Origin of the sequence: Neorhizobium sp. R1-B, from assembly GCF_004368875.1 — a bacterium.
Lineage (GTDB): Bacteria > Pseudomonadota > Alphaproteobacteria > Rhizobiales > Rhizobiaceae > Neorhizobium > Neorhizobium huautlense.
Genome location: NZ_SOEM01000005.1, coordinates 227,671 through 316,130, shown reverse-complemented (window position 1 = coordinate 316,130; position 88,460 = coordinate 227,671). Strand labels below are relative to the sequence as shown.

At 59.8% G+C, this 88,460-nt stretch carries 82 protein-coding genes and 3 pseudogenes (1 of these 85 running past the window's edge); 50 read left to right on the top strand and 35 right to left on the bottom strand.

The genetic code is table 11. The features are described from left to right. Positions 1-228 precede the first annotated feature (228 nt). Positions 229-426, top strand: a pseudogene (locus tag EDE05_RS10520) (transposase domain-containing protein); the annotation flags it as partial. A gap of 23 nt (positions 427-449) precedes the next feature. Here EDE05_RS10520 and EDE05_RS27405 read toward each other — a convergent pair. Then, complete coding sequence (locus EDE05_RS27405) at positions 450-572, bottom strand: hypothetical protein (protein ID WP_281033648.1); 123 nt, start codon at positions 570-572, stop codon at positions 450-452. A 200-nt stretch (positions 573-772) separates the two neighbouring features. Here EDE05_RS27405 and EDE05_RS10515 point away from each other — a divergent pair, with 200 nt between their 5' ends. Then, positions 773-1,405 carry a LysE family translocator gene (locus EDE05_RS10515; protein ID WP_105375162.1) on the top strand — a complete coding sequence of 211 codons (633 nt, stop codon included), beginning with the start codon at positions 773-775 and terminating at the stop codon, positions 1,403-1,405. 45 nt (positions 1,406-1,450) lie between these two features. Here the strand turns inward: EDE05_RS10515 and EDE05_RS10510 are convergent. Beyond that, a pseudogene (locus tag EDE05_RS10510) lies at positions 1,451-1,582 on the bottom strand (transposase domain-containing protein); the annotation flags it as partial. Positions 1,583-2,013: 431 nt separating this feature from the next. Further along, positions 2,014-3,042: pseudogene (locus tag EDE05_RS10505) on the bottom strand (IS110 family transposase). Between the two features lie 409 nt (positions 3,043-3,451). Here EDE05_RS10505 and EDE05_RS10500 point away from each other — a divergent pair. After that, positions 3,452-3,703, top strand: coding sequence for a transcriptional regulator (locus EDE05_RS10500; protein ID WP_105371303.1), 252 nt, complete (start codon positions 3,452-3,454; stop codon positions 3,701-3,703). Between the two features lie 2 nt (positions 3,704-3,705). Then, on the top strand, positions 3,706-4,065 hold the full coding sequence (locus EDE05_RS10495) for a type II toxin-antitoxin system RelE/ParE family toxin (RefSeq protein ID WP_105371302.1): 360 nt from the start codon (positions 3,706-3,708) through the stop codon (positions 4,063-4,065). Between the two features lie 34 nt (positions 4,066-4,099). On the opposite strand, the gene EDE05_RS10490 is transcribed toward EDE05_RS10495, so the two are convergent. Beyond that, a complete protein-coding gene (locus EDE05_RS10490) occupies positions 4,100-4,333 on the bottom strand; it encodes a hypothetical protein (RefSeq protein ID WP_245422792.1) in 234 nt (77 codons plus the stop codon). Positions 4,334-5,192: 859 nt separating this feature from the next. Between EDE05_RS10490 and EDE05_RS10485 the strand changes: the two genes are divergently transcribed. Next, positions 5,193-6,104, top strand: coding sequence for an ATP-dependent DNA ligase (locus EDE05_RS10485; RefSeq protein ID WP_245519883.1), 912 nt, complete (start codon positions 5,193-5,195; stop codon positions 6,102-6,104). 167 nt (positions 6,105-6,271) lie between these two features. Here the strand turns inward: EDE05_RS10485 and EDE05_RS10480 are convergent, their stop codons facing one another. After that, complete coding sequence (locus EDE05_RS10480) at positions 6,272-6,517, bottom strand: hypothetical protein (RefSeq protein WP_112803550.1); 246 nt, start codon at positions 6,515-6,517, stop codon at positions 6,272-6,274. A gap of 104 nt (positions 6,518-6,621) precedes the next feature. Between EDE05_RS10480 and EDE05_RS10475 the strand changes: the two genes are divergently transcribed. Both EDE05_RS10475 and EDE05_RS10470 read left to right on the top strand, forming a co-directional pair. Next, the gene (locus EDE05_RS10475) at positions 6,622-6,993 is read left to right on the top strand and encodes a hypothetical protein (RefSeq protein ID WP_105371299.1); all 372 of its coding nucleotides are present in this window, start codon (positions 6,622-6,624) and stop codon (positions 6,991-6,993) included. A gap of 602 nt (positions 6,994-7,595) precedes the next feature. Continuing rightward, positions 7,596-8,126 (top strand): DUF4142 domain-containing protein, encoded by a 531-nt coding sequence (locus EDE05_RS10470; RefSeq protein WP_105371297.1) that lies wholly within the window; start codon positions 7,596-7,598, stop codon positions 8,124-8,126. A 473-nt stretch (positions 8,127-8,599) separates the two neighbouring features. On the opposite strand, the gene EDE05_RS10465 is transcribed toward EDE05_RS10470, so the two are convergent. From EDE05_RS10465 to EDE05_RS10450, 4 genes are read right to left on the bottom strand one after another with little or no spacing between them, the layout of a single operon-like run. Further along, positions 8,600-10,819: a molybdopterin cofactor-binding domain-containing protein gene (locus EDE05_RS10465; RefSeq protein WP_112803552.1), complete on the bottom strand. Its 2,220-nt coding sequence runs from the start codon at positions 10,817-10,819 to the stop codon at positions 8,600-8,602. Between the two features lie 3 nt (positions 10,820-10,822). Then, on the bottom strand, positions 10,823-11,275 hold the full coding sequence (locus EDE05_RS10460; RefSeq protein WP_134100831.1) for a (2Fe-2S)-binding protein: 453 nt from the start codon (positions 11,273-11,275) through the stop codon (positions 10,823-10,825). 17 nt (positions 11,276-11,292) lie between these two features. Continuing rightward, on the bottom strand, positions 11,293-11,724 hold the full coding sequence (locus EDE05_RS10455; RefSeq protein ID WP_245519882.1) for a c-type cytochrome: 432 nt from the start codon (positions 11,722-11,724) through the stop codon (positions 11,293-11,295). 50 nt (positions 11,725-11,774) lie between these two features. Further along, on the bottom strand, positions 11,775-12,752 hold the full coding sequence (locus tag EDE05_RS10450; RefSeq protein WP_112803556.1) for an AraC family transcriptional regulator: 978 nt from the start codon (positions 12,750-12,752) through the stop codon (positions 11,775-11,777). A gap of 112 nt (positions 12,753-12,864) precedes the next feature. Between EDE05_RS10450 and EDE05_RS10445 the strand changes: the two genes are divergently transcribed. Next, positions 12,865-13,770 (top strand): SDR family oxidoreductase, encoded by a 906-nt coding sequence (locus tag EDE05_RS10445; protein WP_134100827.1) that lies wholly within the window; start codon positions 12,865-12,867, stop codon positions 13,768-13,770. Positions 13,771-14,365: 595 nt separating this feature from the next. Here EDE05_RS10445 and EDE05_RS10440 read toward each other — a convergent pair. Then, positions 14,366-15,325 (bottom strand): LysR family transcriptional regulator, encoded by a 960-nt coding sequence (locus EDE05_RS10440; protein WP_162712278.1) that lies wholly within the window; start codon positions 15,323-15,325, stop codon positions 14,366-14,368. A 136-nt stretch (positions 15,326-15,461) separates the two neighbouring features. Between EDE05_RS10440 and EDE05_RS10435 the strand changes: the two genes are divergently transcribed. Continuing rightward, a complete protein-coding gene (locus EDE05_RS10435) occupies positions 15,462-16,424 on the top strand; it encodes an MBL fold metallo-hydrolase (protein ID WP_112797984.1) in 963 nt (320 codons plus the stop codon). A gap of 25 nt (positions 16,425-16,449) precedes the next feature. Continuing rightward, positions 16,450-17,034: an intradiol ring-cleavage dioxygenase gene (locus EDE05_RS10430; protein ID WP_112797546.1), complete on the top strand. Its 585-nt coding sequence runs from the start codon at positions 16,450-16,452 to the stop codon at positions 17,032-17,034. A 156-nt stretch (positions 17,035-17,190) separates the two neighbouring features. On the opposite strand, the gene EDE05_RS27400 is transcribed toward EDE05_RS10430, so the two are convergent. After that, positions 17,191-17,316 carry a hypothetical protein gene (locus EDE05_RS27400; protein ID WP_281033723.1) on the bottom strand — a complete coding sequence of 42 codons (126 nt, stop codon included), beginning with the start codon at positions 17,314-17,316 and terminating at the stop codon, positions 17,191-17,193. A 437-nt stretch (positions 17,317-17,753) separates the two neighbouring features. On the opposite strand from EDE05_RS27400, the gene EDE05_RS10425 reads away from it, so the two are divergent. The 6 genes from EDE05_RS10425 (at position 17,754) to EDE05_RS10400 (ending at position 24,502) form a co-directional block, all read left to right on the top strand. Then, entirely contained in the window at positions 17,754-19,469 is a 1,716-nt protein-coding gene (locus EDE05_RS10425) for an EAL domain-containing protein (RefSeq protein WP_112797548.1), read from the top strand. 65 nt (positions 19,470-19,534) lie between these two features. Then, positions 19,535-20,053 (top strand): ubiquinone biosynthesis methyltransferase UbiE, encoded by a 519-nt coding sequence (locus tag EDE05_RS10420; protein WP_112797550.1) that lies wholly within the window; start codon positions 19,535-19,537, stop codon positions 20,051-20,053. Then, on the top strand, positions 20,050-21,228 hold the full coding sequence (locus EDE05_RS10415) for a class I SAM-dependent methyltransferase (protein ID WP_112797553.1): 1,179 nt from the start codon (positions 20,050-20,052) through the stop codon (positions 21,226-21,228). The genes EDE05_RS10420 and EDE05_RS10415 overlap by 4 nt, the downstream gene beginning before the upstream one ends. Then, positions 21,225-23,585 (top strand): SpoIIE family protein phosphatase, encoded by a 2,361-nt coding sequence (locus tag EDE05_RS10410; protein WP_112797555.1) that lies wholly within the window; start codon positions 21,225-21,227, stop codon positions 23,583-23,585. The genes EDE05_RS10415 and EDE05_RS10410 overlap by 4 nt, the downstream gene beginning before the upstream one ends. Before the next feature lie 4 nt (positions 23,586-23,589). Beyond that, positions 23,590-24,150: an ATP-binding protein gene (locus EDE05_RS10405; RefSeq protein WP_112797557.1), complete on the top strand. Its 561-nt coding sequence runs from the start codon at positions 23,590-23,592 to the stop codon at positions 24,148-24,150. A gap of 13 nt (positions 24,151-24,163) precedes the next feature. Beyond that, positions 24,164-24,502 carry a hypothetical protein gene (locus EDE05_RS10400; RefSeq protein ID WP_112797559.1) on the top strand — a complete coding sequence of 113 codons (339 nt, stop codon included), beginning with the start codon at positions 24,164-24,166 and terminating at the stop codon, positions 24,500-24,502. A 37-nt stretch (positions 24,503-24,539) separates the two neighbouring features. On the opposite strand, the gene EDE05_RS10395 is transcribed toward EDE05_RS10400, so the two are convergent. Continuing rightward, the gene (locus tag EDE05_RS10395; protein ID WP_112797562.1) at positions 24,540-25,688 is read right to left on the bottom strand and encodes an AraC family transcriptional regulator; all 1,149 of its coding nucleotides are present in this window, start codon (positions 25,686-25,688) and stop codon (positions 24,540-24,542) included. Positions 25,689-26,069: 381 nt separating this feature from the next. Between EDE05_RS10395 and EDE05_RS10390 the strand changes: the two genes are divergently transcribed. The 5 genes from EDE05_RS10390 to EDE05_RS10370 are packed head-to-tail and all read left to right on the top strand — an operon-like array spanning position 26,070 to position 31,459. Then, positions 26,070-27,074 carry a UDP-glucuronic acid decarboxylase family protein gene (locus tag EDE05_RS10390; RefSeq protein ID WP_245519887.1) on the top strand — a complete coding sequence of 335 codons (1,005 nt, stop codon included), beginning with the start codon at positions 26,070-26,072 and terminating at the stop codon, positions 27,072-27,074. Continuing rightward, the gene (gene galE / locus EDE05_RS10385) at positions 27,074-28,060 is read left to right on the top strand and encodes a UDP-glucose 4-epimerase GalE (RefSeq protein ID WP_112797566.1); all 987 of its coding nucleotides are present in this window, start codon (positions 27,074-27,076) and stop codon (positions 28,058-28,060) included. The genes EDE05_RS10390 and galE overlap by 1 nt, the downstream gene beginning before the upstream one ends. Then, entirely contained in the window at positions 28,057-29,964 is a 1,908-nt protein-coding gene (locus EDE05_RS10380; RefSeq protein ID WP_162712280.1) for a glycosyltransferase family 2 protein, read from the top strand. Before galE ends, EDE05_RS10380 begins: the two co-directional genes overlap by 4 nt. Beyond that, on the top strand, positions 29,957-30,934 hold the full coding sequence (locus tag EDE05_RS10375; protein WP_112797569.1) for a glycoside hydrolase family 26 protein: 978 nt from the start codon (positions 29,957-29,959) through the stop codon (positions 30,932-30,934). Before EDE05_RS10380 ends, EDE05_RS10375 begins: the two co-directional genes overlap by 8 nt. A 15-nt stretch (positions 30,935-30,949) precedes the next feature. Continuing rightward, entirely contained in the window at positions 30,950-31,459 is a 510-nt protein-coding gene (locus tag EDE05_RS10370) for a DUF995 domain-containing protein (RefSeq protein WP_112797571.1), read from the top strand. An 82-nt stretch (positions 31,460-31,541) separates the two neighbouring features. On the opposite strand, the gene EDE05_RS10365 is transcribed toward EDE05_RS10370, so the two are convergent. After that, positions 31,542-31,775, bottom strand: a complete 234-nt coding sequence (locus EDE05_RS10365; RefSeq protein ID WP_245519886.1) for a hypothetical protein — start codon at positions 31,773-31,775, stop codon at positions 31,542-31,544. Positions 31,776-32,100: 325 nt separating this feature from the next. Here EDE05_RS10365 and EDE05_RS26790 point away from each other — a divergent pair, with 325 nt between their 5' ends. The 5 genes from EDE05_RS26790 (at position 32,101) to EDE05_RS10345 (ending at position 37,056) form a co-directional block, all read left to right on the top strand. Then, complete coding sequence (locus EDE05_RS26790) at positions 32,101-32,241, top strand: hypothetical protein (protein WP_162712282.1); 141 nt, start codon at positions 32,101-32,103, stop codon at positions 32,239-32,241. 102 nt (positions 32,242-32,343) lie between these two features. Next, on the top strand, positions 32,344-33,864 hold the full coding sequence (locus EDE05_RS10360) for an ABC transporter substrate-binding protein (RefSeq protein ID WP_112797988.1): 1,521 nt from the start codon (positions 32,344-32,346) through the stop codon (positions 33,862-33,864). A gap of 11 nt (positions 33,865-33,875) precedes the next feature. Continuing rightward, positions 33,876-34,814: an ABC transporter permease gene (locus EDE05_RS10355; protein WP_112797575.1), complete on the top strand. Its 939-nt coding sequence runs from the start codon at positions 33,876-33,878 to the stop codon at positions 34,812-34,814. Beyond that, on the top strand, positions 34,811-35,635 hold the full coding sequence (locus EDE05_RS10350) for an ABC transporter permease (protein ID WP_112797577.1): 825 nt from the start codon (positions 34,811-34,813) through the stop codon (positions 35,633-35,635). Before EDE05_RS10355 ends, EDE05_RS10350 begins: the two co-directional genes overlap by 4 nt. Then, a complete protein-coding gene (locus EDE05_RS10345) occupies positions 35,632-37,056 on the top strand; it encodes an ATP-binding cassette domain-containing protein (RefSeq protein WP_134100824.1) in 1,425 nt (474 codons plus the stop codon). Before EDE05_RS10350 ends, EDE05_RS10345 begins: the two co-directional genes overlap by 4 nt. Before the next feature lie 86 nt (positions 37,057-37,142). On the opposite strand, the gene EDE05_RS10340 is transcribed toward EDE05_RS10345, so the two are convergent. From EDE05_RS10340 to EDE05_RS10330, 3 genes are all read right to left on the bottom strand, one after another. Beyond that, positions 37,143-37,697 carry a DUF3299 domain-containing protein gene (locus EDE05_RS10340; RefSeq protein ID WP_132410154.1) on the bottom strand — a complete coding sequence of 185 codons (555 nt, stop codon included), beginning with the start codon at positions 37,695-37,697 and terminating at the stop codon, positions 37,143-37,145. Between the two features lie 142 nt (positions 37,698-37,839). Beyond that, the gene (locus EDE05_RS10335) at positions 37,840-38,775 is read right to left on the bottom strand and encodes an asparaginase (protein ID WP_245519881.1); all 936 of its coding nucleotides are present in this window, start codon (positions 38,773-38,775) and stop codon (positions 37,840-37,842) included. Between the two features lie 34 nt (positions 38,776-38,809). Then, entirely contained in the window at positions 38,810-40,279 is a 1,470-nt protein-coding gene (locus EDE05_RS10330) for an amino acid permease (RefSeq protein WP_112797583.1), read from the bottom strand. A 211-nt stretch (positions 40,280-40,490) separates the two neighbouring features. On the opposite strand from EDE05_RS10330, the gene EDE05_RS10325 reads away from it, so the two are divergent. Beyond that, positions 40,491-41,900: an aspartate ammonia-lyase gene (locus EDE05_RS10325; RefSeq protein WP_112797992.1), complete on the top strand. Its 1,410-nt coding sequence runs from the start codon at positions 40,491-40,493 to the stop codon at positions 41,898-41,900. A 52-nt stretch (positions 41,901-41,952) separates the two neighbouring features. On the opposite strand, the gene EDE05_RS10320 is transcribed toward EDE05_RS10325, so the two are convergent. Continuing rightward, entirely contained in the window at positions 41,953-42,672 is a 720-nt protein-coding gene (locus tag EDE05_RS10320; protein ID WP_112797585.1) for a FadR/GntR family transcriptional regulator, read from the bottom strand. A 164-nt stretch (positions 42,673-42,836) separates the two neighbouring features. On the opposite strand from EDE05_RS10320, the gene EDE05_RS10315 reads away from it, so the two are divergent. From EDE05_RS10315 to ugpC, 6 genes are all read left to right on the top strand, one after another. Beyond that, positions 42,837-43,559: a FadR/GntR family transcriptional regulator gene (locus EDE05_RS10315; protein WP_132410162.1), complete on the top strand. Its 723-nt coding sequence runs from the start codon at positions 42,837-42,839 to the stop codon at positions 43,557-43,559. Next, positions 43,556-44,722: a PLP-dependent transferase gene (locus EDE05_RS10310; RefSeq protein ID WP_134100821.1), complete on the top strand. Its 1,167-nt coding sequence runs from the start codon at positions 43,556-43,558 to the stop codon at positions 44,720-44,722. Before EDE05_RS10315 ends, EDE05_RS10310 begins: the two co-directional genes overlap by 4 nt. A gap of 32 nt (positions 44,723-44,754) precedes the next feature. After that, positions 44,755-46,014, top strand: coding sequence for a sugar ABC transporter substrate-binding protein (locus tag EDE05_RS10305; protein ID WP_105371265.1), 1,260 nt, complete (start codon positions 44,755-44,757; stop codon positions 46,012-46,014). A 196-nt stretch (positions 46,015-46,210) separates the two neighbouring features. Further along, entirely contained in the window at positions 46,211-47,146 is a 936-nt protein-coding gene (locus tag EDE05_RS10300; RefSeq protein WP_132410166.1) for a sugar ABC transporter permease, read from the top strand. Positions 47,147-47,150: 4 nt separating this feature from the next. Continuing rightward, positions 47,151-47,981, top strand: a complete 831-nt coding sequence (locus EDE05_RS10295; RefSeq protein WP_105371263.1) for a carbohydrate ABC transporter permease — start codon at positions 47,151-47,153, stop codon at positions 47,979-47,981. Between the two features lie 4 nt (positions 47,982-47,985). Beyond that, complete coding sequence (gene ugpC, locus EDE05_RS10290; RefSeq protein ID WP_134100818.1) at positions 47,986-49,044, top strand: sn-glycerol-3-phosphate ABC transporter ATP-binding protein UgpC; 1,059 nt, start codon at positions 47,986-47,988, stop codon at positions 49,042-49,044. An 85-nt stretch (positions 49,045-49,129) separates the two neighbouring features. Here ugpC and EDE05_RS10285 read toward each other — a convergent pair whose 3' ends face one another. The 3 genes from EDE05_RS10285 to EDE05_RS10275 all read right to left on the bottom strand — a co-directional run bounded on the left by EDE05_RS10285 (position 49,130) and on the right by EDE05_RS10275 (position 51,806). After that, positions 49,130-50,194: a Gfo/Idh/MocA family oxidoreductase gene (locus EDE05_RS10285; protein WP_134100815.1), complete on the bottom strand. Its 1,065-nt coding sequence runs from the start codon at positions 50,192-50,194 to the stop codon at positions 49,130-49,132. Next, positions 50,187-51,179: a zinc-binding dehydrogenase gene (locus tag EDE05_RS10280; protein WP_208325204.1), complete on the bottom strand. Its 993-nt coding sequence runs from the start codon at positions 51,177-51,179 to the stop codon at positions 50,187-50,189. The genes EDE05_RS10285 and EDE05_RS10280 overlap by 8 nt, the downstream gene beginning before the upstream one ends. 117 nt (positions 51,180-51,296) lie before the next feature. Next, a complete protein-coding gene (locus tag EDE05_RS10275; RefSeq protein WP_132410423.1) occupies positions 51,297-51,806 on the bottom strand; it encodes a DUF1003 domain-containing protein in 510 nt (169 codons plus the stop codon). A 235-nt stretch (positions 51,807-52,041) separates the two neighbouring features. Here EDE05_RS10275 and EDE05_RS10270 point away from each other — a divergent pair, with 235 nt between their 5' ends. From EDE05_RS10270 to EDE05_RS10235, 8 genes are read left to right on the top strand one after another with little or no spacing between them, the layout of a single operon-like run. Further along, positions 52,042-53,148, top strand: a complete 1,107-nt coding sequence (locus EDE05_RS10270) for an NAD-dependent epimerase/dehydratase family protein (protein ID WP_132410174.1) — start codon at positions 52,042-52,044, stop codon at positions 53,146-53,148. Then, the gene (locus tag EDE05_RS10265) at positions 53,145-55,187 is read left to right on the top strand and encodes an NAD-dependent epimerase/dehydratase family protein (protein ID WP_134100812.1); all 2,043 of its coding nucleotides are present in this window, start codon (positions 53,145-53,147) and stop codon (positions 55,185-55,187) included. The genes EDE05_RS10270 and EDE05_RS10265 overlap by 4 nt, the downstream gene beginning before the upstream one ends. Further along, positions 55,184-56,302: a glycosyltransferase family 4 protein gene (locus EDE05_RS10260; protein WP_245519880.1), complete on the top strand. Its 1,119-nt coding sequence runs from the start codon at positions 55,184-55,186 to the stop codon at positions 56,300-56,302. The genes EDE05_RS10265 and EDE05_RS10260 overlap by 4 nt, the downstream gene beginning before the upstream one ends. A gap of 2 nt (positions 56,303-56,304) precedes the next feature. After that, positions 56,305-57,435, top strand: a complete 1,131-nt coding sequence (locus EDE05_RS10255; protein WP_134100809.1) for a glycosyltransferase — start codon at positions 56,305-56,307, stop codon at positions 57,433-57,435. After that, positions 57,432-58,523, top strand: coding sequence for a glycosyltransferase (locus EDE05_RS10250; RefSeq protein ID WP_112797608.1), 1,092 nt, complete (start codon positions 57,432-57,434; stop codon positions 58,521-58,523). The genes EDE05_RS10255 and EDE05_RS10250 overlap by 4 nt, the downstream gene beginning before the upstream one ends. After that, a complete protein-coding gene (locus EDE05_RS10245; protein WP_112797610.1) occupies positions 58,520-59,635 on the top strand; it encodes a glycosyltransferase in 1,116 nt (371 codons plus the stop codon). The genes EDE05_RS10250 and EDE05_RS10245 overlap by 4 nt, the downstream gene beginning before the upstream one ends. A gap of 10 nt (positions 59,636-59,645) precedes the next feature. Further along, on the top strand, positions 59,646-60,683 hold the full coding sequence (locus tag EDE05_RS10240; protein ID WP_105371254.1) for a UDP-glucuronic acid decarboxylase family protein: 1,038 nt from the start codon (positions 59,646-59,648) through the stop codon (positions 60,681-60,683). Between the two features lie 2 nt (positions 60,684-60,685). Then, positions 60,686-61,441, top strand: a complete 756-nt coding sequence (locus tag EDE05_RS10235) for a TIGR04290 family methyltransferase (protein ID WP_166675439.1) — start codon at positions 60,686-60,688, stop codon at positions 61,439-61,441. 92 nt (positions 61,442-61,533) lie between these two features. Here EDE05_RS10235 and EDE05_RS10230 read toward each other — a convergent pair whose 3' ends face one another. From EDE05_RS10230 to EDE05_RS10210, 5 genes are all read right to left on the bottom strand, one after another. Next, the gene (locus EDE05_RS10230) at positions 61,534-62,565 is read right to left on the bottom strand and encodes an ABC transporter permease (protein WP_112797614.1); all 1,032 of its coding nucleotides are present in this window, start codon (positions 62,563-62,565) and stop codon (positions 61,534-61,536) included. Between the two features lie 11 nt (positions 62,566-62,576). Continuing rightward, positions 62,577-64,091, bottom strand: coding sequence for a sugar ABC transporter ATP-binding protein (locus tag EDE05_RS10225; protein WP_245519879.1), 1,515 nt, complete (start codon positions 64,089-64,091; stop codon positions 62,577-62,579). A 129-nt stretch (positions 64,092-64,220) separates the two neighbouring features. Continuing rightward, positions 64,221-65,168 (bottom strand): sugar-binding protein, encoded by a 948-nt coding sequence (locus EDE05_RS10220; RefSeq protein WP_112797615.1) that lies wholly within the window; start codon positions 65,166-65,168, stop codon positions 64,221-64,223. Positions 65,169-65,342: 174 nt separating this feature from the next. Then, positions 65,343-66,317 (bottom strand): NAD(P)-dependent oxidoreductase, encoded by a 975-nt coding sequence (locus EDE05_RS10215; protein WP_134100806.1) that lies wholly within the window; start codon positions 66,315-66,317, stop codon positions 65,343-65,345. Positions 66,318-66,435: 118 nt separating this feature from the next. Next, a complete protein-coding gene (locus tag EDE05_RS10210; protein WP_245505112.1) occupies positions 66,436-67,419 on the bottom strand; it encodes a sugar-binding protein in 984 nt (327 codons plus the stop codon). 339 nt (positions 67,420-67,758) lie between these two features. On the opposite strand from EDE05_RS10210, the gene EDE05_RS10205 reads away from it, so the two are divergent. Further along, the gene (locus EDE05_RS10205) at positions 67,759-68,499 is read left to right on the top strand and encodes an ATP-binding cassette domain-containing protein (protein WP_132410192.1); all 741 of its coding nucleotides are present in this window, start codon (positions 67,759-67,761) and stop codon (positions 68,497-68,499) included. 23 nt (positions 68,500-68,522) lie between these two features. Beyond that, positions 68,523-69,527, top strand: coding sequence for an ABC transporter permease (locus EDE05_RS10200; protein WP_134100803.1), 1,005 nt, complete (start codon positions 68,523-68,525; stop codon positions 69,525-69,527). 39 nt (positions 69,528-69,566) lie between these two features. Here the strand turns inward: EDE05_RS10200 and EDE05_RS10195 are convergent, their stop codons facing one another. The 3 genes from EDE05_RS10195 to EDE05_RS10185 all read right to left on the bottom strand — a co-directional run bounded on the left by EDE05_RS10195 (position 69,567) and on the right by EDE05_RS10185 (position 73,069). Beyond that, entirely contained in the window at positions 69,567-70,598 is a 1,032-nt protein-coding gene (locus EDE05_RS10195) for a LacI family DNA-binding transcriptional regulator (protein ID WP_105371246.1), read from the bottom strand. Positions 70,599-70,843: 245 nt separating this feature from the next. Next, on the bottom strand, positions 70,844-72,046 hold the full coding sequence (locus tag EDE05_RS10190; protein WP_112797627.1) for a mandelate racemase/muconate lactonizing enzyme family protein: 1,203 nt from the start codon (positions 72,044-72,046) through the stop codon (positions 70,844-70,846). Positions 72,047-72,178: 132 nt separating this feature from the next. Further along, the gene (locus tag EDE05_RS10185; protein ID WP_112797631.1) at positions 72,179-73,069 is read right to left on the bottom strand and encodes a LysR family transcriptional regulator; all 891 of its coding nucleotides are present in this window, start codon (positions 73,067-73,069) and stop codon (positions 72,179-72,181) included. 216 nt (positions 73,070-73,285) lie between these two features. Here EDE05_RS10185 and EDE05_RS10180 point away from each other — a divergent pair, with 216 nt between their 5' ends. The 7 genes from EDE05_RS10180 to EDE05_RS10150 all read left to right on the top strand — a co-directional run bounded on the left by EDE05_RS10180 (position 73,286) and on the right by EDE05_RS10150 (position 82,062). Further along, positions 73,286-74,260, top strand: coding sequence for an ABC transporter permease (locus EDE05_RS10180; protein ID WP_134100800.1), 975 nt, complete (start codon positions 73,286-73,288; stop codon positions 74,258-74,260). After that, on the top strand, positions 74,257-75,156 hold the full coding sequence (locus EDE05_RS10175; protein WP_134100795.1) for an ABC transporter permease: 900 nt from the start codon (positions 74,257-74,259) through the stop codon (positions 75,154-75,156). Before EDE05_RS10180 ends, EDE05_RS10175 begins: the two co-directional genes overlap by 4 nt. Before the next feature lie 7 nt (positions 75,157-75,163). Continuing rightward, positions 75,164-76,147 (top strand): ABC transporter ATP-binding protein, encoded by a 984-nt coding sequence (locus EDE05_RS10170; protein WP_208325203.1) that lies wholly within the window; start codon positions 75,164-75,166, stop codon positions 76,145-76,147. Continuing rightward, on the top strand, positions 76,144-77,199 hold the full coding sequence (locus EDE05_RS10165) for an oligopeptide/dipeptide ABC transporter ATP-binding protein (protein ID WP_134100792.1): 1,056 nt from the start codon (positions 76,144-76,146) through the stop codon (positions 77,197-77,199). The genes EDE05_RS10170 and EDE05_RS10165 overlap by 4 nt, the downstream gene beginning before the upstream one ends. 29 nt (positions 77,200-77,228) lie before the next feature. Beyond that, entirely contained in the window at positions 77,229-78,794 is a 1,566-nt protein-coding gene (locus EDE05_RS10160; protein ID WP_245519878.1) for an ABC transporter substrate-binding protein, read from the top strand. Positions 78,795-78,995: 201 nt separating this feature from the next. Next, positions 78,996-80,891, top strand: coding sequence for a CocE/NonD family hydrolase (locus tag EDE05_RS10155; RefSeq protein ID WP_245519877.1), 1,896 nt, complete (start codon positions 78,996-78,998; stop codon positions 80,889-80,891). Between the two features lie 7 nt (positions 80,892-80,898). Then, positions 80,899-82,062, top strand: a complete 1,164-nt coding sequence (locus EDE05_RS10150) for a CapA family protein (protein WP_134100789.1) — start codon at positions 80,899-80,901, stop codon at positions 82,060-82,062. On the opposite strand, the gene EDE05_RS10145 is transcribed toward EDE05_RS10150, so the two are convergent. The 7 genes from EDE05_RS10145 to EDE05_RS10115 all read right to left on the bottom strand — a co-directional run. Beyond that, positions 82,052-82,828, bottom strand: coding sequence for a FadR/GntR family transcriptional regulator (locus EDE05_RS10145; protein WP_162712284.1), 777 nt, complete (start codon positions 82,826-82,828; stop codon positions 82,052-82,054). The two genes, EDE05_RS10150 and EDE05_RS10145, sit on opposite strands and share 11 nt — an antisense overlap. Before the next feature lie 9 nt (positions 82,829-82,837). Then, positions 82,838-83,908 carry a four-carbon acid sugar kinase family protein gene (locus EDE05_RS10140; protein WP_134100785.1) on the bottom strand — a complete coding sequence of 357 codons (1,071 nt, stop codon included), beginning with the start codon at positions 83,906-83,908 and terminating at the stop codon, positions 82,838-82,840. After that, positions 83,908-84,897 carry an oligopeptide/dipeptide ABC transporter ATP-binding protein gene (locus EDE05_RS10135; protein ID WP_112797646.1) on the bottom strand — a complete coding sequence of 330 codons (990 nt, stop codon included), beginning with the start codon at positions 84,895-84,897 and terminating at the stop codon, positions 83,908-83,910. Before EDE05_RS10135 ends, EDE05_RS10140 begins: the two co-directional genes overlap by 1 nt. Continuing rightward, entirely contained in the window at positions 84,897-85,904 is a 1,008-nt protein-coding gene (locus EDE05_RS10130) for an ABC transporter ATP-binding protein (RefSeq protein ID WP_134100782.1), read from the bottom strand. Before EDE05_RS10130 ends, EDE05_RS10135 begins: the two co-directional genes overlap by 1 nt. Then, positions 85,901-86,860 (bottom strand): ABC transporter permease, encoded by a 960-nt coding sequence (locus tag EDE05_RS10125; RefSeq protein ID WP_134100778.1) that lies wholly within the window; start codon positions 86,858-86,860, stop codon positions 85,901-85,903. Before EDE05_RS10125 ends, EDE05_RS10130 begins: the two co-directional genes overlap by 4 nt. Before the next feature lie 2 nt (positions 86,861-86,862). Next, positions 86,863-87,819 (bottom strand): ABC transporter permease, encoded by a 957-nt coding sequence (locus EDE05_RS10120; protein WP_105371235.1) that lies wholly within the window; start codon positions 87,817-87,819, stop codon positions 86,863-86,865. A gap of 199 nt (positions 87,820-88,018) precedes the next feature. Further along, on the bottom strand, positions 88,019-88,460 hold the 3' end of the coding sequence (locus tag EDE05_RS10115) for an ABC transporter substrate-binding protein (RefSeq protein ID WP_134100774.1). Its footprint extends 1,208 nt past the window's final position; the window shows 442 of its 1,650 coding nt (coding positions 1,209-1,650); its start codon lies off the right edge, out of view; the stop codon is at positions 88,019-88,021.

The following is an 88,460-nucleotide window of genomic DNA, read 5'->3' as shown; positions in this document are numbered from 1 at the left end:
TACCGGCAAAGCTTCTGTCTGCCTCTTTTGCGTTGTAGGACTGAAGGGCCTTCATCGGTTGGGCACCAGCCCTGCGGCTACATTGGCAGCAGGACAAGACCTTCAGAAACCGACCTGTTGCTCGTTCTTCCACGCGACAAATGGAAACCTTTTGGCCGATATACGGATGCCAACGATAAAGAACCTCAACTTCATCGTCGACATGGGCAGAATGAACGGGGCATGGGCATTACGAGAAAGAACTCACTCTTCGCCGGCAGCGACGGCGGGGGACGGACCTGGGCAACCATCGTGACGCTGCTGCAGACAGCGAAGATGAACAATATCGATCCGCTTGCCTGGCTCACTCAGACCCTCGAGCGCATTGCCAACGGCTGGCCGAGCAGCGAAATCGACGCGTTCATGCCGTGGAACTACGCCCGCTGAATGGCCTCAGCTTGCCGCTTACATCATCCGAGCCACCCTTTGAGGTTCTCGGCCGTGAATACCGGATCGGGGCCGGACACACTGACGCGGCCGGTTTCGGATGGTGCCGGCGCCGGATCATCGCCGCCGATCGGCAGATCGATCACGCCCCGCGCGATCCTTCAGCGCCGAAAGAGCATCCTTGTAGTCGCGGACGACGTAGTCTGTAAGCGGTGTCCCGTCCCCATCTTGAACGTCTGCATTGGGGAGGCTGGTGTCGCGTTACATGCCGCCGTCCATCCAGTTATTGCGCTGGCGGTAAAAGCCTCTAGTGTTCGACCGTCACGCCGCAAAGGGATACCCTTCCATGCCTACAATTGACGTCTTGATCGCATTTGCGGTCACCACAGCGCTGTTCGCCTTCATACCAGGACCTGCGATGCTATACGCGGCAGCACGTACTATGGCAGGCGGTCGACGTGCTGGCTTGATGGCAGTTTTGGGCATCAACATCGGGGCCTATGTGCATGTCATTGCCGCCGCTGCAGGATTGTCCGCGTTGTTCAACGCAGTCCCAGTGGCTTACACGATAGTCAAGCTGGTCGGCGCACTCTATCTTGTCTGGCTGGGTATCTCGCTCTTCCGCAGCAGAGAAACTGGCCCCGAACCTTCGACTGTCGCCATGCCGAAGTCGGCAAGAAAGGCTTTTTTCGAGAGCGTGGCAGTCGAGGTGTTAAATCCGAAGACCGCCATTTTCTTTCTGGCGTTTCTCCCCCAGTTCGTTGACGCCAATGCGAGCCTGCCGCTGTGGGCACAGCTCGCAATCTTGGGGGCAATCGTGAACACCATATTCACGTTCGCTGACGTTGTTTGCGTGTTCCTCGCTGGGCTGATCATAGAGAAGGTTAAGCAGTCGAGCCGTACACAGAAGCTGGTCCAGCGACTGGGTGGTACCATCCTTGTTGGCCTTGGTTTGCATGTCGCGTTGCAAAGAACCTGACGACCGTTCGCAGCATCCCATAGCTCGAAAGATTCCTGCGAGCACTTATTTGTGCAACGGGAAATTCCAAGGCAAGAGCTCATCGATCCGGCTCTGCTTGTGGCCATTTATGATAGCGGTGAGCGTCGTGGTCAAATAGGCCAGCGGATCGACAGCATTGAGTTTGCAAGTCTCGATGTGTTCCGGCGTGCAAACTTGACCCCCTTGGCGGGGTAATTGGAGTGAACCCCTCGGGCTGGACCTCGGGACTTCATGAGCCTTCTCCGATCGAGGCCCGTAGAGTGTATCAGTTTGTCCGTGTCCCGTGGTCCAGCCCGAGGGGTTCACTCCATAACCGGCTCATGTATGGATGCCCCCGTTCATGCAAGTTTTTCTTTGAGCGGTTTGAACGTGTGATTGGATGCGGTCATGTATCAGGCCTTTGATGCAGTCTGGAATTTACTGCTGGCCGGTATGGAGCTAAGCGGGGCTGGCGCAAATCAGTTCTACGAGCTCGTGGCTCACTGAGCCGGGTGCATTTCCAGCCCCTCTTTCCAATCTTTTGTCCTTACCATTCGCTGATCTCCTCACACGCCGACGATCCGATCTCGCTATATCGCTAGCTTTGCTTACGCGGTTGCGAGACCGGAATCTTTGTAATTCTCCTTCTTCGTCATCATCGCCCAGACGGATCGCGCCATCTTGTTGGCTAACGCAATAGCGACGAGCATACGTGGCTTGCGCGTCAACATACGTCCCAGCCATGAGCTCTCGGAGGGGGGCTTTCGGCATGCCCATCGGATCACCGTCATTGCGCCGATAATCAAAAGCCGTCGGATATCGCGCTGTCCCATCTTCGACGTCCGGCCAAGCACCTGCTTTCCACCGCTCGAATGTTGTTTAGGTACAAGCCCGAGGCATGCTGCAAAATCGCGCCCCTTCTGAAACGTCGTCATAGTTGGAGCAAAGGCCTCGACCGCTATGGCCGTGATCGGTCCTACGCCGGGCATTGACATCAGCCGAGCGGTATTATCCGATTGCTGAGCTTCAGATTTGAGTACCTTCTCCAAGTTGGAGATACGGGCAGTTAGAAGATCAATCTGCTCCAAATAAATCCGGGCAGGTTCCACAACCAGGAGCTCAAGGCCGCTATCATCGTCTTCTACGATCCCCCTCAACGCGGCCAAGCTTGCAAGCCCCTGCGGTGCGACGACCCCATGTTCTGCCAAGTGAGCACGAAGGGCGTTAATCAACTGCGTCCGCTGACGCACAAATAGATCGCGCGTCCGAAAGATCATGGAAGAAGCTTGCTGCTTCTCCGTCTTCGGCACGACAAACCTCATCGAGGGGCGGATGGCGGCCTCTACGATGGCCTCAGCATCTGCCGCGTCATTCTCTGCCGTTTGACGAAAGGCTTCACATAAGCGCGTGGTAACAATCGAACTTCATGGCCAAGCTTCCCGATCTCACGAGCCCAGTAATGCGCAGTCGCACATGCTTCCATCGCAACGACACACCTCGGCAATTCCGAGAAGAAAGCCAAGACAGGAACGCGAGATAGCTTCCTACGAAATACCAAACCGCCATCGGCGCTGGCAGCATGGAGCTGGAAATACCCGCTTTGCAAGGTCAAGGCCTACAATGCTAACTTCCTTCATGGATGCTCTCTCCTCTGAGTGACGTTGTTGCAAACATCACTTTGGCACATCGCGATGCCATCGGAGGGGGCATCCACTCCATCAGTTCTGCGTGGAAACCAACACCAGGGGTTTCCCCTGGCGCACCTGCCGGTTTTCTCCGGACGCCGTGCGGCCGGCCAGAAAACCGCGCAGCGCATCGCCCATAGCTCTTGCGTACGCGTTGGGTGATGCGTAGGTGCGCTGTACGCGTTGATACACGCTTGCGTTGATCGATCAAAGGGTCGTGTGGCGGAAGCTTGGGTTGGCTGTGAGCTATAGAACGGGATGCTGTAACGCACGGCTCTGGGGTCGCGGCCTTACTGTGTGATGAATATTGACAATATTTATCACGCTTCCCATAATTGAAGAGAGACGAAAGGATAGGCCCATGCCGTCAGGCAGCATTCACGTTAAGGTCAGCGGCGCGCTGCAAAACCACATCCAGCAACAGATCGGCGACGATGGCCTCTATGAGAATGCCAGCGAATACATCCGCGCGTTGATCCGCCGCGATTTACAGACCCGTGATGAGGCGTGGGAGGCGCTCCAGCGGGAACTCGCACCCGCCATGCGCGCCGATGACAGCGAATTCATCGCCGTTACCGCCGACGATGTAATCCGCCGCAACAAGCGCCGCTGAGCATGGCCGGATATCGCTTTTATCCGCGTGCCGACGCCGCGCAGGACAGGATCTGGCGCGACACTTTGGCCGAATGGGGCGAGGCGCAGGCCGATACCTATATCCGGGGCCTGCATGCTCACTTGCAGCGCCTGTGCGACAACCGTCTTATCTGGCGACGGCTCCCGCAAAGGCTGGCGGTTCCCGCCGATGTGAAGCTCATGGCGTATTTCAGCCGCTACGAGCATCACTACGTCTTCTTCCGTGAACTTGGGAACGGCGACCTTGGTGTCATGAGCATCCTGCATGAAAGGATGGACATGGCGGTACGCCTAAAGGAAGACTTGGCGGCCCTGCATGCCAAGGGTAAAGATCAAGAATAACCGTCAAACCCATTCACTCCACAAGTGAGCGGGCTTACTTGGCCACCTTCTTCACTCGCCGCACGTTGATGGCCTTGGCACCCAGTGTGTTCTTGAGATGCACGGCGTAGTGCTTCTCGATCATTTCGACGCTCGTCCGGCAGTTCTTGGCGATCTGGTAGATATCCGCGCCTTCCAGCAGGCGCAGGCAGCTATAGGTGTGGCGAAGGCTGTAGGCCGAACGACGGTTGCCCTGGCGGTCGAATTTCAGCTCGCAATCAGCCAGCACCCGGTTGAACTGCTCCTTGTGATCCTGCGGGAAGACGAAAAGACCAAATCCTTGGTGCCGTGTCCGGCATCCGCGACGACGTGCGACACCTCGCCGCCCGCATCGACACCATGCACGAGTCCCAAACAAAGCAACGACCTTCTAGACGGGCGGCGGACTAACCACAAGTTGCCGCAAGACCGGCAAAGCAATCTATGTCGTCACCAATGAAGTTGATAGAATCCGCCTGAGCGTCGCCTGTGTACTTTGAGCGCGGCGGCCGTACCTCACTGCAACAGGGTCGGCGCATCCATAGACCAACTGTTCCTCACGGCTAGAGCCATTAACGGATCGTCATCGATCGGCGTTCGGGGTGCTACGCCGGCAAACCAGAAAGGTATCGACGACACTGTCGCCGGCGTCTGCGGTTCACTCGTCTGGACGCAGGCCTAATGCCTGGCTCACGATCAGAAGACTGTGGGACTGAGACAATCCACCTCAGGTACCCAGCACGCCCGGCGACGCCGGTCTACCACTACCGTTCATCAGTGAAAGTAACCCTCCCTTTCAAGCCAATCTTCGACGATCCATTCAATGACAGTCTCTGGCTTCGCCGGAGGATTTTGGTCGAGACAGAAATCTTCTATGGCGTCTCTGGCTCTTGGCGACAGCGAGATGTTGACCGTGCTTGCTAAAAGGGGCGCAGCCGCGTCGGGAGCTTCCTCCATGGGAAGCAAGCCCGCATCCATGCGTCCCGGTCCATGGCCGATCGGGATGCTCCACACATACCTAGCAAGTGTCTCTACAGCGGCGGCAGATCATGGAGTGGAGGATACCGTGCAATTGACCCTAATTGAAACCACCAAGGACTTTCATGCCGATGACTATGATCCTTGACGGGGAGGCTGTCGTGCTCGACGAGCAGGGGCGGTCTGACTTCGGCCTGTTGCAGAACTCACTTGGCGCCAGTGGAAAGCAAGGCGGCAAGCTTCCTTCGCGAAACTCGCTCCTCGATGCCTTCGATCTGCTTTACCTCGATGGACACGATCTACGGAACACGGAATACCGGGTGCGCCGGCATCTCCTGGAAGATGTCATTCCGCGAGAGGAGGGCGCGATCCGACTTTCGGAAGAGTTCGAAGAGGATCCGGATGCCCTGCTGGAGCACGCCTGCCGGCTTGGGCTGGAAGGCATCATCGCCAAGCATCTAGACAGGCCATATCGTTCCGGTGGCACTGGCGATTGGCTGAAGATCAAATGCGTTCAGAGCGACAGCTTTGTGATCATCGGCTATGAGCCATCGACGGCTTTACCTGGTGCTATCGCCACTCTTCTCCTCGCGGCTCGGCACCGAGATGGCTACAGATACGTCGGCAGCGTCGGGACCGGCTTCAAGCATGTTCAGGCGAGAGCACTGAAGAAGCAACTCGACAAGGTCAAGACGCGCGTGCCGGTCGACCGCGTCCCGGGCAAGAACCTCGTCATGACCGGGCCTTCATATGTCGCGGAGATCGAATACCGAGCGTGGACGAATGATGGGAAGCTGCGGCATCCTTCGTTCAAGGGGCTGCGCGATCCCGACGATGCGGACAAACTTTACCGACTGCCGGACTTCGCCCCACAGGTTCTAGCATTTTCGCTGCGGCTGCTGTTCTTGCTGATTGGATGTAGCTGGGCGCTCACCCGAAACCGTATTCGCCATCTTCTGGCAATTCTGTCCGGCTTTGCCGACCGAGTTAGTTGTCGCATTCTTCGGCCGTTCGATCGCTTGCGAGCCCACTGGCCCACCTGAATTGGTTCCAGGCGTGTTCGTGGTGTCTGGCGTAAAAGTTCCGCCTTGCTGGGCTACAGCGGGAAGAGCAAGCCCAAGGCTCAACATCAAAGCAGTGATTATTCGGCTGGTCATTTTCCTCTCCTTTTTGCTCATCCAACCAAACGCATCGAGGAAGGTTCCCGCCGCTAATCCAGGCCACGCTTCAGCGCCTTCAGCGCCTTCAGCATTGCAGCGAGCTCTGCATTCGCCCCATGGGCCAGCATTAGGTTATCGGCGACCTCGATAACCGCGCCGAGTACCTCGGTCTCGTTCCAGCCGGCCTTGATCGCAGCATCGACGAGCTCCTGAAGTGACAGCTCGATTGCCATCTGGCACAGAATCGGGCGGTTGTCGTCGCGAAGCGGAACCGTGGGAGGAGGGATGTCGAACATCACCTCGAAATAGAGTCGGTGAGACGGGAGGCAAGGACTGAGGGGCCACTTCCACTTAAGGATGAATCATGATTATCTCTGCCCGGGCATATTAGGGGGTAATCTTGAGAAATATTGTTGTACCGCTGGCGCTCGCGCTGGCTCTTTCGGCGTGTGCCAAACGGCCGGATGCGATCGTTCCCACTGACATTCCGATGGCGGCATACACGAACTATTCCTGCGAGCAACTCGCTCAGGAACTAATCAAGGAGCAGGCGACGCTATCAGCGGTTTCCAAGCAACAACACGATGCTGCCACTGGTGATGCGTTCGGCGTCTTCCTCATCGGCGTTCCGATGTCGTCCACCTTTGGCGGCGACAAGGAAGGTCAGGTATCGGTATCTAAGGGCAAGGTCCAGGCGATCCAGTCGGCCATGATGTCGAAGGGCTGCAATGCGCCCGCGCCGGCAAAGACGACTGGAAAATCCAAGCCTTGAATTGAAGGGCGTCGCGAGGGTGCTCGTAGGGCACAAGCTTAAACCTTAAGGGGGACGGGTTCGCCCTCGCGACAGCCTATCAAACTGCCAAGCGACCGGTTCGTTTCTTTGGGGGGCAGCCGCCCGAACAAATCGGAGGGGGCAAGCTCCTTCCGATACTACGCTTTCTGGGCTGGTGTCGGCTCAGGGTACTCAAACCAGAACTCATACACAGGCTTTGTGGAGGAGGTAGCCGCGCGTGATCTTGCAATTCGCGCGCCCGGTGTCATCCAAGTGCTTCCGCGCCGCGGCTTCAAGCTTTTGTTCCGGCGTCATCTGCCCTGCCATACCCATTGTGAAGCCCTGGGCCGTCCCCATGCCCAGGACGGTACCCATGCTGGGTGTCACCTTCAGGGACTTGTCGGACGGATGATCATAGACGAGTGCGGCCCTTTATTCGATGTCACCACAGGCCAGCGCGATCACCACCGTCGCCCACACCAGACGCGCGCTGGCCGTTCATTACCCGACAACCCGCATGCCCATCGGCTCATACGGCACTTGAAAAAGCTTGGAACTTATCGGTCGTCCGAGTGTTCATCCGCCGCAATAGGAGTACCATAATGAAAAAGATCATCATCGCCACAGCCTTCGTTCTTGCAGCGTCAACCGCCGCCTTTGCGCAGTCGACCGCGGAAAAGACCGGTGCAAATTCGCTTATCGGCAGGGCGCCGTCGACAGAGGATTTCGTCATGCAGGTATCCGCGAGCGACATGTTCGAAATCGAGTCTAGCAAGCTTGCGGTGCAGAAAGGTGACGAGGCGACGAAGGCCTTTGCGCAGCAAATGATTACTGATCACGAGAAGACGAGCGCTGAGCTGAAGGCGCTGCTTTCCGGCGGGAAGGTAAAGGGAACTCCCGTCACAGCTCTGACTGAGGACCACAAGGAAGAGGTTGACGGCCTCGCCAAACTATCCGGCGCTGAGTTCAAGGAAGAGTATTTCGACGACCAAGTGGACGCCCACGAAGATGCTGTGGATCTGTTCAAGCGTTACGCTGAAGGTGGTGACAATGCCGAGCTGAAGGCGTGGGCCGCGAAAACCCTTCCGGCGCTCGAGCACCACTATAAGATGGCGCAGGACCTGGACAAGTAAACGTTGGCGCCCTTGTAGCTGCCAAAGGCGAGTCTACATTCTAGACACGCTTTGCCAACGGTGACCACGGATGTACTGGCACTGGTGAGGTCGAGCGACGTGAGAAGGTCGGGGCGAAGAAATCGCGCCCACCTTTTGCCTTTCCAGAAGGATTTTGCGCTGCGCGCTACCGTCGCCCGCACCAGCGCGCTGGTCGTCGCCTCCGTGTTATGGGCGAGGATATAGACTTCCTTCCTCGTGGAGAGATGCTACACGGTATACTTTTAGTTCCTGCTGACTGGCTTTCCGTTTGAGCTGCTGCAAATGGCCAGGCCAGTAAAATACGCATTTTTCAAATAGCGGGCCGTCGGTTCGATTCCTTTCGTAAGCAAGCATTGAGACTGTCAAGCCCGAGCCATCGCTGTCATCTGCTTTGCCCTGTTTCTGGTCATGCCAAAGCGCCGATGGGACTGCGTCTGTTGGAGACGTCCAGTTCAGCTTTTGAGCGCCGCCTTCACCCGATCGGGCAGGAATGGGTAGTGCCGCAGCCGGACGCCGCCTGTCAGTCGGGCGACGGCATTGGCGATCGCGGGGCCGGTGGGCGGCAGTCCCGCCTGGCCGATGCCACCGAAGGGGCTTCCGGGCGTCTGCACGACGGCGACCTCGATTTCCGGCGCCTCTGACATGCGGATGACCCGGTAGGTGTCGAAATTCGCTTCCTGCACCTCGCCGTCGACGACGTTGATCTGCTCGAACAGCGCGTGGCCTGTCCCGCCGGTGATGCCGGCGATCATCATGGCCTCGATATGGAGCGGCTGGATCGCGACGCCGGGATCGATGGCGCACCAGACCTTATGCACCCGGATTTCGCCGGTCTCGCGATTGAGCGAGACCTCGGCGACCTGGGCGCAATGGGAGCCGAAGGCATCGGAGTAGGCAATGCCAAGCCCACGGCCGTCGCGCGCTCGATCCCATTCCGCCATCCGGGCAACGGTCTCGACAACCTTTTGCGCCCGCGGCTGATCCCTCAGAAGCTCCAGCCGCAACGCGACAGGATCCATGCCTCTGGCAGCTGCGATCTCGTCGACAACACATTCGATCGCGAACCTCGTATAGCCGACACCCACTGCGAACCAAAATCCAATGGCGAGACCGTTGTCCTGACGCAGGTACTCTATCTGATGGGCCGGAACGGAATAGTTGAACTTCGCACCCTCGGTCACGACGTCGTCGTGACCGCCCGCTTCCGCGAAAACCGGAGGCAAGGTTCGTGCAAAGATCGAGTCCGCCACGATGCGGTGACGCCAGCCGACGATGTTCCCTTCCGCATCCAGCCCCACCTTGACGTGCTGGGTTTCGAGCGGCCGGAATTTGTCGTGGCGGATATCGTCCTCGCGACTCCAGATGACCTTGACAGGCCGCCCCTCCACCGCCTTGGCGAGCGACACTGCATCGATGATGAAGTCGGCTTCCGCCTTGCGTCCGAAGCCGCCGCCGAGCAGGGTCGTGTTGACCTTTACCTTGTCGGGCGTCGTGCCGATGACCGCCGCCGCGAAACCCTGCGTGCCCGTCGGCCCCTGGGTCGGCGCCCAGATCTCGATGCTGTCGCCGGTCACGAGCGCGGTGGCGTTCATCGGCTCCATGGTGGCATGGGCGACGTGGTCGCTCATATAGTCGACTTCTATCACCGTCGCGGCGCCGGCGATCGCGGCCTCGGCGTCACCATCAGTATGCGCGGCGACACCTTGTTGCCCGAGGTCGCGGCCGACGGCGCGGTATTCGTCGAGCAGCCGCTGGCTCGTGTAGTTGCGAACCCGCGATGTCGTGCTCCAGGTCACGTTGAGCAGGTCTTTCGCACGTCTCGTCGCTTCAACCGTCTCGCCGATGATGCCGACACCGTAGGACAATGGGACGATATGGGTGACGCCCGGCACGTTCCGTGCTGCGGCGTCATCGATGGTTTCCGGCCGCTCGTCCTGAACCGGTGCCCGCAGAACCGCCCCGTAAAGCATGTCCGGAAGCTGGACGTCGATGCCATACACGGCGGCACCATTGACCTTGGAGGGCACGTCGACACGCTGGATCGACCGGCTTCCGACATAGCGCCACTTGTCGCGGGGCTTGAGGTCAGCCTCCGTCGCCTGCGGCAGCGGATCCGGAAGCACGGCCCTGGCAGCGATCTCGCCATAGTCGAGCCCCCGATCCGAGGATGGGTGCACCACTCTATGGGGTTCGGTCGTGAGTTCTCCCGCCGGCACGTTCAGCAGGCTAGCGGCGCCAGCCATGAGGATCAGGCGGGTCTGGGCGCCGGCCAGGCGAAGCAGCCCGTTATAGCCGCGCGTCGACTCGCTGCCGCCCGTGAGCTGGATTCCGTAGAAGCCGGGATTGCCGTAGGTTTCCGCATCGGAAGGAGCCTGCACGACCCGCACACGGTTCCAATCGGCATCCAGTTCCTCGGCGACGAGCAGCGGCAGCGTGGTCATGATCCCCTGGCCCATTTCGACGGCAGGCGCGATGATGCTGACGGTGCCGTTCGCTGCAATCGTGATCCAGGCATTGGGGCGGAAATCACCCGCGGCGGCGGTAGCCGGGGTGGCGCCGTAAGTGAGGTCGGGCAGACTTCCAAACGCGACGGCAATGCCCAGGCTGCCGGTCGTGACGAGGAAGCTGCGCCGCGACAGCGCGCGGCTTTGAGGCCGTTGAGTCAGAGTCATGGTTCAGCCCTCACTTGCTGCGCGCTGGATCGCGCTGATGATGCGAACATAGGTCCCGCAGCGGCAGATATTCCCATCCATGTGGTCGATGATCTGTTCGCGGGTCGGATTGGGCGTGGTCGCGAGAAGGGCGGCGGCCTGCATGATCTGTCCGGACTGGCAGTAACCGCATTGCGGCACCTGCTCGGCGATCCAGGCCTTCTGCAAGGGATGGCTGGAATCCCCTGACAGGCCCTCGATCGTGGTTACTTCCCTGCCGGCGACATCCTGCAGGAAGGTCTGGCAGGGGCGGGTAGGCTCGCCGTCGACATGGACGGTGCAGGCCCCGCATTGTGCGATCCCGCAGCCGAATTTGGTGCCGGTGAGCTTCAGATGTTCGCGGATCACCCAAAGAAGCGGTGTATCGGGTTCGGCGACGACATCGATTGCGCGCCCGTTCATGGTGAACGCTGTCATGGGTGCTTCTCCTGATCTTAATTGGCCGGCTGGCCTTCGAGGTATTGGATGATTGCCGCTCGCTGGCCTGCATTGGGGATGGCAACCGTCATCCGTGTGCCGCGGACCATGCGGCCCGGCGCAGTGAGAAAGGCCTCGAGGGATTGGCTGTCCCAGGTGATGCCGGAGGAACGCATCGCGTCCGAGTAGGTAGCGCCTTCGACGGTTCCGGCGGCCCGGCCGATCAAGCCCGACAGGTGCGGACCCGCCTTGTTCTGACCGGCCTCCATACTGTGGCAGGTCGCACAGCGCTGCTGAAACAGGCGAGCTCCGTCGATATCCTGAGCGGCAGCTGGAAGGTGACAGAGCAAGCTCAATATTGCGAGAAGGATCGCCGGCAGCGCCCGTCGCCCTCCTTCATCCTGGGCATCCTGTAGTCCTGGCATTCCATGGAATGGGGTAGACATCATTCATTGCCTCCATTGCTGTAGGCACGATAAAACAGTCTTCCCGATACGATCTATTCGGCTGCGTCTCGAATATCGTCGCGATCGTCCGGATCGGTTTTGAACTGCCGGGGTGAGAGCAGCTTGTGCCGGCGGTGGAGATACTCTCTGGGGGTGCATCCCATGACGCGCTTGAAGGCGCTGGTGAAGGCGCTTTCGGATTCATAACCAAGGCTGGGCGCGATCGCGGATACGGGCTCACCGGTGCTTTCCAGCCGCTCGCCTGCAAGCAGCATTCTCCAGCGGGTAAGGTAGTCCATCGGCGTCTCGCCGGCCGTTTCCCGGAACCGCTGCGCGAAGACGGACCTGGACATTCCGGCCTGCCCGGCAAGATCCCGCAAGGTCCAGCGTCGTGCCGGATCGGAATGGATGGCCGAAAGTGCCTTGCTCAGGCGGGCGTCCTTCAGTGCAGCGAACCAGCCGGCTTCATGGCCTCCCTCATGCAGGTACAAGCGCAGCGCCTGTACCAGCATCATATGGGCCAGATGCTGGGCGATCAGCGCGCCGCCTGGCCTACCCTCGCGAAGTTCTTCGCGCATCCTTGCCACCGACCAGCGCAGCGCCACCTGATCCACCTCTTTTCGGATGTGAACGATGGGCGGCATCATCTTGAGAAGTGCCCCAGCGTGGCGTCCGGCAACCGTGAACCGGCTGCCGACAAGAAGCAGGTCGCCGCCGCCGTTGACGGTCACCGTACCGCCGGGTTCCGCGGGAGGGAAAGCTGTCTTGGAATCAAGCGGCTGCAATGCCAGATCGCTTGCCAGTCGGAAGGGCCGGCCGCTCGCCAGCACAAAACAATCTCCCGCCTCGAGCCTGATCGGCTCCTCGATGCCTTCCACAGCAAGCCAACATGCACCAGCCTCGACGGCGTAGCATTTGATGATGTCATCGCGCAGCGCAAAGTGAAGAGACCAGTCGCCTGCGGCGCTGAACCCGGATGAGATGTAGCTGCGGGTTTTGAGCAGCGACAGAACTTCAGAAAGGGGATCCAAGGCGAAATCCGGACGATTGCGACGATAGTGCAGACTTTAAAGCGTGGATCGTGCGCAAGCAAGCCTCTAGCCTTGAAGGAAGTTCCATGGGCGACAAGGGGAGATCAAGACAATGCGGATTTTGGTGACAGGAGCTTCAGGCTTTGTTGGTTCGGCGGTGGTGACGGATTTGATCGCTGCCGGACACAAGGTCATTGGACTGGTCCGGTCGGCGGGCGCAGCCGGAATACTGGCCACGCTTGGAGCAGATGTCTTCGCCGCAGATTTGCGTGATCAGGAAAATCTGCGCGCAGCGATAGCGCGGGTGGATGCAGTGGTGCACACCGCGTTCAACCACGATTTCTCGCAATTCAGGGAAAGCTGCGAGGCGGATCGGTCCATCATCGAATTCTTCGGCACAGAACTCGCCGGTTCGCGAAGGCCGCTTGTCGTCACGTCTGCGATAGGCGTGCTGCCCGGAAATGGGCTTGTCACCGAGGCGACCGATCCGGTGCCGCCTTCGTCCGAAGGCGCCAATCCCCGTGCCGCTTCCGAGGTTGCGGCCGATGCAGTTGCCAATATGGGGGTTCCGGTGTCGGTCGTTCGCCTTCCGCCCACCGTTCACGGCGATGGAGATCATGCATTCATCCCCATACTCATCGGGACCGCTCGCAAAAACGGGCTTGTCGCCTATGTCGGCAATGGTGAGAACCGGTGGCCGGCCGTTCATCGTCTCGATGCGGCGCGGCTCTACCGGCTGGCAGTCGAGAAGGCAGCTCCTTATGCCCGATATCACGCGGTTGCCGAGGAAGGCGTCCCCTTCCGGCAGATTGCCACGTCGATCGGCGCCGGATTGGACCTCCCGGTCCAATCGATCGAGCCCGAAACAGCGGCTTCTCATTATGGCTGGTTCAGCCATTTTGCTGCGATGGATATTCAAGCATCCAGCGTCCAGACGCGTGCAAGCCTTGCGTGGGCTCCGAACGGTGAAAGCCTTTTGGAGGATCTGGCCGGGCCTGCCTATTTCGGCGCAGGCTAGTTTCGCCAACCCAGCAGTCGCGATCCGCTCGCAAGCAACAAGCCGGTTACGCGGGAAAATAAACCCATGGTTGGATGGCAATCCGGACGTCTTCTATTCGGGAAGAAGAAATTCGGATTTGAAGGAAGATAAAGGAATCTGAACGCGGGCCTACGGCTTGTCGCGGGCGGATGCAATGACGAGGTTCCGGGGTTCGAGCTGTGGCGTGACGAGATATTCGCCTATGTCGCATATGAGGGATCTCGCCCCGTCGCCTGTGCAGGCGCGTGCGAGGTGGATGGTCACCTGGCCAGCGGCGTGGTTTCGGAGAGGCTGTCACGCGCGAGGCACTTTACGAGGCGATCCAATCTACCGGCATTGAACGCGTATGCCTCCAGACTACCGCTGCCGGAAAACCGGTGTATGAGAGGATAAGTCTCCGCCAGAACTTGTTACTTCAGCTGTTGCCGGGGGCGGCTAGACAAGGTCCAAAACGCGCAGGCTGGCCTTGTCGGCAACATCTGGGCGTGACGAAGTTTTAGATGCCGCGGAGACGAAACCCGCGGCATCTACGGAGATGTCGGCTGGTTTCCGGCCGTCGCGGCAATATTCCCGGCTACCAATGTTGATGACGGATGTATTCGAGGAACGCTCGCATGGCTGCGCTCGCATGCCGCCGGCTCGGATAATACAGGTACCAACTTGGCAGTTTTTTCTTCCAGCCGCCGAGCAGTTCGATAGTTCTTCCTTGCTCGATATCGTCACGGACATAATCATCGAACAGGTGAGCAATTCCCGAGCCCGCGAGTGCGGCCTGCCGCTCCTGATGCGCCGAACTCAGTGTCAACCTACCATTCGGAGTGATCTCTACCTCTTCGCCGTCCTTTTCAAATTTCCACGTCGCCATGGTTCCGCCGGGGAAACGGCGACGGATGCAGTCGTGCTGCAGGAGATCGTGCGGTGAAGCGGGTCGGCCGCGCCTGCGGAGATAATCAGGCGAGGCCACGATCGCATATTGCAAGGCGGGGCCTAGCGGCATGGCGATCATGTCCTGGGCGAGTTGGTTCCCGAAGCGCACACCTGCGTCGAAACCCTGCTGCACAATATCGATGATCGCGGCATCACTGACGATCTCGATATTGACGTCGGGATACATCTCCATGAACTCAAAGGCCAAGGGGCACAGAACGTGATCGGCGGCCGGACCCGGTGCATTGATGCGCACGGTGCCGGATGGGCGTTCGCGGAGCTGATTAAGGTCGTCGATCGCTGTCCTGATGTCGTGAAGAGCGGGCCCTAGCCGCCTAAGGAGCTGCTCGCCTGCTTCAGTCGGCGCGACGCTGCGTGTCGTTCGGTTCAGCAGCCGGATGCCCAGTGCTTCCTCGAGCCCGCCGATCGATTGACTGATCGCGGACGACGAAACGCCCCTGCCGAGCGCAGCAGCTCTAAAGCCGCCACAGCGGACGACATCCTCAAAGATCTCCAAGTTATCCAGGCGCAGCGGTCGCATTGCAAAGTCCTGCTTATTAAGCTGATCAGTTTTGATTAGCTTATCCTCACGCCTGATCTGTGTCATCCGTAGAGTACATGTCGCGAGGCGGCGCTAATCGCACCTCTGCCGCCGATGCTGAAATCAAAAACAACACCTGCAAGCAGGTATGTTGAACGGGATAAAAATCATGGCTGAAATCACACTGAATCGCAGGAAGATCATGCTGACGGCTGCGTCAGCCGTGGCGGGACTGGCCTTGCCGGCCGGCGTGACCTTTGCGCAGGCTTCTCAAGCGGGGTCGCTCCCAAGCCAGGGCGGCAATGTCGGCCATTACCGCTTTCGGGTCGGCGACATCTCAGCGACCGTGTTGAGTGACGGGCTTATCGGCGGCCCTCCGCGTGTTTACGCCAGCGATGCGCCGGAGGCAGAACTGCAGGATGTTCTGACGCGCGCCTTCCTGCCGACCGACCGCATGACGCTCAATCTCAATACGCTGCTGATCGAGACGAATGGCAGGCGCATCCTCCTTGAGGCGGGAGCCGGTCAGACCATGGGTCCGCAAGGCGGCCGCATTTTCCAGAATCTGGCCGCCATTGGTCTGCGGCCCGAGGACATCGACGTTGTGGTGGTTTCACACACGCACCCGGACCATGTCGGCAACCTTCGGACCGCGGACGGCGGCAAGGCATTTCCGCGTGCGACCGTCTTTGCGCCTCGGGCCGATTGGGATTTCTTCGTTCGTAACGATCCGGACCTTTCCTACATGCCGGTCCCCGAAGAGTTCCGCCGTAATTTCGCAGCCGCCATCACACGGAGCGTCGAGGCAGTGGCGGACGGAATCGTGTTGTACGAAGCCGGCGCGGATATCGTCCCGGGTCTGACGACGCTTCCGGCATTTGGCCACACGCCCGGCATGGCAAACTTCCTTGTTCAGTCCGGGAACGATCAGCTGCTGCTGACCGCCGATCTCGCCTATCACCCGGTCGTCAACGTCGACCGACCGTGGATGCCGGGACCGGATCGCGACAAGGAGACGGCACTCGCCTCCCGTCGACGCATCTTCGACATGGCGGCGGCAGACCGGCTCCTGGTCCTCGGCTTCCACTATCCGTTTCCGGGCCTTGGCCGAATGCTCAAGACAGACTCCGGCTATGCCTGGGTCCCGGTCAACTGGCAGTTCTGATAGGGTGAGGAACGGAGGCCACGCAATGACAACATCAAGACGTACACTTCTTTCGGGTTTTCTCGCCATGCCGCTCCTGCCGCTGACCGAAGCGATCGCCACAGCCCAGGAGGCGCCGCGACTGCCGCTGACACGTGCCTGTGCCGACGGAGATGAACCGACGCCGGCTCGCGAAGCAGGGCCGTTCTTCAAGCCGAACTCACCGCTGAAACGGGATCTCCATCTGGAGGCGCCTCGCGGCGAACGTATAACTGTCGCCGGTTATGTCCTCGATGATCGCTGCCGTCCCATGCCGCGCAGTCTTGTCGAGATCTGGCAAGCGGACGAAAACGGTGAGTACGATCGTTCGGGCTTCCGCCTGCGGGGACATCAGTTCGCCGACGAGCAGGGACGCTGGTGGTTCAACACCGTCGTGCCGGCGCTGTATCCGGGACGCACGCGACACTTCCATTTCAGGGTTCAGCAGCCGGGCGGAGATGTCCTGACGACGCAGCTCTTCTTTCCAGGCGAGCCGGGCAATGCGCGTGATCGGATCTTCGATGGGGCGCTGCTCATGACGATCAGCTCCGCGGACGACGGCCAGTTCGCGCGCTTCGATTTCGTGATCTGATACACGGGTATTTCAGCCGTGATTCAGACGTTTGGTGGACCAACGGGTGTCGCCTGCCACTGCCACCGCCAGCGATGCCGCTCGGAGGAATGTGGTTCGATCGCCCAACCGGCGGTGCGCCGTGGTACGCGCACCGGGAAGCTTAAACAAAGGAGACTATTGCAGCAGAGACTGGTGCTGATCGCGCTCTGCCGAGGCCGCAAGCCGTTCCGAAATATCGTCCAATCGCAGGAAGGCGTCGAGGAATTGGTTACCATCGTAATCCGATACTGCAATCGCCATCTTCCCCATCGCGAGACCAAGGAGCGCGGCGAGGATGCACGCCGTGCTCCTGGTGCATCAGGGGTTCGTAGACCAATGGATGCGACGATGTCGTTGAATTGCTCGTCTATCAGGGAGAGTGACGACTTCAATTCTCTTTGAGCCAACTGCAACGGCGAACTCACCCGCTGGCCAAAGTGCCCCCATCCAGAACAACCTGATTCATCATGGTCAAGTTCACCTTCGGTTGCAGAACAATCCCGAAATATGGATGCCACCGCCTCTTCTAGAAAAGTTAGAATTTGCCGCGTCGTCCGTCCCGCGGCATTGACCGCAACACGTTGCGCGATAGTTTTGTGAAAGAGTGGAGTTAGGCGGGATTGAGTTAACTCAAAGTCGAGCAGATGCAGATGGGTTATTCAAGTTTGGTTTAAGAGGACGTTGCGAAAGGGCGAGAGATGTCGAATGTCGATGCGACACGGTCTGCCCCCGTGGAAAATCGCCTTTACGCCGATACAGCCGAACTCGTCTCCTTTTATGACGAGAGCTTTCATTTGACGGAATGTTCGGCAAGGCATCGAAAAGCCTACGCCGTCGATTCTCTGGTGGACGCAACGCTGTGGCATGTCTACCCGGAGCTGCTGGCTGATGCGACAAAATCTGCGGTCGAATTCGTGCTTGCGAGTGGACTGCCCCGGACCGTCGAGATTGCGAATGTGAAAACGGGAGATGAACGCACGCTCATCATCTTCCGCAGCTCCGGCGGCATCGGCATCATCGAAGCGGAAAGCACCTCGAGCTTCCATAGAACCTACAGCCAGAGCGAAAAAGACCGCGCTCTTCTTCTGCACCAGGCAACCCACGACGTGTTGACCGGCTTACCAAACCGACGGCAATTCAGCGATCAGTTACGGGGCGCCCTTCCGATCTCCGAGGGGAGCAAACTTGCTCTCATGCAAATCGACCTCGATGACTTCAAGCCTGTCAATGACACGTTGGGGCACGGCGCCGGCGATACCGTGCTGAAAATGGCGGCCGAGCGAATTAGAAGCGTGCTGGGAGACCAGGAATTCGCCTACCGGTTGGCCGGCGACGAATTCGCCGTCATCCAATGGAGAGGCAATCAGCCGAAAGAGGCCGAGCGCCTTGCCGAGGCGCTCGTGAGCGTTTTCAAGGAGCCGTTCACTGTCGGTGGCATCAACGTCTTCGTCGGCGCAAGCGTGGGAATTGCTGTTGCACCGACTGATGGGAATGAGTTCGAGCAACTGATGAAAGCGGCCGACATCGCACTCTATGCGGCCAAGAAAGATGGCCGGCACCGGGCGCGGACGTTCACGCGCGCCATGCTTATTGTTCTGGAGCAACGGGAGATGTTGCGGCGCAGCTTGCGCACCGCCCTCTCGGAAGGTCAGTTTTTCGTCCAATATCAGCCTCTGGTCACCCCGTCCTTCTCGGTTGCCGGCTTCGAAGCACTATTGCGGTGGCGTCACCCCACGGTTGGCGTCATCCCGCCCAATGTCTTCATACCCATGGCCGAGATGGACGGCCTGATGAGCGAAATCGGTCAATGGGCGCTTGAAACCGCCTGCCGCGAAGCCATGAAATGGCCGGCCCATTTTACGGTTGCCGTCAATCTCTCTCCGGCGGAATTTCTGCATGCGGGGCTTACGGATCGGATCGCGCAGACTCTGGATCTGGTCGGCATCCGCGCAGACCGGCTTGAACTCGAAATTACCGAGTCCGTGCTTCTGGAACGGACGATAAACAATCTCGATACGCTCAACACCCTGAATATGCTTGGTGTGCAGATATCGCTAGACGATTTTGGCACTTATTACTCCTCGCTCAGCTACTTGAAGAATTTCCCCTTCGATACGATCAAGATCGACCAATATTTTATCAAGGATCTGGAAAACGACGAGAAGAGCCAGACGATCGTTCGATCCATCGTCGCGCTCGCCCACGGACTTGGCATGAACGTCACCGCCGAGGGCGTGGAAACGGCGGAGCAGGCTGCTTGGCTCAGCAAGACGGGTTGCGACCGGCTGCAGGGATATTATCTGGGCCGTCCGATGCCCCCCTCGAAAATCGACGCGTTCCTGCACAAGTTCGCGTCGACCGTTCCTCTCGGGGAAACGCCGATATCCAGCCCCAACCCCGCCTTCGAACCCTAATGGTGTCGGGAGCAAATCATGTGAAGAGCTTCAGGACCGAGGAGTAGATGAAAGGAGGAGAAGACATGCGTGCAGCCAGGAAGAAGCCTCAGGAAACGGGCTTCGCACCCCTGATCCAGTTCGAAATGGACATGGCAACCTTTCTGTCCGACTGGCAGCATTGCGATCAGCTGTCGACCTTTATGGCGCGGATGATCAGCCATAACCGCATGGACCCGATCCGCCACTCGAATTTCTTCTCCTTTGCTCTCAACGAGCTGCTGGAGGTGTCGTTTCGCGGCGGCTCTCCCGAAGGCAGGCTGGACTGCACGGTCTATCGACACGATTTGAAGGAACGTGTGAGGCTCAGCTTCAGATGTCCACCGGGACAGCAGGAGTTCTATCGGGAGGCCATAGCGAAAACTCATCAAGAGGATGCGCTCGGAAGGTACTTGGGCGCCATTTCAATGGACCAGACACCAAACAGGGAGGTCATTCTCCTCGATCTGGCGATCAATTTCGACGCTGACTTGCATATCGAGGAACATGCTCCGTCAGACATAACGTTCGTCGCCGACCTTCCGCTTGAAAGAGCCCTAAGTTGAACGCCATCGTCTTTTCAGCGCCCTTCACTGCGGAGTTCGACGCCAACAACCAGGAGTTTTCATTGGCGGGCGTGATCCGTCCGTATTCGGTGGACGAGATCGCGGCAAGCATTTCCATGCTGAAAAGCGCGATAGCTGATGTGCGAGGGGTCCTCCACATCAATTTGCGACGCCTCGTCCAAATGAATAACACCGCTTTCCAGGCCATTTCTCGCGTCGTTCTTGATGCCTGTCGGGCGAGGCCGGATCTCCGGTTCGTCGTGGTGACCTCAAGCGTCGTCGGCTGGACCGAGCGCATGTTCACGCACCTGAACAGGATCGAACCGCGGGTGACCGTGGAAGTTTATGATTCCAAATTCTATCCCGGCCAAAGCTTCGTGGAGGATACGAGCTTCATTCCGATATTGCGGACCCAAACCAAAATGACATGGCGCCATGAGCGCACGATCCTTCCTCGTCACGGCATGCGCCCCGGGATCGTGATGGCCGATATCTGTTGCGGCATCGGCGATTTCGCCATTCTTGTCAAAAAAGAGTTCCAGCCAACGCGCATCGTGGCGCTCGACCACTCGAAGGCAAGCCTTGACTATGCGCGCGACATGGCGGCCAGATTCGGCATTGCCGATGTCGAGTATACCTACGGCGACGCATCGGAAATGCTGCTCGAGGACAATCAGTTCGACTTGGTGACCTGCCGGCATTCGCTTCAGATATTCAATCGGCCGACGGCGCTTTTGAAGGAGCTTTATCGGATCTGCAAACCTGGCGGGCGGGTGTATATTACCAACGAAAAGAATTCGCACTGCCTCGGTGAACCCCGATCGCAGAGCATTCAGTGGACATATGACGAGGTTGCGAAGCTATTCAGCCACTTCGAGATGGATGTGGAATTTGGACCCAAGAGCCGTCGACATCTCGTCGATGCCGGCTTCGACGATATCCTGGTGGAATCCTTCATGGTTACAAATTTGGACGGAGATCCGCAGGACTTTGCCGACGTGATTGCGGCATGGGAACAGGTTTACGCCGGAGAAATGGCCGTAAAACGTGGCGATCCTCCCGAATTCATTGAACGGTTCCGCCAGGGGTTCAGGGATCACATCTTTGCCGCCCTTCACCCTAAGGGATACGCCGGCTGGCCAATCTGGGCGGCATCCGGACGTAAACCACTATGAGGACACCAAGCCAGCAGGTCGCACGGTTTGGATTGCGCTCGTTCCGCGCGAAATTCGTAATCGTCGTCGGAAGCGCGGTTCTCTTCGATTTGCTCGTGACGGGGGGACTGGCGCTTTGGAATGTGCGACGTCTCTCGCAAGACGCAACCGCCGAGGTCGGCCAGGGGCTAGAAGAAGCCAATCAGGGTTATATCCGTTCTTACGCGGAAACGACGGCCGAGCATGTCAATCTGCTTCTGAACCGCGTCCATTCCGACGTAAACACGCTGGCGGGCGTCCTTCAGGCGCAGATCGACGGCCCTCCGATGGCAACCCAGATCGGCGAGGCGGTGGCTCGCAGCGCTCCGGGAACGGTTGAGGTCGTTTACGACGCCAAAGGAGGATGGGCCCAGAATCTGCCCGGCCCGCCGTCCGTCGTCAGCGTATGGGGATATCTTCTCGGTCCCGATCATCTTCCGGTGCCTGAAGTGCAGAAGGACATAGAAAACAGCACGGTCCTCGACCTCATTGCACCAAGTCTGCTGGCAAACGGTCTGTCAAAGCTGCAGATGTATTATATAGGCCCCAAGGAACGACCGATCTTCCGCACGGCGCCTTACACGGATCAGGCCCAGACTTTTGACAAGCTCTATCCTGGCCATAACAGCGCGGAGTTCTGGACCTTCTTCTTTCCGGGGCTTTACGAGTCCTGGGAGCAATGGGCCAAGGATCCAAACCAGCGGCCGGTCGACGACGACATTACCCAGACGGCCCCCTATACGGATGCGATCACCGGGAAGCTCATCGTCAGCTTCTTCCAGCCGCTCTGGTCTCGCGACCGCACGAAGGTCGCAGGCGCCGCCGGAACGGACATCACCCTCGACCAACTGGCGGAAATCGTCGAAAACGTCAAAGTCGCCGATAATGGCTTCGGCTTTCTCACCATGTCGGATGGCAATGTTGTTGCCATCAATCCCATCGGCGAGAAGATCATGGGCCTGCAGGCGTTGAGCGATACGGGCGGCGAAGGCGTGACGGGCCTCAGCCGCTCCCTCAGGCGGAGCATACAGCCGGAAATCGCGCAATTGCCGCTGGGGGAAGATGGACTGTTGCGGCACATCCTCCTCGACGAAAACGGCGAGAAGGTTCCGTATCTCGTCGTCCTAAAACAGTTGCAGCCGACAAATCTCTGGGTCTCCGGCCCTGTCGGGCGTGAGGCCATGCTGCTCGGAATTATCGTGCCGGAACGCGAAATCTACGCTTCGCTGTTTGCCGCCCAGGCGGGGATTTCCAAGGCGACCAACCGGATCCTGATTTACCAGGTTCTTGCTCTTGCCGTATCCCTGTGCTTCGTCATCGGAGCGGTCTTCGCCATATCCAAGCGCATAACCAGAGGCATCAGCGCGCTCGCCGATGCCGCCAAACGCATTCAAGCTAAGGATTATTCTGTTCGGGTGGATATTCCGACGCATGATGAGGTCGGCGAAGCCGGATTAGCCTTCAACCGCATGGCGGAACAGATCAGTTTCCATACGGAAAACCTCGAACAGCTCGTTGACGACAGGACGAAGGAGATCGAAGAGGCGAACCTGCAGATTTCCGCCTTGAATCAGAAGTTGCGCAGCGAAAACCTGCGCCTTGGCGCGGAACTGGCCGTGGCGCGCCGAATCCAGATGATGGTGCTTCCAAAGGCCGGTGAGCTGGAAGAGATAACCGATCTGGAGATCACGGCCTACATGCGGCCGGCCGATGAAGTCGGGGGCGATTACTACGATGTCCTGAAGGACGGCGAGCGACTGAAGATCGGCATCGGCGACGTGACCGGGCATGGCCTCGAAAGCGGCGTCCTGATGCTGATGGTCCAGTCGATCGCGCGGGCCTTGCAGGAGGCAGGCGACATGGATCCTTCGCAGTTCCTGAACAGCATGAACCGTGCCATTTACAAGAATCTTGTGAGGACCAGCACGAACAAGCACCTTTCCCTCGCCTTCCTGGATTACGACGGAAGGCGCCTCACGCTTTCGGGTCAACACGAGGAGTTGATCGTCGTGCGCAAGTTTGGAAAGGTGGAACGGATCGACACGCTCGATCTTGGCCTGCCGATTGGACTGGAACCGGACATTTCGCCGTTCGTGGCAACACGAGAAGTCACCTTCGATCGGGGCGACATGATTGTTCTTCATACGGATGGCGTGACCGAGGCAGAAAGCCCGGACGGCGAACTATTCGGGATCGAGCGGCTATGCGAAAGCGCCGGCCGGCGATACGGTTTGAGCGCGGAGGATGTGAAAAACGGGATCATCGACGACCTGATGGCCCATATCGGTACGCAGAAAATTCATGACGACATCACGCTTGTGGTCATGAGACACAGGTGATCGAATGACAACTTTATATGGGCTGGAAGCTCTGGCAATCGGAACCGGCGAAAAAGTCACACGGCTTTGCCTCTTCGAGGGACCTCTCGAACTCGGTTGGAAGCATTGTGCCATCACATCCGATTTTGTCGCCGAATTCGTCGCATTGCGCTACCGTACATCCCGCAACCTTTATAAGGAGGTTCGGCACAATGTCGGTTATCTGACGAATGAGCTTATTGAGAACGCCGTGAAGTTCCGTGCAGCCGGCGAGGTCATCGTGGAAGCTTCGGTCGACGACAATGTTTTCCGGGCAAAAGTCTCCAATCTTATCGATGAGGAGCCCGCCCTGCAGTTCCAGCATTTGCTGTCGGAAATCACGACTGGCGACCCAGGGGACCTTCTTATAAAGCGGATCGAGGCTAATGCGACCGGCACGACCGAAAATGGCTCCGGCCTTGGGCTTTTGACCCTCATGAGCGATTATGGCGCCCACTTTGCGTGGGTTTTCGGAGCCGAGGAGCCGGGCGGCAAGATCCCGCTCGAAACCTACGCATCTATCGCGGTTCCAGATGTCTCAAATTAACGGGCGGTTCAATATGGAAGTCACGGAAGACGAATATCGTGTCTGGTCAGAGGGTACGGAGATTTATTTTGACGGGTCCATGCGCTTGCCCAATACAGAGGCCTACGCGCCAATCTTTTCCCTCGTCATGAATATCATTGAAACCGAACCGGATCGCGTTACGGTGGATCTTACCGGGTTGCAGTTTCTCAATTCATCCGGGATCAACCTGCTCGCAAAACTTACGATCGAGGCGCGCAACAGGCCGAATATACGATTAACGGTGCGCGGAAGCTCGGAATATCCCTGGCAGTCGAGGTCCCTTCCCAACCTGAAGAAACTGCATCCTGGCGTCGATCTCACGCTCAGTTGACTGAAGGAGCCCGTATCTCCGGGGCAACAAAGCCCGATTAACCTGCCAGCGCCAGCCAATCGCCGATCGTTGTCTCGTGACTGTGTGTGGTAAAAGCTGCCGTGCTGGCCACGTGGCCCGTCCCCATCGCCCTTCGGATTTCGCGAGGGCTAACTCCGAATTCATGGCTGAAAGCGCGTGTGAAATTAGCCGCCACGTCGAAGCCGGCAGCGTCTGCGATCTCGGCGATCGGCCTGTGATTGGTTCGATCGCTCAGCTCCGCATACGCTTGCTGAAGACGAAGTTTTCGAATGTAGTTTAGGACGCCTCCACTGGATTCGAACAGTTGGTAGAGGCGCGTGCGCGAGATGCCCAGTGCTTGGCACATGGTGTCGGGTGTCAGATTACCCGAGTGAAGGTTGAGATGAATATAGCGATGCGCCCGCTCCATCATCCCCATGTTGGTCTGCATCTGTTTTGCGTCCAGCTTCGTCGATGAAGTGACGCAAGCAATAACCATGTCTTTGACCGCCCGTATGACCCCCGGCACTTCCCCTGCCGTGAGGCTGCTAAGCTTTGCCTCCATTTCGTTGATATAAGTGACGAGCAAATCGGCGAGGCCGCCGGATAGGATGGTGTTGTTGGCCGCCTGCAGAAGGCTGGCATCATTCGCCAGCGATTCATAGGAGAAGAAGAGGAGTACGGCTGTAGAATCGGTTATCCGCCCGCGATAGGGATAACTGAGAGACCTGAAGAATATCTCCTCCGGGGCGGTCTCTGTGACGTGGCGGTCAACTTCGGTCCATGCTCGGCCGCTACGAAGAAGACCGAGATTCCAATGGTCGATCGGGCTCGATCGGAGCATGGCCTGGTCACGGATATAGCTGTGCTCGGGCGTACGTTGCTGAACGACGAGCATATCGCCGAGCCGCCACCCGATCTGCTCGGCAAGGAAACCATCATCGGGAGACTTCCCATTCGGCAAATGCACCTCGACGAGCGGAGCCATATGTGCCCGCCACGCTTCGAATTGCTCCAGAAGAGGCAGATCCAGTGTCGAGAACCTCAGGGGGATCAGTGCGGGTGGAGCTTCGGGACGGTCTTCTTTCTGGGTAGCAGGCTCGCGCGGCCACCGCCGCCGCTCCAGATGGTCTGGCCACCCTTCTCTCTTTGCCGATTTGTTTGCAGATCCGAACTCTTCACTCATTCAAATCCTCCGGCTCACAAACCGAGCCCGGGCAGCCTGAAGTTAAGAACGGCAATCTCGGAGCGCCTGCCGAAAAGGGAGAAAATCCCGAAGTGCCACAGCTAAAAGTTATAATCCATATTACTTATTTAGAAAAAATGTACAGAGCGATAATTTTTAGGATGTGATGATAACGACAACTGTCCCGTTTGCTTGTATCTAAATAAAAAAGCAAGACCCCCGGAGAGCTACCCGGAAATATCTAAATATTCACCTGTGCCAGCCTCCAAGGCGAACGTCGTTGGATAGGTGAAACCGCGTCTTATTAAGAAAAATCCGACGAGTATGGAGGTAGTCGTGAACTATCTTGGTAACATTCGTGCCCAATCTTCTGCAGAAGCGATCTATAGGAGGCGTTCCTCACCGCAAAAACCCCAGAAATCAAAAAAGATTATTGTCGCCGGAGGCGCCGGTTTTCTGGGATCACATCTGTGCGAGACTCTTCTCCAGGCCGGTCATCAAGTCGTTTGCCTCGACAACTTCTCCACCGGTCTGAGACGCAATATAGACCATCTGGAGCGGTTTGACACGTTCAAGGTCATCGCGCACGACATAGTGCAACCGTTCGACCTGAAGGTCGACGAGATCTACAATCTCGCCTGCCCGGCATCGCCTCCGCATTATCAGCTCGACCCGATCCACACCACGAAAACCTGCGTATTGGGTTCGCTCAACCTGCTGGAACTGGCCTCACGCACTGGCGCACGCATTCTCCAGGCATCCACCTCGGAAGTCTACGGAGACCCGAACGTCCATCCCCAGATCGAAAGCTACTGGGGCAATGTTAATCCCTTCGGCCCGCGCTCCTGCTACGATGAGGGCAAGCGTTGCGCGGAGACTTTGTTCTTCGACTTTCACAAGAAGCTTCAGGTCGAGGTGAAGGTCGTTCGCATCTTCAACACATACGGCCCACGCATGCGTCCGGATGACGGCCGCGTCGTCTCCAACTTCATCGTCCAGGCTCTCACAGGGCAGGATATCACGATATACGGCGACGGTTCGCAGACCCGCTCGTTCTGCTTCGTCGATGATCTCGTTGACGGTTTCCTCCGCATGATGGCCTCGCCGCCGTCGTTGACGGGGCCTGTCAATCTCGGCAATCCCGGGGAATTCACCATCGGGGAACTGGCCGAACAGGTGATTGGAATGACCGGTTCCCGGTCGAGAATCATCCATCATCCGCTGCCAACCGATGATCCCCGCCAGCGCCGCCCCGACATTTCGCTCGCCACGCAGGAGCTCGGCTGGCGTCCGCATGTGGATTTGGCGCAAGGCCTCGTACAGACGATCGACTATTTCGAGCGCCTTCTCGCTCGCCCGACGCGCGAGCTTGCGGAGGCCATGTGATGACCACGCCACGGATCCTTGTCACGGGCGGGGCCGGTTATATCGGTAGCCACACCGCTAAGCTGCTCCGCTCGGAAGGGATCGAGCCGGTCGTCTACGACAATCTGACGACCGGAAACCGTACCTCCGTGCGCTGGGGGCCTTTCGTCGAAGGCGATGTCCTCGACCTGCAATGCCTGATCGAGACCATCGAGAAATATGTACCGGATGCCGTCATCCACTTCGCAGCGTCCGCCTATGTGGGCGAATCCGTGCAGAACCCGGCGAAGTACTACAACAACAACGTCTGTGGCGCGTTGTCACTTGTGGATGCCTGCCGACAGACCGGCCTCCAGAACATCATTTTCTCATCGAGTTGCGCGGTCTATGGGGTGCCCTCCGTACTGCCGATTGATGAGGCGACGCCAAAGGCGCCGATAAACCCTTACGGCAGAACCAAGTTGATCGGCGAACATATGCTCGCCGATTATGCGGCGGCATTCGGCCTGCGTTACGTCGCCTTGCGCTATTTCAATGCCTGCGGAGCCGATCCCGAAGGAGAGCTCGGCGAATGGCATGTTCCGGAGACCCATCTCATCCCGCGGGCCCTGCTGGCAGCGGCCGGCAGAATTCCGCATCTGGAGATATTCGGCGACGATTATGAGACGCCGGACGGAACCTGCATAAGGGACTATATCCACGTCGCCGACCTCGCGCAGGCACATTTGCTGGCCTTCAGGCATCTTGCCGGAGGTGGAGGCAACCTCGCTGTCAATCTTGGCTCCAGCCACGGTTTCTCCATCAGGGAGGTCCTGAAGGCGATTGAGGAAATTACCGGGAGCAAGGTCCCGGTCATGACGCATACGCGTCGGCAGGGCGATCCGCCGAGCCTCTATGCAGATGCCAGTCTCGCGCGCCTCACCCTGAGTTTCCAGCCACGATATTCCGATCTCGAAACCATAGTGCGTACGGCTGCCCCCTTCTTCGGCCTGGAGGTGCGGTCGTGACCGAGCTGGCAACCACGAATGTGCAGGACATCCCGAATGTGGCTCAGGAGCCGCTTCTCGTGCCGGTTCTGGCCGGGTCCCGCCGGGTGGAATATCTGGTCCTGGCCGGGCTCTGGGCCCTTGCCCTTCTCTACTTCTGGACCTGGTGGCTGGACCCGCGCCATCACAACGACGCTTTCGGCTCCGTGATCGTAAGCCTGGTGCTGATCTGGATCACCCTGCTGCCCGCCTATTTTATCGTCATCTTCTATCGGGCAACCAAACCAAACGGCCCTTTGCGCCTGCCGGCCGAAAGCCGGGTGGCCATGGTCGTGACCAAGGCGCCTTCTGAGCCATTCTCCGTCGTCCAAGAGACCTTGCAGGCGATGCTTGCCCAGGATGTGCCGCACGATACGTGGCTCGCCGACGAGGACCCATCCTCCGAAACCATCGCCTGGTGTCGCAGACATGGTGTCTCCGTCTCGACCCGCAAAGGGCGAACTGATTACCACAGGGCCTCCTGGCCGCGACGCACGCGATGCAAAGAGGGCAATCTCGCCTTCTTCTACGACCACTATGGTTACGATCGTTATGATTTCGTCGCGCAGCTCGACGCCGACCACGTTCCCGAGCCCGGTTATCTCTTCCAAATGCTGCGCCCGTTCGCCGACCCGAAAGTCGGCTATGTCTCCGCACCCAGCATCTGCGACAAGAACGCGGCTGAAAGCTGGTCGGCTCGGGGAAGGCTCTACGCAGAAGCGAGTATGCACGGTTCGCTTCAAGCCGGCTATAATGCAGGGCTGACGCCATTGTGCATAGGATCGCATTATGCGGTGCGCACGTCGGCGCTCAGACAGATCGGCGGCCTGGGGCCGGAACTGGCGGAAGATCATTCCACCACGTTGATGATGAATGCCGCCGGTTGGCGGGGCGTACATGCCCTTGACGCTATTGCCCATGGCGACGGGCCTGCCACGTTCAGCGACCTTGTTACACAGGAATTCCAGTGGTCGCGCAGCCTCGTCATGCTGCTTCTGCAGTATTCTCCCCGCCTCGTCGGCCGGTTGCCATTCAGGCTCAGGTTCCAATTCCTGTTCTCCCAGCTCTGGTATCCGCTTTTTGCTTTCTTCATGCTGCTGATGTTTGCAACGCCAATTGTCGCGCTCGTGCGCGGTGAAAACTTCGTGGCTGTGTCCTATCCGGATTTCCTGCTGCATTTTGCAGGGCTCGCGATCACTCTCGTGGTGATGGCCTATCGCTGGCGGGCCAGCGGTTCGTTCCGCCCATACGACGCCAAGGTCCTGAGCTGGGAATGCATGCTCTTTCTTTTCGCGCGCTGGCCATGGGCGGTTGCCGGCACGTTGGCGGCAATCCATGACTGGTTCACAGGATCCTTTGTTGATTTCCGGGTCACTCCAAAGGGGCGGTCCGAAGTCGATCCGCTGCCGCTGCGTGTCCTGGCGCCCTATGCCTTCCTTGCACTCGTCGCGGTGCTGCCGGCATTCGCCATCGCCGATGCCGGAGCGACGAAGGGGTTTTACCTCTTTACGATCCTGAATGCTGCGATCTATGCCCTGCTGCTGCTGGTCATCGTCATCAGGCATTCCCGCGAAAACAGGATTGCCACGCCCTCCCGGTTCTATCGTCCCGCCATGGCGCTGGTGCTGTTGACGCTCGTCATCCTCCCCGGAGTTGCAACGACTATGCGTGGAAAAGACGGGGCCGAGGCGCTCGCCTGGGGGGGCAGCCTTCAATTCTTCACCGAACGCTACGGGGTCGCCGGGGCGGGCAGAGGTGGAGCCGCGCTGCGCACGATCATCTTGAAGCCACGATGGGTTTCCGTTCCGGCGGGAACTGAATTGAGAACGGATGCCGTTTATCCGGATTGGCGATATCCGAGCCTGAAGGAGGAGGACAATGCATAACCTGTCGAAAGTAATAGCTTTGTCGTTAACCAGCCTGTTGTTGTCGGGATCTGTCCTTACGGCGATCATGCCGCGCAATCTTCCCGAAGCAGGACTACTTGCGTTTGCCGCGCCATCAGCCATGACAGCGGCGACACGGTCGATAAAGAGGCCGATCGTCACCCCTGATTCAATAACCTTCGGCGCCTATGACCCGCATGGCGACTTCGACGAACCGTCGAGTTCCAGGATCGAGCACCTCTTCCTGCCTTGGGAAGACGTCGACCTGTCCACGCTGACGCTCGCCGACGACTACGCGCAAGCACGCGGCCGTTCGCTGCTGATTTCAGTCGAACCATGGTCCTGGTCGCCCGACTGGCGCTTAACGCCGCAGGAACTGCTGCAGGGCATTCTGAACGGTTCGCGGGACGAGTACATGGCGACCGTCTGCTCTGCCGCCGCGACATTGAAAAGCCCGGTCATCATCCGCTGGGCCCAGGAAATGGATGAGACAGACAACCAGTTCTCGTGGTCGCACTGGCAGAGCAACGACTATATAGCCGCCTACCGCCGGATGGTACGGGTTTGCCGGACCCATCTGAAGACGGCCCAATACATGTGGTCACCAAAGGGCAATGAGGGCCTTGAGGCCTTTTATCCCGGGGATGACGTGGTCGATGTCATTGGCCTCTCGGTCTTTGGCTTTCAGCAGTACGATCGCTATACGACCGGCCGGGACCAGACGTTCTTTGATCGGCTGACGCCAGGATATGGCCGTGTCTCGCATTTTGGCAAGCCGATCATGGTCGCCGAACTCGGCTACGAAGGTGACGACACATACGTTCGTAACTGGGCCGAAAGCGTGACCAGACGGTATCCCGACTTTCCGGCCCTGACCGCAGTGGTCTACTTCAACGACCGCGAAGTCTATCCCTGGCCGAACGGCTTTGGCCGGCCGGATTGGCGGGTGGCCCGCGAAACCACGAATTGAAGAAGGAACTCCGACATGCTGACATTTCCGAAAATGTTTCTGGCGTTCGCTTTAGCCGGTGGTTTTGCGACGGCGGCATCCGCTGCCGGGTCGTCCGGAGGCGCCAACGTGAAGGCCACTACCCCCCTGAACAATACAGAAATCTACAGGCTTTATGGCCAAAACTCGTGGATCTGGAAGGCTGGTGCGGGCCATTTTTCGGTGCGGGCGCGACGGTTCACAGCCTGGTCAAGGGAAGAAGGTCCTCCTTCCTATGGCGTCGGCCGATGGTTTATTACCAGGCCGGGCAAGCTCTGCTTCAATGCTCGTTGGTACGCCCAAAGCGGCTCGGCTCCGGCAATCACCTGCTTCAGCCATCGCAAGAAGGGAAACGTCATCTACCAGAAACGTGAGCCTGACGGTCAGTGGTACATCTTCAAGAATGCGCCAGTGAACTCCTCCGACGAGTTCACCAAACTACGCTATGGCGACTATGTAGGCGCGCAATTGGGCAAGATCCAGGCGATCGTCGGCAAAGCCCCATAACCGGGCCGGGGGAGGGGAGTTGCGCGCCTGGCATCACTGTCGATTCGGTACAGCGTATTGACCTGATGCCGGCGCGCAACTCCTACCGCATGAAACAGCGCGACGTGCTTCCGAAACCGCTCGGCGTGCAGATATAGGGGGCACGACCGAGGTAGCTCGTCTGGATGATCTTTGCTTCTTTCTGCTTCACGATCGCTTGCCCGCGTTCGACAGGTTTTCTCGTCGGCACCGAATAGCCGACCTGCTTGACCGACAGCGGCGTCCGCTGACTCTGATCGGGTACGAACGAACATCCGGCAATGCCTGCCACAAGCAACGTTGCGACGGCGCAGCACAGCGTCTTCTTCGCGAAGGTCTCGGGCAAAAATTTGATTGGCAATGTCACGGCGAGTTCCCCTTTTTTGATGACCCCGTGCCGATAACCCTACCTAAAAGGCTTTAATTAGGCGTTTCTGAAAAAGTGATAATCCACGGAATTCGTACAGCTTGATCGGCTGGCGCTTCATCCAAGTAAGACCTGCCGAAGCGGCTCAGGCCCTCTTCAAAACGCGGTCACTGGCTACGTATGTTATTACGTAACATTTCATTTGACGAACGTAATAACATTACCTAAGGAATCGCTTCAAGTTTTCGAGGACGCGATGAGCGATATCAGCCTGAAATCCAAACATCCGACGCCCGGCTATCAGGACCACGCGGCGCTCCGTCAAATTTGCGGGGCACTCGCGCATGGTTCGCTGACCGTGATCATGGGGCGAGACCAGGCGGGTATCGATCCATGAAGCTTGGCCGAAGTCACGAAGGACGACGCCGAATATGGCGTTGCGGCCTGCGAAGCGGGGCTGAGCGGACAATTTGATATCCAATCAAAAATGGAGAATGCGATGCGCATGATGAAGGCGCTTTTCCTAACGCTGACGCTCGGAGCGCCGATATCGGTCAGCTCCGCCTTCGCCGAAACGCTCAAGGTCGCGGGACCCTGGGAGATTGCCGGCATCGAACCGGCGCAGACCGGCTATGTCTTCAGCCGGCTTCAGGTCGCCGAGACGCTTGTCACGACCGACAAGCAGGGCACGCTCGCCCCCGGCCTTGCGAAAAGATGGACGGTTTCCGATGACGGTTTGAATTGGTCCTTTGCGCTTCGCGACAACGCCGTTTTCCACGATGGGACGAAGGTCACCGCAGAGGCCGCCGTTGCCAGTCTTAGGCGGACGCTTGGAGGGGTAGGGGTCCTTTCCCAGGCTCCGATTGCCGAAATCGCAGGCGAGGGCGGCGAAATCCGCATCAAGCTGCACAAGCCGTTTTCTGCCTTGCCCGCCTATCTCGTGCATTTCAGCACCATCATCCTTGCTCCGTCTTCATTCGACGGTGCAGGCAAGATCACCGGCATCGTCGGGTCCGGGCCTTATCGGGTGAAGACACTCACCCCGCCGGCCCGGCTCGAACTGGAGAGCTCGGGCAGGTGGTGGGGTGGCGAGCCCGGCATTACGGAGGTGAGCTATCTCGCCGTGGGGCAGGGGGAACCCCGCGCCCTTATGGCCGAGAGCGGCGAGGCCGACCTCGTCTTCTCCATGCTCCCGGTCTCGGTCGATCGTCTGAAGGCCAATCCGAAGCTGGACGTCCAGATCGCCACGATCCCGCGCACCCGCATCCTCAAGGTCAATGCCGGGTCGCCCTTCTTCGATCAGATCGAGGAGCGGCAGGCGATCAGCGCCGCCATCGATCGGGTGGGGATCACCAAGGTTATCCTGCGCAATGCCGATCTGGCCGCCACCCAGCTTTTCCCGCCGGCGATGAAGGGCTGGAACATGCCTGGCGTCGAGCCGCTTACGCAGGATGTCGAAAAGGCGAAGGCGCTGCTGGCGGCAGTCGGCTGGACGCCGGGCAGGGACGGCATCCTCGAAAAGGATGGAAAGCGCTTCAGCGTCACCATGCTGACCTATTCCAGCTGGCCGGAACTGCCGCCGCTCGCAACAGCGCTTCAGGCTCAGCTTCGCCGGGTCGGCATCGACGTCAAGGTATCTGTGGGCAACAGTTCGGAAATCCCCGCGCGCCACAAGGATGGAACGCTGGAGATGGGGTTGATCTCACGCCTCTATTCGATCGTGCCCGATCCGGTGGGCACGCTTCTGCAGGACTATGGTCCGGGTGGAAGCGACTGGGGCGCTATGGGGTGGGACAACAAGGAGATGCAGGCTGTCGTCGAAAAGCTCGCCGCGACAAGCGATGCCTCTATCCGCGCTCCCCTCCAGACACAAGCGGCCGAGATCCTGCAACAGGAACTGCCGAGCATCCCCGTCACTTGGTCGGAACTTGCCATCGTTTCCAGCAAGCGCATCACGGGCGTCGCGGTGGATCCGCTTGAGGTGAACTACGGCCTCTCCTCGATCCGTTGGGTAAAGTGACGGGCAGCGCGATGAAGAACTTCCTTGTCGCGCGCCTGCTGCAGGCCGGCATCGTCTCAGTCGCGGTCGGGGCCTTGTGCTTCATCCTGATGCGCGTCCTGCCGGGCGATGCGGCCATGCGCATTGCGGCGGGCCGCTACGGGCCGGATGCAAGAATTGCCGATGCGGCGGAAAAGGTGCGCCTCGAACTTGGTCTCGACCGGCCGATCGCGATGCAGTTCCTGGAATGGCTAGGCAGCCTGGCGCGTTTCGACCTCGGCCATTCGCTGGTAACCGGCCGCGCCGTAGCCCACGAACTGCAGGTGCAGCTCGTTGCTTCCGTCTGGCTGGCGGCGGCGGCTCTCGTGCTGTCGCTGCTGATCGGTCCGATCGTCGGGCTCTTCGGCGGCCTCAAGCCGGGGGGAGCCGCGGATCGTCTCGGTCTCATGAGCGCCGTCATCTTTCGCGCCATTCCGCCTTTCGTGCTGGGGCTGATCCTGATGCTGGTCTTTTCCCGGCAGCTCGGTTGGCTGCCGCCGGCCGGCTTCGGCTCGCCGCGCGAGATCCTGCTTCCGGCATTGACCCTGGCGCTTGGGCTGGCGGCCATGTCGAGCCGGGTCACCCGCAACGCGGTCGCGGCCGTTGCCCGGGCACCCTATTTCGCCTTCGCGCGCTACAAAGGGCTTTCGGAACGCGTCGTCGTGCGCCGTCATGGGCTTCGGAACGCTGCCATTCCCGTCGTCTCGTATCTCGGCCTGCAGGCCATCTATCTGATCGAAGGGGTCGTGGTGGTGGAGTCGCTCTTTGCGTATCCGGGCATCGGGCATGCGCTGGTTCATGCGATCGTCGAGCGCGATATCCCGATGGTGCAGGGGACGGCGCTGATGATGGGGCTGATGTTCGTCGCGATCGGAGCGGCTGTGGACCTTCTCACCCTCTGGCTGGATCCGCGCACAGGGAAAACCGTATGAGCACCATCGGCAACATGACATCCACGAGAGCCAGAACGGGTGTCGGGACGGCGCGACTGGCCGGCGCCGGGCTGCTGATCCTGCTCGGCGGCTTCGCCCTTCTTGGCCCTCTGTTCATATCATCCGATCCGTCGACGCAGGATCTCGGGGCAAGCCTGGCCCCGATAGGCGGCGATTACCTGCTGGGTGCGGATCACTACGGGCGCAGTCTCCTGGCGCGTCTCGCCCACGGGGCACGCCTCTCCTTCGGCATGGCGTTTCTCACCATGCTGGCGGCGGCGGTGCCCGGCATCCTGCTTGGTCTTGCCGCGGCGTGGAAAGGCGGATGGGCAGAACGCATGCTCGAGTTTGTGGCGACTGTGGTGCTGGCTTTGCCGGGGCTGATGCTGGTGCTGTTGCTGCTCGCCTTTTCTCCGGGCAATCACGGGCCGCTCTTCCTCGGCCTGTCGCTAACCCTATGGGTCGAGTTCTACCGCCTAACCAAGGCGACGACGCGGACGGTGCTTGCCCAGCCGCATATCGAAGCGGCGCGCATGCTTGGTTTCGGTTCCCGCTATATCCTCGTCCACTATGTGTTGCCGGTCATCGGGCCGATGATCGCCACGCTGTCTGCTTTCGCCATGGCGACCGCCATTATTGCCGTTTCGACGCTAAGCGCGATCAGCGTTGGATTGCAGCCCCCGACGCCGGAACTGGGTAGCATGATCGTCGAACTTCTCCCCTATTTCGCTGAAGCGCCCGTTCATGTGTTGCTTCCGGCCGTCCTGATCTTCCTGCTCGTACTTGGCCTGCAACTGCTCACGCAAGGAGATCGGGCATGAACATATCCATCAATACCGACCTTTCCGTCTCCGACCTATCCGTGCATTCCCAGTCGGGTCCCATTGTTTCCGGTGTATCTCTTGCCGTGGGTCGCGGTCGGCCCTTGACCCTGCTCGGAGAAAGCGGGTCTGGAAAGTCCCTCGTTGCCCAGGCGATCATGGGCAACCTGCCAAATGAGTTGCGCGCCACAGGCCATATCCTCTTCAAGGGCGCGGAAATTCTTCGGGAGACGCCGTCGGAGCGACGTCGCCGCTGGGGCCGCAGCATCAGCCTCCTGCCGCAGGAGCCGTGGTTGGCGCTCGATCCGACCATGCGTGTGGCGCCGCAGGTGGCCGAGGTCCATCGCTATGTGAGGGCAAAATCGGTTGAAGACAGCGCAATAGCAGCCAGGAGCAATCTTTCCGATGTTTCCCTCCAGCAGGCAGCCGAGCTCTACCCGTTCCAGATGTCCGGCGGCATGGGCCAGCGGGCGGCGATTGCCATCGCGCATGCTGCGGATGCCGAGCTTCTGATCGCCGACGAGCCGACCAAGGGTCTTGATGCGGCGCTCAGGCGTTCGGTAACGGCCCGTCTGCTGTCGGAGGTAGAGGCAGGACGTCTGCTGCTGACGATCACCCACGACGTTGCCGTCGCTCGTGCCCTCGGCGGAACTATAGGCGTCATGCTGGACGGACGCCTCGTGGAGTACGGCGAGGCCCGGAAGTTGCTGGAGGCACCCGAGCATTTCTACACAAAAGCGCTGCTGGCTGCTGAACCGACGCGATGGGAGGCGCGGAAACAGAAGACCGCGGGCGAGATGGTCGTTGCCGGCCGTGGGCTGGAAAAGCGTTACGGCGACAAGGCCCTGTTTTCCGGTCTCGATATCGAAGTCGCGGCCGGCGAGATCGTCTCGATCTTCGGCCCAAGCGGCTGCGGCAAGACGACCATCGGCAACATCCTGCTTGGCCTCGCCAAATCAGACGGGGGGATGGTTGAACGCAAGCCTGACCTTTCGCCGCTTCGCTTCCAGAAGCTCTACCAGGACCCGCCTGCGGCGTTCGCACCCCATCAAACCATCCGCAAGGGACTGAAGGGTCTCGTCCGGCTGCATGGCAAGGACTGGGCCGATGTCGAGGCATTGGCAGGTCGGCTGCGTTTGTCCGATATCTTGCTCGACCGTCTGCCGGGGCAGATTTCCGGGGGTGAGTTACAGCGCTTTGCGCTGCTGCGGGCGTTGCTCCTCGCCCCCGTTTTCCTGTTCGCGGACGAAGCGACATCCCGTCTCGATCCCGTCAGCCAGAAGGATGTGATCACGTTCCTGCGGGAGATCGTGGAGGAAACCGGCCTTGCCGTCCTGCTCGTGACCCATGATCGGGATGTTGCAGACAAGATTTCGACGCGCACGATCGATCTTGGGGGCAGCGGGCTCTGTGATAGATGAGGCGCCGGCTCTTTGCCCGCTGCCTTGACGTGGCTTGCCGCTTTGCGGGAAAAGCTCTCATATCTATGAGAGCATCCGGCATTCCGTCACCTTGCGACAACCCCCAATGGCGATATCGAGCGCAGATCGGGATCCGGCAGGCCTGTGACTCTTGTCACCTTGGCACTGCTCATGCTGTAACCGTAATCAAGGACACGCACACCATCCATGATGAAGAGTTGCGCCTTGTCGAGGCCAGGCCTCAAAGAGCCGGTCACAGTGATGACCTCATATACGCGCGACATACGGAAAGGCTCGTCCGAAACCACGTGGACCAGTTGATTGGGCGGCGGCGGCGCGCTGTGGCTGCATGCGCCAGCCCACGGCACCAGCATGAACTCGTAGACGAGATCGCCGTCCTGATCAATCGGCAGGATGAAGCCCGTCAGCTCGACCATTCGGCCCTCGTCATGCCACGCGAGCGTTTCGCCTTGCGAGCGGCTGATTGCCATGCCGGGCAACGGCATTGTCGCAGTCGACTGGTCGGAAGGTCGCAGGGCATTCCACTGAATGGGCTGCGCATCAGCAAGAACACTGGATGTCTGGCAGGCGAGGGCGGCGGCAAGCGCCACAGGTTTCAGGATGGAAAGAGGAAGCCTCATCTCTGTGTCTCCATGCCTCAGGGTCATATCATGGCCACGGGGCATGGCGATGGTATTTGCAACACCGCTCAGTCGTCAAAGCAAAAAGGTGGCGAACAGCTCCAGCAAGGCAAGCAGGTCTCAATAAGCCATGCGGCGCACATCACTCCGCATCGGCGGGGTTTTGGTCGCTGAACGCGCGCACCATCGTTTCGGCCGAGCTTTGGCTTGCGATCAGGCTGGACAAAAGAATGCGCGCCTGGGCGGGGCGGAGCGTCTGGGAATGAACCGCGCCGGCCTCGGCCAGGTCGTGCCCGCCGCCACCCCCGCCATAACCAGCGGTCAGAAGCCCCACAGGAACACGGCTCGAGATGACGATGCAAACACCGCGCTGCGTACAGTGTCTCACGGCCTCGACTATGGCGGGATTGGCGTTGCCGGAACCGAGGGCCGCGAGCACGATGCCATGGGCGCCCGCTTCGACGCTTGCCCGGATATGGGCGGCATCGCAGCCGGGATAGATTGCGACGATATCGACGCGGATGCCGTCGACCGGCGCCGGCAGATGCGGACTTTCGGCAGAGGGAAAGGAACGGGCAGACCGGAAAGCGTCCGCCTCGTCGCTGCTATGCTTGAAGAGCCCCCATGCGGGCAGGGTTCGACCGCCGAAGGTTACAAGAACACCCCGCTCCGCGTTAGCCGGGTCCGCGGCGAGCCGGATAGCGGCTAAGAGGTTTGCCGGGCCGTCCGCGTCGGGATGATCCGCCGTGAATTGCGCACCGGTAAATATTACCGGTTTCTGCGTCTTAAGCTGCAGATGGACGAGCAGGGCGGTTTCTTCCATCGCGTCCGTGCCGTGCAGCACGACAATACCTTCCACATCGGCATCATTGAGCTCCAACTTTACGGCATCGCTGACGCGCTGCATGTCGGACAAGGTCAGGCTGGCGGAATCCTTCGACATCAGGTCGACCGGACGCAGATGCGCATCGGCCTGCGGGAGGAGCGCCAGAAGATCCTCACCGGTAAGCGTCGGGGTGCTTGCGCCGTTCGTGCCGCGCTTGCTTGCAATGGTGCCGCCGGTGGCGATAACCGCCACCAACGGCTTCGTCGCGCTCTTTTTCAACGCTTGTTCACTCACCTGCGATGCTGGGTGCAAGAGTGCGTTCTGCTGCAAGGCGGTTGATGCGATCACGCAAGAGATACCAACCGATGGCAAGCGCAGGCGCGATGAGCGCCAGCGACGCGATGGTCCAGGTCCCGACGGGATAGTCGAAAGCCATGAGCACCAGCACGCCGAAGAGGAAAAGAAGCGTCAGGATACCGGTATAGGGCGCACCGAACATGCGGAAATCCGGACGGACAAGCTCGCCCCGGCGGGAGAGGTGCCAGAGCTTCAGCTGGCAAAGCACGATGACACCCCAAGCGCAGATGATGCCGAGCGCCGAGAGGTTGAGGGCGATCTCGAAGGCGGCGGCCGGGATAATCGCGTTCAGTGCCACGCCGATCACCGTGACGACGGCGGTCACTGCGATGCCGCCATAAGGTACGCCCGCCTTGTTCATCGTCGCAAGAGCAGCCGGCGCCGAGCCGGAAACGGCCATCGAGTGCAGGATGCGACCGGTGGAGTAGAGACCGGCATTGAGCGAGGAAAGCACGGCGGTCAGCACAACCAGGTTCATGATGATGTCTGCACCTTCGACGCCGATCGTCCCGAAGAAGGTGACGAAGGGGCTCTCGCCGGCTTTGTATGCCGTATAGGGCAGGAGCAGGGAGAGCAGCAGGACCGAGCCGACATAGAAGACGATCAAGCGGAAAACGACCGTGCGGATCGCGCCCGGCATGACTTTGCGAGGGTCCTCCGTTTCACCGGCGGTGGTGCCAATCAGCTCGATCGAGGCATAGGCGAAAACGACACCCTGAATGATGACGAAGGCCGGCAATATGCCGTTGGGGAAAAGGCCTCCGTTGTCGCTGATGATGCTGAAGCCGGCAGGATGACCGTCAATCGGCGTGCCGGAGACGACGAAGTAGATGCCCACGACCAGGAAAGTCGCAAGAGCCAGGACCTTGATCAAGCTGAACCAGAATTCAAGTTCACCGAAGACCTTGACCGACAGGAGGTTCATCGCCAGCACGATCACCAGCGCAACGAGGGCGAACACCCATTGGTCGATGCCGCCGAGCCACGGCACATAGTGCTTGAAGAAATTCATGTAGAGCGCGACGGCGGTTACGTCCGCCACCGAGGTCATCGCCCAGTTCAGCCAGTACATCCAGCCGGTGACGAAGGCCGTCTTTTCCCCGTAGAACTCGCGGGCATAGGAGACGAAGGAACCCGAGCTCGGACGATGCATGATCAGCTCGCCGAGCGCACGCAGGACCAGGAACGCAAAGAAGCCGCAAAGGGCATAGACCAGGATGAGCGCGGGTCCGGCTTGGGCAAGGCGTCCGCCTGCCCCGAGAAAAAGACCGGTTCCGATCGCGCCTCCGATTGCGATCATCTGGATCTGGCGCGGCTTCAGCGCCTTATGATACCCGCTATCCTCTTCGATGAACACTTCGCGGTCGACAGCGGCGGCTTTGATGGCTTCCGTTGACATGGCTCCTCCCTATGAGCGTGCTTTCCCACGATCCCCGCAGCAGTAAAGGGATCGCCTCTCTAAGCTGTTTTACAGATCCTCGATTTCAATCTCTGCGTCTTGTGCAGACGTTGCTCGGCGATCTGTAGCCCTTCTTGCGACATTTGCGGAAATCTGTCAAACAGCTTTACAGATTTACCCGCAATCAGTCCAGGAGGAAAATGTGGCCGAGATGCGTATCGAATATGATCTGCTGGGAGCGAAGGAAGTACCGGCCGAGGTTTATTGGGGCGTTCACACCGCGCGGGCGGTGGAGAATTTTCAGGTTACCGGCATGCCGATCGGGCGTTTTTCGCACCTCGTCCGCGGCCTGGCTTTTGTGAAGGAGGCCGCGGCGCTTGCCAATCATGAGCTTGGTCTTCTGGATCACAGGCGGCTCGAGGCCATTGCCCTTGCATGCCGCGAAATTCGCAATGGTGCGCTGCACGACCAGTTCGTGGTTGATGTCATTCAGGGCGGGGCAGGCACTTCGACCAACATGAACGTGAACGAGGTGATCGCCAATCGTGCGCTGGAACTACTCGGCCATCGCAAGGGCGACTACTCTCACCTGCATCCCAACGATCATGTCAATCTGAGCCAGTCGACCAACGACGCCTATCCGACGGCGGTCAATGTCGCGCTGATCGAGGCAATCGACGGCCTTTCGGCATCGATGGAGATCTTGCAGGCCTCGTTCGAGCGGAAGGCGTGCGAGTTTGACGGCATGCTCAAGATGGGGCGCACGCAGCTTCAGGACGCTGTCCCGATGACGCTCGGCCAGGAATTCCGCACCTTCGCCGTTATGCTCGGTGAGGACAGGGCACGTCTTCTGGAGTCCGCCAAGCTGCTCCACGAGATCAATCTCGGCGCGACCGCCATCGGCACGGGCCTGAACGCGCCCGCCGGATACGCCGCCTGCGCCTGCGGCCATCTCTCGCGTTTGACGGGGCGGCCACTGGTGACGGCAAGCGATCTGATCGAGGCGACCCAGGACCCCGGCGCCTTCGTTCACCTCTCCGGCGTGCTGAAGCGCGTCGCGGTCAAGCTGTCGAAGACGTGCAACGACCTGCGTCTGCTTTCATCCGGTCCAAGGGCGGGGATCGGAGAGATCAATCTGCCTCCCGTACAGGCGGGCTCGAGCATCATGCCCGGCAAGGTCAATCCGGTTATACCGGAAATGGTCAACCAAGTTGCCTTCGCCGTGATCGGCAACGACATCACCATCACCATGGCGGCCGAGGCGGGCCAGTTGCAACTGAATGCCTTCGAGCCGATCATTGTCCGTTCGCTTTCGGAGAGCATTAGCCATCTGAGCGCCGCCTGCCGTATCCTGGCCGAGCGCTGCGTCGACGGCATCAGCGCAAACCCGCAGATCATGGCGCGCCGCGTGGAACAATCGATCGGCCTGGCTACGGCGCTCAATCCGATTATCGGATATTATGCGGCCACCAAAGTCGCGCAGGAAGCACTCGCAACCGGGCGAACCGTCCCGCAGGTGGTGCTCGAACAGGGCCACCTGACGGCGGCGCAACTTGAGGAGGCGCTGAAGCCCGAGCATCTGGCAAACCTGTCGCCTGCAAGCCTTGCTGCCGAAGCATAGCGTGAGCACTTTTAAAAGATAGGAGATAGAGCGGCCTGTTACGGGGGGCGCTCTATTGCAGTGGTTGTGCCGGATCGTTTCCGATGATCGTGGTGACGACCTGCTTGACCTCGCCGAGATGCGCTTCCATGGCTTCGCGCGCCCGCTCCTCCGAGCCCTCCCGGATCGCGTCGACGATCTGGCGATGCTCGATGTTCGACGCTACGCGACGCCCGGCCATGAGGTTGACCAGCTCGGACTGCTGCATCAGCGCGTCCCGGGCATCGGCGACAATCTTCGCGAAAACGGCATTTCCCGAAGCTTCGGCGATCGCACTATGGAACCCGGAATCCAGAAGTACCCATTGATGTGGGTCCGTCTGCCTATCCATCTCGTCACAGATGGCGAGCAGAGCCGCCAGCTGTTGCTCGCTGCGTCGCAAGGCAGCCCATCCAGCGGCCGGGCCTTCGATAAACGGGCGAGCCTCTATAAGATCGCGAGAAGAATAGCCGCCGTAGTTGAGATCGGGGTTGGGTGAGGCGGTCAGGACATAGGTGCCGCTGCCAGTGCGCGTCTGGGTGAGGCCAAGTGTCTGGAGCGAGCGCAGCGCCTCGCGGACAATGGGTCGGCTTACCCCATATCTGCCGGCCATCTGGGCTTCCGAGGGCAATCGGGTGCCGACGGCAAGCCGCCCTGACGTAATGGCTGAGCGGAGGTCTTCGAAGATGGCTTCCGCCGCGTTCTTCCGACTGATCGGACTTGTATCAGATAGCCAATCAGTCAAACCACTCATTGCCCAAAGCTTCCATCGATGCGCCAATTTGTCAAACTGCTCGGCAGCTTAGCACAGCTTTCATACTACCGGGAGGCCGACCCGGAGCCGGGTCGGCGCAATGGTTCCCCAATTTCCGTCCCCAGCGCATTGACAAAAAGCCGACAGGGATCTTTATTGCTCAGATGTCAGACCAATTTGAACGTCGTGGGCTAATCCCTCTGCTTCCCCCGATTGACAGGGCTCGCCAAGTCGGGGAGGCGCTGGCCGATTACGTGGAGAACGCCGATCTGAAGGCAGGCGACCGGTTGCCGGCCGAGCGGGAGCTGATGGCAGCCCTCGGCGTCGGGCGCTCGACGATCCGTGAGGCGATCCGTTGGTTTCAGGCGCTTGGCGTCGTCGAGTCCCGAAAGGGAAGTGGGAACTACCTCCTAAAGCCCATTTCGCGGCGCACGATCCATATGCCCCTGTCGCTCGATACCGCCAACCTGCGCGACGCGCTTTTGCAGACGCTGCAGGTACGCAGGGGGCTGGAATGCGAAGCGGGCATGGTTGCTGCGCGAATGCGGACGGAAGAAGACCTGAAGATCATCGAGGCGCGGCTGGAGGAGATGGAACGGGTCCACCACGCCAAGGGCGCGTCGGGGCCGGAAGATTTGGCGTTCCATCTCGCCATCTACGACGCTACCCACAATCCGCTCTTCCGTCAGCTGCTTGAACAGATGCGCGAAACGTTCGAGCGGTTCTGGAGCCACCCGTTCGAACGTTTCGATTTCGCGCGCCGGTCCTTCCCCTTTCATCGGACGCTGTTCAACGCGATCGTCGCGCAGGATGCCGAAGCCGCGCGCGGCGAGACACTGAAGATCCTCCAGATCGTCGAGGAAGATATCAAGGAAATGTCCAAATGAGTGAGGGCCTCGACCCATTCGAACTCGCTTCGCTGATCACCGCCCATGACGACGGCAATTTCGCAGAGGCGGTGGTTCCGCCGATCTTCCAGACCTCGCTCTTCACCTTCTCCGACTACGACGACATGATCTCCGCCTATCGCGGTGAGAAGGTGCGGCCGATCTACACGCGCGGCCTCAACCCAACCGTTCGCGCCTTCGAGGAAATGCTGGCGAAGCTCGAAGGGGCGGAAGACGCGCTCGGTTTTGCGAGCGGCATGTCGGCGATCTCGTCTGCTGTGCTGAGCTTTGTCGAACCGGGTGACCGGATCGTGGCGGTGAAGCACGTTTATCCCGACGCATTCCGGCTGTTCGGCACCATCCTTAAGCGGATGAGGATCGAAGTCACCTATGTCGACGGTCGCGACGAGGAGGCTGTCGCCAAAGCGCTACCGGGCGCCAAGGTCTTCTACATGGAAAGCCCGACGAGCTGGGTGATGGAGACCCATGACGTCGGTTCGCTGGCGGCGCTCGCCAGGAACCATGGCGCAGTGTCGATGATCGACAACAGTTGGGCGAGCCCCTTCTTCCAGCGGCCGATAACTCTAGGGGTAGATCTCGTCATCCATTCGGCCTCGAAATATCTCGGCGGCCACAGCGATGTCGTCGCAGGCGTCGTTGCGGGGTCCAAGGAGATGATCGCCCGGCTGAAGGCCGAGGCCTATCCCTATCTCGGCGGCAAACTTTCGCCCTTCGACGCGTGGCTCCTGATCCGCGGGCTCAGGACGCTGCCGATCCGCATGAAGGCACATGAGGCTGCAGCCCTCACTATCGCGCGCCGCCTGCAGGAACTCGACGTGGTGGAAAAGGTCTGCCATCCGGGCTTGGCGAACCGGCTTCCGGCGGGGCTCAACGGCACGTCGGGCCTCTTCTCGTTCATCTTCCGAGAGGGCGTCGATATCCGCGCTTTTGCCGATCACCTCAAACTCTTCAAGCTCGGCGTTAGCTGGGGCGGCCACGAAAGCCTCATAGTACCGGGCCAAGTGGTCCTGCAGCAGAAGGCCCAGCCAAATTCCGCGCATGCCTTCGGCATTCACGCGCGGTCCGTCCGTCTCCATGTCGGCCTCGAGGGAACCGAGGCGCTGTGGAGCGATCTTCAGGAGGCGATCGCCGTCGCCTCTTAAAGCATCAACCGATAACAACTGGGAGAACGACAATGAAGACGCTAATAACAACCGTACTTTTTGCCACGCTGATGGCCGGCAGCGCGCTGGCCGATACCACACTCAAGCTGGTCGAAGTCATCACCAGCCCGGAGCGCACCGAAACGCTGAAGTCGATTGTCGGGAAGTTTGAAGCCGCCAATCCCGGCACCAAGGTCGAGATCATCTCGCTGCCGTGGAACGAGGCCTTTCAGAAATTCGCGACCATGGTTTCCGCCGGCGACACGCCGGACGTGATGGAAATGCCCGATACCTGGCTGTCGCTCTACGCCAACAACGGAATGCTGGAGAGCCTCGAGCCCTATCTTGCGAAGTGGGAGCAGACCAAGGAACTGACGCCCCGGGCGCTCGAACTCGGCCGCGACGTCAAGAAGACCGCCTATATGCTGCCTTACGGCTTCTATCTACGTGCCATGTTCTACAACAAGAAGCTGCTCGAGCAGGCAGGCGTCAAGGAACCGCCGAAGACCATGGACGAGTTCACCAAGGCCTCCGAAGCCGTCTCCAAACTGCCTGGCAAATATGGCTACTGCATGCGCGGTGGCCCCGGCGGCCTGAACGGCTGGATGATCTTCGCCGCCTCGATGGCCGGCGACAACAAATATTTCAAGGAAGACGGTACCTCGACCATGAACAGCGAAGGCTGGGCCAAGGGCATCGAGTGGATGGTCGATCTCTACAAAAAGGGGTACGCACCGAAGGACAGCGTCAACTGGGGCTTCAACGAAGTCGTCGCCGGCTTCTATTCCGGCACCTGCGCCTTCCTCGATCAGGATCCGGACGCGCTGATCGCGATCGCCGAGCGCATGAAGAAGGAGGATTTTGGGGTCATCCCGCTGCCGAAAGGACCTGACGGCAAGTCCTTCCCGACCATCGGTTATGCCGGCTGGTCGATGTTCTCCACGACGAAAGACAAGGATCTGTCGTGGAAGCTGATCGCGACGCTGGAAGGTAAGGAAGGTAATCTCGAGTGGAACAAGAAGATCGGCGCCCTGCCGGCCTATACGTCCGCCGAACAGGACCCGTTCTACGCGGGCGACCAGTTCAAGGGCTGGTTTGAGGAACTTGCCGATCCGAACACGGTGCCGACGGTGATGCCGACCTATCTGGAAGAGTTTGCCTTCTTCAAGGATTCCTTGGCAATCAAGACCTCACAGCAGGCGCTTCTCGGCGACATCACCCCGAAGCAGCTTGCCGACCAGTGGGCTGAATATCTCACCAAGGCGCAGCAGAAGCATCTGGCGAAGAAGTAAGCGATCGGGCTCCGAACCCGAAGCCCCCTCATCCGCCTGCCGGCACCTTTTCCCCGATGGGGAGAAGGGAAGTTGCTGTAATGCCTCCGGTTCTCCTCTCCTCTAGGGGAGGGGGTGGCCGAGCGTTAGCGGAGGCCGGGTGAGGGGGCCGCAGGTTGTGCCACCAATTGAAGAACACACGGAAAGCCGACCATCGATGACCATCACCGCCGATACGCTTGGCAGGGACCACGACCGCAGGCCGTGGCTGACGCGGCTCGCGCATGCTTGCGAGCCCTATCTCTATAGCGCCCCGTCGCTGATCCTGATCGTTGTGGTCATGCTGGTGCCGCTGGTCATCGGCATTTCCTATGCGTTTCGGGATATCCAACTGCTCAATCCGTTTTCTGGAGGGTTTATCGGCCTTGAGCATTTTCGAGAACTTTCCAGGGACGCCGCCTTCTATGGCGCCTTGAGAAACACCGTGTGGTGGACAGGCGCTTCCGTCTTCTTGCAGTTTGTCTTCGGGCTTATCCTTGCCCTGCTGCTCGATAAGCCTTTTTGGGGGAGAGGCCTTGTCCAGGCGCTCGTATTCATTCCTTGGGCTGTGCCCTCATTCCTCGCCGGCCTCAATTGGGCGTGGCTTTTCAACCCGGTGATCGGACCGTTGCCGCATTGGCTGTTCGGGCTCGGCCTGATGTCGCAACCGGGCAACATCCTCTCCGACCCGCAGTATGCGATGTGGGGACCGATCGTTGCGAATGTCTGGTGGGGCATCCCGTTCTTCGCCATCACCCTGCTCGCCGCGCTGCAGGCGATCCCGCGCGATCTCTACGAGGCGGCGTCGATCGACGGGGCCAACTGGTTTCAGCGGTTCTTTTCGATCACCCTGCCGTTTCTCGCGCCGACGATTGCCATTACCGTGCTCTTGCGAACCGTCTGGATCTCAAATTTCGCCGACCTCATCGTCGTCATGACCGGCGGCGGTCCCGCCGACCGCACCCAGATCGTCGCCAGCTACATCTTCACCCAGGCCTTCAAGGCACTTGATTTCGGCTACGCGTCGGCGATCGCGCTGGTTCTGCTCGTGCTGCTGCTCGCCTATTCGATGCTGATCATCCTGCTGCGGCAGACCTTGCTGAACAAGGATTGAACCCATGAAACAGTCCCTTCTGCCGACTGTCGCGCATCGCATTGCGATCCTCTGCTACATCGCCTTTGCGCTCTTCCCGCTGTTCTGGCTGCTGAAAGTGTCGGTGACGCCAAACGATCTTCTTTATTCGGAAGGCGTGCGGATGTGGCCCTCGCGCACGACGTTCGATCATTATGCCTTCGTGCTCCGGCACAGCTCCTTTCCGACCTTCTTCAAGAACAGCCTGATCGTCTCGGGATCGACGGCCGTGGTCGTCACCGTCTGCGCATCGCTTTCCGGCTATGCTCTCTCCCGCTTCAGCTTCCGCGCGAAATACTGGATCGTCGCGCTGATGCTGCTGACCCAGATGTTTCCGCTGGTCATGCTGGTCGCGCCGATCTTCAAAATCCTCTCGCCACTCGGCCTCACCAACAGCCTGACGGGGCTGGTATTCGTTTATTCGGCCTTCAACGTGCCCTTCGCCACGTTTCTGATGCAGTCCTTCTTCGACGGCATTCCGAAGGACCTGGAAGAGGCGGCGATGATCGACGGCGCAACCAAGTTCACGGCCTTCCGGCAGATCATCCTGCCGCTGACGCTGCCAGGCATCGCCGCGACGCTTGGTTTCGTCTTCACCGCCGCCTGGAGCGAGCTTCTCTTCGCGTTGATGTTGATCAACGGCAACGCTGCGGCCACCTTCCCGGTGGGTCTCCTGACCTTCGTTTCGAAATTCTCGGTCGACTTCGGCCAGATGATGGCAGCCGGCGTCCTCGCCCTCATCCCGGCCGGGCTCTTTTTCCTCCTCATCCAGCGTTACCTCGTCCAGGGTCTGACGGCCGGCGCGGTCAAGGGTTAGTCAAATGGCATCGATTGAGATCGAAAAACTCGAAAAATCCTACGGCCATGTCTCCGTGCTGCATGGCATCGACCTCGACATCCGCGACGGGGAATTCATCGTCCTGGTCGGCCCGTCGGGCTGCGGCAAGTCCACCTTGCTCAGGATGATTGCCGGGCTGGAAGGCGTCAGCAAGGGTGAGATCCGCATCGCCGGAAATCGGGTTAACAACCTGCATCCGAAGGACCGCGACATCGCCATGGTGTTCCAGTCCTATGCGCTTTATCCGCATATGAACGTCGCCGGCAACATGAGCTACAGCCTGCGGCTCCGGAAAACGGCAAAGGACAAGATCGGTGCGGCCGTTGCCGGCGCGGCGGCCAAACTCGGGCTCGAACCGCTTCTGGAACGCCGCCCGAAGGCGCTTTCCGGCGGCCAGCGCCAGCGTGTCGCAATGGGCCGCGCCATCGTGCGCCAACCGAAGGCTTTCCTGTTCGACGAACCGCTGTCCAACCTCGACGCCCGGCTGCGCGAGCAGATGCGGGCCGAGATCAAGAAGATGCATGCCGACCTGAAGGCGACGTCAATCTACGTGACGCACGACCAGATCGAGGCGATGACGCTAGCGGACCGCATTGTCGCCATGCATGCCGGTGTGGTGCAGCAGGTTGGAAGCCCTCTCGACCTCTACGACCGGCCAGCCAATCTGTTCGTTGCCGGCTTCATCGGCTCGCCCGGGATGAATTTCCTCGACGTGACCTATTCAGGTGGGACGTTGCGATTGAAGGATGGAAGCCAGATCGAGGCCAGCATCCCCGAATCCACCCCGGAAGGAAGCAGTCTCACACTGGGCATCCGGCCGGAGCATGTGGTGATCACCAGCGATGGAAACGGCAGGCGCGCCGTTGTCGAGCTCATTGAGCCGACCGGATTTGGCATCATCCTGCATCTTTCGCTGCATGGCATAGCCTTCAAGGTCTTCACGCTGGATCGGCAGGCACTGGCTGTCACCGGTGAGATCATGGTGGCGTTCCCGGCTGAGCACATTCACCTGTTCGATGATGAGGGGAAGCGGATAGGTTAGCGTAGCGGCATTCAGTCGACGAGCGCTTGCGACATTTGTCGCGGACGGGGAGGCGGACCCAGTGTCCGTTCGCCCAACGAAAGGGTTAGGCCGCCGTATGATCCGGGCCCGTTCGGGGACGAGCTGACACCGAGTAGATGCGGTCGATCACCTCGGCTACGTTGACAAGCCTTTCGCAGGCGGGATCATACCCTTCTCCAGCTGCCAGCTTTCGGACCCAGTCCGCTGCCGCTCGTCCGCCCCAATCGTCGGGAGGTCGGATGAGGATTTCGCTCGACGTCCCGTGAAAGCGTTGGACCATGAAATCGTAAAACGACCCTTCGACGTTGTGCATCGATATCCCGCCGCCGGTGCCGTAGAAGCTGGCTTCGATAATCGCCTCGCAGCCGGCCTGCAAACGCCATGAGCAGGCGAGGCGGATAACCGTTCCATTGTCGAGCGTCAGGCTCGCGACGCCGTAATCCTCGACCTGATGATCGTCTGCGGCGATCGGCCGACCGCCGGCCATCAAGTGACCGGAGACTGATGCAATAGTCGGGAAGTCCAGCGACCAGAGAGCCATGTCGATCAGGTGGACGCCAAGATCCATCAAGCAGCCACCACCCGATAGGTTCTTATCGTAGAACCAAGGCTTGTCGGGCCCGTAGGCGTTATGGAACACGAGATCGGCTGCGAATATCTTGCCCAGTTCTTCTGTCCGTATGACTTCCCGGATCCGGTTCATGCTCGCGGTATGACGATAGGAGAGGTCGACCCCGAGCAAGCGGTTGGCCTCTCTTGCTCTATGCACGACGGCTGCGGCCTCCCCGGCTGTGCGCCCCAGCGGCTTTTGGCAGAAGACGGCGACGCAGGCCTCCAGCGCCTTGATCGACTGTGCCGCATGTTGTGCGCTTGGGGTGGCGATGACGATCCCGTCGATATCGCAGGTCAATAATTCATCCAGGCTCTCGGCCAGGATGGCGTCGGGTGCGAGCTTTTTCGCTTCTGCCGTCATCTCGGGCGACGGATCGGCGATCGCGACCGCTTCAGCGACGCCGGTATCGAGGATTGCCTGCATGCGGTGTCGGCCGATCCAACCGACGCCGAGAAAGCCGAGCCGAACCGGTTTCGGAGAGACCGAGAGTGTTCTCTCAGCAAGCATTTCATTCATCGTACATCACCAGTGCCTTGAGGAAATTTTGCGGACGATCGCGGGTATCGTTCAGCGCCTGGTCGAGTTGGTCCAGACGGTAGGTATGCGTATAGAGGGACGAGGGATCGAGCTGGCCGGTCGCGACGGCGTCGACTGCTTCGCGAATACCCTGAACATAAGTGGCCGGATCACGCTCATGCGCGTTGACGACATCCAGCCCGCGCCAGTTCCAGAGCTGCATGTTGACTTGCCGGGGCCCGTCCTGATGGTACCCGGCTATGATCAGCCGGCCACGCTCCATCGCCAATTCGGCGGCAAGATCGAGCGGCCATTGCTTGCCGACGGCCTCGATAACGCGATCGCAGAAGCGCCCGTCGGTGAGTTTCCGCACGTCCTCGATGATGCGCCAGTGGTCGTCCATGGCGATCGTCTCGGCCGCTCCCATTCGTTCGGCTATTTCGAGCGAGAACGGTCGTCGCGAGATAGCGATCACCCGGGCGCCGGCCTTCGACGCGATCTGGGTCAGGAGCGCGCCCAAAAAACCGATACCGATGATCGCGATGGTTTGGCCGGCCGTTATTCCGCTGCGGCGGAAGATGTTCATTGCGCAACCGAGCGGTTCCCCGGGAAACGGTTTGCCGTTCAGCGCCGGCGGCAGAGGCACGACCATCGTCTCGTCAGCGATGTCATACGTGGCGTAGGCATGGTAGGATAGTGCCGCGACCCGGTCGCCCACCCCGACACTGTGAACATCTGATCCGGCCGCATCTATATAACCCCAGCCCTCGTGACCGAGACCGCCGGGTTCTGTTGGAAAGGTCATCCAGTCAGGCCCTGCCCAAGGGCCGAGATTGGAAGCGCAGACCCCGCAGCCCTCCAGCCTGATTCTGACCTCATGAGGCCCCGGTTCAGGGAGTGATCGGGCTTCCACAGCGATCCTGCCGGGTCCAGTTAAAAGTGCGGCCTTCATCTCCTGCGGGCGCCGCATCGCCGTGCTATCCATGCAGATCTTATCCTTTTCCCACCGCCCGATCACCTCTCCATCCATCAGAACTAAAAGATGCGAGACAGAGTTCCGGAAGAAGTTGAAGAAGATGAAGTCATAGAAGATGATGCTTGCTTAATGATCTCTCTGCCGCTCGATCTCTTCCATGACCACCTCGGGCGGTACGTTCTGCTTCATCTCGTCGATTTCCTGTTGGTCGACTTCCGTTTCGATGCCGAGCTTGTCGGTGATAGCGGATACCATCGCGATCAATTTTGTCGTCTCGTGCTCGTTGAGAAGCGAGATCTGCAGGCTGAGGTCGGCGCGTCTGTCGTCTACGGCGGCCATGCGGTTCTGGCTGATCAGCACGAACGTAGAAATGAAGATCGCCTCGACCGAAGCCACCATCGCCAGGATGACAAGTGACGGGTCGAAAGCAGGCAGGACCGGCAGCCATCCCACATTCACAAGGATCCAGAGGCTGAAGACGATCGCGTGGAGGTACACAAAGAGCATGCTGCCGGCAAAATTTGTCATTGCCTCAGCGATCCGCTCCTGCAGCGACATTGTCCCCTGCTCGGCGGCGCGCCGCTGAATGAGTGCATTGATATTGCGGTCCAGAACGGCGGAGATCGGTTGCGCCATCCGAGGGCCATCGGAGGCGGGCGCCTGTTCCTTTTTTTGAGCGGTCACATCTCTATCCCGTCATGGCGTGTGAATTTCTGCCCTAACCGGAGACTCTGCTTACGGTTCCTGCCGCATCGGAAGATGTCATTGATGAAGTCATAGAACACAAAGATGTCATTGATGAAGGAACTTTTGTTCCTGACCGCTGTTCGGCCAGCATCAGAAGCTTTTTTCCATACATCTAGGAAGTACAATGGCGGCAATTCTTGTAACTGGTGGCTGCGGCTTTATCGGCCGTCATGTGGCCGAGGAACTTCTCGATAACGGATATGAGGTGCGTATCCTCGACGCGTTCATCGACCAAGTTCACGGTGATGGGGAAGCGTCGGTGCCTGATGCGGCGGAAGTCTTTCGCGGCGACGTTCGGGACAAGCCGGTGGTGGAGAAGGCCCTTGAGGGCGTGGAAGGCGTCATTCATCTCGCGGCGGAAGTTGGTGTAGGCCAATCCATGTACGAGATCGCCCGTTATGTTGGCGGCAACGACCTCGGGACCGCGGTTCTTCTGGAAGCTATGATCGGCCGTCCGATCAAGCGCATCGTCGTCGCCTCATCGATGAGCGTATATGGCGAAGGGCGATATCGCACCGAAGATGGACATCAGCTGGATCTCGTTCGCCGCAGGAGCGAGAGCATCAAGGCAGGGCAATGGAATCCGCGCAGCCCCATTGGCGAAGCCCTGATACCAGTCGCGACCGATGAGGAAAAGCCCGTCGATCTCGCATCGATCTATGCGCTGACAAAATACGCGCAGGAAAAGCAAGTGTTGATCTTCGGCGAAGCTTATGGCGTCGAGGCGGTAGCGCTTCGTTTGTTCAACGTCTTCGGTGCAGGGCAGGCTTTATCCAATCCCTATACCGGGGTGCTTGCCAATTTCGCTTCACGGCTCGCCAACGGCCAGCCGCCGATGATTTTCGAAGACGGCGAGCAGCGGCGCGATTTCGTTCATGTCCGTGACGTCGCGCGTGCCTTCCGGCTGGCACTCCAAAAGCCGAATGCCGCGGGGCATGTCATCAATGTCGGCAGCGGCCAGGCCTATACCATCGCCGAGGTCGCAACGTTGCTGGCCGATGCCATGGATGTACCCCACATCCGGCCGGACATCATGAACAAGGCCCGCTCCGGCGACATCCGCAACTGCTTCGCCGATATTTCCAAGGCGCGTGAGCTTCTTGGTTTTGAGCCGGCGCATCGTTTGGAAAATTCGCTGAGGCCTTTTGCCGACTGGGTCCGAAATGCGGGCGCGATCGATCGCGGAGCGGAGATGAAGCGGCAGCTCGAAGAGCGGGGGCTGGTATCATGAGCGCCGCAGGTTCTTCGTCACGCCGCGCGGGCAACCATCGGTCCTATGGTTTTGTTGAATGGTTTCGCCCGGGTGAATTCGAGCGGACGGAGCAGATCCTTCCCGGTATCCTCGCAAGCGGAGCAAGCTATCTGCGCACCCATCTGTCCTGGGCGGAGTATCTCGCATCGGGTGGGGAGGAATGGTTCGACTGGCTACTCCCCAAGCTTGGCAAGGAGATCGATCTTCTGCCTTGTATTCATTATACGCCGCCTTCGCTCTCGCGGACAAGCCGCTCTTCCGGAGCTCCGTCCGATCTTAAATCCTATGCGGATTTCGTCGATCATGTGCTGACTCGATACGGAAAGCATTTCAGTCATATCGAACTTTGGAACGAGCCAAACAATCTGCTCGACTGGGATTGGCGCGAGGACAGCGACTTTCTGCTGTTTTGCGAAATGGTCGGAGGTGCAGCCTATTGGGCCAAACATCGGGGCTGGAAACCCGTCCTCGGAGGACCTTGCCCATTCGATCCCTATTGGCTGAACCTGATGGGCGAGCGCGGTGTATTGGGTGTCGTCGACGCCGTCGGTTTCCATGGTTTCCCAGGTACCTGGGACAGCGAAACCGGCACCTGGGGCGGCTGGGACATGCATCTCGGCGAGATGCGCAAGATCCTGGATCGCTACAATCGGGGTGCGGAGGTCTGGGTTACCGAGACAGGATATTCCACTTGGCGCAGCGACGAGATGGAGCAGGCTCGGCGTTTTACGAAGGCGCTCCACGTCCCGGCCGATCGCATGTACTGGTATTCCTGGTGTGACGTGCCCCCCAACGTACCCGTGCAGGAGGGGTTGTGGTTCGACCCCCGGCATTATCACCTCGGCGCGGTCACCCACGACTATCAGCCGAAACTGCTTGCCCGGCTGCTCATGGAAGGCGGCGTGTCGCGTATCGAGGAGGTGACGCAGCTTGCGACTCCGAATCTGACCGCTGGTGCGGCGCCTTTGGTCATTACTGGCGGCAGTGGTTTTATTGGTTCCAACATTGCCGATAGCTTCCTGCAGGAGGGCGAGGATGTGGTGATCCTCGACAATCTGGGCCGACCCGGCGTCGACCAGAATCTTGCCTGGCTTATGGATCGTCATGGCAAGCGCGTCCATCCGGTGCTCGCGGACGTGCGCGACCTGCGCGGAATCGAGGCCGCCTTCAGCGATGCCAAGGCGGTCTTTCATTTGGCCGCTCAGACCGCAGTCACCACGAGTCTTGCTCATCCGATCGACGATTTCGAGGCGAATGCGCGTGGCACGATCAATGTGCTTGAGGCCGTACGCAAGGCAGGCAGGAATGCCCCGGTAATCTTCGCGAGTACCAACAAGGTCTATGGTGCGCTGGAAGATCTGAAAATGGTGGAAGTGGAAGATCGCTATATTCCCATCCATGAGGATGTGCGGTCACATGGCATCGGCGAGGACAGACCTCTCGATTTCTGCACACCCTATGGCTGCTCGAAAGGTGTCGCGGACCAATATGTCCTCGACTATGCCAAGTCCTATTCGATCCCCACCGCCGTCTTGCGCATGAGCTGCATCTATGGGCCGCGCCAGTTCGGAACCGAGGACCAGGGCTGGGTGGCGCATTTCCTGATCCGCGCCCTGTCTGGTGAGCCGATCTCCATCTATGGCAACGGCAAGCAGGTTCGCGATATCCTGCATGTAGACGACGCGGTGGCAGCCTATCGCGCGGTCCTTTCCAACATCGAGAGGGTCAAGGGCGGGGTGTTCAACCTCGGCGGCGGCCCCCTCAACGCGGTCAGCATCGTCGCTGTTCTCAGCGAGATCGAGAAACTGACTGGCCATTCCCTGGAAACCGGGTTCGGTGATTGGCGTGCTGGGGACCAGTATTACTTCGTCGCGGATACCCGCAAGCTGGAACAGGAACTCGGTTGGCAGGCTCGCATACGCTGGCAGAGCGGTTTGCGACATCTGGCGGAATGGCTGGCTGACAATCGCTTCGGCGGCCGGCCGCGTCTCCCGGAAAAGCGGAAGGTGCGGGCATGACGGCACAAGACGGACGGCCGGAACTCGCCCGAGTATTAATGACCGTCGATGCGGTTGGTGGGGTCTGGCGCTACGGGCTCGATCTGGCGTTGGGATTGCGGTCGAAAGGCGTCGAGACCGTGTTTGCCGCTTTCGGGCCACGACCATCTTCGGAACAGGTGCGGGAGGCGGAGTCTATCGGCAGCTTCGTCTGGCTGGACGCCCCGCTCGACTGGCTGGTCGAAGATGAAGAGGCGTTGAAACAGGTTCCTCGCCTCCTCGACGATCTTATAAAACGAGAAAATATCGACCTCGTCCATCTCAATCTGCCTTCCCAGGCCGTGGGGCTGGAAACGTCGGTGCCGGTGGTGGTGGTGTCGCATTCCTGTGTCGTCACTTGGTTTGCCGCAGTGCGCGGCCAGACAGTGCCTAACGAGTGGCAATGGCAGTTTCGACTGAATTATAAAGGCTTCGATCGCGCGGACGCCGTGCTTTCACCGAGCCATAGCCATGCGGCGATGCTGCGTCGGGCATATGGCCCGATCGACGGATTGCAGGTTGTCTACAATGCGAGCCCGGTCGCGGCGCGCACACGGGACAAGGAGGATTTTGTCTTCGCCGCAGCCCGCTGGTGGGATGATGGAAAGAACGGCGTCATCCTGGACGCTGCAGCAGGTCAGATAAAATGGCCGCTGGTAATGGCGGGTGCGTGCCATGGACCTAATGGCCAGTATCTCCCCATTCGCAACGCTGTTCACCGCGGCGAGCTTGCCCACACGGATGCTATGGCGATGATGGCTCGGGCGGCAATCGTCGCATCTCCATCCGTTTACGAGCCCTTCGGCCTTGTTGCGCTGGAGGCGGCCAGAAGCGGAAGCGCTTTGGTGCTGGCGGATATACCCACCTACGGGGAACTCTGGGACGGAGCTGCCTTGTTTGCCGAACCCCGTGAACCGCGGGCATTTGTCGACGCCATCAATCGGCTTTCGCGCGACGTTTCCCTGCGAACAACACTTGCCGAAGAGGCGCTTGTCCGATCGGAAAAGTACAGTCTGGAGGCGCAGGCCGATGCGGTGATGGCGCTTTACTTACGCCTCCTTTCGGCGAACCGCCCAGCTCTTACCGCAGCGGAGTGATCATGAAGTTCATCTTTTATACCCATTCCCTGATTTCGGACTGGAATCATGGAAACGCTCATTTCCTCCGGGGCGTGATGCGCGGTCTCATCCGCCGAGGGCATCGAGCATTCGCGCTCGAACCGGAAAACGCCTGGAGCCGCACCAGTCTGGTCGAAGATCAGGGGCCGATGGCGATCGAGAAATTCCATGAAAATTTCCCCGAACTTCAAACCTATGTCTACGGCAGCAATTTCGAGCACGAAGAGGCGATTGCCAATGCCGATGTCGTAATTGTCCACGAATGGACCGAACCGGCACTGGTGGAACGGATCGGAAGGGCTCGCCGCGACGGCGGCAAATTTACGCTGCTCTTCCACGATACGCATCACCGCGCGGTATCGGCCGAGGGGGATATAGCCGGCCTCAAACTCAGCGATTACGACGGCGTTCTAGCTTTTGGCGAAACCCTGCGCGAACGCTATCTCAAGGCCGGCTGGGGAAAGTCCGTCTTTACCTGGCACGAAGCTGCGGACGATACACTTTTCCGTCCCTTGCCGCAGATCGAAAAGGTCGGCGACCTGATCTGGATCGGCAACTGGGGCGACAACGAACGATCCGCCGAAATCATGGAATATCTCGTGCAACCGTCCCGGCGACTTGGCCTGAAGACGACGGTACGCGGCGTGCGCTATCCCGGCCATGCGCTGCAAGCGCTCGAAGAGGCAGGGATCGCTTATGGAGGCTGGATCGCCAATGCGGAGGCACCGCGTGCCTTTGCTCAAAACAAGGTGACGGTTCACATCCCTCGTCGACCTTATGTCGAAAACCTTCCCGGCATTCCGACCATCCGCGTCTTCGAGGCCCTGGCCTGTGGCATTCCGCTGATCTCTGCCTTTTGGAACGATGCCGAAAATCTCTTCCGGCCCGGCAGCGATTACCTCATCGCGCGCGACGGCGAAGAGATGATGCAACTGCTTCGCGACGTTTTATCCGACTCCGGCCTGTCCGCCTCGCTCGTGTCATCTGGACTCGAAACCATCCGCGCGCGCCACACCTGCCGCCATCGTGTCGATGAGCTGTTTTCCATACTGGCCGCATGCGGAACGCAGAGGGTGACCCAGAAGCTCGCTGTCAGGGAGGCCGCGGAATGAAGATTGCCTTTTATGGATCAAGCCTCGTATCCGCCTACTGGAATGGCGCTGCCACCTATTATCGCGGTCTATTGAGAGCCCTGGCGGCCAAAGGTTACGACATCACCTTCTATGAACCGGATGTCTTCGATCGCCAGAAGAACCGGGATATCGATCCACCGGAATGGTGCAGGGTGGTTGTCTACGAGGGCACGGTGGATGCGTTGAACGCGGTGACTGCCGAAGCTGCCGAGGCGGATATCGTCGTCAAGGCGAGCGGCGTCGGTTTCGAAGATGATCGCCTCCTTGAGAGGGTTCTCCAGAATGCACGCCAGACGGCCCTGAAAATATTCTGGGACGTTGATGCGCCGGCCACGCTTGCCGACTTGCGGGCCGCCCCGGATCACCCGCTCCGCAAGGCCTTGATCGACATCGATCTTGTGCTCACCTATGGGGGCGGCGAACCCGTCGTGAACGCTTATCGCTCCATGGGCGCGGCAATTTGTGTGCCGATTTACAACGCTCTCGATCCCGAAACCCATCATCCGGCGCCACAGGATCCACGCTTTTCCGCCGATCTCGGTTTTCTCGGCAACCGCCTGCCGGACCGCGAGGCGCGGGTAGAGCAGTTTTTCTTCGAACCGGCTGCCCAACTCCCAGGTCAGACGTTCCTGCTTGGCGGCTCCGGCTGGGAAGAAAAGCCGAAGTCTTCGAACGTAAAATATATCGGGCACGTTTCCACCCGAGACCACAACGCCTTCAATGTCACGCCGAAGGCCGTTCTCAATATTTCTCGTGCCAGCATGGCGGAAAACGGGTTTTCGCCGGCAACGCGTGTTTTCGAGGCGGCTGGGGCGGGAGCTTGTCTGATTACCGATCATTGGCAAGGCATCGACTTGTTCCTCAAGCCTGAGGAGGAAATCCTGGTCGCACGCGACGGCCGCGACGTTGCCGATATTCTCTCCGGCCTCACGCAGGAAAGAGCAAAGACGATTGGTGAGAGGGCGCTTGCACGGGTACTTGCCGATCACACCTATGCCCATCGTGCCGAAGAGGTGGATGCGATCTTCCGCGCCCATGCCGGTGCCCGGATGGAGGCGGCTGAATGACAAAGCCATTGAACATCGTTTTCCTCGGTCTCTCGCTCTCCTCCTCCTGGGGCAATGGCCATGCCACGACCTTTCGCGCGCTGATCCGTGGATTGCAGGCGGGCGGGCACCGGGTGCTGTTCCTCGAACGGGACGTGCCCTGGTATGCCACAAGGCGCGACCTGCCGGATCCCGACTTCTGCGAACTCGCCTACTATTCCGATATTGCTGGAATGATCGGCTCCCATGCAGGCCGCCTTCATAATGCGGACGCGGTGATTATCGGCTCCTATGTGCCGGAAGGAGTGGCGGTCATTGATGCAGTCGCCGCATTGCAGCCCAAGCGGTTTTGCTTCTACGATATCGATACTCCCGTTACGCTCGCGAAGCTCGATCGAGGTGATGAGGAATATCTTGCCCGGCGGCAGATTCCCCTCTTCGATGCCTATTTCTCCTTCTCTGGAGGAGAGGTTCTTCCGCGTCTGGAACAGCGATATGGAGCAAGGAAGGCGGTAGCCCTCTACTGTTCTGTGGATGTCGAAAGGTATCGCAATACCCGGGAGGCCTTCCGCTGGGATCTCGGTTATCTTGGTACATACAGCCCGGATCGCCAACCGACACTGGAGAGGATTCTCATTGAACCGGCCAGGCGACTGCCGCGACTGCGGTTTGTGGTGGCTGGGCCGCAATATCCCCATGAGATCGACTGGCCGGCTAATGTCGAACGTATCGAGCACCTTCCGCCGAGCGAGCATGCGAGCTTCTACAGCCGGCAACGCTTCACGCTCAATGTCACCCGGTCGGACATGATTGCAGCCGGCTGGTCGCCGAGTGTCAGGCTTTTCGAGGCTGCCGCATGCGAAACCCCGATCATTAGCGATCATTGGCGAGGACTTGATGAGCTTTTGCCTGACAGCGAAGCGATCATCGTCGCCAAGCGGACGGAGGATGCGGTCGAGGCGCTCACAGGATTGGATGAGGGGCACCGCCGGTCGCTAGCCAAAAACGCGAGGAGTGTGGTCGTGCAGAGCCATACCGGTATTGCCCGCGCCCGCGAACTTATAGCGGCGCTCGGAGATTGGCCTCAGCGAATGTCCCGAACAGAATCCACATTTCAGCCCGTTTCAGCTTGAGGAGATTGTAATGCTGCAAAGAACCGGAACCGGAAATGGTAAAACCGTTCTTGTCGCCGGAGGGGCCGGCTTTGTCGGTTCGCATCTCTGCGACGCCCTGCTTGCGCGCGGCGATCGGGTGATATGCGTCGACAGTTATATTACCGGTTCGAAAGACAATATCCGCCCGCTGATGAACCATCCCGGCTTTCGGCTGATCGAGAAGGATATCTGCGAATTCCACGAGATCGACGAGCCCTTGGATCAGATCTACAACCTCGCTTGCGCGGCCTCACCGCCCCAGTATCAAGCCGATCCCGTCCATACGATGATGACCTGCGTTGCGGGCACCGGAAACCTGCTGGCGCTTGCCGAACGGGATGGCGCTTCATTCCTGCAGGCTTCAACAAGCGAGGTTTACGGGGATCCGGTGGAACATCCCCAGCGTGAGGACTACCGCGGCAATGTCAATTGCATCGGCCCTCGCGCCTGCTACGACGAAGGCAAACGGGCGGCCGAGGCACTTTGCTTCGACATGCTCCGGGCGGAAAGGGTCGATGTTCGTGTCGCCAGGATTTTCAACACCTACGGGCCGCGCATGCAGCCGAACGATGGTCGCATCATTTCCAACCTTCTCGTCCAGGCGATTTCGGGCAAGCCGCTTACCATCTACGGCACCGGCGAGCAGACCCGCTCATTTTGTTACGTCAGCGATCTTGTCAGGGGTTTGATGGCGTTGATGGATGTCGATCCGAATCCCGGCATGCCGGTCAATCTCGGCAATCCGGGCGAATTCACCATCAACGAACTTGCCGAGATGGTGATGGCAATCGCGCCCACCATGGCCAAGCCGGTTTATAAACCTTTGCCCGCGGATGATCCGCAACGGCGTCGCCCGGACATTTTACGCGCCAAGGAACTCCTCGGATGGGAGCCAAAGGTCCCTCTTTCGGAAGGGCTGCGGCACACCGCGGACTGGTTCACGGTCGTGCTTGGAACTGGTGCCGGAAAACCGTCCTGGCAGGCCGTTCGGCAATCATCTGCTTACGAAATGGATGTGAGGGCTTAAGGGTGGAGGCAAGAAAGAGCAGGGAGAACCACAGCCTGCAACGCGAGATCACCGAGCTCGGTCCCTGGTTTCACAACATGCGGATTCAAGGCGTCGAGACCGCACCGGACCACTTTCTCGGGGATTATCCGGCCTTCAAGTGGAAAAATTTTCAGCACGCCCTTCCAGACGATCTGGAAGGGCGCAGCGTTCTCGATATCGGCTGCAATGCCGGATTTTATTCGCTGGAAATGAAACGACGAAATGCCGGCCGCGTGCTGGGCATCGACTCCGATCCTCACTATCTCCGCCAGGCCCACTTTGCTGCCGAACATAGCGGGCTCGATGTCGAGTTCCGGCAGATGTCGATCTATGAAGTCGGCAAATTGAACGAAAAGTTCGACCTGGTGATTTTCATGGGGGTGCTCTACCACCTTCGCCATCCGCTCCTGGCGCTTGACCTGCTTTACGAACACGTCGTTGGAGATCTGATGCTTTTTCAGTGTCTTCAGCGGGGGGACGAACGCATCCCCGATCTCCAGGAAGACTATGATTTTTCGGAATGGGCCGTCTTCGATCGCCCGGACTATCCGAAGCTCTTTTTCATCGAAGAACGCTACGCCTCCGACCCGACCAACTGGTTCATTCCCAACAAGGCCGCAATGGAGGCAATGCTTCGTAGTTCGGGCTTCATTATTGAGGCTAATCCGGAACGCGAAGTTTACCTCTGCCGGCGCGGTGAGAGGCATTACATGGTCGGACCTCCCCCTCAAACTTAGGGGCATCGGGGAGGATCCTGATATCGAAAGGAGCGGCTTCAGCCATCTTTTTGTGCTGGCGAATGCACGCCGGCAGGCGATCTCGCAATTCGTTAGTTACGGTGGCCTGATGGATAGCTGTCCGCCTGTGGGGGCGGGGAGGCCTGCCTGTTCAGTATTCCGAGCGCCATTGCGGCCCTTCGCTTGGCCCGGTAGCGGTTGAACTGCTGATCTGCGAGAACCCCGGCGAGAATCACCGTTCCCATTACCGCGAAGTTCAGCGATGAGGGGATGCCTAAAAGATTGACGAGGTTCTGCAATTCCTGAAGCAGGACCGCCCCCAACACGACGCCGATGATCGAGCCTTCTCCGCCACGAAGCGAGAAGCCGCCGAGGACGGCGGCGGCAATTGCGTAGAGTTCGTAGAAGTTACCATGTGACGAGGGCTGCACCGATCTGGTGAACATGGCGAAGTAAACCGCGGCAACGGCGGTCAGCACCGCGCAGATCACATAGGCGGTCGTGATAACGAAACCGGTGCGGATGCCAGAGTAGCGCGCTGCGTCCTCATTCTTGCCCACAGCCTGCAAATGTCGGCCAAAGACCGAGCGATGAAGCAGGAACCAACAGATTATGCCGATGACTATCATGGCATAAAAGGAGTGTGGAACTCCAAAAGTGCGCCCGATCGTCAGCCATTCCAGCGCGGGATACTTGGCGCCGAAGGGAAAGCCGGCAGTGGCTTCTCCCGTATAGCCGCGCGCGGCGCCGCGATAGATCAGCAGGCCGCACAGCGTCACGACGAATGGTTGCATCTTGAGCTTGGTGATTAGCAGCCCATGAGCCAGCCCAAGGAGCGTTCCGATCACGAGGACGGCAAGGATTGCCACCGGCCACGGGACGCCGAACTTTCCCACCATGTCCACAAATAGGACGCCGAGCAGTGCTATCATTGAGCCGACCGAGAGGTCGATACCACCGGTCATGATGACAAAGCCTTGCCCGATGGCGAAGAGGCCGAACAGACCGATGAGGTTTGCCGTATTGCCCAGATTGATCGGCGAGAGGAATAGCGGATTTCGCAGATAAACGACCGCTCCCACAATTATGATCAGGACTGCCAATCCCAAGTCTTTTTTATGCATCGGTCTGTTTCCTAGTTTGCGCCGACAGCGAGCTTGAGAACATTGTGTTCGGAGAATTCCGGCCGCGATAGCGATCCGGCGATTTCCCCTTCTCGCAATACGACGATACGGTCCGACACGCCGATCACCTCTTCCATGTCGCTGGAGATCATCAGGACGCCGACGCCGGCGTTGGTCAGAGCACGCATGAGCCTGTAGATCTCCGCCTTGGAGGCGACATCGATGCCGCGGGTGGGCTCGTCAAAAATGACCAGAGCCGGTCGCATCGAAAGCCATTTGCCCAGCACAACCTTTTGCTGATTGCCGCCAGAGAGTTCCGCGGTTCTGCGCATGACATCGGTGGTTCTGATTCCGAGTTTTATACGCTGATCCTCGGCACGCGCCTTGACCGCGCTCTGCGAAACCAAGCCGTTGCGCGACACGGCTGCGAGATCGGCGAGGCAGATATTTTCACAGATTGCCGCTTCGAGCACGAGGCCCGTCCGTTTCCGATCCTCCGGCACGAGATAGACGCCGGCCTGGATGGCGTCATGCGGCGACGCGGCCCTGAACGGCTTGCCCGCCAGCGTGATCTGGCCCTCGACAATGGCGTCGATGCCGAAAATGGCTTCGGCCAATTCTGTCCGTCCCGCGCCCACCAGTCCGGCCATTCCCAGAATTTCGCCATCGTGGATATCGAAGTCGACAAGGGCCCGTGGTCTCGCGCGGGTTCTAACGGCCTTTAAGGACAGGATGGGCCCGCCGGCAGGGCGTGACGGCGGCGAATACAGGGCATGAAGGTCGCGCCCGATCATCATGCGGATCATGGCATCATGATGGATCTCCGCCCTGCAGAGTTCACCGGCGGCTTTGCCGTCGCGCAAAGCGAAGACGCGGTCGGCGCATTCCTCGATCTCGCTCAGGCGGTGCGATATGTAGATGACCGCGATGCCCTCGGCCTTAAGGCTGGCAACGACGCTCATCAGCGTTTTCGTTTCCGACAAGGTGAGCGACGAGGTTGGTTCATCCATGATGATGATGCGCGCCTTGATGGAGAGCGCCTTGGCGATCTCGAGCAATTGCCGCTCGGCGAGCGACAGAGCAGCGACCGGGGTGTCGGCCTCGAACGTGGCACCGACGCGTCTTAAAAGCGGTTCGGCTGCGGCACGCATGGCCTTTACATCCAGCAGTCTGAGGAAACCTTTACGTATTTCGCGGCCTAGAAACATATTGGCGGCCACGTCGAGATTGTCGAATACGTTGAGCTCCTGATGTACGAACGCGATCCCCGCGGACTGGGACTCAGTCACCGAAAATCCGTCGCATCGCACACCATCGATAATGATATGACCCGAGCTGGGCTGGACGACACCCCCAAGAATCTTCATCAGCGTGGATTTGCCGGCTCCATTCTCTCCGATCAGGGCCAGAACTTCGCCGGCCATGACCGTGATGGACACATTGCAGAGCGCCACGACGCCGGTATAGGCCTTGGAAATGTTCTCGAGTACCAACAGGGGGCGCTTCGGATCCTCTTTAGTCATCATAAGTCGTGGCCATCTGATTTTGCAGCAACAGTGATGCTTCGGCCCGTTGAGCGGATATACGAAGTGACAAGCGCACACCGGGCCCGGCGAGGCCCGAGCCCGATGCCGCAGCGCCGACCCGGAAGAGTTTTACCCGCCAATGCGCTCTTTGAGTTCCTTCTCGAAGGCATCGACATTGGATGCTTTGATGACTTTCGTCGGAACGATTATAAGGCCGTCCGCAGGAATACCCGATTTGTCCCCTTCGAGATATTTCGCCATCAGATGCATGCCCTGATAGCCCCACTGGTAGGGGTCCTGTACGACGGTGCCGGCGAAGCTGCCTTCGCGGACCGCCCCGAGGGTAACCGGATCCTCATCGAATGCGATGACCTTGATCGCCCCGAGTTTGCCCGCAGCCTGGAGAGCCTCGTAAATCTTGGGAGGGTTATAAGAATAAAACCCCACCATGCAGGTGATGTTTGGGTTTGCGGCAAGCACGTCATCGACGTTCGACCGGGCTCGGGCAAAATCCACGTCGTCTCCGCGCACGTCGACGAGCTCGATCCCGGATCCTTCGACGGCCTTGCGGAACCCGGCGATACGTTCGACTGCATTGTCCGCTCCCAGGAACCCGACAAAACCCGTGCATTTTCCGCCTTCGGGCATCGCAGCAACGGCGATTTCGCCGGCCTGAACACCTGCCTGGGTGTTGGAAGAGCCGAGATAGGCGATGCGCTTGCTGTTGGGCGCATCGCTGTCGGTGGTAAACAGGGGCACCTGCGCTGCAATGCGGTTGAATGCGTCGATGGAATTCTTCGGATCAGCCGAAGATATCATAATTGCATCGGTACCGGCAGCGACAAGATCATCCATCAGGGCGTTCTGCAGGGCAGCGGTACCCTGGGCCGGATAGCGGAACTGCAGTTCGTAGCCCGGCAATTCCGCTTGAGCCTTCTTGACCCCGGCTTCGGCGAGTTTCCAGAAGTCGGAGGCCGCGTTCACGACGAAAGCCAACTGGGGTTTGTCTTGAGCGACAGCGGGGCCAGCCAGACCGGAAGCCAGCATGGCAAGCGAGACGGCAAGTTTCAGTTTCATTGTCCATCCTCCCATTTTTGGGAGCACAGACACGGCCCTGCTCCCCAACGTTTCTAAATGCCCTCGAACAGTCATTTGCCGCGGGCGGTACATATCCTTGGCTTGGGCGTTGCCTGGACGGTCACATGCGGACCGACCCGGAGCCAGCGACGGATATTACTTGGCGCGCATGTGTTACCCGGGGTACCAGACACGGCGCGGATCATCGGGCGCCCGGGAATAGGCCCAGGCGCGTTGGACAAGGAGCTCGGCATCGACAACCGGGCGCCAGCCGAGCAGCATCCTTGCCTTGGCATTGTCGAGCCAGTTGCTGTGATAGGGGGTCGAAATTTCCACAGCCGGCAGGCCATGCGAGGCTTTCAGTTGGGCCGCGACGCCAGCGTAATCCACTGGAACATCCATCGCGATGTTGAAGAGTTCGCCCTCGGTAGCCGGATTATCCAAGGTCAGAAGAATCGCGCTGACGAGATCGCTGACATGGATGAAATTGCGTTTAAGCGAAGCGCCGCCTGCATCGCGAAGCAGTGGGATGGCGCCGGCCCCGGCATGCCGGGCGATTTCCTCCGGCGGCAGGAATTCACTCCAGGCGGGGCCGCCGAACTGGTCCCGAAAGCTCAAGACATGGCGGAAGTCATCCTTCTCCATGATCCAGGGCGCCCGAAGGCAGCAGGCATTGGTGCCGTATTGGATGCGGTACTGCTCAAGCATGACCTCCTCGATCACTTTGGTAAGCGCATAGCAGCCCGGATAGGCTCGACGCGGGGAATTCTCGGTCACGGGAGCATCGTAGGGGTGAAAAATATGCCCCACGGAACAATCTCCCCCGATCAGAACGAACTGCCTCGCGGTCTTCGAGGTGCGAAAGGCTTCGAGCAGGTTGAAGAGACCCTTGATGCCGACGTCGATCGCCAGATCAGGTGATTCCTTGACGGCAGCCATATGCAACACATGGGTTACGCCATCCATGGCGGCGTAAACCGTCTGCGCATCCGCCAATGAACCACGCACGATCTCAACCGCCGAATGGTCGATGACGCGGTTGTTGCAGAGCGCACGCAGGGACCAGTCGGCAAATTTGTCGGCAGCCAGAAATCCGGGCAGGAAATTGGTCCCCACCTTCCCCGTTAGTCCAGTGACAAGAAGTTTCAATTTGCTTCCCCTAAAATCCCATGCGCACGCTGAAACGAGGATATAGCTCCGCAGCCTTTGCGGGCCGTCACGGTGCCGAAGCGCCGTGACGGGATCGCATCGGGACTACCCTATGGGGCTACTTGGCGCAGAAGCCCGGTTCTTCGCGCGTGCAGACATCCAGGCCGGTGTAGATCGTGTCTTCCACGGCCTCCCCCTTGATCAACCGGATCATGACCTCGGGAGCGCGCTGGCCCATTTCGAAGGGACGCTGACCCACCTGGGCATGGCTTCGGCCATCTTTGAAGGCCTGTACCTGCGGCGGCAGGGTGTCGCCTGCCACGATGATCAGGTCATTGCTTTTCAGGCGATCCATCACCTGGTCGGTGACCTGGGCATAGGCCTGCGGCGCAAACTGCGCCCATCCTCCGATCAGGATAAAGGCATCGAGATCGGGGTTGGAGGTGAAGACATCGGCCATCTGCTGATTGGCAAGGTCAATCTGATCATTCGTGAAAACCGGGCAACTTTGGATTTCGCTCCAGCCGCCTTGCCCGGACAGGCGATCGACCCCTTTGGAGCCTGCGATGGTATCTCGAAAACCGGCTGCGCGGGCATTGATGTTATCGGCGCCGACGTTGCCCAACTGCAGACAAACCGTTCCGCCCTTCGGCTTAAGCCGCTTGGCCTGCTCGGCCATTTTCACGCCCATCAGGTAATTGTCGGTTCCAAGATATGCGGCGCGCAGCTTACGGTCTGCCTCCGAGAGGTCGGCATCGACCGTCATGACCGGCATCTTCGGCCCAATCTCCTTGAGCCGGTTGGCCATGGCCGACGCATTGGATGGGGAAATGGCGAGTGCGGCAACGCCTTTGGCGATAAGGTCATCAACGAGCTGCACCTGTCCGGCCTCGTCGGCACTGGATGCCGGACCCGTGTAAAGGCATTCGTATTCTGAATTGGGATTGTTCTTCGCCCAGTCCTTGCAACCCAGGTTGATCTGTTCGAAGAACGGATTGTCCAGTCCCTTGACGACGATAGCCAAGGTCTTTTTGTCCTGCGCCTCTGCTGCGCCGGCGGCCAGGACAAGGGCAGCGGCCAAAACCTGATTTACGTACCTCAAAGCAGTGCACTCCTCCGTTTGGGTTTCATCCGGCGCGGCCAAGCACAAGTCTGTCCAAGCGCTCGCCAGAACTGTCTGCCGCCCTGACCCTCCCATTGCGGCACACATCTGCGGTGCGAACCGAAGCCGGTTCGGACCAAGTTCGATGATCTATTCTGTTGCGAATTTGATCATATTATGTGCTAATAACAGCACTTAATTAGCGAAGCCGTCAAGCGGGAATTTAGCGGGCGTCGCAGCCGAGGCCGCGGAAATGCAACAAGACTGGCTGCCGCTGCCAAGGCATGAATCGCGCTCCCTGATCGGTTCTCATCCGAAGAGGGGCGGAAAGGGAGGCATATGAGCGCGCTGAGACTTGAGGGAGTGAGCAAGCATTTTGGGGCAATCCATGCATTGAGCGACGTGTCGCTTTCCGTCGAGCCGGGAGAAGTCATCGGCCTGATGGGCGACAATGGGGCTGGCAAGTCCACTTTGGTGAAGGTCATAGCCGGAAATTTTGCGCCGAGCTCCGGCGAGATCTTCATCTCCGGCAGCAAAGCCGAGTTTCATAGGCCGTTGGATGCCCAGCGCGCCGGAATCGAGGTGGTCTATCAGGACCTCGCCATTTGCGACAACCTGTCGGCGGCCGCGAACGTATTTTTGGGACGCGAACTGACCAAGCAGCTCGGCCCGCTCCGCATCCTTGACTACGCGCAGATGCGCATCAAGGCCGGAGAACTGTTCGCGCGCCTCAAATCCGAAACGAGGCCGCGCGATCTGGTCAGGCGCATGTCCGGCGGCCAACGGCAGGCCGTGGCCATTGCCCGCGCGCTTCTCAGCGATGCGAAGATCATCCTTATGGATGAGCCCACGGCCGCGATTTCCGTGCGGCAGGTCGCGGAGGTGCTCAATCTTATACGTTATCTAAGCGACCACGGCATTGCGGTGGTGCTGGTCAGCCATCGCATGCCGGATGTATTTCAGGTGGCGGACAAAATCGCAGTGCTGCGCCGCGGCCGTCTGGTGGCCCACAAGAAGTCGGGTGATTCCTCGCCCGAGGAGATTACCGGTCTCATCACCGGTGCAATCGAGTTCGCATGAACGATCAGGGGAAGAGAAATTCAATGTCGACAGCAAATTCACTGGCTGACGTCATCGACCAGTCAGAGCATCGCGGTCTGCGATCGCGCCTCATCAGCCACCAGACATTCTGGGTCTTCATGGCTGCGATACTGGCCTGCCTGGCACTGTCGCTGCTGACTGATACATTCGCGACCGAGCGGAATCTGTTCAATGTCTCGCGCAACTTCGCATTCGTCGGCATCATTGCGCTCGGGATGACCGCGGTGATCGCTTCGGGAGGCATAGATCTGTCGGTTGGGTCGACCGTCGTGCTCTCGTCCATGACCGTAGCCGTTTTGATGTCGGCGGGCATGCCGTTCTGGATCGGCGTCCCGGCGGCGCTGGCAGTCGCAATCCTGGTGGGGGCGGTCAATGGAGTGCTGATCGCTTACGCCGGCATGCCCTCCTTCGTGGTCACGCTGGGGATGCTGTCCGTGGCGCGATCTCTCGCCATGGTATTGTCCAACAACAAGATGATCTACCAGTTCGGCCCGGATCACGCTCTGCTGCTGGCGCTGGGGGGCGGCTCCACCATGGGATTGCCCAACCCGCTCATCGCCCTGGTCGTTCTGGCGGCAATCACAGGTTTCCTTTTCAGATGGACCCGCTGGGGGCAACACCTCTTCGCTATGGGAGGAAATGAAAATGCGGCCAAGCTTACGGGCATTCCGGTCAGGCAATTGAAGGTTTCGGTCTATGTGTTTTCAGCACTGACAGCCGGGATTACCGGCGTGCTGGAAGTGGGCTGGCTGGGCGGTGTCACGACCAATCTTGGTCAGGGCATGGAACTTTCCGTTATAGCGGCCGCCGTCATCGGCGGGGCCAATCTCGCCGGCGGAATAGGCACGGCCTTTGGCGCGCTCGTGGGGGCGCTCCTCATCGAGGTGATCCGAAACAGTCTGATATTGCTGGGCATCAGCACCTTCTGGCAAGGCGCCTTCGTCGGTTCGTTTATCGTCATTGCAGTGGCCTTCGACCGCTTTCGCAGCATCCGCCAATCGGGCTGATGCAAGCATCCCGCCGCACGGGCGGGTCTCGTCAAGCGATCACTGCGCTGCCACGCTGGATTCGATATCGTCGAAGCGGCGCTTAGCCGTGGACCCTCGCGCAATCAGCTCACATTCAACCTTTATGCGGCTGGGAGTAGTGTGCAGGCCGCCGGCCGCGTCGATAAGCAGTTCTGCAGCCGTCCGTCCCATCTCATAGAGCGGAAGGACAAGGGTCGACAGGGGAGGGTGCGTATACTGCGCGATATCGCGATCGTCGAAGCCGATAACGGCGACATCGTCCGGGACTTTGGCGCCCAATTGCTTGAGCGCGTCGAAACAACCGACCGCCATCATATCGTTGGCGCAGAAGATGGCATCGGGCGGGTTGTCCAACGCCATCAGTTCCAGCGTCATCTCGTAGCCGGCCGAGGGTTCCCAGTTGCCTGGGCGCACCAGCGCGGGATCGTAGGCTATATCGTTGCTGGCCAATGCCTGCTTGTAACCCTTGAGACGATCTCGTGCGGCATCCACTCCCTGCTGGCCATTGATGAAGCCGATCCGCCGACGCCCCGACAGCAGCAGGTGCTCGGTAGCGCTGCGACCGCCCAAGAGATCGCCGGGTAGAACGGAATGATGTTCGCGATGCTCGTCATAGCAGTTCACGAGGACGATGGGCAGGTCGGCAATGGCTGCGGGAATCTGCACGAGCCTGGTCAGGATCGTGCCGTAGATCAGACCGAGGATGGGCAACTTCCTCAGGTTCGCGACGATACTGGTCTCAACATCGGCGTCGCCGTGGCTGACTGCCATCAGAACGTTGATGCCGTATTCAAGGGCCTTGTCCCGGGCGCCTTCGAAGGCCAGCGACATCCAGGGATCCGTTGAGGTTTCGTCGGCGACGAAGACGATCGTGGATCGCCCGCCCGGCGCCGTCTTGGTTCCGCGGCGCACGAAACGATAACCAAGCGTTTGCGCCGCTTCCAGCACGCGGCTCCGCGTGGCGTCGGCAAGCCGGGCGCCTTTCGATCCACTGAGAACCAATGAGACGGTGGCTTGGGAGACCCCCGCCGCGGCAGCAACATCCATCATGGTGGGGCGCCCCACGCTTACTCGCTTCTTAGACTTCGACATTAATGATCATTCCCTGATAGGCCTCCGGCTCTTTCATGCATCCGCTGTGATAATATCACACCGAAAATGGGTCTATTTTGCAAATGCATATTGCTGATATTAGCAAATAAATCTTATAGAACCCGAAGGCGTGAGGATCGGAGCAATTTCGAGCTTCATTGCCTTAGTGATTCCGTAGTTTTTGGCGGGTTGACACAGTTTGATCAGAGGCTTTTTGCGTCGGAGATCCTGCGGGTCACCGTGAATGCCTTGCCGAGATCCGGGTGCAGTTCCATTCCGAGGCCCGGGCCGGGCGGTACGGTGATCATGCCGTTCTTCACTTCCGGGAGCGCGGTGACGAGGTCGCGATACCAGGTGCGGTAGAAGGCCCGCACGCTTTCCTGGATGAGCGCGTTCGGCGCGTTCAGCGAAAGATGCGTCGAGGCGCAGAGCAGCACAGGTCCGGTGCAGTCATGCGGGGCGATCGGCAGGTGCCAAGCTTCCGCCATCGAGGCGATCTTGCGGGCTTCGGAAATGCCGCCGCACCAGCCGATATCAAGCATCACGACACCGGCCGCGCCGGTTTCCAGCAGATCGCGGAAAGCCCAGCGGGAGCCGAGCGTCTCTGATGCCGAGATCGGAGCGGGCGAAACCTCGACATAGCGTTTCAGGTCCGAGAGACTGTCCATCTTGATCGGGTCTTCATGCCAGAACGTTTGGTAGGGCGCCAGCGCCTTGGCGATCTGCATGGCAGGCAGGAGCTGCCACATCGAGTGGAATTCGACCATGATGTCCATCTTGTCGCCGACGGCTTTGCGGATCTTCTCGAACGGCTCAAGCGCAGACTTCAGATCCGGCAGGGAGATGTATTGGCCGCGGGTCTTTTCGGCCGCCGGATCGAAAGGCCAGATTTTCATGGCCGTAATGCCTTCTTCCAGCAGCGATTCCGCCAGCTCGTCGGCGCGATAGAGAAAGCCGTTCAGGTCGTCGTAGCTCGTTCCGGCGGTGAGGCCGTAATTGCTGGTCTGCTGTCCTGTATTGCGCTTGACATATTCCGTGCCGGCGCAGGTGTTGTAGGTGCGGATCTCGCTTCGGGTGAAACCGCCGAGAAGCTGGGCGATTGGCAGGTTGGTCGCCTTGCCGAAAATATCCCAGAGCGCGATGTCGAAAGCCGAGTTGCCGCGCACTTCCGCGCCGGAGGAGCGGAAACCGATGTAACCGACCAGGTCCTGCGCAAGCAGGTCGATCTGTAACGGATTACGGCCGATGACGCGCGGCGCGATGAATTCATGCACATGCGCCTCGACGGCCTGAACGCCATAGAAGGTCTCGCCAAGACCAGTGATCCCTTCATCGGTGTGGACCAGAATCCAGAGAAGGTTTTCGCGTTCGTCGATGCGAACGGTTTCGATGCCGGTGATTTTCATGATGTTTTCCGTGAACGTGGATTGCAGGTGGCGGGACAAAAAGGGAGGTTGATCTTCAATCTATCTGCTGCGATCGGTTTGCGAAATCCAAGGCTTCAGCCGGCACCCGATTTTTCCGTCAGGCTGACGCGGTCATATGTCGTTGCTGCCGGGCTTGATGGCATTTATGAAGGCCTCGGCGGTCCAGGACAGCGGTGTTCCGGGAAGGATGATGATCCCATAATCTGAGACCTTGTCCGGCAGGAACGGGCGCATGGCGACTGCGTCGCTGCGGAAAAACTCGGCTATCAACGATGGCACGATCGCGATGCCGAGCCCCTGGGCGGCGCAGGCGCAGGCGGTTTCAACCGAATGGACTTCAAGGCTGCAGCGATAGGTCGGAACCATGCGGCGCAGTTCGTGCTCCAACTCGTTGCGGTTGATCCTTTGCCGGCCAAGCAGGATCAGGTCGTTCCGGGCAAGATCGTTGACATCGATCGCTTCTTTTGCCGCAAGCGGGTGGCCGGCGGGCATGACGCAGGTCGTGCCGCTCACAAAGAGCGGTCGGGCGTCGAAAGAGTGCTGTTCGACCGGCAGGCGCACGAAGCCGAGGTCGGCTGTGCGGTTGTAGACCATGCGCTCGATTGCGTCGTACGGACCGCTCAGGATCTCCACCGTCACACGTGGATGATCCGCCTTGAAACGCGCGACGATGGGCGGCAGCATGGTGGTCGAAAGGCTGTGGGGAAAGGCAACGCGCACAAGCGCCTCGCCAAAGGCGCCGGAAACCACGTCGCCGACCTTGGTTCGGAGCCGAGCGACGCTTTGAGCCACGTCGTCCACCTCGTTCACCAGGAGCCGGGCCTCCGGGCGCGGGATGAGCCTGCCCTTGTCGCGCAGGAAGAGTTCACGGCCGATCTCTTCTTCCAGCGAGGCGAGCTGACGGCTGATGGCCGATTGCGACAGGCCGAGCTGGGCTGCAGCCGCCATGGTCGAGCCGGTATCCATGATCGTCTTGAAGATTTCGAGCTGCTTGAAATTCATGATCCGATCCTATGGGCAACGGACCGCCGAACACAAGCGGAGACAGCCAGACACCTCTGCCTCGCGCGCAAAACGCATAGGCTCATGCATTCCACTCATAATATTGCGCATCTCTCCGGCGCCGTTATCGTCATCGTCAACAAACAGAAAAAGGGAACATTTTTCCATGGGAATTCTCTGTCCTTGGGGGATGAAGGGTAAGCGGGAGCGTACGTCATGACGGTCTTCGTCATCCGCCGCTTCCTGCAGAGCATTGCTGTCTTGGTCGTGACCGCGGTCATCGTCTTTATAGGCATCTATGCGATCGGCGACCCTGCGGAAATGTTGATCTCGCCGGATGCGAGCCAGGCCGAACGCGCCCAGGTGGTTGCGTCGCTCGGCCTCGACAAGCCGCTTTGGGAACAGTTCTTCACCTTTACCTGGAACGCGTTGCACGGCGATCTCGGCCGCTCTTTCGCCTTCAACCGCCCGTCGATCGCGCTGATCTTCGAGCGCCTGCCGGCGACGCTGGAGCTGACGCTGACCGGCCTCGTCTTCGCGCTCCTGCTCGGTATTCCGCTCGGCCTGCTTTCGGGCCTGAAGCCGAACAGCGCCACCGACGAAGTGATCATGACCGGCTCGATCTTCGGCTTTTCGCTGCCGAGCTTCTGGCAAGGCATGATGCTGATCATGATCTTTTCCGTCTGGCTCGGCTGGCTGCCATCCACGGGCCGTGGCCAGGTGGGGGAGTTTCTCGGTCTCCATTCCAGCCTCTTCACGCTGGATGGCCTGAAGCACCTCATCCTGCCGGCGATCAATCTCTCTCTGTTCAAGCTATCGCTGGTGATCCGTCTGACGCGCACCGGGGTGCGCGAGACCATGCCGCTCGATTTCGTGAAATTCGCTCGCGCCAAGGGGATTTCCGAGCGCCGCATCGTGTTCGTGCACGTGTTCAAGAACATCCTCATCCCGCTGATCACCGTGATCGGTCTTGAACTCGGCAGCATGCTGGCGTTTGCCGTCGTCACCGAAACGATCTTCGCATGGCCGGGCATCGGCAAGCTGCTGATCGATTCGATCATGCGGCTCGACCGGCCGGTGGTGGTCGCCTACCTGCTGGTCATCGTCAGTCTGTTCATCTTCATCAATTTCGTGGTCGACGTGCTTTATTCGCTGGTCGATCCGCGCGTTCGCCTGGGAGATGCATCATGAGCGCCACTGCTCTTTTCCGCGAGGACATGCTGCTTGGCCGTCTGATCATGGGTATCGGCCGCAGTCCGAAAGCCGTTATTGCCGCCGTGGTCTGCGTCATCCTGCTGTTTGCCGCGATCGCCGGGCCCTTTCTCACGCCGCAGGACCCCTACGACCTCGCGGCTCTCGATATCCTCGATTCCAAGTTGCCGCCGGGCTCGCAAAACATGGACGGCCTGACCTACTGGCTCGGCACCGACGGCCAGGGCCGCGACATGTTTTCCGCCATGGTCTACGGCCTGCGCACCAGCCTCGGCGTCGGCGTGTTCTCCGGCCTCGTGGCGCTGGTGGTCGGCACGGTGCTCGGGTTGACCGCCGCCTATTTCGGCGGACGTATCGATGCACTGATCATGCGCGTCGTCGACCTGATGCTCGGCTTCCCGACCATTCTGGTGGCGCTGATGTTGTTGGCGCTTTTGGGGCAGGGGCTGTGGAAGGTGATCTTCGCGCTGATCCTTGTGCAGTGGGCGACATTTGCCCGCGCCGTCCGGAGTGCGGCACTGGTCGAGAAAAACAAGGATTATGTCGAGGCGGCCGTCACGCTCGGCATCTCGACGCCGCGCATTCTGATCGGCCATCTCCTGCCGAACTGTCTGCCGCCGCTGATCGTCATCGGCATGCTGCAGGTGGCGAATGCGATATCGGCGGAAGCGACGCTTTCCTTTCTCGGCATCGGCCTGCCGATCACCGAACCCTCACTCGGACTGCTGATCGCCAACGGCTACCAGCTGCTGATGTCCGGCGAATACTGGATCAGCGTCTACCCCGGCGTGCTTCTCCTCATCCTCGTCTTCTCGATCAACATCGTCGGAGACAGGTTGCGTGAAGTGCTCAATCCTCGGCTGGGCGAAAGGTGAGCATCCTATGACAAGTATTGGTCCCCCAGTTCTCGAAGTCCGAAACGTTTCCACCCATTTCATGACCCGCCGCGGAGCTCTGAAAGCTGTCGATGACGTCAGCTTCACGGTCGGCCAGCGCGAAATCGTCGGGCTGGTCGGCGAATCCGGCTCGGGCAAGTCGATTACCGGCTTTTCGATCCTCGGCCTCGTCGATCCGCCGGGCCGTGTCGTGTCCGGGCAGATCCTGTTTAACGGAGAAGACCTGTTGAGGATGTCGCCGTCTGCGATGCGGACGATCCGGGGTAAACGCATCGCGATGATCTTTCAGGATCCGATGATGACGCTGAACCCGGTTCTCTCGGTCGGCACGCAGATGATCGAGACGGTGCAGGCCCATGACAAGGTGTCGCGTGCGGAGGCGCGTGCCCGGTCCCGCGATGCGCTCGGTCTGGTCGGCATTCCTTCGCCGGAAGAGCGGCTCGACGCTTACCCGCACCAGTTCTCGGGAGGCATGCGCCAGCGCGTAGCAATCGCAATTGCGCTGTTGCATCGGCCCGACCTGATCATCGCCGATGAGCCGACAACGGCGCTCGACGTGACGATCCAGTCGCAGATCCTGTTCGAGATCAAGCGGATCGCCGCCGAGTTCGGCATGGCGCTGATCTGGATCAGCCACGACCTCGGCGTGGTGGCGGCGCTCGCTGATCGCATCATGGTCATGTATGCGGGCAGGATCGTCGAGGCGGGGCAGGTGGACGGCGTGCTTTCCGAGCCGCGCCACCCCTACACCTCCGGCCTGCTCAGCGCCATTCCCGCCGCCGTGCCGCGCGGCGAGCCGCTTCGCCCTATCCCCGGCTTTGCCCCCTCGCCGCTCTCGCGTCCCTCCGGCTGTGCCTTCCGCGACCGCTGTGTCCGGGCCACCGACATCTGCGCCACCGAACCGATGCTCGAGATCGCTGCCGGCCGTGAGTTCCGCTGCTTCCACCCGCATCTCTGGAGCGCCGCATGACCAGTTCGATCAGGCAAACCGTGCCGCTCGTGGAAGCCGTCAACGTCAGCCGGCGCTTTTCGCGCAAGCTCGACTATGCCGAAAAGATCGCCAATCTTTTCGGGGCCGGACTGGAGGAGAAGACCGTTCATGCGGTCGACGGGTTGGACCTCGCCGTCTATCCCGGTGAAGTCGTTGGCCTCGTCGGCGAATCTGGCTGCGGCAAGTCGACCCTCGGCCGCGTGATGGCCGGAATCATGCCGGCAAGCGAAGGCGAGGTGCGCTGGAAAGGCAAGCCGCTGACGGCGCTTCAGGGCGAGGAGAGGCGCGCCATGCGGCTTTCCGCCCAGATGATTTTCCAGGACCCGATGTCGACCCTCAATCCGCGCAAGCGGGTGATCGACCTGATCGGCGAAGCGCCCAAGGTGCATGGCATCGTCAAGGGCCGCGAGGTTCGTGACTATGTCGCTTCGCTTGTCGAGCGTGTCGGCCTCGATGCCTCCTATCTCGACCGTTACCCGCACCAGTTCTCCGGCGGCCAGCGGCAGCGCATCGGCATTGCCCGGGCGCTCGCAGTAAAACCGAGGCTGCTCGTCTGCGATGAATCCGTTGCGGCACTCGATGTCTCGATCCAGGCGCAGATTCTCAACCTTTTCATGGACCTCAAGCGTGAATTCGGCCTCACCTACCTCTTCATCAGCCATGATCTCGGCGTGGTGAAGCACATCTGCGACCGGGTGGTCGTGATGTATCTCGGTCGCGTGGTCGAAAGCGCGACGCCGGATGAACTCTTCGACAATCCGAAACACCCCTATACCCAGGCGCTGATCCGTGAACTGCCGAGCGTCACGGATCGCCGCCGTGTCTTCAGACCGATCAAGGGTGAGATCCCGTCGCCGCTCCATCCACCGCCGGGATGCCATTTCCATCCGCGCTGTCCCATGGCTTTCGATCGCTGCCATGCGGAACGGCCGGTTCTGAAGGAAAACGCCGACGGCCATGTCAGCGCCTGCCACCTGAACGATCTCGCCGCCCATCAGGCAACAAATGCGACGGCCGAACCGGCCATCTAAAAAGGAAGGGAACAGATAGAATGAAACCGATGAAATTTCTCCTGGCCGGGATTGCAGCCTCGGTCATCGCGCTCGGCTCGGCCGAGGCCGCTGACCTCGTGCTCGGCAGCGCCACCGAGCCGTCGGCGATCGACCCGCAGTTTTCGCGCACCGGCAACAATCAGAACATCGCCATGCAGGTCTTCGACCGCCTGGTGCAGACCGACCCGACAATCAACATCGAGCCGGCGCTGGCGGTCTCCTGGACGAACATCGATCCGCTGACCTGGCATGTGAAGCTGCGCGAAGGCGTCAAGTTCCATGATGGCAATCCGCTGACCGCCGAAGACGTGATCTTTTCGCTGACCCGCGCCAGGAATATCCCGAACAGCCCGGCACCTTTTTCCGGCAATGTCGGGGCGATCGACAACATGAAGGCGCTGGACGACCTGACCATCGAATTCAAGACGAAAAAGCCCACTCCGGACTTCATCGAGCAGATCGGTTTTGTCTACATCGTCGAGAAGAAGGTCGCAGAAGGCGCGTCGATCGAGGACTTCAACAGCGGCAAGGCAGCGATCGGTACAGGAGCGTACAAATTTAAGTCCTGGACGCCGGGCGACAACCTGGTTCTGACCCGCAATGACGGCTTCTGGGGCAAGAAGCAGGACTTCGACAATATCACGATCAAGTTCATCTCGAACGATGCGTCCCGCGTTGCAGCGCTCCGCTCCGGCGCAGTCGATCTGATCGATGCGGTGCCGCCGGGCGATGTGAAGACGCTCCAGGGTATTTCCGGCCTCAAGGTTTTCTCCACTGCATCGGCGCGGATAATCTACCTTGCGCTCGACAGCGCCCGCGACAAGAGCCCCTTCATCACCGACAAGGAAGGCAAGCCGCTCGACAAGAACCCGCTGAAGGACGTGAAGGTGCGCCAGGCACTTTCGAAGCTCGTCAACCGTCAGCTGATTATCGACCGTATTCTCGATGGTTCGGCAGAACCTGCGGGCCAGCTCGTGCCCAACGGCGTGGCTGGAAACGACCCATCCATCGAGGCACCTGCCTTCAATGCGGACGAGGCCAAGAAGCTGCTGGCCGATGCCGGCTACAAGGATGGCTTCGGCATCACCCTCCACACCTCCAACGACCGCTTTCCGGGCGACGCGGAGGTCGCTCAGGCGCTCGGCCAGATGTTCGCCCGTGGCGGCCTGAAAGTGAACGGGGTCGTCGCCCAGCCCTATAACGTCTATACCAAGGGGGCTGGGGCCGGCGAATTCTCCGCCTTCATCTTCTCGCTTGGCAACTCGACGCCGACGTCTGCCACCGGCCTTCGCAATCTGCTGATGACGGCCAACAAGGATGCCGGCACGGGTTCGTTCAACCGTACCAAGTATTCCAACCCGGCTTTCGACGAGGCGATGCGCGTCGCGACTGCCGAGTTCGATGCAGAGAAGCGCGTGGAGCTTCTGCAGAAGGCGACCAAGCTGGTGTTTGCCGACGTACCGGTCATTCCGCTCTACTGGCAGAAGGTTCATTGGGCCGGCAAGGCAAACCTTTCCTACGTTGCCAATATGACGGAAGACACGAGCGCAACGCTCGCCGGTCTCGCCAAATAAGGCCCTCTACAAAGGAGAGGGCGGGTGATCCACAGAGGCCGAAACCCTCTCTGCCGTCATCCTCGGGCTTGTCCCGAGGATCTGCAAACGGTTGATTTTTGACGTGGTTGGATCCTCGGGACAAACCCGAGGATGGCGTGAAGTACGGGGTACAGGTTTGTCATCAACCCGGTGCCTCCCAATATTTTCGAGGATACGGATATGGATACCCTGACGCCATCGCGCTTCGAGGTGATTGCCGACGACGTGATTGTCGAACGCGATGTGATGGTGACGATGCGCGATGGCGTGAGGCTCGCGACGGACGTCTACCTGCCGGCCAAGGACGGCAAGGCGATCGATAGCCGGCTGCCGGCAATCATGGAGCGCACGCCCTATGGCAAGACGGAGCGCTCGCGTTCCGAGATCGAAGTCGGCATGGCGACGCCGATGAAGCGCGAGGAAGTCGCCCTATATTTTGTGCGGGCCGGCTATGCGGTGATCTATCAGGATTGCCGAGGCCGCTACAATTCCGAAGGCGAGTTCAGCAAGTATATTTCCGAAGCCGCCGACGGCTACGACACCGCTGGCTGGCTGGTGGAACAGCCCTGGTCGAATGGCAAGTTCGGGACGATGGGCCTTTCTTACGCGGCACATACGCAGGCAGCACTCGCCTGCCTCAACCCGCCGGGCCTCGCCTGCATGGTCATGGATTCGGGTGGGTTTTCGAACGCCTATCAATGCGGTATCCGCCAGGGCGGCGCATTCGAGCTGAAGCAGGCGACCTGGGCCTACAATCAGGCGATCGGCGAGGGCAATGAACTGGCCCGTGCGGCAATCGAGGCGGAGGACATCCACGCATGGTTTTCCGCAATGCCCTGGAGCGAAGGCGTTTCGCCGGTGCGGTGGATGCCGGAATACGAAGACTACCTGCTGGAGCAGTGGCGAAGCGGCACGTTCGACGAAAGCTGGCGCCGTGTCGGGCTTTACATGGAAGGTTTCTATGAGACTTTTCCGGAAATACCCATCGTGCTGATGTCGAGCTGGTACGACGCTTATGTGAAGTCGACGCTCGACAATTATCGGGGTCTCTCCGGCAAGGACAGCCGGCCGCTGCAGCTGATCATGGGGCCCTGGCTGCATGGCAACCGCAATTCCACCTTTGCCGGCGATACGTCCTTTGGGCCGGCGGCGCCGCTCGGGGGCAATGTAACGGAAAGCTGGCTCTCCTTCCGGCGTGACTGGTTCGATCGATGGTTGAAGGACAAGGAAAATCATGTTGCAGAGGCGCCGGTTGTTCGCGCCTTCGTCATGGGCGGAGGATCGGGCAAGCGCAACGCTGAGGGACGGCTCGACCATGGGGGATACTGGATCGAGGCGAGCGACTGGCCGCTGCCGGAAACGGAATTCAAGTCGTATTACATCCATGAGAACGGCTCGCTTTCCACCGACATGCCGCAGACGGGCGCCGCACCATTCGCCTATGACTTCGATCCGAAGAACCCTGTTCCAACGATCGGCGGTTCGCTGACGAGCGGTCAACCGATCTTCGAGGGCGGCGGCTTTGACCAGCGCGAGGGGGAAAGGTTCTTCGGCTCCCGGCATCCTGGGTTGCCATTGGCGGCGCGGGCCGATATCTTGTCGTTCGAGACCGCTCCGCTTGAGGACGAGATTGCCGTGGTAGGGCCGATCGTTGTTGAACTTCATGTGTCGTCGGATGCCCCCGACACCGATTTCACCGCAAAGCTGATCGATGTCTATCCACCGAGCAAGGACTATCCGACCGGTTATGCGCTCAATATCACCGATGGGGTCATCCGCTGCCGGTATCGCAATTCCTGGGAAAAGCCGGAGCCGATCGCGGCGGGAGAGGTTTTCAAAGTGCTCATCGAGCCTTTTGCGACTGCCAACCACTTTGCCAAGGGGCATCGCATCCGGCTGGATATCTCCTCGTCCAACTTCCCGAAATATGACGTCAATCCGAACAGTTTTGCGCCGGAAGGCAGAGGCCGCACGACCCGGATCGCACGAAACAGCGTATTTTGCGATGCTGCAAGACCCTCTTCAATCCGCCTTCCGATCGTAAGCCGCGCGGCTTTGAAACCACTGGCAAAGTGAGCGGAACATGCTTTCCGTCGGTGTCACGGGCCAGATCCTCATCCATGGTCCGCTCGATCTCTCAGGTCGAGGACAGGCTGAGGTGCGGGACTTTCTCAAGACGGATGTCGCCTTCGGAAATCTGGAAGCGACGGTTGAGGCGATGGGCGCTTGGCCGACGAAAACGAAGACGCTGCATCTGGCCTCTCCCGCGGCGTTGAGTTCGCTGCGCAGCCTCGGTTTCCATGCGGTGACGCATGCCAACAACCATGCCTTCGATCTTGGCCCGCCCGGAATCCTTGCGACGCGCTCGGCTGCAAATGCTGCCGGCTTGCGGCTTGCCGGGAGCGGTGCGAATATCGACGAGGCAGCAGCGCCAGTGGTAGTCGGCGATCCGGATCGGTCGCTGGCGGTCTTTTCCGTCGACCTCGGGCCGCAGCCGGACATCAATTACGCCTCCGCCGACCGTGCCGGCATCGCACCGCTGCGGGTCAGGCGGTCGGTGACGATGCCACTGGCCGACTTTGCGGTGCTAGCACGGATTGTGACGGCGCTTGGCGACGATGCACGCGAGGCTGCCCGCGCCTCTGTCGGTTACCGTTCCGGGCTTTGCGAAGGGGTAGAAGTCTTTGGCACGCCGGTCACCGCGGGTGATGAGATCAAGGCTGTCTGGGCGGCGGACGAGGGAGACATGCAACGCCTTATAGCTGGCATGGCAATCGCCAAATCCAACGGCTGCTGCATTGCCGTGGCAATTCATGGCCACCACTGGGATGCGGCCTGGTCCCAAACCCCGCCCTGGCTGCTCGACCTTTTTCGCGGCCTGATTGATGAGGGGGCGGATCTGATCCTCGGTACGGGCGCACCGGTCATGCAGCGCATACACTTTCATCGTGGCCGCGCCATCATTCCGGGGCTCGGTAACTTCGTATTTCACACCCGGCGAGCGGAGAGCTATCGGCAAAGGGGTGTTGATGTATGGCGCAGCGCGGCAATCCGGCTGGAGCTTTCTGCCAACGGTGAATGCCAGCGGCTGGAAATCCTGCCGATTGCGGTCGGCCGCCCCGCGGATGACGGGTTAGCGAGAGCGCCCGAACCTCTCGAAGGTGCGGAAGCCCAGGAGATTGCGAATATTGCTTGTCGAGAGATTTCTCCCGCCGACTATCATCGGATAAAGCCTCTCAAGGCTTGAGCGACAGATCCAGAACACGGCCTTCGAACAGGCGGTCACGTGAACCTTCCAGGTGCTTTCGCATGAGGTCACGCGCGTCCTCGGCGCGACCCTCGCTGACGGCCTGAAAGATTTCCTGATGTTCCTCGTAAACCTGCTGCAGGCCAGGGCGTGCGCCCATCAAAGAAAGACCGTGCAGATGCATGCCGACAGCGATATGTGCCTTCAACGCCTCCATCGAGGCGGTATAGAAATGATTGTTCGCGGCCTGTGTAACTGCCCTGTGGAAGTTGAAGTCCGCCTCCACTCTGTGCAGCTGGTGGCTTGTCGCCTCCCGCAATTCGGCAAGTGCTTCGGCAATCCTGTCGATTGCTGCTTTGTCTCGCCGCTGCGCCGCAAAATAGGCGGCGGCCGGCTCGATGGTCAGGCGAAATTCATAACACCGTTGGATATCGGCGATCGATTTGACCGGGGAGTAGGCGAGCTGGGCTGTGTTGGACGCCTGGGCGCTGACGAAGGTGCCCGCCCCCTGACGCGAATAGATCATCCCCTGGTCGCGTAACCGGCTCAACGCATCGCGCACGACAGGTCTCGACACTCCGAGCAACGCGGCAAGTTCATGTTCGCCGGGAAGCCTGGAGTCCGGCGCATAGTTTCCGGTGCGGATACGATCGAGGAGCTGGTCGACGACCCGATCCACAAGTTTGACCGACCGGGCCCGGTCCGGTTTCCCCTGTGCCACTGGCCGCGCCTGTTTGCTCAATCCTTCAGCCAATCGATCTGCCATTTGGTCCCATCATAAGCTCCGCCTTGTTTCAGGTGGATTTGCAAGCGCTTTTATCAGAGTTTCCGGCGATCCGAACCCCCCCGATTTGACCGCCAATCGTATCGGCCGGCCGTCCTGCAGAACCAGTTCGCACCATGGAAAACCCGGCTCGATCTCACCTTTCGGCGACAGCACGCCAACGCCCAAAGCGCGCAAAAGCGCATGGGCCGTGTCGCCGCCGCCGGCTACGATTGTATCGGCCTTCGTTCGTTCGACGATGTTGCCGACCTGTCGGGCGAAACGGACGGCGACCGCAGCAGCGTCTTCGATGATCTCGCCGCAGCAGCGGATCAGAACCGGCAGAGCCACTTCAGGTGGTACAGAAAGAACGCCGCCCGGAGCGTCGAGCACCCCGTTCAGCCGCCCGCAGGCCTCCAGGGCCTTCATCTGCTCAATAGTGATGGGGTCGCGCGAGCCGATTGCAAACAGGGTGGCTGCGGTGGGGGAAAAAAGGCTGGTATCAGGACGGCTCCGGCAAAGCCTGCGCGCCAGAGCAAGGCCGAGGCCACGCGCTCCGACGAGTAGGGTCTTGCCGTCGAGTTGGGCGACGATCCGGTCGAGATCAGCGTCGGTTTCGGCATCGGCGATGTAGAGTTCCACGCCGGGACCGGTAAAGAGCGGCAGGATTGGCAATGGCGTCTCCACGCCACGACCGACGACCGAACCCCCGTGTGTAAACCGATGTTGATCGGGGACGGCAGGAGCTACGACGAGCTTGTTATAACCAAGGACATCGGCGATCGCCTCGCTTTCAATGGCGACATGTCCTTTAAGGCGAGAATCGATCTTCTTGAAGACAAAGGAGGGGCTCGCCGCGGTGATCGTCTTGGCGGCTCGACGCACGGTCTGCTCCGCCTGTGGAGCCGGCATGGCCCTTGATGCAGTATTGACAACCAGGACATCCGGTGCGTCCCTGAGCGCTGCCGATATATTTTCCACGTCGACTGCCACGGAGACAGTCAATCCCGCTCCGATGAACGGCGTGCCGGTATCAAGCGCGCCCGTCAGATCATCGGCGATGATTGCGACTTCCAGGCCCATTATGCTGAACTCGGGTTGACGGCATGGCAGGCAACCAGATGGCCGGGACGGGCTGCCTTCCATTCCGGGACGATCTTGGTACAAACGTCTGCTGCGATCGGGCAGCGTGTATGAAACCGGCAGCCGGACGGAGGATCGAGAGGACTTGGAACGTCGCCTTCCAGGATCTGGCGCTTTCGATTGCGTTCCCTCAGCGGGTCAGCTTCCGGCACAGCCGACAACAGCGCTTTCGTATAGGGATGAAGCGGCGTCTCGAAGAGCGCGTCGCGCGGCGCCAGTTCCGCCAGACGGCCGAGATACATGACCCCGACCCGGGTCGAGATATGACGCACGACCGCTAGATCATGGGCGATGAAAAGATAGGTAAGTCCGTACTTTTCCTGCAGGTCGAGCAGGAGGTTGATGATTTGTGCCTGGATCGAAACGTCCAACGCCGAGATCGCTTCGTCGCAGACGATGAATTTTGGCTGGCAAGCCAATGCTCTGGCAATCACGACGCGCTGTCGCTGGCCGCCGGAAAGCTCGTGCGGGTAACGCGAGGCGAAACGGGACGGCAGGCCGACATCCTGGAGAAGTGCGGCGATCTTGTCATTCAGTTCCGTCTTGGCCGCAAGTTTGTGAAAAAGCATCGGTTCGCCGATGGCTTCGCCGACAGTCATGCGTGGATTGAGGGTCGAATAGGGGTCCTGGAAAACGATCTGCAAATCCCGGCGGAAGGGCCGCATGCGCTTGTCGTCGAGCAGGGTCAGGTCCTGACCTTTGTAGATCACCCGTCCCCCGCTGGCGCGATGCAGGTTCAAGATGGTGAAGCCAGTCGTTGATTTTCCGCAGCCGGACTCGCCGACGAGGCTCAGCGTTTCCCCTTGTTGGATGTCGAGGCTGACGTCATCGAGTGCGTGGACAGTCGCCGTCCTTTCGCCAAAGGCGCCGAGACGCACGTGAAAATGCTTTACGAGGTTTTCGACCTTGAGCAAGGGTTCGACATTCATCATGCGGCCTTCAGGGCTTTCTGGACGGCGAAGCAGGCGGCGCGATGGCTGCCCTCAGAGGAAATGGGTTGCAGTTTGGGCACATCTCTACGACAGATATCCATGGCGAGTGGACAGCGCGGGGCGAAAGGGCAGCCGGAAGGGCGCCGCCCCGGTTCAGGCGGTGTACCGCCGATTGAGCTCAACCGCGCCGCCGGCGCATCTGACAGCGTCGGGATCGAGGCCAGCAGGCCGCGTGTATAGGGATGGCTCGGATTGGCAAAAAGCGCGTCGACCGGTGCATCCTCAACCACGGTGCCGGCATAAAGCACCACAACGCGGTCGGCGAGGCCGGCGATCAAGGCCAGATCATGGGTAATCCAAACGACGGACATGCCGAGTTTGGAGCGAAGTTGCTTCACAAGATCGACGATCTGGGCCTGGATCGTCACGTCGAGCGCCGTTGTTGGCTCGTCGGCGATCAGCAGCTTTGGCTCGCAGGCCAGGCCAATCGCGATCATCACCCGCTGCCGCATGCCGCCGGAGAGTTCATGCGGATAGGCGTTTAGGCGCTCCTGTGGGCCCGGAATGCCGACGAGCCGCAGAAGCTCGACAGCCCTTTTGCGGGCATCCTGGCGAGACATGCCACGATGATAAAGGAGCGGTTCGCAGATCTGGTCGCCCACCCTCATGACTGGATTGAGGGATGTCATCGGATCCTGGAAGACGAAGCCGATTTCGCCGCCTCGCACCTTGCGCAGCGCCCGCGCCGACATCTTCTGCAGGTCTTGCCCATCGAAATCGGCAGAACCACTCGTCACTTTGATCTTGTTGGGGAGGAGCCGCATGAGGCTGAGCATGGTGAGGCTCTTGCCACAACCGGATTCGCCGACGACGCCGAGCGTCTCGCCTTTCGTGACATGAAGGTCGATTCCGTCCACTACCACGGCCGGACCGCGGCGGCCGTCGATTTCCACGGTCAGGCCCTTCACGTCGAGCAGTCTTTCCTTGGTGTCCTGAGCTGTCACTTCGTACCTCGCGGGTTGAGAGCGTCGTTCAGGCCATCGCCGAGAAAGGAGAAGGCGACGGAGGCAAGGCCGAGCACGGCGGCGGGGGCGGCAAGCAGGTGAGGATGATGTTGCCAGACCCGCAGTCCATCGGAGATCATGTTCCCCCAACTCGGCGTCGGCGGGTTCACACCGACGCCGAGGAAGGAAAAGGCGCTTTCCAGGACCATGGCGGTGCCGAGGCCGGCGCTGACCGAGACGATCAGCGGTCCGAGCGCATTCGGCACGACATAGCGCATCATGATGATGCGGTTCGACAGCCCGAGCGCCATGGCGGCAGTGATGTAGGGCCGGCTTCGGATCGACAGCACCTGGGCGCGGACGAGGCGCGCGTAAGGCGGCCAGGAGATCATCGCCATCGAGCCGAAAACGAGGAAGAAATCGATCCAGATCGTTTCCCGATAGAAGGGATTGAGCGTCGCCATGTATTGGGCTTCCATCCAACGTGCGATCGGCGTCTTCAGCGATGCGTTGATGACCACGACGAGCAGCAGGTTCGGCACCGACATGGTCATGTCCGTCAGCCACATGATGACACGGTCATAGGGGTCGCCGAAGAAACCGGCGACAGCGCCCAAGCTCGTGCCGATCAAAAGCGCGATTGCCGTGACGACGATGGCGACCAGGAAGGCAGTTCGAGTGCCATAGACGACACGGCTGAAGACATCGCGGCCAAGGTCGTCGGTGCCGAAAAGATGAGCGAGCGAAGGTGCCTGGTTGCGGGCCTGTAGGTCCTGGCTCAGGAAGTCATGGGGTGTGAGATAGGGACCGAAAATTGCCACGAAGGCCAGCAGCACGACAATGCCGAGGCCAAAGATCGCCAGCTTGTTGCGTTTCAGCCGGTGCCAGGCATCGCGCCAGAGGTTGACCGGCCGATCCTCCTCGCCGACGGCGGGATTGGTTTCAACGAGCGTCATCGTCAGCGGCTCCTTTTGGAATCGTTGGCGCGCGGGTCAAGCAGCGGATAGAGGATGTCGACCAGCAGGTTGGAGATCATCACCAGAAAGGATCCGATCAAGGTGACCGCCAGAATCACCGGATAGTCCGAATTGATCAGCGCCTGTACGGTGAGGCGTCCAAGACCGGGCAGGCCGAAAACGAGCTCCACGAAGATCGCCCCATTGACGATGGTGATCATGATAAGGCCGAGCTGGGTCACGACCGGCGTCAGCACCGGCCGAAGGATGTGGCGCAACGCCACCATCATCTCCGGCACGCCCTTGGCACGTGCGGTCCGCACGAAATCCTCCGACAGCACTTCGATGACTGCAGCGCGCGTCTGGCGGATGATGAGCGCGATCGGCTGGAAGGAGAGCACGAAAAGCGGCAGGAGGATGCGCATGTCAAACACGCCGCCCCAGCCATAAGGCACTTTCGCGCCCGGGAAGAGGACGATGAGGGCCACCATCAACAGCGGCCCTGCGACATAGGCAGGGATTGCCCACAGGAAGAGCGCAGATCCCAAAATGGCGTAATCGGTCCGGGTATTCTGGTTGAGCGCAGCAATCATGCCAAGCGGGATCGCGACGACTGCGGTCAGGACGATGGAACAGAGGGCAAGCTGGAAGGAAACCGGCGCAGCAGCCTTGACCAGGGCCCAGACCGAGCGGCCAGAGGTGAGGGAGTTGCCGAACTTTCCCTGCAGGAGGTTCCACACATAGTAGCCGAACTGCTCGATAAAAGGCTTGTTGAGGCCGGCGCTCTCGCGGATTGCCTCGATACGTTGAGGATTATAGGCGACGTCGCCCGGTGCGCGCAGGAAGATGAGTTTGATGGGATCGCCGGCACCATAAAAGGCGAGCGCATAAACCGCCAGCATGACCAGCAGGACCGATGGGATCCAGATTGCAAATCGTGTCGCAACGTAACGCAGCATCGCCGAGTTTCCCTCCCGCATGGGCCGGTCGCCGGCAAAGGCTTCCTGACGCTTTCATGCCGTCTTTCCGCAGCCTCCAGATGTGTGCGGAACAAGTTTGAATTTCCGATTTGCCGCAGGAAAACGATGCGCGAACTGAATACTGCGCATCGCATTCCTGCCGGGTCGGGATCAGCCCTTCGGGCCTTTCCGGGTTGCCTCAGGCGATGGTTATTTCCCAGGGCCGTGCAACCTGCCAGTCAAGGTTTTTGTCGATACCCTTGACCTCCTTGGTGGCCCAGCGCGACATGGCTTGAGCATACCAGGGAATGAAGGCCCAGTCTTCGCGGAAAGCCTTCTGTGCCTCCTGCGCAAGCGCGATGCGCTTCGGATCGTCGGCCGCCTTGGTCGAGGCCTCGGCCAGTGCCGCATCGACCTTGGGGTTCTTGTAGCCTCCAAGCTTGTTCTGCGCGTTGGAAGAGGTGGAGGCGATCGAACCCTGCAGGTAGGAGACGGCATCCGGAACACGGGTGCCGACATCGTCACGGAAGATCTGCACGGCATTCTGATCGGGGCCGGCATAGGCATCCTGCTGCGGCTTCATGTCAACGGCCGTGATGCCGAGGTTCTGGCGCCACTGTTCGGCTATGAATTGCGCCGCC

Coding starts and splice junctions, on each gene's coding strand:
- EDE05_RS10515 (WP_105375162.1), top strand. CDS start 773: ATGCCTACAATTGACGTCTTGATCGCATTTGCGGTCACCACAGCGCTG.
- EDE05_RS10500 (WP_105371303.1), top strand. CDS start 3,452: ATGCCGTCAGGCAGCATTCACGTTAAGGTCAGCGGCGCGCTGCAAAAC.
- EDE05_RS10495 (WP_105371302.1), top strand. CDS start 3,706: ATGGCCGGATATCGCTTTTATCCGCGTGCCGACGCCGCGCAGGACAGG.
- EDE05_RS10485 (WP_245519883.1), top strand. CDS start 5,193: ATGACTATGATCCTTGACGGGGAGGCTGTCGTGCTCGACGAGCAGGGG.
- EDE05_RS10480 (WP_112803550.1), bottom strand. CDS start 6,517: ATGTTCGACATCCCTCCTCCCACGGTTCCGCTTCGCGACGACAACCGC.
- EDE05_RS10470 (WP_105371297.1), top strand. CDS start 7,596: ATGAAAAAGATCATCATCGCCACAGCCTTCGTTCTTGCAGCGTCAACC.
- EDE05_RS10465 (WP_112803552.1), bottom strand. CDS start 10,819: ATGACTCTGACTCAACGGCCTCAAAGCCGCGCGCTGTCGCGGCGCAGC.
- EDE05_RS10460 (WP_134100831.1), bottom strand. CDS start 11,275: ATGACAGCGTTCACCATGAACGGGCGCGCAATCGATGTCGTCGCCGAA.
- EDE05_RS10455 (WP_245519882.1), bottom strand. CDS start 11,724: ATGATGTCTACCCCATTCCATGGAATGCCAGGACTACAGGATGCCCAG.
- EDE05_RS10445 (WP_134100827.1), top strand. CDS start 12,865: ATGCGGATTTTGGTGACAGGAGCTTCAGGCTTTGTTGGTTCGGCGGTG.
- EDE05_RS10440 (WP_162712278.1), bottom strand. CDS start 15,325: ATGACACAGATCAGGCGTGAGGATAAGCTAATCAAAACTGATCAGCTT.
- EDE05_RS10435 (WP_112797984.1), top strand. CDS start 15,462: ATGCTGACGGCTGCGTCAGCCGTGGCGGGACTGGCCTTGCCGGCCGGC.
- EDE05_RS10430 (WP_112797546.1), top strand. CDS start 16,450: ATGACAACATCAAGACGTACACTTCTTTCGGGTTTTCTCGCCATGCCG.
- EDE05_RS27400 (WP_281033723.1), bottom strand. CDS start 17,316: ATGGCGATTGCAGTATCGGATTACGATGGTAACCAATTCCTCGACGCC.
- EDE05_RS10425 (WP_112797548.1), top strand. CDS start 17,754: ATGTCGAATGTCGATGCGACACGGTCTGCCCCCGTGGAAAATCGCCTT.
- EDE05_RS10420 (WP_112797550.1), top strand. CDS start 19,535: ATGCGTGCAGCCAGGAAGAAGCCTCAGGAAACGGGCTTCGCACCCCTG.
- EDE05_RS10410 (WP_112797555.1), top strand. CDS start 21,225: ATGAGGACACCAAGCCAGCAGGTCGCACGGTTTGGATTGCGCTCGTTC.
- EDE05_RS10405 (WP_112797557.1), top strand. CDS start 23,590: ATGACAACTTTATATGGGCTGGAAGCTCTGGCAATCGGAACCGGCGAA.
- EDE05_RS10400 (WP_112797559.1), top strand. CDS start 24,164: ATGGAAGTCACGGAAGACGAATATCGTGTCTGGTCAGAGGGTACGGAG.
- EDE05_RS10395 (WP_112797562.1), bottom strand. CDS start 25,688: ATGAGTGAAGAGTTCGGATCTGCAAACAAATCGGCAAAGAGAGAAGGG.
- galE (WP_112797566.1), top strand. CDS start 27,074: ATGACCACGCCACGGATCCTTGTCACGGGCGGGGCCGGTTATATCGGT.
- EDE05_RS10375 (WP_112797569.1), top strand. CDS start 29,957: ATGCATAACCTGTCGAAAGTAATAGCTTTGTCGTTAACCAGCCTGTTG.
- EDE05_RS10370 (WP_112797571.1), top strand. CDS start 30,950: ATGCTGACATTTCCGAAAATGTTTCTGGCGTTCGCTTTAGCCGGTGGT.
- EDE05_RS26790 (WP_162712282.1), top strand. CDS start 32,101: ATGAGCGATATCAGCCTGAAATCCAAACATCCGACGCCCGGCTATCAG.
- EDE05_RS10360 (WP_112797988.1), top strand. CDS start 32,344: ATGCGCATGATGAAGGCGCTTTTCCTAACGCTGACGCTCGGAGCGCCG.
- EDE05_RS10355 (WP_112797575.1), top strand. CDS start 33,876: ATGAAGAACTTCCTTGTCGCGCGCCTGCTGCAGGCCGGCATCGTCTCA.
- EDE05_RS10350 (WP_112797577.1), top strand. CDS start 34,811: ATGAGCACCATCGGCAACATGACATCCACGAGAGCCAGAACGGGTGTC.
- EDE05_RS10345 (WP_134100824.1), top strand. CDS start 35,632: ATGAACATATCCATCAATACCGACCTTTCCGTCTCCGACCTATCCGTG.
- EDE05_RS10340 (WP_132410154.1), bottom strand. CDS start 37,697: ATGAGGCTTCCTCTTTCCATCCTGAAACCTGTGGCGCTTGCCGCCGCC.
- EDE05_RS10330 (WP_112797583.1), bottom strand. CDS start 40,279: ATGTCAACGGAAGCCATCAAAGCCGCCGCTGTCGACCGCGAAGTGTTC.
- EDE05_RS10325 (WP_112797992.1), top strand. CDS start 40,491: ATGCGTATCGAATATGATCTGCTGGGAGCGAAGGAAGTACCGGCCGAG.
- EDE05_RS10320 (WP_112797585.1), bottom strand. CDS start 42,672: ATGAGTGGTTTGACTGATTGGCTATCTGATACAAGTCCGATCAGTCGG.
- EDE05_RS10315 (WP_132410162.1), top strand. CDS start 42,837: ATGTCAGACCAATTTGAACGTCGTGGGCTAATCCCTCTGCTTCCCCCG.
- EDE05_RS10310 (WP_134100821.1), top strand. CDS start 43,556: ATGAGTGAGGGCCTCGACCCATTCGAACTCGCTTCGCTGATCACCGCC.
- EDE05_RS10305 (WP_105371265.1), top strand. CDS start 44,755: ATGAAGACGCTAATAACAACCGTACTTTTTGCCACGCTGATGGCCGGC.
- EDE05_RS10300 (WP_132410166.1), top strand. CDS start 46,211: ATGACCATCACCGCCGATACGCTTGGCAGGGACCACGACCGCAGGCCG.
- EDE05_RS10295 (WP_105371263.1), top strand. CDS start 47,151: ATGAAACAGTCCCTTCTGCCGACTGTCGCGCATCGCATTGCGATCCTC.
- ugpC (WP_134100818.1), top strand. CDS start 47,986: ATGGCATCGATTGAGATCGAAAAACTCGAAAAATCCTACGGCCATGTC.
- EDE05_RS10285 (WP_134100815.1), bottom strand. CDS start 50,194: ATGAATGAAATGCTTGCTGAGAGAACACTCTCGGTCTCTCCGAAACCG.
- EDE05_RS10280 (WP_208325204.1), bottom strand. CDS start 51,179: ATGGATAGCACGGCGATGCGGCGCCCGCAGGAGATGAAGGCCGCACTT.
- EDE05_RS10275 (WP_132410423.1), bottom strand. CDS start 51,806: ATGGCGCAACCGATCTCCGCCGTTCTGGACCGCAATATCAATGCACTC.
- EDE05_RS10270 (WP_132410174.1), top strand. CDS start 52,042: ATGGCGGCAATTCTTGTAACTGGTGGCTGCGGCTTTATCGGCCGTCAT.
- EDE05_RS10265 (WP_134100812.1), top strand. CDS start 53,145: ATGAGCGCCGCAGGTTCTTCGTCACGCCGCGCGGGCAACCATCGGTCC.
- EDE05_RS10260 (WP_245519880.1), top strand. CDS start 55,184: ATGACGGCACAAGACGGACGGCCGGAACTCGCCCGAGTATTAATGACC.
- EDE05_RS10255 (WP_134100809.1), top strand. CDS start 56,305: ATGAAGTTCATCTTTTATACCCATTCCCTGATTTCGGACTGGAATCAT.
- EDE05_RS10250 (WP_112797608.1), top strand. CDS start 57,432: ATGAAGATTGCCTTTTATGGATCAAGCCTCGTATCCGCCTACTGGAAT.
- EDE05_RS10245 (WP_112797610.1), top strand. CDS start 58,520: ATGACAAAGCCATTGAACATCGTTTTCCTCGGTCTCTCGCTCTCCTCC.
- EDE05_RS10240 (WP_105371254.1), top strand. CDS start 59,646: ATGCTGCAAAGAACCGGAACCGGAAATGGTAAAACCGTTCTTGTCGCC.
- EDE05_RS10230 (WP_112797614.1), bottom strand. CDS start 62,565: ATGCATAAAAAAGACTTGGGATTGGCAGTCCTGATCATAATTGTGGGA.
- EDE05_RS10225 (WP_245519879.1), bottom strand. CDS start 64,091: ATGATGACTAAAGAGGATCCGAAGCGCCCCCTGTTGGTACTCGAGAAC.
- EDE05_RS10220 (WP_112797615.1), bottom strand. CDS start 65,168: ATGAAACTGAAACTTGCCGTCTCGCTTGCCATGCTGGCTTCCGGTCTG.
- EDE05_RS10205 (WP_132410192.1), top strand. CDS start 67,759: ATGAGCGCGCTGAGACTTGAGGGAGTGAGCAAGCATTTTGGGGCAATC.
- EDE05_RS10200 (WP_134100803.1), top strand. CDS start 68,523: ATGTCGACAGCAAATTCACTGGCTGACGTCATCGACCAGTCAGAGCAT.
- EDE05_RS10195 (WP_105371246.1), bottom strand. CDS start 70,598: ATGATGGATGTTGCTGCCGCGGCGGGGGTCTCCCAAGCCACCGTCTCA.
- EDE05_RS10190 (WP_112797627.1), bottom strand. CDS start 72,046: ATGAAAATCACCGGCATCGAAACCGTTCGCATCGACGAACGCGAAAAC.
- EDE05_RS10185 (WP_112797631.1), bottom strand. CDS start 73,069: ATGAATTTCAAGCAGCTCGAAATCTTCAAGACGATCATGGATACCGGC.
- EDE05_RS10180 (WP_134100800.1), top strand. CDS start 73,286: ATGACGGTCTTCGTCATCCGCCGCTTCCTGCAGAGCATTGCTGTCTTG.
- EDE05_RS10175 (WP_134100795.1), top strand. CDS start 74,257: ATGAGCGCCACTGCTCTTTTCCGCGAGGACATGCTGCTTGGCCGTCTG.
- EDE05_RS10170 (WP_208325203.1), top strand. CDS start 75,164: ATGACAAGTATTGGTCCCCCAGTTCTCGAAGTCCGAAACGTTTCCACC.
- EDE05_RS10165 (WP_134100792.1), top strand. CDS start 76,144: ATGACCAGTTCGATCAGGCAAACCGTGCCGCTCGTGGAAGCCGTCAAC.
- EDE05_RS10160 (WP_245519878.1), top strand. CDS start 77,229: ATGAAATTTCTCCTGGCCGGGATTGCAGCCTCGGTCATCGCGCTCGGC.
- EDE05_RS10155 (WP_245519877.1), top strand. CDS start 78,996: ATGGATACCCTGACGCCATCGCGCTTCGAGGTGATTGCCGACGACGTG.
- EDE05_RS10150 (WP_134100789.1), top strand. CDS start 80,899: ATGCTTTCCGTCGGTGTCACGGGCCAGATCCTCATCCATGGTCCGCTC.
- EDE05_RS10145 (WP_162712284.1), bottom strand. CDS start 82,828: ATGGCAGATCGATTGGCTGAAGGATTGAGCAAACAGGCGCGGCCAGTG.
- EDE05_RS10140 (WP_134100785.1), bottom strand. CDS start 83,908: ATGGGCCTGGAAGTCGCAATCATCGCCGATGATCTGACGGGCGCGCTT.
- EDE05_RS10135 (WP_112797646.1), bottom strand. CDS start 84,897: ATGAATGTCGAACCCTTGCTCAAGGTCGAAAACCTCGTAAAGCATTTT.
- EDE05_RS10125 (WP_134100778.1), bottom strand. CDS start 86,860: ATGACGCTCGTTGAAACCAATCCCGCCGTCGGCGAGGAGGATCGGCCG.
- EDE05_RS10120 (WP_105371235.1), bottom strand. CDS start 87,819: ATGCTGCGTTACGTTGCGACACGATTTGCAATCTGGATCCCATCGGTC.